Annotated in this window: 94 protein-coding genes and 2 tRNA genes (2 of these 96 only partly in view); 54 read left to right on the top strand and 42 right to left on the bottom strand. The window is 72.9% G+C overall.

Annotation, left to right across the window (positions count from 1 at the left end; all coding sequences use genetic code 11):
* The 4 genes from ACZ7N4_RS04360 to ACZ7N4_RS04345 all read right to left on the bottom strand — a co-directional run.
* Window positions 1-327, bottom strand: partial view of an ABC transporter ATP-binding protein gene (locus ACZ7N4_RS04360; protein WP_471353607.1) — the 5' end (the start) only. The gene continues 624 nt to the left of window position 1, outside the view; the window shows 327 of its 951 coding nt (coding positions 1-327); it begins with the start codon at window positions 325-327; the stop codon falls past the left edge of the window.
* A gap of 40 nt (window positions 328-367) precedes the next feature.
* Window positions 368-3,106 (bottom strand): FtsX-like permease family protein, encoded by a 2,739-nt coding sequence (locus ACZ7N4_RS04355; RefSeq protein ID WP_471353604.1) that lies wholly within the window; start codon window positions 3,104-3,106, stop codon window positions 368-370.
* Window position 3,107: 1 nt separating this feature from the next.
* The gene (locus ACZ7N4_RS04350) at window positions 3,108-6,437 is read right to left on the bottom strand and encodes an FtsX-like permease family protein (protein WP_471353602.1); all 3,330 of its coding nucleotides are present in this window, start codon (window positions 6,435-6,437) and stop codon (window positions 3,108-3,110) included.
* A 224-nt stretch (window positions 6,438-6,661) separates the two neighbouring features.
* Window positions 6,662-7,066 (bottom strand): globin, encoded by a 405-nt coding sequence (locus tag ACZ7N4_RS04345; RefSeq protein WP_471353599.1) that lies wholly within the window; start codon window positions 7,064-7,066, stop codon window positions 6,662-6,664.
* A gap of 84 nt (window positions 7,067-7,150) precedes the next feature.
* On the opposite strand from ACZ7N4_RS04345, the gene ACZ7N4_RS04340 reads away from it, so the two are divergent.
* Window positions 7,151-8,128: a methyltransferase domain-containing protein gene (locus tag ACZ7N4_RS04340; RefSeq protein ID WP_471353597.1), complete on the top strand. Its 978-nt coding sequence runs from the start codon at window positions 7,151-7,153 to the stop codon at window positions 8,126-8,128.
* A 6-nt stretch (window positions 8,129-8,134) separates the two neighbouring features.
* Here the strand turns inward: ACZ7N4_RS04340 and ACZ7N4_RS04335 are convergent, their stop codons facing one another.
* The 13 genes from ACZ7N4_RS04335 to ACZ7N4_RS04275 form a co-directional block, all read right to left on the bottom strand.
* Entirely contained in the window at window positions 8,135-9,871 is a 1,737-nt protein-coding gene (locus ACZ7N4_RS04335; RefSeq protein WP_471353595.1) for an FHA domain-containing protein, read from the bottom strand.
* A gap of 34 nt (window positions 9,872-9,905) precedes the next feature.
* Window positions 9,906-11,249 carry a vWA domain-containing protein gene (locus ACZ7N4_RS04330; protein ID WP_471353594.1) on the bottom strand — a complete coding sequence of 448 codons (1,344 nt, stop codon included), beginning with the start codon at window positions 11,247-11,249 and terminating at the stop codon, window positions 9,906-9,908.
* A 114-nt stretch (window positions 11,250-11,363) separates the two neighbouring features.
* A complete protein-coding gene (locus ACZ7N4_RS04325; RefSeq protein ID WP_471353592.1) occupies window positions 11,364-12,677 on the bottom strand; it encodes a PP2C family serine/threonine-protein phosphatase in 1,314 nt (437 codons plus the stop codon).
* Between the two features lie 3 nt (window positions 12,678-12,680).
* Complete coding sequence (locus ACZ7N4_RS04320) at window positions 12,681-15,155, bottom strand: serine/threonine-protein kinase (protein ID WP_471353590.1); 2,475 nt, start codon at window positions 15,153-15,155, stop codon at window positions 12,681-12,683.
* Window positions 15,152-16,432 carry a hypothetical protein gene (locus tag ACZ7N4_RS04315; protein ID WP_471353588.1) on the bottom strand — a complete coding sequence of 427 codons (1,281 nt, stop codon included), beginning with the start codon at window positions 16,430-16,432 and terminating at the stop codon, window positions 15,152-15,154. The genes ACZ7N4_RS04320 and ACZ7N4_RS04315 overlap by 4 nt, the downstream gene beginning before the upstream one ends.
* A 41-nt stretch (window positions 16,433-16,473) precedes the next feature.
* Window positions 16,474-17,505: a glutamate ABC transporter substrate-binding protein gene (locus tag ACZ7N4_RS04310; RefSeq protein WP_471353585.1), complete on the bottom strand. Its 1,032-nt coding sequence runs from the start codon at window positions 17,503-17,505 to the stop codon at window positions 16,474-16,476.
* Between the two features lie 14 nt (window positions 17,506-17,519).
* Window positions 17,520-18,953, bottom strand: a complete 1,434-nt coding sequence (locus tag ACZ7N4_RS04305; RefSeq protein WP_471353583.1) for a hypothetical protein — start codon at window positions 18,951-18,953, stop codon at window positions 17,520-17,522.
* A 249-nt stretch (window positions 18,954-19,202) separates the two neighbouring features.
* On the bottom strand, window positions 19,203-20,201 hold the full coding sequence (locus tag ACZ7N4_RS04300) for an N-acetylglucosamine kinase (RefSeq protein ID WP_471353581.1): 999 nt from the start codon (window positions 20,199-20,201) through the stop codon (window positions 19,203-19,205).
* Window positions 20,192-21,457 (bottom strand): 6-phospho-beta-glucosidase, encoded by a 1,266-nt coding sequence (locus tag ACZ7N4_RS04295; RefSeq protein ID WP_471353579.1) that lies wholly within the window; start codon window positions 21,455-21,457, stop codon window positions 20,192-20,194. Before ACZ7N4_RS04295 ends, ACZ7N4_RS04300 begins: the two co-directional genes overlap by 10 nt.
* 7 nt (window positions 21,458-21,464) lie before the next feature.
* Window positions 21,465-22,298, bottom strand: a complete 834-nt coding sequence (locus tag ACZ7N4_RS04290; RefSeq protein WP_471353576.1) for a carbohydrate ABC transporter permease — start codon at window positions 22,296-22,298, stop codon at window positions 21,465-21,467.
* Window positions 22,299-22,301: 3 nt separating this feature from the next.
* Window positions 22,302-23,243 (bottom strand): carbohydrate ABC transporter permease, encoded by a 942-nt coding sequence (locus tag ACZ7N4_RS04285; RefSeq protein ID WP_471353573.1) that lies wholly within the window; start codon window positions 23,241-23,243, stop codon window positions 22,302-22,304.
* On the bottom strand, window positions 23,243-24,598 hold the full coding sequence (locus ACZ7N4_RS04280) for an ABC transporter substrate-binding protein (protein WP_471353571.1): 1,356 nt from the start codon (window positions 24,596-24,598) through the stop codon (window positions 23,243-23,245). The genes ACZ7N4_RS04285 and ACZ7N4_RS04280 overlap by 1 nt, the downstream gene beginning before the upstream one ends.
* Window positions 24,599-24,654: 56 nt before the next feature.
* Window positions 24,655-25,866, bottom strand: a complete 1,212-nt coding sequence (locus ACZ7N4_RS04275) for an ROK family transcriptional regulator (protein ID WP_471353570.1) — start codon at window positions 25,864-25,866, stop codon at window positions 24,655-24,657.
* Between the two features lie 337 nt (window positions 25,867-26,203).
* Here ACZ7N4_RS04275 and ACZ7N4_RS04270 point away from each other — a divergent pair, with 337 nt between their 5' ends.
* Window positions 26,204-26,467 (top strand): hypothetical protein, encoded by a 264-nt coding sequence (locus ACZ7N4_RS04270; protein WP_471353568.1) that lies wholly within the window; start codon window positions 26,204-26,206, stop codon window positions 26,465-26,467.
* Here ACZ7N4_RS04270 and ACZ7N4_RS04265 read toward each other — a convergent pair.
* Both ACZ7N4_RS04265 and ACZ7N4_RS04260 read right to left on the bottom strand, forming a co-directional pair.
* Window positions 26,457-26,825 (bottom strand): Uma2 family endonuclease, encoded by a 369-nt coding sequence (locus tag ACZ7N4_RS04265; protein WP_471353566.1) that lies wholly within the window; start codon window positions 26,823-26,825, stop codon window positions 26,457-26,459. The genes ACZ7N4_RS04270 and ACZ7N4_RS04265 overlap by 11 nt on opposite strands.
* Before the next feature lie 382 nt (window positions 26,826-27,207).
* Window positions 27,208-28,320: a mechanosensitive ion channel family protein gene (locus ACZ7N4_RS04260; protein WP_471353564.1), complete on the bottom strand. Its 1,113-nt coding sequence runs from the start codon at window positions 28,318-28,320 to the stop codon at window positions 27,208-27,210.
* A 316-nt stretch (window positions 28,321-28,636) separates the two neighbouring features.
* Here ACZ7N4_RS04260 and ACZ7N4_RS04255 point away from each other — a divergent pair, with 316 nt between their 5' ends.
* Window positions 28,637-29,173, top strand: coding sequence for an HNH endonuclease (locus tag ACZ7N4_RS04255; protein ID WP_014672759.1), 537 nt, complete (start codon window positions 28,637-28,639; stop codon window positions 29,171-29,173).
* 97 nt (window positions 29,174-29,270) lie between these two features.
* On the opposite strand, the gene ACZ7N4_RS04250 is transcribed toward ACZ7N4_RS04255, so the two are convergent.
* From ACZ7N4_RS04250 to ACZ7N4_RS04230, 5 genes are all read right to left on the bottom strand, one after another.
* Entirely contained in the window at window positions 29,271-29,882 is a 612-nt protein-coding gene (locus tag ACZ7N4_RS04250; RefSeq protein WP_471353561.1) for a hypothetical protein, read from the bottom strand.
* Window positions 29,879-31,225 carry a hypothetical protein gene (locus ACZ7N4_RS04245; protein WP_471353559.1) on the bottom strand — a complete coding sequence of 449 codons (1,347 nt, stop codon included), beginning with the start codon at window positions 31,223-31,225 and terminating at the stop codon, window positions 29,879-29,881. Before ACZ7N4_RS04245 ends, ACZ7N4_RS04250 begins: the two co-directional genes overlap by 4 nt.
* Window positions 31,222-31,995 carry an ABC transporter ATP-binding protein gene (locus ACZ7N4_RS04240; protein ID WP_471353557.1) on the bottom strand — a complete coding sequence of 258 codons (774 nt, stop codon included), beginning with the start codon at window positions 31,993-31,995 and terminating at the stop codon, window positions 31,222-31,224. The genes ACZ7N4_RS04245 and ACZ7N4_RS04240 overlap by 4 nt, the downstream gene beginning before the upstream one ends.
* A 156-nt stretch (window positions 31,996-32,151) precedes the next feature.
* Window positions 32,152-33,141, bottom strand: a complete 990-nt coding sequence (locus ACZ7N4_RS04235; protein WP_471353555.1) for a cupin domain-containing protein — start codon at window positions 33,139-33,141, stop codon at window positions 32,152-32,154.
* Window positions 33,138-33,746 (bottom strand): RNA polymerase sigma factor, encoded by a 609-nt coding sequence (locus ACZ7N4_RS04230; RefSeq protein WP_471353553.1) that lies wholly within the window; start codon window positions 33,744-33,746, stop codon window positions 33,138-33,140. Before ACZ7N4_RS04230 ends, ACZ7N4_RS04235 begins: the two co-directional genes overlap by 4 nt.
* A gap of 161 nt (window positions 33,747-33,907) precedes the next feature.
* On the opposite strand from ACZ7N4_RS04230, the gene ACZ7N4_RS04225 reads away from it, so the two are divergent.
* The 3 genes from ACZ7N4_RS04225 (at window position 33,908) to ACZ7N4_RS04215 (ending at window position 36,739) form a co-directional block, all read left to right on the top strand.
* Window positions 33,908-34,159, top strand: coding sequence for a hypothetical protein (locus tag ACZ7N4_RS04225; protein ID WP_471353551.1), 252 nt, complete (start codon window positions 33,908-33,910; stop codon window positions 34,157-34,159).
* Window positions 34,160-36,376 (top strand): 4-alpha-glucanotransferase, encoded by a 2,217-nt coding sequence (gene malQ, locus ACZ7N4_RS04220; protein ID WP_471353550.1) that lies wholly within the window; start codon window positions 34,160-34,162, stop codon window positions 36,374-36,376.
* A gap of 81 nt (window positions 36,377-36,457) precedes the next feature.
* The gene (locus tag ACZ7N4_RS04215; RefSeq protein WP_471353548.1) at window positions 36,458-36,739 is read left to right on the top strand and encodes a hypothetical protein; all 282 of its coding nucleotides are present in this window, start codon (window positions 36,458-36,460) and stop codon (window positions 36,737-36,739) included.
* Window positions 36,740-36,907: 168 nt separating this feature from the next.
* On the opposite strand, the gene ACZ7N4_RS04210 is transcribed toward ACZ7N4_RS04215, so the two are convergent.
* Window positions 36,908-37,465 (bottom strand): TetR/AcrR family transcriptional regulator, encoded by a 558-nt coding sequence (locus ACZ7N4_RS04210; protein WP_471353545.1) that lies wholly within the window; start codon window positions 37,463-37,465, stop codon window positions 36,908-36,910.
* A 255-nt stretch (window positions 37,466-37,720) separates the two neighbouring features.
* Between ACZ7N4_RS04210 and ACZ7N4_RS04205 the strand changes: the two genes are divergently transcribed.
* The gene (locus ACZ7N4_RS04205; protein ID WP_471353543.1) at window positions 37,721-39,241 is read left to right on the top strand and encodes an FAD-dependent monooxygenase; all 1,521 of its coding nucleotides are present in this window, start codon (window positions 37,721-37,723) and stop codon (window positions 39,239-39,241) included.
* A 12-nt stretch (window positions 39,242-39,253) separates the two neighbouring features.
* On the opposite strand, the gene ACZ7N4_RS04200 is transcribed toward ACZ7N4_RS04205, so the two are convergent.
* Window positions 39,254-39,754 carry a MarR family winged helix-turn-helix transcriptional regulator gene (locus ACZ7N4_RS04200; protein WP_471353541.1) on the bottom strand — a complete coding sequence of 167 codons (501 nt, stop codon included), beginning with the start codon at window positions 39,752-39,754 and terminating at the stop codon, window positions 39,254-39,256.
* A gap of 129 nt (window positions 39,755-39,883) precedes the next feature.
* On the opposite strand from ACZ7N4_RS04200, the gene ACZ7N4_RS04195 reads away from it, so the two are divergent.
* The 4 genes from ACZ7N4_RS04195 (at window position 39,884) to ACZ7N4_RS04180 (ending at window position 43,533) form a co-directional block, all read left to right on the top strand.
* Window positions 39,884-40,840: an EamA family transporter gene (locus ACZ7N4_RS04195; protein WP_471353539.1), complete on the top strand. Its 957-nt coding sequence runs from the start codon at window positions 39,884-39,886 to the stop codon at window positions 40,838-40,840.
* 71 nt (window positions 40,841-40,911) lie between these two features.
* Complete coding sequence (locus ACZ7N4_RS04190) at window positions 40,912-41,868, top strand: DMT family transporter (RefSeq protein WP_471353536.1); 957 nt, start codon at window positions 40,912-40,914, stop codon at window positions 41,866-41,868.
* 230 nt (window positions 41,869-42,098) lie between these two features.
* Entirely contained in the window at window positions 42,099-43,010 is a 912-nt protein-coding gene (locus tag ACZ7N4_RS04185) for a LysR family transcriptional regulator (RefSeq protein ID WP_471353534.1), read from the top strand.
* 295 nt (window positions 43,011-43,305) lie between these two features.
* On the top strand, window positions 43,306-43,533 hold the full coding sequence (locus tag ACZ7N4_RS04180) for a hypothetical protein (protein ID WP_471353532.1): 228 nt from the start codon (window positions 43,306-43,308) through the stop codon (window positions 43,531-43,533).
* Window positions 43,534-43,630: 97 nt separating this feature from the next.
* Here ACZ7N4_RS04180 and ACZ7N4_RS04175 read toward each other — a convergent pair whose 3' ends face one another.
* Complete coding sequence (locus tag ACZ7N4_RS04175) at window positions 43,631-44,107, bottom strand: DUF1203 domain-containing protein (RefSeq protein WP_471353530.1); 477 nt, start codon at window positions 44,105-44,107, stop codon at window positions 43,631-43,633.
* A 112-nt stretch (window positions 44,108-44,219) separates the two neighbouring features.
* Between ACZ7N4_RS04175 and pepN (ACZ7N4_RS04170) the strand changes: the two genes are divergently transcribed.
* Window positions 44,220-46,799, top strand: coding sequence for an aminopeptidase N (pepN, locus tag ACZ7N4_RS04170; protein WP_471353527.1), 2,580 nt, complete (start codon window positions 44,220-44,222; stop codon window positions 46,797-46,799).
* 64 nt (window positions 46,800-46,863) lie between these two features.
* On the opposite strand, the gene ACZ7N4_RS04165 is transcribed toward pepN (ACZ7N4_RS04170), so the two are convergent.
* Window positions 46,864-47,883: an aspartate-semialdehyde dehydrogenase gene (locus ACZ7N4_RS04165; protein ID WP_471353525.1), complete on the bottom strand. Its 1,020-nt coding sequence runs from the start codon at window positions 47,881-47,883 to the stop codon at window positions 46,864-46,866.
* A gap of 329 nt (window positions 47,884-48,212) precedes the next feature.
* On the opposite strand from ACZ7N4_RS04165, the gene ACZ7N4_RS04160 reads away from it, so the two are divergent.
* Both ACZ7N4_RS04160 and ACZ7N4_RS04155 read left to right on the top strand, forming a co-directional pair.
* Window positions 48,213-48,761 carry an RNA polymerase sigma factor gene (locus ACZ7N4_RS04160; RefSeq protein WP_471353522.1) on the top strand — a complete coding sequence of 183 codons (549 nt, stop codon included), beginning with the start codon at window positions 48,213-48,215 and terminating at the stop codon, window positions 48,759-48,761.
* 1 nt (window position 48,762) lies between these two features.
* Window positions 48,763-49,713: a hypothetical protein gene (locus ACZ7N4_RS04155; RefSeq protein WP_471353519.1), complete on the top strand. Its 951-nt coding sequence runs from the start codon at window positions 48,763-48,765 to the stop codon at window positions 49,711-49,713.
* Between the two features lie 72 nt (window positions 49,714-49,785).
* Here the strand turns inward: ACZ7N4_RS04155 and ACZ7N4_RS04150 are convergent, their stop codons facing one another.
* Entirely contained in the window at window positions 49,786-53,082 is a 3,297-nt protein-coding gene (locus ACZ7N4_RS04150) for a S8 family serine peptidase (protein ID WP_471353517.1), read from the bottom strand.
* A gap of 154 nt (window positions 53,083-53,236) precedes the next feature.
* Window positions 53,237-53,779, bottom strand: coding sequence for a CGNR zinc finger domain-containing protein (locus ACZ7N4_RS04145; protein WP_471353515.1), 543 nt, complete (start codon window positions 53,777-53,779; stop codon window positions 53,237-53,239).
* Between the two features lie 123 nt (window positions 53,780-53,902).
* Here ACZ7N4_RS04145 and ACZ7N4_RS04140 point away from each other — a divergent pair, with 123 nt between their 5' ends.
* The 5 genes from ACZ7N4_RS04140 (at window position 53,903) to ACZ7N4_RS04120 (ending at window position 58,892) form a co-directional block, all read left to right on the top strand.
* The gene (locus tag ACZ7N4_RS04140) at window positions 53,903-54,349 is read left to right on the top strand and encodes a VOC family protein (protein ID WP_471353513.1); all 447 of its coding nucleotides are present in this window, start codon (window positions 53,903-53,905) and stop codon (window positions 54,347-54,349) included.
* A gap of 2 nt (window positions 54,350-54,351) precedes the next feature.
* Window positions 54,352-55,209, top strand: a complete 858-nt coding sequence (locus tag ACZ7N4_RS04135; RefSeq protein WP_471353511.1) for a pyridoxamine 5'-phosphate oxidase family protein — start codon at window positions 54,352-54,354, stop codon at window positions 55,207-55,209.
* 9 nt (window positions 55,210-55,218) lie between these two features.
* Window positions 55,219-55,698: an NUDIX hydrolase gene (locus ACZ7N4_RS04130; protein WP_471353509.1), complete on the top strand. Its 480-nt coding sequence runs from the start codon at window positions 55,219-55,221 to the stop codon at window positions 55,696-55,698.
* Window positions 55,699-55,898: 200 nt separating this feature from the next.
* A complete protein-coding gene (locus tag ACZ7N4_RS04125) occupies window positions 55,899-57,659 on the top strand; it encodes a TIGR03767 family metallophosphoesterase (protein ID WP_471353506.1) in 1,761 nt (586 codons plus the stop codon).
* A gap of 93 nt (window positions 57,660-57,752) precedes the next feature.
* The gene (locus tag ACZ7N4_RS04120; protein ID WP_471353504.1) at window positions 57,753-58,892 is read left to right on the top strand and encodes a serine hydrolase domain-containing protein; all 1,140 of its coding nucleotides are present in this window, start codon (window positions 57,753-57,755) and stop codon (window positions 58,890-58,892) included.
* 40 nt (window positions 58,893-58,932) lie between these two features.
* Here the strand turns inward: ACZ7N4_RS04120 and ACZ7N4_RS04115 are convergent, their stop codons facing one another.
* From ACZ7N4_RS04115 to pepN (ACZ7N4_RS04105), 3 genes are all read right to left on the bottom strand, one after another.
* Window positions 58,933-59,739, bottom strand: a complete 807-nt coding sequence (locus ACZ7N4_RS04115; RefSeq protein ID WP_471353502.1) for an SGNH/GDSL hydrolase family protein — start codon at window positions 59,737-59,739, stop codon at window positions 58,933-58,935.
* A 221-nt stretch (window positions 59,740-59,960) separates the two neighbouring features.
* Window positions 59,961-60,998, bottom strand: coding sequence for a hypothetical protein (locus ACZ7N4_RS04110; protein WP_471353500.1), 1,038 nt, complete (start codon window positions 60,996-60,998; stop codon window positions 59,961-59,963).
* Window positions 60,999-61,205: 207 nt separating this feature from the next.
* The gene (gene pepN, locus ACZ7N4_RS04105; RefSeq protein ID WP_471353498.1) at window positions 61,206-63,788 is read right to left on the bottom strand and encodes an aminopeptidase N; all 2,583 of its coding nucleotides are present in this window, start codon (window positions 63,786-63,788) and stop codon (window positions 61,206-61,208) included.
* Between the two features lie 136 nt (window positions 63,789-63,924).
* On the opposite strand from pepN (ACZ7N4_RS04105), the gene ACZ7N4_RS04100 reads away from it, so the two are divergent.
* Window positions 63,925-64,563 (top strand): mycothiol-dependent nitroreductase Rv2466c family protein, encoded by a 639-nt coding sequence (locus ACZ7N4_RS04100; protein WP_467925431.1) that lies wholly within the window; start codon window positions 63,925-63,927, stop codon window positions 64,561-64,563.
* Here the strand turns inward: ACZ7N4_RS04100 and ACZ7N4_RS04095 are convergent.
* The 3 genes from ACZ7N4_RS04095 to ACZ7N4_RS04085 form a co-directional block, all read right to left on the bottom strand.
* Window positions 64,550-65,995 carry an FGGY family carbohydrate kinase gene (locus ACZ7N4_RS04095; protein WP_471353495.1) on the bottom strand — a complete coding sequence of 482 codons (1,446 nt, stop codon included), beginning with the start codon at window positions 65,993-65,995 and terminating at the stop codon, window positions 64,550-64,552. The genes ACZ7N4_RS04100 and ACZ7N4_RS04095 overlap by 14 nt on opposite strands.
* A 9-nt stretch (window positions 65,996-66,004) precedes the next feature.
* On the bottom strand, window positions 66,005-66,592 hold the full coding sequence (locus ACZ7N4_RS04090; protein WP_471353493.1) for a Rossmann-fold NAD(P)-binding domain-containing protein: 588 nt from the start codon (window positions 66,590-66,592) through the stop codon (window positions 66,005-66,007).
* 475 nt (window positions 66,593-67,067) lie between these two features.
* Window positions 67,068-68,453 (bottom strand): amino acid permease, encoded by a 1,386-nt coding sequence (locus tag ACZ7N4_RS04085; protein ID WP_471353491.1) that lies wholly within the window; start codon window positions 68,451-68,453, stop codon window positions 67,068-67,070.
* Window positions 68,454-68,817: 364 nt separating this feature from the next.
* Here ACZ7N4_RS04085 and ACZ7N4_RS04080 point away from each other — a divergent pair, with 364 nt between their 5' ends.
* Window positions 68,818-69,399 (top strand): biotin transporter BioY, encoded by a 582-nt coding sequence (locus ACZ7N4_RS04080; RefSeq protein WP_471353489.1) that lies wholly within the window; start codon window positions 68,818-68,820, stop codon window positions 69,397-69,399.
* 128 nt (window positions 69,400-69,527) lie between these two features.
* Here the strand turns inward: ACZ7N4_RS04080 and ACZ7N4_RS04075 are convergent, their stop codons facing one another.
* Window positions 69,528-70,946 (bottom strand): amino acid permease, encoded by a 1,419-nt coding sequence (locus ACZ7N4_RS04075; RefSeq protein WP_471353487.1) that lies wholly within the window; start codon window positions 70,944-70,946, stop codon window positions 69,528-69,530.
* A 216-nt stretch (window positions 70,947-71,162) separates the two neighbouring features.
* On the opposite strand from ACZ7N4_RS04075, the gene ACZ7N4_RS04070 reads away from it, so the two are divergent.
* Complete coding sequence (locus ACZ7N4_RS04070) at window positions 71,163-71,648, top strand: ribose-5-phosphate isomerase (protein ID WP_471353484.1); 486 nt, start codon at window positions 71,163-71,165, stop codon at window positions 71,646-71,648.
* Between the two features lie 124 nt (window positions 71,649-71,772).
* Window positions 71,773-72,582 (top strand): Fpg/Nei family DNA glycosylase, encoded by an 810-nt coding sequence (locus tag ACZ7N4_RS04065; protein ID WP_471353482.1) that lies wholly within the window; start codon window positions 71,773-71,775, stop codon window positions 72,580-72,582.
* Window positions 72,583-72,628: 46 nt separating this feature from the next.
* On the opposite strand, the gene ACZ7N4_RS04060 is transcribed toward ACZ7N4_RS04065, so the two are convergent.
* Entirely contained in the window at window positions 72,629-73,870 is a 1,242-nt protein-coding gene (locus ACZ7N4_RS04060; RefSeq protein ID WP_471353480.1) for a GNAT family N-acetyltransferase, read from the bottom strand.
* Window positions 73,871-74,109: 239 nt separating this feature from the next.
* Between ACZ7N4_RS04060 and ACZ7N4_RS04055 the strand changes: the two genes are divergently transcribed.
* Window positions 74,110-75,282 carry a SpoIIE family protein phosphatase gene (locus tag ACZ7N4_RS04055; RefSeq protein WP_471353478.1) on the top strand — a complete coding sequence of 391 codons (1,173 nt, stop codon included), beginning with the start codon at window positions 74,110-74,112 and terminating at the stop codon, window positions 75,280-75,282.
* A gap of 71 nt (window positions 75,283-75,353) precedes the next feature.
* Window positions 75,354-75,800, top strand: a complete 447-nt coding sequence (locus ACZ7N4_RS04050) for an HD domain-containing protein (protein WP_471353476.1) — start codon at window positions 75,354-75,356, stop codon at window positions 75,798-75,800.
* A 13-nt stretch (window positions 75,801-75,813) separates the two neighbouring features.
* Here ACZ7N4_RS04050 and ACZ7N4_RS04045 read toward each other — a convergent pair whose 3' ends face one another.
* Window positions 75,814-77,019: an acyltransferase family protein gene (locus ACZ7N4_RS04045; RefSeq protein WP_471353474.1), complete on the bottom strand. Its 1,206-nt coding sequence runs from the start codon at window positions 77,017-77,019 to the stop codon at window positions 75,814-75,816.
* A 440-nt stretch (window positions 77,020-77,459) separates the two neighbouring features.
* On the opposite strand from ACZ7N4_RS04045, the gene ACZ7N4_RS04040 reads away from it, so the two are divergent.
* Window positions 77,460-77,654, top strand: a complete 195-nt coding sequence (locus tag ACZ7N4_RS04040) for a hypothetical protein (RefSeq protein WP_030345093.1) — start codon at window positions 77,460-77,462, stop codon at window positions 77,652-77,654.
* Window positions 77,655-77,718: 64 nt separating this feature from the next.
* A complete protein-coding gene (locus ACZ7N4_RS04035; RefSeq protein WP_471353471.1) occupies window positions 77,719-80,082 on the top strand; it encodes a protein kinase domain-containing protein in 2,364 nt (787 codons plus the stop codon).
* Here ACZ7N4_RS04035 and ACZ7N4_RS04030 read toward each other — a convergent pair.
* Window positions 80,050-80,120, bottom strand: a tRNA-Gly gene (locus tag ACZ7N4_RS04030). The genes ACZ7N4_RS04035 and ACZ7N4_RS04030 overlap by 33 nt on opposite strands.
* Window positions 80,121-80,282: 162 nt before the next feature.
* On the opposite strand from ACZ7N4_RS04030, the gene ACZ7N4_RS04025 reads away from it, so the two are divergent.
* From ACZ7N4_RS04025 to clpX, 5 genes are all read left to right on the top strand, one after another.
* Window positions 80,283-80,359, top strand: a tRNA-Pro gene (locus tag ACZ7N4_RS04025).
* Between the two features lie 193 nt (window positions 80,360-80,552).
* Window positions 80,553-81,932, top strand: a complete 1,380-nt coding sequence (gene tig / locus ACZ7N4_RS04020) for a trigger factor (RefSeq protein WP_471353469.1) — start codon at window positions 80,553-80,555, stop codon at window positions 81,930-81,932.
* A gap of 349 nt (window positions 81,933-82,281) precedes the next feature.
* Window positions 82,282-82,887: an ATP-dependent Clp protease proteolytic subunit gene (locus tag ACZ7N4_RS04015; RefSeq protein WP_471354264.1), complete on the top strand. Its 606-nt coding sequence runs from the start codon at window positions 82,282-82,284 to the stop codon at window positions 82,885-82,887.
* A 67-nt stretch (window positions 82,888-82,954) separates the two neighbouring features.
* Entirely contained in the window at window positions 82,955-83,620 is a 666-nt protein-coding gene (locus ACZ7N4_RS04010; protein WP_059249543.1) for an ATP-dependent Clp protease proteolytic subunit, read from the top strand.
* A gap of 170 nt (window positions 83,621-83,790) precedes the next feature.
* A complete protein-coding gene (clpX, locus tag ACZ7N4_RS04005) occupies window positions 83,791-85,077 on the top strand; it encodes an ATP-dependent Clp protease ATP-binding subunit ClpX (RefSeq protein ID WP_467925403.1) in 1,287 nt (428 codons plus the stop codon).
* Window positions 85,078-85,144: 67 nt separating this feature from the next.
* Here the strand turns inward: clpX and ACZ7N4_RS04000 are convergent, their stop codons facing one another.
* Window positions 85,145-86,080 carry a hypothetical protein gene (locus ACZ7N4_RS04000; protein WP_471353466.1) on the bottom strand — a complete coding sequence of 312 codons (936 nt, stop codon included), beginning with the start codon at window positions 86,078-86,080 and terminating at the stop codon, window positions 85,145-85,147.
* A 138-nt stretch (window positions 86,081-86,218) separates the two neighbouring features.
* Here ACZ7N4_RS04000 and ACZ7N4_RS03995 point away from each other — a divergent pair, with 138 nt between their 5' ends.
* The 17 genes from ACZ7N4_RS03995 to ACZ7N4_RS03915 all read left to right on the top strand — a co-directional run bounded on the left by ACZ7N4_RS03995 (window position 86,219) and on the right by ACZ7N4_RS03915 (window position 106,359).
* Window positions 86,219-88,843: a valine--tRNA ligase gene (locus ACZ7N4_RS03995; protein ID WP_471353464.1), complete on the top strand. Its 2,625-nt coding sequence runs from the start codon at window positions 86,219-86,221 to the stop codon at window positions 88,841-88,843.
* Window positions 88,844-89,062: 219 nt separating this feature from the next.
* The gene (gene folC, locus ACZ7N4_RS03990) at window positions 89,063-90,577 is read left to right on the top strand and encodes a bifunctional tetrahydrofolate synthase/dihydrofolate synthase (RefSeq protein WP_471353462.1); all 1,515 of its coding nucleotides are present in this window, start codon (window positions 89,063-89,065) and stop codon (window positions 90,575-90,577) included.
* 11 nt (window positions 90,578-90,588) lie between these two features.
* Window positions 90,589-90,951: a DUF4233 domain-containing protein gene (locus ACZ7N4_RS03985; RefSeq protein WP_356153908.1), complete on the top strand. Its 363-nt coding sequence runs from the start codon at window positions 90,589-90,591 to the stop codon at window positions 90,949-90,951.
* Window positions 90,952-91,018: 67 nt separating this feature from the next.
* Window positions 91,019-91,432, top strand: a complete 414-nt coding sequence (gene ndk, locus ACZ7N4_RS03980; RefSeq protein ID WP_471353459.1) for a nucleoside-diphosphate kinase — start codon at window positions 91,019-91,021, stop codon at window positions 91,430-91,432.
* Between the two features lie 261 nt (window positions 91,433-91,693).
* On the top strand, window positions 91,694-92,713 hold the full coding sequence (locus tag ACZ7N4_RS03975; RefSeq protein ID WP_014672705.1) for a rod shape-determining protein: 1,020 nt from the start codon (window positions 91,694-91,696) through the stop codon (window positions 92,711-92,713).
* Between the two features lie 164 nt (window positions 92,714-92,877).
* A complete protein-coding gene (mreC, locus tag ACZ7N4_RS03970; protein WP_471353457.1) occupies window positions 92,878-93,816 on the top strand; it encodes a rod shape-determining protein MreC in 939 nt (312 codons plus the stop codon).
* Window positions 93,817-93,829: 13 nt separating this feature from the next.
* A complete protein-coding gene (gene mreD, locus ACZ7N4_RS03965; protein ID WP_471353455.1) occupies window positions 93,830-94,507 on the top strand; it encodes a rod shape-determining protein MreD in 678 nt (225 codons plus the stop codon).
* Window positions 94,508-94,683: 176 nt separating this feature from the next.
* Window positions 94,684-96,936, top strand: a complete 2,253-nt coding sequence (gene mrdA / locus ACZ7N4_RS03960; RefSeq protein ID WP_471353453.1) for a penicillin-binding protein 2 — start codon at window positions 94,684-94,686, stop codon at window positions 96,934-96,936.
* Entirely contained in the window at window positions 96,933-98,129 is a 1,197-nt protein-coding gene (gene rodA, locus ACZ7N4_RS03955) for a rod shape-determining protein RodA (protein WP_471353451.1), read from the top strand. Before mrdA ends, rodA begins: the two co-directional genes overlap by 4 nt.
* Before the next feature lie 162 nt (window positions 98,130-98,291).
* Window positions 98,292-99,803 (top strand): CYTH and CHAD domain-containing protein, encoded by a 1,512-nt coding sequence (locus ACZ7N4_RS03950; protein WP_471353449.1) that lies wholly within the window; start codon window positions 98,292-98,294, stop codon window positions 99,801-99,803.
* 98 nt (window positions 99,804-99,901) lie between these two features.
* A complete protein-coding gene (locus ACZ7N4_RS03945; RefSeq protein WP_471353446.1) occupies window positions 99,902-101,863 on the top strand; it encodes a TIGR03960 family B12-binding radical SAM protein in 1,962 nt (653 codons plus the stop codon).
* 443 nt (window positions 101,864-102,306) lie between these two features.
* On the top strand, window positions 102,307-102,750 hold the full coding sequence (locus tag ACZ7N4_RS03940) for a WXG100 family type VII secretion target (protein WP_250403332.1): 444 nt from the start codon (window positions 102,307-102,309) through the stop codon (window positions 102,748-102,750).
* Window positions 102,751-102,808: 58 nt separating this feature from the next.
* A complete protein-coding gene (locus ACZ7N4_RS03935; protein WP_471353444.1) occupies window positions 102,809-103,120 on the top strand; it encodes a WXG100 family type VII secretion target in 312 nt (103 codons plus the stop codon).
* Complete coding sequence (locus ACZ7N4_RS03930) at window positions 103,120-104,814, top strand: RNase A-like domain-containing protein (RefSeq protein ID WP_471353442.1); 1,695 nt, start codon at window positions 103,120-103,122, stop codon at window positions 104,812-104,814. Before ACZ7N4_RS03935 ends, ACZ7N4_RS03930 begins: the two co-directional genes overlap by 1 nt.
* Window positions 104,815-104,833: 19 nt before the next feature.
* On the top strand, window positions 104,834-105,322 hold the full coding sequence (locus ACZ7N4_RS03925; protein WP_471353440.1) for a hypothetical protein: 489 nt from the start codon (window positions 104,834-104,836) through the stop codon (window positions 105,320-105,322).
* Window positions 105,323-105,375: 53 nt separating this feature from the next.
* A complete protein-coding gene (locus tag ACZ7N4_RS03920) occupies window positions 105,376-105,675 on the top strand; it encodes an RNase A-like domain-containing protein (protein WP_471353438.1) in 300 nt (99 codons plus the stop codon).
* Between the two features lie 21 nt (window positions 105,676-105,696).
* Window positions 105,697-106,359, top strand: coding sequence for a contact-dependent growth inhibition system immunity protein (locus ACZ7N4_RS03915; protein WP_471353435.1), 663 nt, complete (start codon window positions 105,697-105,699; stop codon window positions 106,357-106,359).
* Between the two features lie 611 nt (window positions 106,360-106,970).
* Here ACZ7N4_RS03915 and ACZ7N4_RS03910 read toward each other — a convergent pair.
* Window positions 106,971-107,144: a hypothetical protein gene (locus ACZ7N4_RS03910; RefSeq protein WP_471353433.1), complete on the bottom strand. Its 174-nt coding sequence runs from the start codon at window positions 107,142-107,144 to the stop codon at window positions 106,971-106,973.
* A gap of 127 nt (window positions 107,145-107,271) precedes the next feature.
* Here ACZ7N4_RS03910 and ACZ7N4_RS03905 point away from each other — a divergent pair, with 127 nt between their 5' ends.
* From ACZ7N4_RS03905 to ACZ7N4_RS03885, 5 genes are all read left to right on the top strand, one after another.
* Entirely contained in the window at window positions 107,272-109,899 is a 2,628-nt protein-coding gene (locus tag ACZ7N4_RS03905) for a SpoIIE family protein phosphatase (RefSeq protein ID WP_471353431.1), read from the top strand.
* Window positions 109,900-109,965: 66 nt separating this feature from the next.
* Entirely contained in the window at window positions 109,966-110,565 is a 600-nt protein-coding gene (locus tag ACZ7N4_RS03900) for a DUF3159 domain-containing protein (protein WP_471353429.1), read from the top strand.
* Between the two features lie 37 nt (window positions 110,566-110,602).
* Window positions 110,603-111,718 (top strand): hypothetical protein, encoded by a 1,116-nt coding sequence (locus ACZ7N4_RS03895; protein WP_471353427.1) that lies wholly within the window; start codon window positions 110,603-110,605, stop codon window positions 111,716-111,718.
* Between the two features lie 48 nt (window positions 111,719-111,766).
* Window positions 111,767-112,552, top strand: coding sequence for a TIGR03936 family radical SAM-associated protein (locus ACZ7N4_RS03890; protein WP_471353425.1), 786 nt, complete (start codon window positions 111,767-111,769; stop codon window positions 112,550-112,552).
* A 263-nt stretch (window positions 112,553-112,815) separates the two neighbouring features.
* Window positions 112,816-115,062, top strand: the 5' end (the start) of a protein-coding gene (locus ACZ7N4_RS03885) for an Rne/Rng family ribonuclease (protein WP_471353423.1). The gene runs 2,412 nt beyond the window's last position; only the first 2,247 of its 4,659 coding nucleotides appear in the window; the start codon lies at window positions 112,816-112,818; the stop codon falls past the right edge of the window.

Below are 115,062 nucleotides of genomic sequence, written 5' to 3'. Positions count from 1 at the left end.
CCTGCGGTAGGCGAGGCGGTCGGCGGCGGTCATCGTGAGCAGGTCGCGGCCGGCGACGCGGGCGGCGCCGGCGGTGGGGGTGTCCAGGCCGGCCAGGATGTTCATGAGGGTGGACTTGCCGCTGCCCGACGCGCCCACCAGGGCCATGAGTTCGCCCTCGCGGACGAGGAGGTCGAGGCCCTGCAGGGCCTGGACCTCGATGCCGTCCGTGGTGAAGATGCGGACCAGGCGGTCGCAGGTGATCAGGGCGTCGTGGCCGTAGGCGGGGTTCGCTCGGGCCTCGGTCACCCGGTTGGCCAGTTCGGTCAGGCTCGGGTTCGCTGTCATGGGGTCTCCTGCGTGGCGTTGCGCCGTGTCTGCCGGACGTTCATCGGCCGTCCCCCGCCCTCAGTTCGGTCACCGAGCCCCGTCGTCCCGTCCACCAGGCCTGGAGGGCGGCCACTCCCACCGCCACCGTGATCACCGCCAGGGCGGGAACGGCGAGGGACCAGGTGTCGGGGTGCAGCTCGGCCTCGGCCGGGGGTGCCTGGGCGGACGGGAGGGAGACGACCGTCAGGTCGATGCCGGGGGAGAGGAGGGTGATCGCCGACCAGCCGGTCAGGGCGCCGCCGGCCGCGGCGAGGACGGCCTGGGGGAGGGATTCGAGGATCAGCAGCCGGCGGGACCCGGCGCGGGTGAGCCCCATCGTGCGGAGGCGGGCCAGGAGCGCGGCGCGTTCCGGGGCCGCCCGGAGCAGTGAGAGCAGCAGCGCCAGGACGGCGAAGCCGGCTCCCGCGGCGACCGCCGCCGTGTACACGTGCTCGGCACCGGACTGGAGGGGCGAGTCGGCGTACCGGGCGCGTTCCTCGGCCCGGATCCGGACGGTGGCCGTACCGCCCACCGCGTGCCGCAGCGCGCCCGCGTCCAGCTGGTCGCCGGTCAGCAGCAGGGTCGTCGGACGGCTCGCGGGGGCCGGGAGGCCCGCGCGGTCCACGAGGAGGAAGTCGGTGCCGGAGACGCCCGGAGTCCGGTCGCGGACCAGGACGATGCGGACGGTGACCGTGCTGCCGTCCTCCAGCCGGACCGGGAAGGGCCGCCGGGTGCCGTGGTCGGCGGCCACGGCGGGGGAGGCGACGGCGGGCAGGGGGCGGGAGGGGCTGCTGGTCAGGCGGTCGGGCGGGAAGGCGCCGCCCAGGCCGGTGCGGGCCGTCAGCCGGGCGTAGCCGCGCGGGTCCACGCCCAGCAGGGGCACCTCGTCCCGGCCGCCCTCCGGCTTCGCCTGGTAGGAGGCGGCGACGGCGGTCACCGCGCGCACCCCGGGAACCGAGCGGACCCGGCCGGGGGTGCCGGCCGGCAGGGGCGTGCCCGCGTCCGCGCGGGCGTCGGCGCCGACGGTGCGCAGGGCCGCCCGGTCCCGGGCCTCGGCGACCCCGGCCAGCACCGAGCCGCCGAACGCCGCCGTGGTCAGCGCGGTCAGCAGGGCGAGCAGCGGGAGCACGGCGGAGGCCTGGGTGCGGCTCGCGCGGGCCAGGGAGAGGTGGCCGACCGCGCCGCGCAGCCGGCCGGCGGGACCGGAGAGGCGGCGCAGCAGCAGCGGGTGGAGACGGAGCAGCAGCAGCGCGGCGATCACCCCGACCAGCACCGGCGCGACCGCCACCAGCTGGTCGCCGGTGGTGCCGCGCCGGCGCAGGGTGGCCACCGCCCCGGCGGCCAGCACCAGCAGGGTCAGCTCGGCGACCGCGCGGCGCCGGGAGGGCCGTACCGAGGCGGCGTCCTCGCGCGGGGGCGTCAGCCGTACCCTGCGGTGGGCGAGTACGGCGCGCAGGGGGAGGGCGGCGCAGGCGGTGAGGGTGACGGCCAGGGCGGCGAGGACGGCGGGGGCGGCCCGGCCGGCGGGGACCGCGAGCAGGGCCGCGGCCAGGCCGAGCGCGCCCGCCGGTACGGCGACCACGGCCGTCTCGGCCAGCAGCCGCCCGGCGAGGCCGGTCAGGGAGGCGCCGCGGGCGCGCAGCAGGGCGAGTTCGGCGCGGCGCCGGTCGGCGGCCAGGGCGCCGGCCATGAGCAGCACGACGGCGACGACCGTCGCGGTGCCCGCGGCGGCCACGGAGACCAGCGGGGCGATGCCGGAGCGCAGCCGGGAGAAGGAGGCGAGGGCGTCGTCCAGGTCCGTGTCGACGCCCGCGCCGTCGTCGGTGAGGGCGCGGGCGCGTTGCAGCGCGGGCCCGGCCTCCAGGGCGGCGACGGCGGACTTCAGCCGGTCCAGGTCGTGGGCGTGCAGGCCGCGCAGGTCGGGCGCGAGGTTCCAGTAGCGGTCCGGGTCGGTACCGGTGCCCAGCAGGGCGGGGGCCGCCTCCGGGGCGAGCAGCAGCGCGCCGAGCCAGTACTTGTCCGGGTCCGGGCCGGGGTCGGGCAGGGTCACCAGGGTCGGGGTGCGCAGCAGCGGGACGGTGGACCAGTAGGCGCCGTCGGGGTCGCGCGGCAGGAGGATGCCGGTGACCCGGACGGCGAGCGGCCGGCGGCCCGGCGCGGGTACGTGGATGACCGAACCGACCTTGATGTGCAGGCTCCGGGCGGTGGCGGCGGTCACCGCGGCCTCCACCTCGGCCGCGGTGCCGTCGACGGGGTGCGCGGCGCGCGGCAGCCGTCCGGTGTGCACGCGCGCGTGCTCGGCGAGGCCGCTCTGCGCGGTCAGCGAGACATGGGCGGGCAGCCCGGTCGGCCGGGGCAGCCAGGGATCGGGCACCGCCGGGGTGACGGTGCCGGCGACGCCGTACGCGGACTGGGCGCGGTCCACGCCGAGCGGGCCGCCGACCGCGTCGAGCACCTTCTCGTACTGCCGTTCCAGCGTGGCGGGGCGCAGCGCGTCGGCGCGCCGCTCGGGCGGCAGTCCGAGGTCGGGCTGGGGCGCCGACAGCCGTACGGAGGTGTGGTCGGGCCGGGCCTGCCGCAGCGCGCGGCCCAGGCCGGCGTCCTCGTACCGGTCCACCGCGCGCGGGTAGGCGCCGGCCAGGCACGCGGTCAGCGCGACCAGCAGCGCGAGCGCGGCGGCGGCCCCGGGCGCGGCCCGCAGCCGGGTCCGCACCCAGGGCGCGACCACGGACGCCACCGGCACCGGTCGGCCCGCCATCTCACTCACCTCCCTGGGCGCGCAGCGCCGCCGCCGGATCGGCCCGGCGGACGGCCGGTACCGCCGCGACCACCAGGGGTGCCGCGGCGACGGCGGCGAGCAGCAGCGCCACCCGGCCCGGCGGGAGCCGGACGAGCAGGTCGGGCACGGGGCGGGTCGCCTCCCCGGTCAGGACGATCAACGGCAGGACGGCGCGGGCCAGTACGGTGCCCAGCCCCAGGCCCACCGCGAGGGCCAGGCCCACCAGGACGGCCTGCTCGGCGGCGACCGTGCGGGCGAGCTGGCGGCGCGGCACGCCGAGCGCGCGGAGCACGGCGAACTCGGCGTTCCGGGCCCGCTGCGCACCGGCGGCGCCGACGGCGAAGCCGACCGCGGCGAGCGCCGCCGCCACCACGGCCGCCGCCGTGAACGCGGCCTCGGGTCCGGCACCGAACGGGTCGTCGCGCAGCTCGGCGGCGATCTCGTCGCGGACCACGACCTGCCCCGGTCCGACGTCCGGCAGGGCGCGTACGGCGGCGGCCACGCGGGCGGTGGCGCCGGGTGCGGTGCCGAGCCACCACTCGGTGGGGGTGGCGCTCTCCCCGTAGCGGGCCTGGAGGAGCCGGTTCAGGGCGCGCAGGTCGAGCAGGACGGCGCCGCCGTCGCGGGCGCCGGTGTTCGCGGGGTCGGCGGTGGCGGGCAGCGCGCGGACGGCCCGGACGATCCGCACCGGCACCCTCCGGTCGCCGACGGTGAGGTCGACCCGCTGCCCGGGGCGGGCGCCGGCCGCGGCCAGGTAGCGGTCGGTGGCGACGGCCGGCACCGCGGCGGGCGCGGCCTGGGTGACCTGAAGCCGGAGGGCGACGGTGGCGATCGTCCAGATGTCGGCGTCCGGGAGGTAGCCGGTGCTGTAGGCGAAGGCGAGCGGGCCGGTGCCGGTGAGCCGGGGGCGGGTGGGGCTGGTGGCGGCGCTCGGTACGGCGGCGCCGCCGGTCTCCGCGCTGGTGGTCCACCGGGCGGGCAGGGTGAGCCGGTGCTCCGTGCCGTCCGTCCCCGACGCGGTCAGCCCCTCCAGGACGAGCCGGTGGCGCTCGGCGCGTTCGGCGGGCTGGGTGAGGTCCAGGCGCAGCCCGGTGAGGGTGGCCGGTCCGGAGGCGGCGGGCAGGGCGAGGGTCAGGGCGTGCGGGTGGCCGTCGGCCGGGAGTTGCCCGAGCGGCAGCTGGTACGGCACCCCGTACCGGTCCGCGAGCGTCACCGTCACCGCGGTCGTCGTGCCGGGCCCGGCCGAGCTGAGCAGGCGGGCCGTCAGCGTCAGCCGGGCGGTGCCCGCCGGCACCCGGGCGCCGGCCGGGGCGCCCTTCGGCGTGAGCCGGCCGAGCAGCGGGCGTACCGGTTCACCGGCCAGGTCGGGGCGCAGCAGGACGGCGTCCGCCGCGTGCGCGGTGTCGAGGGCCAGCACGGTCGCCGTACGGTCGCCGGACAGCGGCTGGGAGCCGCGCACGGCCGGGGCGGCCTCGCGTACGTCCGGCAGACCGGCGTACCGGCCCGTACGGCCGAAGCCGTCCTCCCCGCCGGCCAGTACCCGCACCGGCACCCCGGCCCGGAAGTCGGCCTGGTCGTCCTGCGAGCGGTCCCAGGAGGCGGCCTGCCCGATCGCGAGCATGCCGAGGGCGACGGCGAGGACCAGCAGCAGCACCGGGCCCGCCCCGCGCGCGGTGCGCCGGCTGAACTGCCAGCCCGCGAGCGCCACCGGCAGCCCCCGCCCGCGGGCCGCCCACCGCTCGGCGAACCGGGCCACGGGCGGCAGCAGCCGCAGCGTGAGCACGGTCCCGGCGAGCAGGGCCAGCGCGGGCGCGGCCACGAGGAGGGGGTCGATGCCGAGGGCGCCGGACCGGTCGGTACTGACGCCGCCGGAGTCCTGTCGGCCGAGCTGCCGGTAGGCCACGCCGGCGACGGCGAGCAGTCCGAGGTCGGCGCCGGTGCGCAGCGGGGCCGGGACGGCGGTGCGGGCCGGCTTCGTACGGGACCCGCGGGGCTTCGGCGGCAGGGACCGGCCGCGCCGGGAGCCGGACTCGCGCGCCCGTACCGCGTCCCGGGCTCCCGTCACCGCCGGTACGGTCACCGCCAGCGCGCAGCCGAGGGCCACGCCGGCCGCGACCAGCCAGACGGCGGGGCGGCCGGCCGGCGGGAGGTCCAGGCGCAGACCGAGCCGGGCCAGCGGGCCGTGCCCGGCGAGCAGCGCGGTGAGCGGGCCGGCGAGGAGGGGCGCGCACACGGCGGCGGGCAGCGCGAGCAGCAGCGCCTCGGCGGCGGCGAGGGCGGCGATCCGGGCGCGGGAGGCGCCGCGGGCCCGCAGCAGCCGGGTCTCGTCGGCGCGTTCGGTGCTGAGCAGCCGGGCGACCAGCAGCAGCGCGTAGCCGGCGAGCAGCACCAGCTGGAGCGCGATGATCAGCAGGGTGGAGCGGGCCACGAGCAGCGAGCGCTCCACCCGGTCCAGCACGTCCGGCAGCGCGGTCTGCGAGACGGTGGCCCCGCTCAGCGCGGTCGGCCTGCGCAGGGCCGCGCTGCCGTCCCGGGCCGCCGAGCGCAGCTCACCGATCCGTGCGGTCGTCGCCGAGGCGAAGTCGGCCGACGCCAGCCAGCCCGTCGCCCCGGCGCTGACCCGGCCACCGGTGAGCACCGCGGGGTCGGCGAGCAGCGGGCCGTACGTCGTGAAGCCGGACTCCTTCACCCCGCGGCCCAGCAGGTCGTCCAGCCGCCAGTACGGTGCCGTCGCCGAGACGGGCCGGTACACGCCGACGACCCGGACCCGGACCGCGGGCCCCCGCAACCGGTCGGCGAGGGTGAGCCGGACGCCGGGCGTCAGCCGCAGTGCCCGGGCGGCGGCCTGCGGGATGGCCACCTCGACCTCGCCGGCGGACGGGCCGCCGGGGCGCGGGAGGCGGCCGGCGGTGAGCCGCAGCCGGCCGTGGTCCAGTGCCGCGAAGTACGTCAGGTCCGGGTCGCCCGACCTGTGCGCGGGCGGCTGGAGCGAGCGGGGGAGCGCGTACGGCCCCGAGCGGCGCAGGGTCCGTACGGTCACCGGTAACCCGGCGAAGGTACGGTGCGCACCCCGGTGTACGGCGGTGTCGGCGGCGGCCCGGTCGGCGGCGGGCACGTCCGCCTTGACGATCAGCGCGGTGTCGGCGGCGTTGCGCGGGGCGCCGAGCACGTGGCGCAGCGCCGCGTCGCCGATCGCGCCCGAGTACGCCGTGAGCGTCGCCAGGACCGCGGTGGTCAGCGCCACCGTCAGCAGAGCGGCGCCCAGCAGCAGGCGGTGCGCACGCGCGCGTGAGAAGACGAACCCCGTCACCCGGCCCCCGTGTGTCCGGACTTCCAGACCTTCGGGCGATGCTGGCAGAGAGGGCGGTCCGCCGGTAAGCGGTTGTCGGCCCGTCTATACCGGATTGTGATCGGAATGCGGGGACGGGTGACCGGAATCCGACCTTCAGTGACGAGGCGTCAGTGCTGTGTGATCGGCCGGGGTGATCCGTCGTGCGATCGGTCGTGTGACCGGTCGTGTGATCGGCCGGGGGATCAGTCGGGGGTGTTCACCATCGACGCGGCGGCGTACGTGAGGTAGTTCCACAGCGTCCGCTCGTGCTCCTCGGACAGGCCCAGCTCGTCGACGGCCGCCCGCATGTGCCGCAGCCAGGCGTCGTGCGCCGCCCGGTCCACGGTGAACGGGGCGTGCCGCATGCGCAGCCGGGGGTGGCCGCGGTTGTCGCTGTACGTCGTGGGGCCGCCCCAGTACTGCATCAGGAACAGCGCCAGCCGCTCCTCGGCCGGGCCCAGGTCCTCCTCCGGGTACATCGGCCGCAGCAGCGGGTCCTCGGCGACTCCCGCGTAGAAACGGTGGACGAGCCGGCGGAAGGTGTCCTCCCCGCCGACCTGCTCGTAGAAGGTCTGCTCCTGAAGCGTGCCGCGCCGAATCTCTGTCACCCGTCCATCGTCTCAGACCGGGCGGCCCAGGACTCAAGGCCTAGGACCACTCCCGCCCGGCCCGCCCGACCCTACTGTGGAGCCATGGGCGCCTACGACGCGGAGACCGAGGTCCTCGCCGACGCGGCACGGGCCGCGCTGGTCGAAGAGATCGACGCCGACGGGGCCTGGGCCGGGGACCCGGTGTGGCGGGAGGCGTTCGCGGCGGTGCCCCGGCACCTGTTCGTGCCGTACTACTACGTCCCCGGACCACGCGGATACGAACGCCGCTGGCGCGAGAGCCCCGAGCCCGCGGTCCGGGAACGCTGGGTGCGCGGCGCCTACGCGGACGCACCGCTGGCCACCCGGCTGCGCGACGGCGAGCTGGTCTCCTCCAGCAGCCAGCCCTCCCTCATGGCCCGGATGCTGGTCGCCCTGCGCGTCCGGGACGGCGACCGGGTCCTGGAGGTCGGCGCCGGCACCGGTTACAACGCGGCCCTGCTCGCCCACCGGCTCGGCGACGACGACCTCGTCACCACCATCGACCTGGAACCGGAGATCACCGAGTCCGCCCGGCAGCACCTCGCGGCCGCCGGCCACCACCCCGCCGTCGTCACCGGCGACGGAGCGCGCGGAGTCCCCGAACGCGCTCCCTACGACCGGATCATCGCCACCTGCGAGCTGCCCACGGTGCCGCGCGCCTGGCTCGCCCAGTGCCGGCCCGGTGCGCGGATCCTCACTCCGCTCGCCACCGGGCTGCTCGCCCTGACCGTGCGGGACGCGTGGCACGCCGAGGGCCGTTTCCTCCCCGGCGCCGCCTTCTTCGTGCCGCTGCGCGGCGAGGGCAGGCCGGAGCCCGGGGGCGTCCCGACGGCCGGGCTGCCGGGCGGGGCCGGCCGGCAGGAACCGTTCCGCTTCCTGCTCGCGCTGACCCGGTCCACCCTCGACCCGCAGGAGGCGTACGCCCTGTGGGAGCGCGAGGACGAGCCGGGCCGCGGACGCTACGGCGTCACGGTCGACGGCGAGCACACCTGGAGCTGGCTGGACGACCCCGAGGGGCCGTACACCTGGCCCCTTCCCTGAGCCCGGTCAGCCCCGGCGGACGGTGATCGTCGTCCAGGCGCCCACGTGCACCCGGTCGCCGTCCTGGAGGGGGACCGGCACGAACGGCTGGATCGGCTCCTCCGACATGTTGACCGTGGTGCCGTTGGTCGAGTTCTGGTCGACGACCGCCCAGCTGCCGTCCGGCTGCTGCACCAGCACCGCGTGCTGGTGCGAGACGCCCGGGTCCTCCGGCGGCACGGACAGGTCGATGTCGGGGGTGTCACCGGTGGAGTGCCGGCGGCGGCCGATGGTGACCTGGTTGCCGGTGAGGGGGCGCTGCTGCTCGGGCGAGTACGCGGGCAGGTTCAGGCCCGCGGCCTCGGGGCCGGAGCGCTGCATCATCGCCATGAAGTACTCGCGGTCCGGGCCGATGGTCGCGGTCCAGGTGCCCGGCTGCGAGGACCGCGGCGCCTGCGGGAAACCGCCGCCGGGTCCGGGCGGGGTCTGGGTGGCACCGTTCTGCGGGTAGCCGTAGCCGCCGCCCTGGCCGCCCTGGCCGGCGGGGCCGGAGGAGGGCGGGGAGAGCACCCAGTCGTCGTCACCGGCCGGCGGCCGGCCGGCCTCGCGCGGGAACGCGGGCGGGGCCGACGCCCCGGCCTGCTGGAACGCCTGCGGGGCACCGCCGGGACCGGACGGCGTCGGCCCGGGCGGGGGCGGCACCGGACGGGAGGGGTCGCCGCCGAAGCCGGAGGGGCCGGGGGGCGTGGGACCACCGGGACCACCGGGGCCCTGCCCCGGGCCGCCGCCGAAGCCGGGGCCGGAGCCGGGGTGCTGGTTCTGGTTGCCGCGGAACCCCGACGGACCGCCCGGACCGCCCGGACCGCCGGACGCCGGACCCTGACCGCCACCGAAGCCGGAGGGGCCGCCGGGACCACCCTGGCCGCCGGGACCCTGCCCCGGACCGCCGCCGTACCCGGACGGGCCACCGGCCCCCGGGCCCTGACCGGGACCCTGCCCCGGACCCTGGTTCTGTCCCGGACCCTGGTTCTGCCCGGGCACACTGCCGAAGCCGCCCGGACCCGACGGGCCGCCGGAAGTCGGACCCTGACCCGGGCCGCCACCGAAGCCCCCCGGACCGCCGGGACCACCCGGGCCCCCCGGACGCTGCCCGGAGCCCTGACCCTGACCCTGACCGAAGCCCTGACCCTGGCCCTGGCCCTGGCCCTGGCCGAAGCCCTGAGGCGGGCCCGGTGGGCGCTGGTTGCCCGGGCCGAACGGGGGCGCGCCCGCGGGGCCGGGGGAGGTCTGCGGGCCGGAGGGGCCGCGGTCGCCGCCGAACGGCGTCGGGCCCGACGGTTCGCTGCCGAAGGACGGGATCGGCTCGGCCGGCCGGTTCACCTGCGAGGGCCGCGAGCCCTGGTACTCGTACCCGTCACCGCCGCCGTACGTCGCGCTCGGCGGCTGGAACCGCGGCTGCGACGGACGCGGGGCGGCCGGGGTGTAGGAGGTCGCCGTGTTGGTCAGGAAGTTCCACCGGCACTCCTCGCAGAACGGCGCGCCGCCCTCACGGGGCGTACGGCACTGCGGGCACAGCTCCGGCTCCTGGGCCGACGCGGCCGGCGGACGGGCGCCGGCCGGGCCGCCCTGCGGGGGCGGGAAGCCGTAACCGCCCGCGGGCGGGGGCGGCGGAGGGGGCGGGGGTACGGCACCGGCCATGCGGTGACCGCAGACCTCGCACCAGTCGTCGGAACCCGACTGGTGTCCGTTCGGGCAGGTCGGCATGTCGGCGCTTCCCCTTCTCCTACGCTTCCAAGGGTCACTTCTTTACACGGACAGTCTTTGTGGACCGGGTCTCCAGCGTCATCTCGTCCGCCTCGGCGACCCTCGTCTTCAACCGCACAGTACCTGTCGCGGCGTCGACCACGTCCACCACCTTCGCAAGCAGTTTCGCAGTATCCGCGTTCCCCGAGGCGCTCGCGAGCTGAACCGCGCGCCCCAGTTTGGCCGTTGCCCCATCGGCATCGCCCGCTTTGCGAAGGTCGAGTCCCTTCTGGATGGCCTGCGCCAGTTCGGCCTGCCCGGTGTAGTGGGCGACTTGTGGGTTGATCGATGTGGATGCGGCCATGTCGTCGGTCCACACCGCCCGTACGAGCCCCTGCGCCCCGAGGGTTTGTACGGTTCCGTCCGGTTGGGGAATCACCAGGGAGACCCGCGCGGCGAGCATCTCCCGGCCGAGTCCGGCCGGCGGGACCGTCAGGCACAGGTGGTAGTCGCGGGACTCGTCACCCCAGGAACCGGTCGGGTAGTCCCCGGCGCGCGGTCCGGCCTCGGTGCGGCGGTCGGTCAAGTCCTCCATGGTGGGCGCGACTTGCTTGACGAACCGGATCGTCGTGCCGACCGGCGTCCACACCCGCAGGGAGACGTCGGCGACCTCCTTGCCCATCGCCGTCTCCATCATCCGCGTGAAGTCCGCGGCGAGGCCCGCCGGATCGGCGACGATGTCGGCGGTGCCGAGCAGCGTCGAGGCGACCCCTGTGACTTCTTTCACTTCCCAGTCGGTGCCCACGCCCCGCGCGTCACACGTGAACCGGCCGGCGCAGGCGTCCAGCGTGGCCCGCAGGTCCTCCGCCGACTCGTGCTCGTTGCGGCCGTCGGTGAGCAGGATGCCGTGCCGGATGCCGACGTCCGCCGCGGACAGCAGCCGGTCGGCGAGCCGCAGCCAGGTGCCGATGGCCGTACCGCCGCCCGCGTTCAGCCGGCGCAGCGCCCGTTTGGCCTGCTCACGGGTGGTGGCGTCGGCGACCGCGAGCCGCCCGCCGCCCGGGTAGACCTCCGTGGCCACGTGCGTGCCGCCGATCACGGCGAAGGAGGTGCCGTCGCGCAGGGCGTCGATCGCGGCGGCGGTGGCGTCCCTGGCGCCCCTCATCTTGGTCGGCGGATAGTCCATGGAGCCCGAGCAGTCCACCATGAGCGCCACCGCGGCGGAGGGCCGCCGCCCCGGCGCGTACACGGGCGCGGAGACCGTGCTGCCGACGGTGCCGCCGCCGGTCGCGCTCACCGTGACGATGGCGTTGACCTCGCTGCCGTCCTCGGGCAGGTACTCGTTCTGGTAGACGTCCACCGAGAACTGCGGCACGTTCGACTTCGCGAAATTGGCCATGCCTGATCGCATCCCCCTCGACACCCCGCCCACGCGGGGCGATGGCTGTGAGCGGACCGGTCCCCTCCGGTCCGCCCCGGCTTCCCCGTGCCGTTCCCCCGTCGGATACGGCCCTCAGACCGATCCTGCCCCCTGCGGCGGCGCCGGGAACGGCAGGACCGCCACTGTTACGTTGTCGTGGCCCCCGCCGTCCAGTGCGTGCCCCACCAGCACCCGGGCGCCGTGCAGCGGACGGGCCGCCGCGTCCGCCGGGATGACCTCGGACATCTCCTCCGCCGTCTCGGCGTAGTTCCACAGTCCGTCGGTGCACACCACGACGGCACCGGGCCGGTCCGGTTTGAAGGCGGCGGTGTGCGGCTCCAGTTCGTAGGCGTCCGCGCCGAGCCAGCCGGTGATCGCGTGGGCCCGCTCGTCGGCGTACGCCTCGGCCTCGCTCATCAGGCCGGCGGCGACCATCTGCGCGGCCCACGAGTCGTCCTCGGTGAGCCGGGCGGGCGGCGCGGAGCGGTCGGTGGGCACCCAGTAGACCCGGCTGTCGCCGACCCAGCCGACGACCAGCAGCCCGGAGGTGACGATCGCGCCGACGATCGTGCAGGCCGGCGCGTTCTGGTGCGGGGCGTGCTCGCGGGCCGTGGCGGGCTCCTCGGCGAGCGCGTTGACGGCCTGCGAGGCGGCGACGATCGCCTCGTGCATGGCCGCCTGCGGGTGGGTGCCGCGGGGCAGCGCGGCCAGCAGGGTGTCGCCGGCCGCCTGGGACGCGGCCAGGGAGGCGTCGTCGGGGCGGGTCGCGGAGGACACGCCGTCGCAGACGATCGCCACCGCGGCCGGGGTGCCGTCGGGGAGCCTGGTGTGGCCGACGGCGAAGGCGTCCTCGTTGCGGTGGTGGCGCAGCCCGCGGTCGCTGACGGCGGCCACCGGACCCGACTCCCGCTCCACGTGGTCGCGTTCGCGCGGCTGGGCGTGCCCGCAGTTCTCGCAGTAGCCGTCGCCGTCCACGCGGCCCGCCCGGCAGGCCACGCAGAGCTGCGCGGGCTCGGCCGGGGCGGCCGTCAGCCGCGGGTCCGGCGCCTGCAGCGGGTACTCGTCCGGCTCGTCCGGCCGGTCGAACCGCACCCCGCAACCGGGGGACCGCTCGGCCTCGGACTCGTGCCCGGGCAGCGGCGTGTCACCCGAGTCGGTACCGGGCAGGTCCGTCGGCAGGTGCGTCGCCGACGGCGAGCCGGAACCGGCCGGGCCGGGCTCGGGCCAGGCCGTGCCGTCGTCCGGTGCCGCGGAACCGGTCATGGTCAGCGTCGGATGGTCCCGCGGCGGAGCGGGCACCTCCGAAAGGTCGTACCCGCACGCTCCGCAGAACAGGTCACCCGGCTCCACGGGCTCCGCGCAGCTCGGGCACTTGGGCAGTGCGGCCTGCCGGGGCATCTGCGACATCGACTACACCCACGTCCGGGGGCGGTAACGGTTGGCCCGTTCCACCAGCTCGATCCTCTCCTTGCCGCCGGGCGCCAGCCGGGCCAGCGTGCGGTAGGCGCGCTCCAGGCCGAAGCGGAGGCCCCGCTCGTCCAGACCGCTGCCCAGCAGCACCCGGCCGCCGGCGGCGGGCCCGGTGCCCTGGCCCCCGGAGAGTATCCAGTCCAGCGCACAACCGAGCACCTCCGCCGACAACAGCTCGCGCCGCGCCGGATCCAGACCGTACGCCTGGAGCGCCTCGACCTGACCGGCGGCGGCCGTCAGGTCGTCCAGGAACGGTACGTCACCGACGCCCGCGGTGCGCTGTCTCAGCCGGGCCCGGACGGCGGCGACCCGGGCGGCCGTGTAGTGGATGGAGGACTCCGGCACCGACTCCAGCGTCCGCACGGCCCCGCCGCGGTCCCCGGCCGCGAGCCGCACCCGGGCCAGCCCGAACGCGGCGCTCACGAAACTCGGGTCGGTCGACCACACCAGGTGGTAGTACTCGGCCGCGTTGTCCAACTGGCCCAGCACCTCGGCGCACAGGCCGAGCGCCAGCTTGGGCGCGGCCTCACCGGGGAAGGCGTCGTAGATCGCGTCGAACGCGAGCGCGGCGCCCTCGAAGTCGCCGGTGGCCAGCGCGGCCACACCCCGGTACCACACCACCCGCCAGTCGTCCGGCCGTTCCTCGTCCAGCTTGGCGAGGCTCGTCGCCGCGCCCTGGTGGTCGCCGCTCTCCAGCCGGGCGCGGACCTGCCTGAGCCGGGTCTCCATGGTCTGGGCGGGCGCCGCGGCCAGCGCGGTCATCAGCTCGGCCGGCGCCGAGGCCATCAGGCCCGCGAGAAAACCGGCGTTGGGATCGGCCGGGTCGACCAGCGGCACCGGCAGGGCCGGCGCGGCGGCCGCCGTGTCGACCGGCTCGACCAGCGCCGGCGGCGGCGCGGCCGGGGCGGCGGGCGCCTTCCCCACCGGGCGCGCCCCCAGCCGGGACACGTCCCCGTCCAGCCGCGGGAACAGCTCGGTGTCGGTGACCTTGACCTCGGGTCCGAACAGCGTCGACAGCGCGGGCCGCGCCTGCCCGGACTGCAGCGAGACGACCTCCCGCAGCACCCCCGTCAGCTGCTCGGCCATCTCCTGCGCGGAGGCGAACCGGCGGGCCGGGTCGGGGTCGGTGGCGCGGACCAGGAGCCGGTAGAAGGACTCGTACCGGCGGAAGACCTCGATGCTGTCGGGGTCGGGCAGGGAGTCGGCGTAGACGTTCGTGTAGCCCTGGAAGTCGAAGGTGAGCACGGCGAGGGTGCGACCCACCGTGTACAGGTCGCTGGCCACCGACGGGCCGGACTCGGCGACCTCCGGGGCCTGGTAGCCGACCGTGCCGTAGATCGCCGACTCGTCGTCGTCCATGCGGCGGACCGCGCCCATGTCGATCAGCTTGAGCTGGTCCTCGGTCTGGATGGCGTTGTCGACCTTGAAGTCGCAGTAGAGGAGGTTGCGGCTGTGCAGGTGACCGAGGGCCTCCAGCGCCTCGATGCCGTACGCGCACGCCTGCTCCACCGGCAGCGGGTCGCGCCGGCCGTCGGGCGCCCGGCGGGCGTTGGCGATCTCCTTCAGGGACTTGCCGCCGACGTACTCCATGACGATGTAGCCGTCTAGGGAACCGGTGCGCTGGTCCAGGTGCTCCACGAAGTTGTAGATCCGCACGATGTTGGCGTGCTCGATCTCCGAGAGGAAGCGCCGCTCGGAGATCGCCGCGGCCATCGCGTCCTGGTCGCCGGTGTCCAGCAGGCCCTTCAGCACCACCCAGCGGTCGGAGACGGCCCGGTCCACGGCGAGGTAGACCCAGCCGAGCCCGCCGTGCGCGAGACAGCCCGCCACCTCGTACTGGCCGTGCACGATGTCCCCGGCCTTCAGCTTGGGCACGAAGGAATAGGGGTGCCCGCACTTGGTGCAGAACCCCTCCGTGCGGCCCGGCCGGTCACCCCGGGCCCGGCCCACGGGAGCCCCGCAGTCCGCGCGCGAGCAGAACCGCTTCCGCTCCGGCACCTCCGGGTTCTCCAGCACCATCGCGCGCGGGTCGGGCCGCGGCACCTGTGGCACCGAGACGAGTCCGGCGCCCAGCCGGCCGCGCGAGGAGGTGCCCGACGAGGCGCCGGAGCTGCGCACCGACACCGAGCGGCCCGTGGAGTTCCCCGACAGCGACCGGGAGAGCCGCCCGGACACCGAGCGGCGTGACTTCGACGACTGCGAGGACGTCCGCGCGCTGCGTGAACCGCCGCTCTCGGAGGAGCGGTTGGTGATCCCGGTGGCCGGCGAGCCCACCAGACCTCCCCCGGCGGGGGGACCCCCGGCCGAGACCACGGGGGCGAGTCCGCACGTGTCGCAGTACAGCTCGCCGCCGCCGACGTCCTCGTACGTCCCCGCGCAGCCCGGTCGCTGGCAGGTCTGCCCCGGCCGACTCATGACGTGTCCCCCTTGCGGTCCCCCGGAGCGTTCGCGCCGCCGATGAGTTCGGCCGCCGCCTGCTGGTAGCGCAGCACCGCCTGCTCCGCCACGCGCAGGTCGCAGGGCGCGCTCCACAGCATGCGGCGGGCCGCGTCGTACCGCTCGACCAGCAGCGGGTCCTCGGCGAGACCGTGCCGGGCCACCTTCGCCTTGTAGGCGTCGAGCCGGCCGCGCAGTTCGGCGCGGACCGCGAGGGGCGCGGTGACCGCGGTCAGCGACTCGCGGGCCCGCAGCAGCTCGTCCTCCGCCTTCTCCTCCAGTGACTCCAGCAGCGGGGAGAGCCGGTGCCACTGGGCCTGCCTGCGGTACTCGGCCGCGGTCGCCAGCTGCTCCTGCAGCGCGGTCGGCGGCCCGCTCACCACCGGCACCTCGGTCGCGGCGATCTTCGCGAGCACCTCGCCGCGCGCGGTACGGGCCTCGGCAAGGGTGCGGTCCGCGCGCGAGAGCACGTCCCGCAGCCGGATCAGCCGCGTCTCCGCGTCCTGGCGCACCGTCAGCACGGCGTCGATCTCCCGCCGCACGTCCTCCAGGGCGCGCGCCTCACGGTCGTACACCGTGGTGTCCGGGCGCCCGCCACCGGGCGCCGAACTGCCCTGGGCCGGCACCCAGAAGGCGAGCGGGTCGCGGACGACGTCCTCGCGCAGCCGGGTCAGCGTGCGGGTGATCCGCTCCAGGTCGTCGCCGGCCGGGTGCTCTCCGGGGCGCACCCCGACGGAGTGCGCGAGACCCCGGGTGCGCTGGAGTTCCGCGGCGAGTAAATCGATCCGCGCGGGCAGCGCCGACCACACCGCGTCGGCGGCGACGATCACGTCCAGGCTCGTCGCGTACAGCTCGTTCATCCGCTCCACCAGCGCGGACAGCGAGTACGTCTCACTGAGCCGGCCGGTGCCCACGCCGGGGACGGTCACGGACTCGCCGCGCAGCAGCGCGGTCAGCTCCGCCAGGTCCTCCCGGCTGGACCAGCGGCGCCGCGCGCGGATCTCCCGGGCACCGCGCAGCGCGGCCGTGTAGGCGTCGAAGTACGCCCACAACCGGGTGATCCGCCCCTCCGTCGCCTGCCAGCGTTCCCGGGTGACGCCGGCCAGGTCGGCACCTTCGAGGAGTCTGCGGCCCGCGTGGTCCTGCAGGGCCAGCAGCGAGGTCTCGATCGCCTCGTGCTCCTGGCCGAGCCGCGCCAGCGCACGGTCCACCTCGTCCCGGTCCATCACCGGCCCGGCGGGGTCCGTGACGCCCATCGATCACCTCTCGCTTGCTGTCTGTTCCGGTCGGCCGCGGCTCAACTGCCGCGCAGGTACTGCGGCGCGGGCGGTTTCGACGCAGCGGAATCCTTCCCCAGTGTCGCCGACAGCCAGTCGTCGTACGACGTCTGCCAGCCCTGCGCGCGATAGTCCACCAGAACGCGGTTGACCCGGCGCGCCAGATCGCTCGCGTCCTTCTTCATCGCCACTCCGTAGTACTCGGTCGTGAAGGCCTTGCCCTTGAGTTCCACCGTCGGGTCCTGCGCGGCCTGGCTCGCGGCGAGCGCGCCGTCGGTCACGACGGCGTCCACCTCGCCGAGTTGCAGCCGGACCAGGCAGTCCAGCTGGTTCGGGACGGTGGTGGAGATGTCGGTGGAGGCGGGCAGCCGGCCCTCCTTCCGGTCGGCGTCCAGCTTGGCGTGGGCCGTCGAACCGGCCGCCGTGCACACCTTCTTGTGCGCCAGCGAGCCGTCGTAGCCCGTGATCGGGGACGACTTGGGCGCGAGGACCTGCTGGCCGGTCTTGAAGTAGGGCGCGGAGAAGGCGACCTGCCGCAGCCGGGCACAGGTGATCGTCATGGTGCGCACCACCATGTCGACGCGCCCGTCCTCGATCGCCGGTATCCGCATGCTGGTCGGGATCGCCTTGAACTGCACCGCGTCCGGGTCCCCGAGGACGTCCTCGGCGATCCGGTGCACCAGGTCGATGTCGAAGCCCTCCAGGCGCGCGCCCTCGGTGTTGGGGTTGCGGTAGCCCCAGCGGTAGCTGTTCTGGTCGACGCCGACGACCAGCTTGCGCTTGGCGCCCGTACGGGCCTTGATGGCGTCGATCGTCGGGCCGTCCGCGCCGGACGGGGCGAGCGTCTGCCGGTGCGCCTCGGCGTCCACGCAGCCGTCGGCGCGGGCCTGGACGCCGGTGGCCGTCTTCTGCCCGGCCCGCTCCGGGCCCCGAGGCGCCCGCTGGGTGCACGGCAGCAGCAGGGCGAACGCCAGTGCCAGCGCGCACAGCACCGCCATCGCGGCGACTCCGCCCCAGCCCCGCAGGGACGGCCGTGCACGGCTCACGTCCATCACCTTGCCCCCTGTCACCGGTACTCCGAAAGTCTGCGGCCGATGCCGGCGACGGCGCCGGCCGCGCCCAGCACCGCGAGGACGGCGACGCCCACCGGCAGCCCGGTCATGGCGTCCCGTCCGTCACCGGCGGCCTGCCGGAACTCGGCCTGCTCGTGGTCGATGGCCCGGGCGAGACTGCGGTCGACGCCGTCGAAGCACTCGGCGGTCGCTCCCTCGGCGCCGATCACCTTGTCCAGCGCCTGCTGGTAGTTGCCGTTCTCGTCCTCGCTGCGGGCGGCGGTGTGACGCTGCTTCCACACCGCCATGTCGCCCTCGGCCGCCTTGACCGGTGCGGTACCCCCCTGGTCGTCGGCGAGCCGCGCCGCCTCGGTGAGGCCCTTGCCGAGCACGGCGATGTCCTTGTCGAAGGCGTGGTAGTAGGCGTCGTACGGCTTCCCGTCCACCGTGACGGTCTCCGCGCCGCGCGCCACCAGGCTCAGGTTCTCGTTGCCGCGCGCCTTCAGAGAGGCGATCCGGGCGTCGTGGAGGACGTTGAGCGAGCGGATCCCGTGCTCGTAGGAGCCGTCGAGGCCGGAGCGGGCGACCGCGTGGCCCACGACCAGCCAGAGCAGGGCGGCGGTGGTCGCTGCGGCGGCGGCGACCAGGCCGTGGTTGAGGACGCGGTTGGTGCGCCGGTACATGCGGCGCTGGGCCCAGCCGAGCGCGGCCAGGGCGAGCAGACCGAGCGCGATCGCCGCCCAGGGGTACGGCGTCGCGTTGCCGTAGTCGGCGTCGAGGCGTCCGTTCTCCGTCGTGTAGAGGTCCTCCGCCGCCGGGAGCATCTGCTTCTGCATCTTCTCGTTGGCGTACCGCAGATAGGCGCCGCCGACCGGATAGCCCTGCCGGTTGTACGTCCGGGCGCGCTCGATGAGGCCCTTGTACTCGGGCAGCAGCCGGTTCAGCCGGGTGATGGTGGCCTCGGCGGCGGAGCCCGGCTCGGCGTTGGCGGCGGCGGTGACGAGGCCCGCGGCGGCGGTCCGGATGTCCTTCTCGTACCGGTCCCTGGACTGCGCGTTCTCCTGGCCGCCGGCGAGGAACCCGCTGGAGGCGGCGGTGTTGGCGTCGGCCAGCGAACGGTAGAGGGCGGCCGCGCCGGAGCTGAGCGGCTGGCTGCGGTGCAGGACGTCGTCGGCGGCGGCCGAGCGGGCGCTGGTCTGCCAGGCGGTGACCACGCCGAACACGACGACCAGCAGCGCGAGCACCGCGCCGATGATCCGCAGCCGGCCCGGCTCGGTCGTCGCGGCGGCCCGCAGCCGCTCGGCGCCCTCGGCGAAGGCGGTCCGGCGCGCGGGCGGCACACCCGGACCGACGGCAGCCGGACGCCCGGGCTGTGCGGGGACGCCGGGGGCGGCGGGCACACCGGGGCCCGCCACCGGTGGTGCCGCGCTCTTCGGCGGGTGTGTCACTTGACCTCCCCCGTGGTCATCCGTTCGCCGCCAAGTATCGCCGCCGGCACCGGCATGCGCACCGGCCTTCACCCGATCTTGATCGGATCGCAGTGGGCCCCGGGCGCACGGCGCCCGACGCACCACCCCCCGCTGATGAACACGCCCGTCGGGACGGATCGGTTCCCGTTGTGCCGAGCCGGCGTCCGGAAGGCGGACAGCCCCGGACCGGCGCCTCACCGCGAGACCGGTGCCCCCCCGTGCCCCGGGTCAGCTGGGGCGTCGTACCGGTTCCCAGTGACTCCGCGCCCGCTCCTGCGCCCGTGTGCCCGAGCCCAGCCGGTCCAGGCCCAGCAGGACCGCGCCCAGCACGGGACTCGCCGTCACCACGCGGACGTCGGCCTTGGGGGCGCGGGCCGCCAGCAGGGTGCGGATGCCGTCGTCCAGCTGGGAGTGGCCCGCGGTGAGGACGCTGCCGCCGAGGAGCACCGGGACCTCCTCCGCCAGCAGCTCCAGGCGGGTCAGGGCGACCGTCGCCATCACCGTGACCTCCTCCGCGAGCCGGGCGACGATCGCCCGGGCCACCGGGTCGCCGTCCGCCGCCGTGGCGAACAGCACGGGTGTCAGCTCGTGCCGGCGGTCCTGGCCGACGTGCCCCAGGTGCAGCGCCTCGATGAGGGCGTACATGTCCGGCAGGCCGAAGTGCGCGGGGAGGGTGCGGGCCAGCGAGGTCGGCTCCCCGCGGCCGTCCTCCGCGCGGGCCGCGTGCCACAGCGCCTCCTCCGCCAGCCCCCAGCCGCCGCCCCAGTCACCGGAGATACGGCCGATGGCCGGGAAGCGGGCGGTGCGGCCGTCGGGGCGCATGCCCACGCAGTTGATGCCCGCCCCGCACACCACCGCCACTCCGCGCGGCTCGGCGACGCCCGCGCGCAGGATCGCGAAGGTGTCGTTGCGGACCTCCACCGACGCGCCCCACGCGCGCGCGTGCAGCGCGCTCGCCAACTGCTCCTCCTCCACCGGCAGGTCTGCGTTGGCCAGGCAGGCCGCGACGTGGCCGACGGAGGTGACCCCGGCGTCCGCGAACGCCCGGGTCACCGGCGCCGCCAGCGCGTCCAGCGCCGCGGCCACGCCCACCGCGGGCGGACGGAAGCCACCGCCGCGGGCCGTCGCCAGGACCTCGCCGGCGCCGGTGACCACGGCCACGTCGGTCTTGCTGTTGCCCGCGTCGATGGCGAGAACCGTCGCGGGCGCGGGTGCGGTCAGGCCCACGCGAGGTGCTCCCGGTTGTGCGCGACCAGCTGGTCGGTGAGGGTGTCGGCGTAGGCGTGCTGGCCGATCAGCGGGTGGGCGAGCAGCGCGCGGAAGACGCGGTCCCGGCCGCCGCGCAGCGCCGCCTCCAGGGCCAGCTCCTCGTACGCCGTCACGTTCGCGACCAGGCCCGAGAACAGCGGGTCCGGCTCGGGGACCGGCAGCGGGACCGGGCCCGCAGGGCCGACCGCCGCCTGCACCTCGATCACCGCGTCGTCCGGGAGGAAGGACAGCGTGCCCCGGTTGAGCGTGTTCACCACCTGGTACGGGCTGCCTCCCCCGCCCAGCAGGGCCGCCGCCAGGTCCACGGCCGCCTCCGAGTAGAAGGCGCCGCCCCGCTTGGCCAGCAGCGCCGGCTTCTCGTCCAGGGCCGGGTCGCCGTACATCGCCAGCAGCTGCCGTTCCATGGCGGCCACCTCGGAGGCGCGCGACGGCTTGGTGCGCAGTTCGCGTACGACCTCGTCGTGCGCGTAGTAGTAGCGCAGGTAGTAGGAGGGGACGACGCCCAGGCGGTCCAGCAGGGTGCGGGGGAGGCGGACGTCGTCGGCGATCGCCTCGCCGTGCTCGGCCAGGAGCTTCGGCAGGACGTTCTCGCCCTCCGGGCCGCCCAGCCGCACACCGGTTTCCCAGGTGAGGTGGTTGAGGCCCACATGGCCCAGATGCACATCCGCCGGTGCCACACCGAGGAGGGCCGCGAACTTCCGCTGGAAGCCGATCGCCACGTTGCACAGGCCCACCGCCCGGTGGCCCGCCTGGAGCAGGGCGCGGGTGACGATGCCGACCGGGTTGGTGAAGTCGATGATCCACGCGCGCGGGTTGCCACGGCGGACCCGTTCGGCGATGTCGAGCACGACCGGGACCGTGCGCAGCGCCTTCGCCAGACCGCCCGCGCCGGTGGTCTCCTGGCCGATGCAGCCGCACTCCAGCGGCCAGGTCTCGTCCTGCTCCCGGGCCGCCTGGCCGCCGACGCGGAGCTGGAGCAGCACGGCGTCGGCGCCGTCGACGCCCGCGTCCAGGTCGGACGTGGTGACGATCCGGCCGCCGTGGCCCTGCCGGGCGAAGATCCGGCGGGCCAGGCCGCCGACCAGCGCCAGACGCTCGGCGTCCGGGTCCACCAGGACCAGTTCCTCGACGGGCAGGGTGTCCCTGAGGCGCGCGAAGCCGTCGACGAGTTCGGGGGTGTAGGTCGAGCCTCCGCCGACCACGGTGAGTTTCATGTGTGGTTCAACCCTTCACTCCGGTGAGCGTGACGCCTTCGACGAATGCCTTCTGGGCGAAGAAGAACACGAGGATCACGGGGGTCATGACCAGCACGGTGGCGGCCATGGTGAGGTTCCAGTCGGTGTGGTGGGCGCCCTTGAAGGACTCCAGCCCGTAGGACAGGGTCCAGGCGCCGGGGTTCTCGGACGCGTAGATCTGCGGGCCGAAGTAGTCGTTCCAGGCGTAGAAGAACTGGAAGAGGGCCACGGCGGCGATGCCCGGCCGGGCCATCGGCAGGACGACCCGCAGCAGGGTCCTGAGGTCGCCGCAGCCGTCGACCTTCGCCGCGTCCAGGTACTCGTTCGGGATCGTCATCAGGAACTGGCGCAGCAGGAAGACGGAGAACGCGTCCCCGAACGCCATCGGGACGATCAGCGGCCACAGCGTGCCGGACAGGTCCAGCTGTTTCGCCCAGAAGAGGTACATCGGGATGACGACCACCTGCGGGGGCAGCATCATCATCGAGATCACCAGCATGAGGGACAGGTTGCGGCCCCGGAAGCGGAACTTGGCGAGCGCGTACGCCACCGGGACCGAGGAGACCACGGTCAGCACGGTGCCGAGCCCGGCGTAGAGCAGCGTGTTCCGCCACCAGGTGAGGAAGCCCGGGGTGTCGAGCACGCTTCTGTAGTTGCCCCACTCCCAGGTGTGCGGGATCAGGTCCCGGCTGAGGGCCTGGCTGTCGCTCATCAGCGAGGTCAGGAACACGAAGACGAAGGGGAGCGTGAAGAACAGCGCGGCTGCCACGCCCAGGGAGTGGACTGCCACCCACTCCAGAGATGCCTTGCGGCGGTTCATACGTCAGTCACCTGCCTGGATCAGGCCGCCCCTGCGCCGCATCAGCAGCGTGGTGAACGCCATCGACAGGGCGAACAGCACCAGCGCCACCACGCACGCCGAGCCGTAGTCGAAGCGCTGGAAGCCGAGGTTGTAGACGAGCTGGGGGAGGGTGAGCGTGGACTTGTCGGGGTAGCCGGGCTCGAACTGGGTGCCGGCGCCCTGGATCACTCCGGAGGCGACCTTCCCGGCCACCAGCGGCTGCGTGTAGTACTGCATGGTCTGGATCACGCCGGTGACGACGGCGAACATCACGATCGGCGAGATGTTCGGCAGGGTGACGTACCGGAAACGCTGCCAGGCCGAGGCGCCGTCCAGCTCCGCCGCCTCGTACTGCTCGGCCGGTACGTCGAGCAGCGCGGCCATGAAGACGACCATCAGGTCGCCGATGCCCCACAGCGCCAGCAGGGTCAGCGCCGGCTTGGACCACGCGGGGTCGTTGAACCAGCCCGGTGCCGGCAGCCCGGCCTTCTCCAGCAGGGAGTTCACCGGGCCGGTGCCCGGGTTGAGCAGGAACGCGAAGGCCATGGTCGCCGCGACCGGCGGGGCGAGGTACGGCAGGTAGAACAGGGTGCGGAAGACACCCGTGCCCGTCCTGATCCTGGTGATGAGCAGCCCGACGCCCAGCCCGAACACCACCCGCAGACTCACCATGATCACGACCAGCCACAGCGTGTTGCGCAGCGCGGGCCAGAACAGCGGGTAGTGCTGGAAGACGTACGTCCAGTTCTTCCCGCCGCTCCACTGCGGCGGCCGGAAGCCGTCGTAGTGCATGAAGGAGAAGTAGACGGTGGAGATCAGCGGATAGGCGAAGAAGACCGAGAAGCCGACGAGCCACGGCGACATGAAGGCGAGGGTGCGCAGCGCCGCGCGCCGGCGTTTCGACGCGAGGGTGACGGTGGCCATCACCGGGCCTGCGCGATGTCCGTGTCGATCTGCGCGGCCGTCTTCCGCAGCCCGGCCTTGAGGTCGGTGACCTTGCCGCTCTCGTAGTCGTAGCCGAACTGCTGGATCGTCACCAGGTACACCCCGCCGTTGACCGAGGCGGGAGTGGTGGTGGAGTGCGGGTTGGCGGCGATGTCCAGGAAGGTCTTGAAGCGCGGGTCGTACGTCAGCTTCGGGGACTTCAGCGCGGCGAGCGTGGAGGGCACGTTGTGGATGTCGTTGGCGAAGCCGACCACCGCGTCCGTGTCCGTGGTGATGTACCTGATGAACTCCCAGGCCGCGTTCGGCTTGCGGCTGGTGGCGGCGATGCCCGTGATGGTGCCGGTGATGTATCCCTTGCCGTACTGGTCGGCCTGGTCGTCCGGGACGGGCAGCGGGGCCACCCCGATGTCGAAGCCGGGTTTCGCGTCCTCGGCCATGCCGAGCCGCCACTCGCCGTCGAGCTGCATGGCGACCTGGCCGGTGTGGAAGGGGTGCTTGGGGCCCCACTCGTCGCCGAGGGTGGCGCGGAACCTCTCCAGCCGTGTGAAGCCGCCGAGTTCGTCCACCAGCTTCTTCTGGAGCGTGAAGCCCTCCTCGAACGCGGGGTCCTTGGCGAGGTTCGACTTGCCGTTCCTGTCGAAGTACGTCGGCGAGAACTGGCCGAGGTAGTGCTCGGTGGTGGATTCCCAGCCGTGGTAGTCCGGCATGAACCCGAGCTGCCGGTAGCCGTCGCCCTGGCGGACGGTCAGTTTCCTCGCGTCGGCCTCGAACTCCGACCAGGTCCTCGGGGGTCCGGCGATGCCCGCCTTCTTGAACGCCGTCTTGTTGTAGTAGAGCCCGTACGCGTCACCGAGCAGCGGAACGGCGCAGCGGTTGCCGTCGAACCGGGTGTACTCGTTCATCGGCTTCGGGAACGTCTTCTCCGGGTCGATCCCGGACTTCTCGAAGAACGGGTTGAGGTCGACCAGTGCGCCCGAGGAGCAGAACCTGCCCACGTTGTTGGTGGTGAACGACGAGATGACGTCCGGGGCCCGGTCGCCGCCGGCCCGCAGCGCCTGGTTGATCTTGTCGTCGGTCATGTTGCCGACGATGTTCACGTGGATGGTGGGGTGCGCGATCTCGAAGCCGGCGACCAGCGCTTCGACGGCCTTCACCTCGTTCGGCGCGCTCCAGGCGTGCCAGAAGGTGATCGTGGTGTCCTTCGAGGGGTCGTCGGTGGCGCCCGAGCCGGACTGGCCGGTGCAGGCGGTGGCGAGGAGGGCGAGGGAAGCGGTCAGGACACAAGCCGCTTTTCGGGCGGCCGAGGGTATGACCGGGGGCAGGGCGGTGGGCATGGCGAGGTCTCCCGGGGACAGGTGCCAGGGGCTGGTGCTACCGGTGTGGGGCGGGCTCAGCGCGAGGTGTCGAAGACCTCGTCGCGGGTGGCGGCGAGCGCGGACTCCAGCGCGCCGCGCAGCACGGGGTGTTCGTGGACGTCGCCGACGACCAGCCGGGGCCGGGCCGCGGCCAGCTCCTCCAGCTCGGCCTGGACGAGGGCGCGCAGCACCTCGCCGCCGGCTGTCAGCGCGGAGCCGCTGAGGACGACGAGTTCGGGGTCGAGGACGGAGACGAGCGAGGCCAGGCCGGTGGCCAGCCGGGTGGCGTAGGCCTGGAGCAGCTCCCGGTACGGGCCGCTCGCGTGGTCGGCGGCGCGGGCCACGAGTGCGGTGGCGGCTTCGGGGTACGGCCCCGACGGCACGTCCGGAACGCCGAGTTCCCGGGCCAGCTTCGGCAGCGTCTGGGAGCCGGCCAGCTCCTGGTAGCCGCCGCTGTTGGCCTTGGTGACCTGCCGGACCAGGGGGGCGCCCGGCACCGGCAGGAAGCCGACCTCGCCGGCGCCGCCGGTCCAGCCGCGGTGCAGCCGGCCGCCCAGGACCAGGGCGGCGCCGAGGCCCTCCTCGTTCCAGAGCAGCACGAAGTCCCCGTGGCCGCGGGCCGCGCCGAGCCGCTGTTCGGCGATGGCGACGAGGTTGACGTCGTTCTCGTACTCGACCGGCATCGGCAGGGCTGCCGCGAGGTCGTCGAGCAGCGCGGGGGAGTGCCAGCCGGGCAGGTGGGAGGCGTAGCGCAGCCGCCCGGTGGTGGGGTCGAAGGCACCGGGCGTGCCGATGACCAGCCGGTGCACGTCGGACCGGGCGAGCCCGGCCGCCTTGACGGCGCCGTCGAGGGCGTCGGTGACCTGCTGGACGACGGACCGCGCGGGGCGCCGGCCGGGGGTGGGCAGCTCGTGCTCGCCGACCGTGCGGCCGGTGATGTCGGCGACGGCGGCGCGGATGCGGTGCGGGGTGACGTCGATCCCGGCGGCGTAGGCGGCGGTCGGGTCGACCGCGTACAGCTGGGCGTTGGGGCCGGGACGTCCCTCGCTGGTGCCGGTGAGCCGGACCAGGCCGGCCGCCTCCAGGCGGGCCAGCAGCTGGGAGGCGGTGGGCTTGGACAGGCCGGTGAGCTTGCCGATCCGGGTGCGCGACAGCGGCCCGTGTTCCAGCAGCAGGTCCAGGGCGGCGCGGTCGTTCATGGCGCGCAGGACGCGCGGGGTGCCCGGCGTACCGGCGGTTCCTGCCATGGGGGTCGACACCTGCCTTTCCAGCCGCCCAGCTTTTCAGTGACCTGGGCATGGCGTCCAGTCTTGATCACCTGATGCCGGAGATCACTGTTAGGAAACTTTCCTATTGGGGTGGGAGGAACGTAAGCCCAGGACGAAGGGGGCGTCAATAGGTCTTCGCGGCCGTGGTGGCCGTACCGGCGAAGACGAAGCGGTCCGGCTGGCGCCGAGCGGCCTCCGACGGTGTGTCACGAGTGCGCAACGGCGGTGGTTTTCGCTGGTCACAGCGCTTACCTTCGGGCGACGCGCGAGACTGGGGGCGACGAAGGAGCGCCTGGGCTACGACACCGGGGACCTGATGGCACCCGGCGAGGACACCGCCCACCATCCCCGGCACCCCGAGCGCTTGGACTCCGGCGGCGGCCGCTTCGTCACCGCGGAGGCCGTGAAGGCCGTGGACGCCAGCTTCGCCGTGAACTGCCCGGACGGCACGCACTACGGCAGCGTCACGACCTGGCTGAACGCCCACCAGGGCGCGTTCCTGGCCTGCGGCGTCAGCCCCGGCGAGGAGGCGTGGCTCCGCGAGGCCTACCGGCTGGCCTGCGGGCCGGTCAGTCGGTGAGGAACGGGGTGGTGTCGAGGGTGGGGTAGGGCGCCGGGAGAGGGAGAGGGTCGCCGAGGGTGACCTTGGTGTCGGTCCTGTAGTAGGCCTCGGTGGGGTCGTCGCCGGGGAGGACGGGGTCCGTGTAGCAGTGGGCCGTTTTCGAGTGGCGGTCGATGAGGACGTAGAGGGGAATGCCGACAGCTGCGTAGGTGCGGAACTTGGGGCCGGTGTCGGTCTCGTGGTTGGTGGAGGTGATTTCACCGACCATGGCGAGCATGTCGATGGGGTACCAGCCCTTGTTCGCCTTGCGGTACGACTCGTCGAGCTCCGTCGGCCTGCGACGGCGGACGTAGAAGTCCGGAATGACCAGGGCCATGGTTCTGCCGTCCCTGGGCGGCGCGGTACCCGTTGCCGAAGCCCACGAGCTCGATTCCGGCTGACCGGAACTGGTAGAACAGCTCCCCGGCACCGTGGTTGTGGTCGTCGCTCGCTTGCGGCGGCACCATTGCGGTCCCCTCGACGTACTCCGGTCGAATCGGCATCGGCGACGCCTTTTCGAACGTGCTCAACAGGTCGATGGGGTCCACCTGCGTCATGACCGGCTCCATGATCGGTTCGGCGCTCGCTTCTCCTCGTCACGCTGATGCCAGGCTATGCCCACGCCGGGCGCCCCGGCAGAACGATGGGGCACCCCGTGCGCGCCGCGATGCCCCACCTGTTCACGCGAACGTGTGTGCCGAACCGTTCCGCCGCCGCGCCTACTTCGCCGGCGGAGCCGAGCGCTGTGCGGTGATCGGGGAGGCCGCCGCCGTCTGCGGAGAGTCCGCGTTGGAGTAGGCCGAGGGGGCCGCGACCGTGGCGGTCGGGTCGGGGGCGTCCTCCTGGTCCTCGACGGCCGTCGCGCCGCCCACGATGCGGATGCTCGCCGCGTCGAACGCCCGCTTGATCCGCCAGCGCAGTTCCCGCTCCACGGTGACCGACTTGCCGGGCATGGTCTTGGCCGAGACGCGGACCACCATGGAGTCGATCAGCACCGAGTCCAGACCGAGCACCTCGACCGGACCCCACAGCAGTTCGTGCCAGGGCTCTTCCTTGCTCATCTTCTCGGCGACCTCGTCCAGCGTGGCCCTGACCCGGTCCAGGTCCTCGCTCGCCTTCACGGTCACGTCGACCCCGGCCGTCGCCCAGCCCTGGGACAGGTTGCCGATCCGCTTGACCTCGCCGTTGCGGACGTACCAGATCTCCCCGCCGTCGCCGCGCAGCTTGGTCACGCGCAGCCCGACCTCGATCACCTCGCCGGTCGCCACACCCGCGTCGATCACGTCCCCGACGCCGTACTGGTCCTCCAGGATCATGAACACGCCCGACAGGAAGTCCGTGACCAGGTTCCGCGCGCCGAAACCGATCGCCACACCCGCGACACCGGCCGAGGCCAGCAGCGGCGCCAGGTTGATCTTGAAGGTGCCCAGCACCATCAGCGCGGCCGTGCCGAGGATCAGGAAGCTCGCCACCGACCGCAGCACCGAACCGATCGCCGCCGCCCGCTGCCGCCGCCGCTCGGCGTTGACCAGCAGCCCGCCCAGCGCACCGCCGTCCACGGCCTGCGCGGTGCGGTTCATCCGGTCGATCAGCTTGGTGATCGCCCGCCGCACCACCGCGCGCAGCGCCACCGCCACGACCACGATCAGCAGGATCTGCAGCCCCATCGCGAGCCACGTCGACCAGTTCTGCTCGACCCAGCTCGCCGCGTTCGTCGCGCTCTCCTGGGCGTCCTGGAGCGTCGGCACGGCCGGGGCCGTGGAGCCCGACGGCGACGGGGACGGGGACGGGGATGCCCCGGCGGCCAAGAGGGCGGCGGGCAGGGACGACACGGCAGGTACCTCCCAGGTGCTGCGCGGTCCGCACCGGCGGGCGGTCAAGGTCACGAAAAGGTCACCGGACGGACAGGACCACCACACTAACGGGGCATGGTGCGTGCCTCGGGCCGATCCGCACAGGAGGCGTGCAGGAGAGACACGGCTCACGCGGGCTTGAACAGGCCATGGTCGGGGGGATGTATCGGGTGTGGTCGAAAACACTCCCAGCCCGTTACCGGGACATGGTGGCGCGTTCACCAGGCATGAGGGGAGACTGACTGCAGATCGTCCCGGCGCGAGCCACGCGCCGCCGACGCCCAAGGAGGCACCCGTGCCGCATGTCCTGGTCCTCAACGCGTCGTACGAGCCGCTCGGCGTCGTACCGCTCCGCCGCGCGCTCGTCCTCGTCCTGGAGAACAAGGCAGTCTCCCTGGAGGAATCCGGCGCCTATATGCACAGCGCAACCGTCACCCTCCCCGCACCCAGCGTGGTCCGGCTCAAGCGATTCGTCCGGGTCCCCTACCGAGGGCCCGTCCCGCTCACCCGCCGTGCGCTCTTCGCCCGCGACGGGGGCCGGTGCATGTACTGCGGTGGCGTCGCAACCAGCGTCGACCACGTCATCCCGCGCAGTCGCGGGGGCAAGCACGTCTGGGACAACGTGGTGGCCTCGTGCCGCCGCTGCAACCACGTCAAGGCCGACCGCCACCTGGTGGAACTGGGCTGGCGGCTCCGCCACAAACCGGCTCCGCCCACGGGACTGGCCTGGCGGATCATCGGCACGGGACACCGCGACCCGCGCTGGTTGCCGTACTTGCAGCCCTACGGCGCGGACGATGCCCTGGCCCGGATCGACGGTATCTCTGCCTAGTCGAACCGGGCCCGTTGTGTCTCCGGGGCCTGCCCAGGGGTGTGTCCGGCGCGGTCGCGGCCGGCAGGCGCCTTACGGTGCCCTGCCCGGGGGCCGGTCAGCCGCGCGGTCCCTCCGGGCGTGCGCCGCGCACGGCGTACAGCCCGGCACCCAGCACGAACGCCGTCACCGCCGCCGCCCACGCGCCCGCCGCCGCGCCCGGCTGCACCGGCCACGCCCAGACCGTGGCCGCCCGGCCGCGCGCCGCGTGGGAGCCCAGGTAGACGGCGGTGACGTAGCCGAACGCCGGGAGCCAGCTCAGCCGGGCCCCCAGGAGTACGGCCGCCGCCGCCGTCAGCCCCGTACAGCCGAGGGTGTTGCGGAGCACGGCGGGCGGGCCGAAGGTCTCCGTGTGGCCGAGGACGGCCGGGGCCACCAGCAGGGCGGCCAGCGCGGTCAGGCCGGCCAGCTGCGCCAGCCGGCGCGGCCACCAGCGGCGTACGGCCGTGCGGTCCAGCTCGTCCGAGGGCGTGTACAGGCTCGCCCCGATCACCGCCGACGCCAGCAGCGGCGCCAGGGCGACGATCGGCACCCGGCGCTCCGGGTCGAGGTAGGCGTCCAGCCGCCCCGCCGCCCAGACCGCGAAGGCGGCCGTCCCGGCGAGCGCGGCCAGGGTGAGCGGCAGTGCCCGGGAGCGCGCGTACAGCAAGGGGCCGTGGGTCGTCGTCACAGTGAGGGGACCTCCTTCGGGTGGCAGCCCGCGCGGGCCGCGAAGTACGCCGACAGCCAGTCACGGCGCTGCCGCTCCGCCATTCCGGCCAGCCTGGCCCGGGCGGCCAGGAGCCTGCGCTCCTCGACGGGGCCGTCGCCGGGCACCAGCCCCTTCCTCTGCAGGCTGTTCGGTGCGAGGTAGGACTCGACCGCGTCCTCGGCCCACACAACGCGCTCGGTCGTCGCGGATTCGGGGCAGTCGCCGTTCTCCAGCGCGACGACGGCCTCCCACGCGAACTGCTCCGGATCGGTCAGCCGCCCCCGCACGGCCGACCAGCCCAGCGGCGTGATGCCCGGCAGCCGGGCCTCGTCGGCGCGCAGCGCGCCGTCGTGGTCCGCCCAGCGCGCCGGCAGGTTCCGCACCCCCTCCAGCTTCCCCGTGACCCCCGACAGGGCCCGACTGACCTGCGGGAGCATCCCGGTGTACCGGGCGTTGACGCAGACCGCCGGAGCCACGGAGGTGTCGCACACCTGGCGGCGGGCGAGCGGATCGGTGTGCCACACACCGTCCCCGGTCTGCACCAGCAGCGCGCCCGCGGCCAGCGCGGCGGCCAGCGGCCACAGGGCCGTCACCCGGCGCCGGGCCGCGTACGCCAGCACGGCGGCGCACGCCAGTCCGCCCGTCCACACCGCCATCGCCCACGGCTGCCACCACACCGGCAGCTGCCCCATCCCGAGGGTCGCGGCCGGACTGAGCGTGCGGCCCACGCCCTGGCCGTCGATCGACAGGACGCCGAGCCCCACGTACCCGGCCATCGCCAGCAGCGGGGCCGCCAGCCGGGTGGGCACGGTCCGGCCCAGCACATGCCCGGCCAGCGCGCCCGCCACCAGGGCGACCGTGTCACCCGGGAGCAGGGTCGGGTGCGGGTGGTCGCCCTGGGCGTAGGGCCAGGTGGCGAGCAACGCCAGGGCCGCCGTGACCAGGTAGCCGGCGGCCACCCAGAGCGCCACCGGCAGCGCCGACACGAACAGACGGACCAGCGGCGGACGTACGGTCGTACGCCACAACTCCTCGGTGCTGCGCCGCCGCTCCCGGCCGCCCTGCCAGCAGCCCGCCGCCGCGGCCAGCGGAAGGGTGATCAGCATGGCCGTGTGCGTCTCGGTGGCGGTCTCCGCCCACCCGCCCTGCCAGCGGTCCGCCGTGCCGGCGAGCATCGCGCCGAACGACAGCAGCACCGCGGCCCCGGCCCAGGGCGCGAAGCCGCGGACGGCCTCGGCGCGCAACGGGTGCGGCGCCCGCGCGGGCGCCGCCGTGCGGTCGGCGGGATCCATGGTGTCCGTGGGACGCGCGGCGAGGGTCATCGGACCGCCTCCCGCGCACCCGGCGCGCGGTGGGCGCGCAGCGCCGCCGTGTACCCGCGCTCGATCGGGTGGTCACCCGGGCCGCCGGACGTCTCGCCGAGCAGCGACAGCGCCTCCGGCGTCCCCCGGTACGCGATCCGGCCCCCGTCCAGCAGGGTCACCTCCGTACAGGCGGCGGCCACGTCCTCCACCAGGTGGGTGGAGACCACCACGGTCGACGAGGTGCCCAGCTCGCGCAGCAGCTCACGGAACTCCACCCGCTGCTCCGGGTCCAGACCGGCGGTCGGCTCGTCCAGCAGCAGTACGGCGGGGTCGTTGACGATCGCCTGCGCGATCCCGACCCGGCGGACCATGCCGCCGGACAGGGTCCGCACCTTGGCGTCGACACGGTCCGCGAGCCCCACCCGGGCCACCGCCCGTTCCACGGCCGCCGGCACCCGCGCGGCCGGCACCTCCTTCAGCCAGGCCACGTACGCCACGAACTCCCGCACGGTGAAACCCGGGTAGTAGCCGAACTCCTGCGGCAGATAGCCCAGCCGGCGCCGCACCCCGGCCAGGGCGCGGTGGCCGGCGGTGTCCTCGCCGAGCAGCTCCACCCGCCCGGAGTCCGGCCGCGCCACCGTGGCCAGCACCCGGATGAGCGAGGTCTTCCCCGCCCCGTTCGGCCCCAGCAGCCCGTGCACACCGGTGCCGAGCGCCAGGTCGAGCGAGTCGAGGGCAAGCGTCTTGCGGTGCCGGACCCGCAGGCCGGACACGCGTATGGAACTCATGGGCTCTCCAGGAGAAGAGGGAGGGGAGGAATGGGGGCCGGGGTGAGGTGATCGGGGGAAGAGGAAGAGCGGGGCCGGCGCCGTGGCCGGTCGTGGTCGTACCCGCTGTTCCAGGGCCCGGCCCGGTCCGGTCCCCGGGGCGTGGTCCGCGCGCCGTCAGGGGCGCGACGGGCGGTCGTACGCCGGGCGGCGCAGCGCCAGCAGGGCCGCGCTCAGGACGGCCGCCGCCGCCCACGCGGCCTGCGTCGCGGTGCCGTCCAGGCAGCGGGAGAGCTGCTCGGACAGCCGTGCGGTCGCCGCCGCGCCCGGCGCCACCGCCACCGGTGACAGCACGGCGCACAGCCAGCCGCCCCCCGTCACCCCGGCCGCGACCCGGCACCCCACGAAGGAGGCCAGGGCCAGCGAGGCCAGGGCCAGCGTCAGCCCCGGCAGCAGCCAGGCCGCCGCGGCCGGCGCGCCCGAGGCGGGAAGCAGCAGCCCGGTCAGCGTCAGCAGCGGCACGCACACCGCGAGCACGGCGACCGTACGGGTGAGCGCGAGCCGCAGCCCGCCGTTCGGAGTGGCCGCCGCCACCTCGTGCAGGGGGTCCGCGTGCGGGCCGTAGGACAGGGCGACCCCGGCGACCGGCACCACCGGCGCCACGGCCAGCAGCAGCGCCCGCGCTCCTGCGAACCCCGCCACGTAGGAGAGGGCCAGCGCGGCGACGGCCACGACCAGCACCGCCGGCAGCCACGCCCCGCGCACGGCGGGCCCCGCGGCCCACAGCAGCCGGGCGAGCCGGGACAGCGCGGGCCGTCCGGCAGGGGCGGGGAACACGACCGGCGCGGGGGGCCCGGCAGGTGCGTGGGAGGGGGCGGGAGCGTGGGACGCGGCAGGTGTGTGGGACGCGGTCGGTGGGTGGGAGGCGGCAGGCGCCGGGGACACGGTCGGTGTCGGCGCCGACTCCAGCACTGCCGCCCGCACCTGCGCGAGCACCGCCCCCGCCGCCGTACCGCGCACCGCGGCCGACACCCGGGACGCGCACCCCGCGCAGTCCTCCACGTGCTTCTCCAGTGACCACGCGTCCGGTTCCGGCAGGTCGCCCCCGGCGTAGCGGGCGGCCAGGTCGTCGGAGACGTGCCAGGGCCGTCGTTCGCGCTGTGTCATGCCGTGCCTCCCAGCGGGGACGGGTGCAACCGGTCGAGTGCCTCCCGCAGTTCGGCGCGGGCACGCCGGGCCCGGGACTTGACCGTGCCCTCCGGGATGCCGAGCAGCCGGGCCGCCTCCCGCGTGCTCAGCCCGTCGATGACCGTCGCCCGCAGCACCTCCCGCAGCTCCGGGGAGATCCGGTCGAGCGCGGTGCCGACATCGCCGTACTCGAGCCCCGCCAGCACCCGGTCCTCGGCGGACGGCGCGGCGGCGGACTCGTACCGTCCGGGGGACCCGGGCTCCGGCAGCGGTCCCGCGACCCGCACGGCCCGCTCCTGCACCCGCCGCGCGTCGACCAGCCGGCGCGCGGCGATCGTCCACAGCCAGCCGCCGGCCTCCTGCCCGCGGTGCCCGGCCGCCGACCGCCACACCGTGACGAACGTGTCCTGCAGCACCTCCCGCACCAGCTCCGGGTCGGCGCACCGCCGGGACAGCCGCGCGTGCAGCCACCCGGCGTGCCGGTCGTACAGGTCGGCCATCGCCGCCGCGTCCCCCTGTGCGACGGCCCGCAGCAGGGCGGCGTCCGCGCCGCTCCCGTCGTCCGTCTCCCGCTGGCCCCCCATGGGGCGGAACAGTCTCACACCCCCTCTATCGATCACCGGACCGGCGCCGGATCACCCCGGCGCCGGTTTTTGCCGGGCGTGGCGCGGGGCTCACGGGGTAGGCCTGCCGTAACCCCACCCGTCCGAAGCCGTAGCACCCCCACACCGACAAGGAGGCCCCCGTGGCCGCACCGGCTCGACTCTCCATCCCGGCCCAGTCCCAGTGGAAACCCGTGGCGGAGCCGTCCGCCGACACCGACCAGGCGGCGCTGTGCGTGTTCAGCGCCGAGAGCGCCTGCGCCCAGGCACCGCTGACCAGCGAGCCGCCGCTGCCCGAGGCCGCCCCCCTGACCAGTGAACCCCCGCTCGCCGAGGCCGCCCCGCTGACCAGCGAGTCCGAGCCGGTCCCGGACTTCTACGCGCCGGGGCTGTAGATGGCCGCGGTGCCCGACGAGCACTCAGCGGAGGACCTCGCCCGGCTCGCCGAGCTGCACGGCGTCGCCACCTCCTACCGCCCCGCCCCGGACCGTACCGTCCAGGTCCCCGCCTCCGCCGTGACCGCCGCCCTGGCCGCCCTCGGCGTCGACGCCACCGGCCCGGACGCCGTCCGCACCGCCCTCGCCGCCCGCGAACGCGAACTGCGCGAGCGCCTGCTGCCACCGACGGTGGTCCAGTGGTCCTCCGCGGATCCGGCCGCCGCCCCCACCGTCCCCGCCGCCCTCACCGCCCTGCCCGTCGGCACCCGGCTCCGGGTCGAGACCGAGGACGGGGAGGAACGGGTCGCGGAGGTACGGGCCGGGGTCGCGGAGGAACGGCCCGGGAAGGAACGGGCCGGGAAGGAACCGGTCGGGGAGGAACCGGTCGGGGAGGCGGGGGCCCTGATCGCGGACCTCCCGCTCGGCGTCCACCGGCTGACCGCCACCGCACCCGACGGGCGCACCGGAGAGGCCTGGCTCGTCGTCGCCCCGGACCGGCTGCCCGCCCCGCCCGGCCGCTCCTACGGCCTCCTCGTCCAGCTGTACTCCCTCCTCTCCCGCCGCTCCTGGGGCATGGGCGACCTCGGCGACCTCGCCGAACTGGCCGGCTGGGCCGGACGCACCGCGGGCGCCGGGTTCATCCAGGTCAACCCGCTGCACGCGGCCGTACCCGGCGCCCCCACCGACCCCTCCCCGTACCGCCCCTCCTCCCGCCGCTTCCCCGACCCCGTCCACCTGCGGATCGAGGACATCCCCGAGTTCGCCTACGCCGACGACCGCGAGCGGCTGGGCGCGCTGCTGGAACGGGCCGGGCGGCTGCGCGCCGCCGTCCTGGACAAGGGCGCGCTCATCGACCGGGACGCGGTCTGGGAACTGAAGCGGGAGGCACTGGAGCAGGTCCTCGCCGTCCCCCTCGGCCCCGGCCGCCAGGCCGCCTACGACGCCTTCCGTGCCGCCCACGGCCAGGCCCTGGACGACCACGCCACCTGGTGCGCCCTCGCCGAACTCCACGGCTCCGACTGGCACCGCTGGCCGGACGGCCTGCGCGACCCCCGCTCGGCCGCCACCGCGCGCGCCAGGTCCGGCCTCGCCGACCGCGTGGAGTTCCACGCCCGCCTCGCCTGGCTCACCGACGGACAGCTCCGGGCCGCCCAGCGCGCCGCCCGCGAGGCCGGCATGCCCATCGGGATCGTGCACGACCTCGCCGTCGGCGTGCACCCGGCCGGCGCCGACGCCTGGGCCCAGCAGGACGTGTTCGCCGCCGGCACGTCCGTCGGCGCCCCGCCCGACGCCTTCAACGCCCGCGGCCAGGACTGGGGCCTGCCGCCCTGGCGCCCCGACCGGCTCGCCGCCACCGGCCACGCCCCCTACCGCGACCTCCTGCGCGCCCTCTTCCGCTATGCCGGCGCCCTGCGCATCGACCACGTCATGGGCCTGTTCCGGCTCTGGTGGGTACCCCAGGGCAGCCCGCCCACCGACGGCACCTACGTCCACTACGACGCCGAGGCCATGCTCGCCCTCCTGGCCCTGGAGGCGACCCGCGCCGGGGCCGTCGTGATCGGCGAGGACCTCGGCACCGTGGAGCCCGGTGTGCGCGAGACGCTCCAGCGGCGCGGGCTGCTCGGCACCTCCGTCCTCTGGTTCGAACGGGACTGGGAGGGCGACGGCCGCCCCCTGCCGCCCGAACACTGGCGCGCCGACTGCCTGGCCACCGCCACCACCCACGACCTGCCGCCCACCGCCGCCCGGCTCACCGGCGATCACGTCGACCTGCGCGACCGCCTCGGCCTGCTCACCCGATCGGCCGCCGAGGAACGCGCCGAGGCCACCGCCGACGCCGCCGAGTGGCTCGCCCTGCTCGGCAGCCTCGGTCTGCTGGACAGCCCGGCGGCCGGACCGCCCGGCTCCGACGAGGAGGAGGAGATCCGCGCCGTCCACCGCTTCCTGCTGCGCACCCCCGCCCGGCTGATCGGCGTCTGGCTCCCGGACGGCCTGGGCGACCGCCGTCCGCAGAACCTGCCGGGCACCTGGGACCAGTACCCGAACTGGCGCCTGCCCGTCGCCGACTCCGACGGCCGGCCCGTGCCGCTGGAGGAACTGGTCGCCTCACCGCGGCTACGGGCCCTGCTGGACGTACTCCGGCCGCCCGGCACCGGGCCGACGGCCCCACGCTGACCCGACGCCCAAGCTCCCGGGGCGGCCTTGTTGGGCACCCCGGGCGCGCGGCCCCGACACCGGTTCGCTAACTTGATTTCCGTGGACAAGAAGAACGCCCTGCGCGCCGGCGCCCTGGCCGCCGGTACGACGCTGATGATGCTGCTCATGTCGTCCCCCGCGCTCGCGCTGACCCGCGACGACGGCGACGACCCCGGCAAGGGCCTGAGCGTCATCGAGACGCTGGGCCTCTACGTCATTCTCCCGGTCGTGCTGTTCCTGGTCATCGCCGGACTGGTGATGGTCCTCGACCGCTCCCAGGCCAGGAAGGACACCACCTCGTCCAACATCAACATCAAGCCCGAGGCCCGCGCCAAGGCCTGACCGGCCCCTGGGCCCGACGGTCCGTCGGCCCCACGGTCTCCTCGCCGGGGCGTCGCTCACCCTCCCGCCGGTACGTCCACGCGTCGTACCCCGCAGGGGTGACCGACGCCCCGGTTTTTTGGGCTGTGCCCGTCGACGGCGCCGGCGGCTCAGGGGTCCGGTGCCGGCTCAGGGGTTCGGTGCCGTCAGATAGCGCTGGACGGTCGGCCCCAGCCACGCCAGCAGTTCCTCGCGGGGCAGTTCCCGGGCCGGTGTCAGGCGCAGTACGTAGCGGGTGAGGGCCAGGCCGAGCAGCTGGGCGGCGCACAGCGCGGCCCGCGCGGGGACCTGCTCGGGGTCCGGGCACACCTGCCGGGCCACAGGCAGCAGCTGCTCCCGGAAGACGCCGTGCATCCGCTCGGCCCCCGCCTGGCTGCCGGCGCCGACCCGGAGCACGGCGGTCAGCTCCTCGTTCTCCTCCCACAGATCGAGGAAGTGGCCCACCAGCGTGCGGCCCACCTCGCCGCGGGGGACCCCTGTCAGGTCCGGCAGCCGCAGATCGAGCGCGACGGCCGTGGCGAACAGCCCCTCCTTGCTGCCGAAGTACCGCATGACCATGGACGGGTCGATCCGCGCGTCCTTGGCGATGGCCCGGATGGTGGCCCGCTCGTACCCGTCGGCGGCGAAGCGTTCGCGGGCGGCGGTGAGGATGGCGGTACGGGTGGCGTCGGAGCGGCGTGCTGGCATGCCAACAAGCGTAGGCCCACGGGCGTTGGCCCCACAAGCGTGCCTGAGAGGGGTAGCGGCCAGGGGTGACTTGGCGGACGACATGACGCCGCCGTGGGCCTCCGGACGTAGGCCCACACCTGTTTGCCAACAGGTGTTGACACGCCCCTCCACCCCGCCCTACCGTTGCCAACAAGCGTTGACCAACATGTGTTGACCAACATGTGTCGACCAACATCAGTTGACCAACGGGCGTTGGCACCCCAGGAGGCCACCATGAACGGCACCACCGGAACCACCGGCACCGCCCGTCACACCGCCGGCCGCACCACCCCCACGCACCGCGTCCTGATCGTCGGCTCCGGCCCCACCGGTCTCCTCCTCGCGGGTGACCTCGCCACCGCCGGCATCCCTGTCACCGTCCTGGAGAAGCGCCCGCAGAAGATCAGCAACCTCTCCCGCGCCTTCGTCCTGCACGCCCGCACCCTCGAACAGCTCGACGCCCGCGGCCTCGCCGACGGCCTGGAGTCGGCCGGCCAGCCCCTCGACCGGCTCCGCCTGTTCGGCCGGCTCAGCCTCGACCTGTCCCGCCTGCCCTCCCGCTACCGCCACCTCCTGGTCCTGCCGCAGTACGAGGTCGAGAAGGCGCTGGAGCGGCGGGCGGTCGAGGCGGGGGCGGAGTTCCGGTACGAGACCGAGCTGACCGGGCTCGGCCAGGACGCGGACGGGGTGACGGTCGAGGTCCGGGGGCCGGAAGGCCGGACGGAGTCGCTGCGGGCCGCGTACGTCGTCGGCGCCGACGGCATGCGCAGTGCCGTGCGGCAGGCGATCGGGCTGCCCTTCCCGGGCCGGTCGGTGATCCGGTCCGTCGTGCTCGCCGACGTCCGGCTCGCGGAGGAGCCGCCGACGGTGCTCACCGTCAACGCGGTCGGTGACGCCTTCGCCTTCCTCGCGCCCTTCGGTGACGGCTACTACCGGGTGATCGGCTGGCACCGGGGCCACGACGTCCCGGACGACGAGCCGCTGGACCTCGCCGAGATCAAGGAGATCACCCGTCTCGCCCTCGGCCGGGACTACGGCATGCACGACGCCCGCTGGATGTCCCGCTTCCACAGCGACGAGCGCCAGGCGCCGGCCTACCGGGTCGGCCGGGTCTTCCTCGCCGGGGACGCCGCGCACGTGCACACCCCGGCCGGCGGCCAGGGCATGAACACCGGGCTCCAGGACGCCGCCAACCTGAGCTGGAAGCTCGCCGCGGTGGCCGGCGGGCACGCGGATCCCGGGCTGCTCGACACCTACCAGGCCGAGCGGCACCCCGTCGGACGGGCGGTGCTGCGCAGCAGCGGCGGGATCGTCCGCCTCGCCATGGCCAAGCGGCCCTGGACGCTGGCGGCGCGTGCGGCACTCACCGCGTTCCTCGACCGGGTCGGCCCCGCGCGGCGCAAGGCCGTCGGCCAGATCACCGGCATCGGCCTCCGCTACCCCGCCCCGCGCGGCGCCCACCGCCTCACCGGCACCCGTGTCCCCGACGTCGCCCTCGCGGACGGCGGCCGGCTCCACGAGGCGCTGCGCGGCGGACGGTTCGTGCTGATCACCCCGGAGCCGTACGAGGCGGGAGCCGGCCGCGCGGACCGGCTGGCCGTGGCCCGCTGGGCGAGCGGCCGCCGTACGACCGTGCTGGTGCGCCCCGACGGATACGCGGCCTGGGCCGCCGACTCGGCCACCCCCGCGGAGACCGAGGAGGCTCTCGCCCGCCACCTCGGCGCGGTCGGCGTCACGCGTGACGTGGTCGGCTGAACCCCGTGACGGCTACTCGGCCGTCGCGTCCAGCAGTTTCCGCAGCAGGCCGGCCAGGTGGCCGGCCTCTTCGGCGTCCAGGGCGGACAGGGCGGCGCCCTCCGCCGCCAGGCCGGCGCCCACCGCCTCGTCGATCAGCCGCAGCCCCTCCTCGGTGAGGGTCACCTTCAGGCCGCGCCGGTCGTGCGGGTCGGGGGAGCGGCGCAGCAGGCCGGCGCGCTCCAGCTTGTCGAGCCGGCCGGTCATCCCGCCGGTGGTGAGCATGAGGGTGGCCGACAGTTCGCGGGGCGAGAGGGTGTACGGCTCGCCGGAGCGGCGCAGGGTGGCCAGGACGTCGAACTCGCCGCGCGAGATGCCGTAGGACTTGTACGCCCGCTCCATCCGGTCGCCCATCGCGCGTGAGAGCCGGAAGATCCGGCCGAACACCTCCATCGCCCGGGTGTCCAGGTCCGGCCGCACCCGGCCCCACTGCTCGATGATCGCGTCCACGGCGTCCGCCGGCTGTTGCTGCATGCGGAGAAGTATCGGTCTCCGTCCGCTCGACCGCAAGAAAGTCACTTGCAAATAAGTAGCTTAGCACTAAGCTACTTACCGCTGACCCACTCGGCCTCACCGAAAACGCCTCAGTGGAAGGGGCCCGCCATGACCACCACCCGCACGGCCGGCGGCAACACCACCGCCGTCATAGCCGTCACCGCCCTCGCCCCCGTCTCCTGGGGCACCACCTACGCCGTCACCACCGAGTTCCTGCCGCCGGACCGGCCCCTGTTCACGGCCCTGATGCGCGCCCTTCCCGCCGGACTGCTGCTGCTCGCCCTCACCCGGGTGCTGCCGCGCGGGGTGTGGTGGGCCAAGGCGGCGGTGCTCGGGGTGCTGAACATCGGGGCGTTCTTCCCGCTGCTGTTCGTCGCGGCGTACCGGCTGCCCGGCGGGATGGCCGCGGTCGTCGGCTCGGTCGGGCCGCTGTTCGTCGTCGGGCTCTCCGCGCTGCTGCTCGGCCGGCGGCCCGAGCCGCGCACGCTGCTCACCGGGCTGGCGGCGGCGTTCGGAGTCAGTCTCGTCGTGCTGAAGGGGGCCGGCGCGCTCGATCTCGTCGGCGTCCTCGCGGCCCTCGCCTCCACCGGTGCCATGGCCACCGGCACCGTGCTGACCAAGCGCTGGGGCCGGCCGGAGGGCGTCGGCCCACTGACGCTCACCGGCTGGCAGCTCACCGCGGGCGGCCTGCTCATCGCGCCGGTCGCCCTCCTGGTGGAGGGTGCCCCGCCGGCCCTCGACGGCCGTGCCGTCGGCGGCTACCTCTACCTCGCCCTGGCCAACACGGCCGTCGCCTACTGGCTCTGGTTCCGCGGGATCGGACGGCTCACCGCCACCCAGGCCGGTTTCCTCGGCCCGCTCTCCCCCCTGACCGCGGCGGTCGTCGGCTGGGCCGCCCTCGGACAGGCGCTCACCGCCGTGCAGGTGGCGGGCATGGCGCTGGCGTTCGGGGCGACGCTGGCCGGGCAGCTCGGCGGGGAGCGGAAGTCGCGACCGTTCAGCTCAACTGAAAAGAACGATCGGGAAGATTCGATGGACCTGACAGTTCCGGCGCTGCGACGGTAGAGGCGCCTCGGCCGGCGCAGCCCCACCGGCCGACGACCCCAGCCGACGAAGACGCCCCGGAAGGCCCCCCTGTGACCGCAGCCGCGCACCAGACCCCCGCTGCCCCCGCCGCGACCGTGCCCCACTCACCGGCCCGCCCCGCCCCCCGGCCAGGGGAGCGGCGGGCCGCCGCCCCGTTCCTCGGTCTGGTCTGTGCCGCGCTCGCCACGGTCGTCTGGTCCGGCAGCTTCGTCACCTCGCGCGGGCTGCACGACAGCGTCCCGCCCGTCCAGCACGCCTTCTGGCGCTGGGTGATCGCACTGGTCGCCGTCGCTCCCTTCGGCGCCCGGCAGGCCTGGCGGCAACGGCACCTGTTCCGCCGGCACGCCCGGTACGTCCTCCTCGCCTCGTTCCTCGGCGTGGCCGTGTACAACACCCTCGTCAACCAGGCCGGTCTGACCACCCCGGCCGCCACCATGGGCATGATCATGGCGGCCTCGCCCGTGCTCATGGCGGTGCTGGAGCGGCTGGGCGGCGTACGGCTGGGGGCGCGCCGTACCGCCGGGCTGCTGCCGGCCTGCGCGGGCGTGGCCCTGCTCCTCGGCGGAGACGCGGACTTCACGGCCGGCGGGCTGTGGATGCTCGCCGCCGCCTGCTGCTTCGCCGGCTACAGCGCGCTGCTGCGCCGCCGGCCGGCCGAACTCGGCGGCAGCGCCTTCCTGTTCACCACGTTCCTCGCCGGCACCGTCCTGCTGCTGCCCGCGCAGGCCGTCAGCCTCGCCGTGCAGGGCGGCTTCCACCCCGCCCCCGGTACGGTCCTGCCCCTCCTCTACGTCGGCGTGGCCTCCTCCGCGCTCGCCTTCTTCGCCTGGAACAAGGCCGTCGCCCTGATCGGCGCCACCCGCGCCGGCATCGTCTACCACCTCCAGCCGGTGTGCGTGGCCCTGCTGTCCTGGGCGCTGCTCGGCGAGCACACGGGATGGCCGCATCTGCTCTGCCTGGCGCTGATCCTGGCCGGGGTCGTGCTGGGCGCGGGCTCCCGTCACTGACGGCGTCCGCGAGGCCGTGCCCCGCCGTCCGCGAGGCCGTGCTCCGGCGTCCGTCAGGCCGTGCTCCGCCGTCCGCGAGGCCGTGCTCCGCCGTCCGCGAGGCCGTGCTCCGGCGTCCGTCAGGCCGTGCCCCGGCGTCCGCCAGGCGTGCTCCGGCGTCGGCGAGGCCGTGCCCCGGCGTCCGCGAGGGCGCGCCGCGGCGGTCTGGCGGCGGCGGGTACCGTGCGGGCATGGCCGAGTGGGACCTGAGGAAGCTGCGGATCCTGCGCACCCTGCGCGAACGGGGCACGGTCACCGCGACGGCCGAGGCCCTGCACATGACCCCGTCCGCGGTCTCCCAGCAGCTCACCAACCTCGCCGCCCAGCTCGGCGTGCCCCTGCTGGAGGCACACGGCCGCAGGGTCCGGCTCACCGACGCGGCCCGGCTGGTCCTCGCCCACACGGAACCGGTGTTCGAGCAGTTGGAGCGGGCCGACGCGGCCCTCGCGGCGTACGCGCACGGCGAGGCCGGGGAGGTCCGCGTCGGCGCCTTCCCGACCGCCGTCCCCGCCCTGGTCGTACCGGCCGTACGGGCCCTGCGCGCGACGCATCCGCGGGTGACCGTACGGGTCCGGGAGACGGAGGCCGCCGAGGCCTACGACCTGCTGGCGGCCGGCGAGGTCGACCTCGCCCTGTCCCTCGCGGCCGGGGCCCCCGGTGCGGCCGATGCCCGCTTCACCCGCGTCCCGCTCCTCGCCGACCCGCTGGACGTCGCCCTGCCCCCGGACCACCCCCTGGCCTCCGCCCCCGGCCTGACCCTCGCCGACCTGGCCGCCGAGTCCTGGATCTTCGGCGGCAGCGGCCCCTGGTCGGACATCACCCGGCGCGCCTGCGAGGCGGCCGGCTTCAGCCCCCGCCGAGGGCACTCCGCCTCCGGCTGGACGGCGATCCTGGCCATGGTGGAGGCGGGGATGGGCGTCGCCCTGGTCCCGAGGACGGCGGCCGGCCGAGGAGCGGGCGTGGTCCTCCGGGAACTGGGCGCGGACCGCCCCGTACGGCACGTGGTGGCAGCGGTGCGCCGTGGCGCCGCCGACGCCCCGGCGACCGCCCGGGTCCTGCGGGCCCTGCGCCACGCGGCGCAGCGCCTGGGGGCCGAGGACTGAGCGCGCGGACCGGGTCCGGCGGGCTCGCCCGTCTCTCCGTGGCACGACAGCCGGGAAGCGGGCCCGAGATGCTGAGTCACCGAAGGGCGGCTAGCGTGAAGGGAAAGGACCGCGATCAGGGGTGTGCCCGCCGCCGGCGGCGAGTGCCCCGTCCACCGGGGCCGACAGCCGATGTGGCGCAGGCCCGCTGCTCGTCCCCCCGCGGCAACACCTACGACCGCGCCGCCCGATCCCCGCGGCCGCGGCGATCGCCCCGCACCGGAAACCCGCGAGGGCGTGGAAGAAAGGTAGGCCCATGAAAGCACAACGCGTGAGGCGTCTCCTCGCGGCCACCGCGACCGGCGTCCTCCTTGCCGGTGGCGCCGCGATCGGCACGGCGGGCACGGCCTCGGCCGCGACCACCCCCACCCAGGTCTCCACCCATCACGGCTGCTGGGGCAACTGCTTCAACAACGGCTTCCGCACCGGCTTCGTCCCCGGCTTCGGTTTCGGCGGCGGTGTCGTGGTGATCGTCGTCAGCTGAGCGCCCGACGCGGCCCCCGACCGCTGACACAACCGCTGACCCGGCCGCCGGTGCCGGGCGGGCCGACTGCCCGCCCGGCACCGGCATGCCGGGGGGCCTAACCCCGCCGCACCTCGTACAGGAAGCAGCCGTACTCCACCGCCCGCACGTGCACCAGCGCCACCTCCGGATCGGCGAAGGCCTCGGCCAGGGCCGGCCGGAAGGTGTCCGCGTCCGTCACCAGCCGGCCGCCGAGGATGTGCCCGGCGGACGAATAGCGGCGCAGGACGCGGTGGGCGTTGGTGAACGGCAGGGAGTCGCCGGCCGGGCCCGGGCACTCCTCGGCGTGGACGAAGACGGGGCCCTGCTCGTCGTAGGCGCCGGGGTCGGCGCCCGTGTCCGCCGCCCAGCGGCGCAGCGGCGCGTAGGAGACGAGGGCGATCCGCTCGCCGGGCTCGCTGCGGCGCAGGCAGCAGCGCAGCGGAGCGCCGCCCTCCTCGTCGGTCACCGCGGTCATGGGACGGCCGGCGTCGTCGGTGGTCCGCAGTTCCTTCAGGACGGCCGGTTCGATGGGACGTGGGATGTGGGTCGTCATACCCCGAGCGTCCCGCCCCGGCGCCGTGCGCACCGGCGGGAACCGGACATCGCGTTCCCTGTTGATCCCATGGAAGGATGGCGCAACCGACACATAACGAGGAGATGACCGCGTGCCTGGCACAAACCTGACTCGCGAAGAGGCGCAGCAGCGGGCCGAGCTGCTCACCGTTGACTCGTACGAGATCGAACTCGACCTCTCCGGCGCGCAGGAGGGCGGTACCTACCGGTCCGTGACCACGGTGCGCTTCGACGTGGCGCGCGGCGGTGCCGAGTCGTTCATCGACCTGGTGGCCCCGACCGTCCACGAGGTGGTCCTCAACGGCGACCAGCTGGACCCCGCCGAGGTCTTCGCGGACTCGCGGATCGCGCTGCCGGAGCTGCTGGAGGGCCGCAACGTCCTGCGGGTCGTCGCGGACTGCGCCTACACCAACACCGGCGAGGGCCTGCACCGCTTCGTCGACCCGGTGGACGAGCAGGCCTACCTGTACACGCAGTTCGAGGTCCCGGACGCCCGCCGCGTCTTCGCCTCCTTCGAGCAGCCCGACCTGAAGGCCACCTTCCGGTTCACCGTGAAGGCACCCGAGGGCTGGACCGTCGTCTCCAACTCGCCGACCCCGGAGCCCAAGGACAACGTCTGGTCCTTCGCGCCGACCCCGCGGATGTCGACGTACGTCACCGCGCTGATCGTCGGCCCGTACCACTCCGTGCACAGCGTGTACGAGAAGGACGGCCAGTCCGTGCCGCTCGGCATCTACTGCCGGCCCTCGCTCGCCGAGTTCCTGGACTCCGACGCGATCTTCGAGGTCACGCGGCAGGGCTTCGACTGGTTCCAGGAGAAGTTCGACTACGCCTACCCGTTCGAGAAGTACGACCAGCTGTTCGTGCCCGAGTTCAACGCGGGCGCCATGGAGAACGCGGGCGCGGTCACCATCCGCGACCAGTACGTCTTCCGGTCCAAGGTGACCGACGCGGCGTACGAGGTCCGCGCGGAGACCATCCTGCACGAGCTGGCCCACATGTGGTTCGGCGACCTGGTCACCATGGAGTGGTGGAACGACCTGTGGCTGAACGAGTCGTTCGCCACCTACACCTCCATCGCCTGCCAGGCCTCCGCGCCCGGCTCCCGCTGGCCGCACTCGTGGACGACGTTCGCCAACTCCATGAAGACCTGGGCGTACCGGCAGGACCAGCTGCCGTCCACGCACCCGATCATGGCGGACATCCGCGACCTGGACGACGTGCTCGTCAACTTCGACGGCATCACCTACGCCAAGGGCGCCAGCGTGCTGAAGCAGCTGGTCGCGTACGTCGGCGAGGACGAGTTCTTCAAGGGCGTCCAGGCCTATTTCAAGCGGCACGCGTTCGGCAACACCCGCCTGTCCGACCTGCTGGGCGCGCTGGAGGAGACCTCCGGCCGTGACCTGAAGACCTGGTCGAGGAAGTGGCTGGAGACGGCCGGCATCAACGTCCTGCGGCCGGAGGTGCGGACGGACGCGGACGGCACGATCACCTCGTTCGCCGTCCGCCAGGAGGCCCCGGCGCTGCCCGCCGGCGCCAAGGGCGAGCCGGTCCTGCGCCCGCACCGCATCGCCATCGGCCTGTACGACCTCTCCGACGCCGGCAAGCTGGTGCGCACGGAGCGGATCGAGCTGGACGTCGACGGCGAGCTGACCGCCGTACCGCAGCTGACCGGCAGGCCGCGCCCCGCGGTGATCCTCCTCAACGACGACGACCTGTCCTACGCCAAGGTCCGCCTGGACGAGGACTCCCTGAAGGTCGTCACCGAGCACCTCGGCGACTTCGCGGAGTCCCTGCCGCGCGCCCTGTGCTGGGCATCGGCCTGGGACATGACCCGGGACGCCGAGCTGGCCACCCGCGACTACCTCTCCCTGGTGCTGTCCGGCATCGGCAAGGAGTCCGACATCGGTGTGGTGCAGTCCCTGCACCGCCAGGTCAAGCTGGCCATCGACCTGTACGCCGCGCCGGCCGCCCGCGAGTCCCTGCTCACCCGCTGGACCGACGCCACACTGGCCCACCTGCGCACGGCCGAGCCGGGCAGCGACCACCAGCTGGCCTGGGCCCGCGCCTTCGCGGCCACCGCCCGCACCCCGGAGCAGCTGGACCTCCTGGAGGCCCTGCTCGACGGCACGCAGACCATCGAGGGCCTGGCCGTCGACACCGAGCTGCGCTGGGCGTTCGTCGAGCGACTCGCCGCCGTCGGCCGGTACGACGAGACGGAGATCGCCGGCGAGTACGAGCGGGACAAGACGGCGGCCGGCGAGCGGCACGCGGCCACCGCCCGCGCCTCCCGCCCGACGCCGGAGGCGAAGGCGGAGGCCTGGTCCTCGGTCGTCGACTCCGACAAGCTGCCCAACGCCGTGCAGGAGGCCGTGATCGGCGGCTTCGTCCAGACGGACCAGCGGGAGCTGCTCGCGCCCTACACGGAGCGGTACTTCGAGGTCGTCAAGGGCGCCTGGGACTCCCGCTCGCACGAGATGGCCCAGCAGATCGCCGTCGGCCTCTACCCGGCGATCCAGGTCTCGGAGGCCACCCTGGCCAGCACCGACGCCTGGCTGTCCTCGGCCGACCCGACCCCGGCCCTGCGCCGCCTGGTCTCGGAGTCCCGCGCGGGCATCGAGCGCGCCCTGAAGGCCCAGGCGGCGGACGAGGCGGCGGGCTCCGCCGAGTAGCCGACACCACGACGCAGAAGGGGCGCCCGGCCGCTGGCCGGGCGCCCCCTCTCGGAGCCGCGGGTTACTTCGCCGACAGCTCCGCCGCCACCAGCTCCGCGATCTGCACCGCGTTCAGCGCGGCGCCCTTGCGGAGGTTGTCGTTGGAGATGAACAGGGCGAGACCGTTGTCCACCGTCTCGTCGCGGCGGATGCGGCCGACGTACGACGGGTCCTGACCGGCCGCCTGCAGCGGGGTCGGGATGTCGGAGAGGGCGACGCCCGGCGCCTTCCCGAGCAGCTCGGTGGCGCGCTCCGGGGAGATCGGGCGGGCGAAGCGGGCGTTGACCTGCAGGGAGTGGCCGGAGAAGACCGGGACGCGCACACAGGTGCCGGAGACCTTCAGCTCCGGGACCTCCAGGATCTTGCGGGACTCGTTGCGCAGCTTCTGCTCCTCGTCGGTCTCGTTCAGACCGTCGTCGACGATCGACCCCGCCAGCGGGAGCACGTTGAAGGCGATGGCGCGCTGGTAGACCTGCGGCTCGGGGAAGTCGACCGCCGCACCGTCGTGGGTGAGCTTGTCGGCCTCGGCGGCCACCTTCTGCACCTGGCCGTGCAGCTCGGCGACGCCCGCGAGACCCGAGCCGGACACCGCCTGGTAGGTGGCGACGACCAGGGCTTCCAGGCCGGCCTCCTCGTGCAGCGGCTTCAGTACCGGCATCGCGGCCATCGTGGTGCAGTTCGGGTTGGCGATGATGCCCTTGGGGCGGTCGGCGACCGCGTGCGGGTTCACCTCGGAGACCACCAGCGGGACCTCGGGGTCCTTGCGCCAGGCCGAGGAGTTGTCGATCACGACGGCACCCTGGGAGGCGACCTTTTCGGCCAGCGCCTTGGAGGTCGCGCCGCCCGCCGAGAAGAGCACGATGTCAAGGCCGGTGTAGTCGGCGGTCGCCGCGTCCTCCACCGTCACACCGTCCAGCACGGTCCCGGCCGAGCGGGCCGAGGCGAACAGGCGCAGCTCCGTGACCGGGAAGTTCCGCTCCGTGAGGATCCCGCGCATGACCGTGCCGACCTGACCGGTGGCTCCGACGATTCCGACCCTCACAGCGACTCCCTTTGTGTGTCTCTTGCCTGACCGGGGCGTTTCCATGATGCGGCCGACCCCGGTCCACCTGTCCAATTCTTTGCCGCGCGTGCCCGAGGAATGGGACACGGTCACCCGGCGGGCGGTTCCACACCTTCGCCGGGCGCCCCGTCGGGCTGCAGGAATTCTCCCCGGGGCGGGCACGAGCCGGAAGCTGTGCTGTCCCGCCCCTGCCCGTCCGGGCCCGGGCCACACGAGGGTGTGACGTACGCCTCTGCGTGTGTCCGTCACCGGCCGAACGTTCCGGCCCGCTGCCGCGTCGTAGGGGCAGACGCGGGAGGGGGTGGCTTGTGCCGCGCGGAAGGACGCGCCGGGACCAGGGGGCGGACGCCGCCGGTGCGGAGCGCATCGGCGGTGATCCGCTGGACGCGGCCCAGGAACGCCGGGTGCGGGCGGTGCTCGCGCTCGGCGGGGTGCCGCAGTCGGACCTGCCGGACGGGGTGCAGCAGGTCCGGTTGCGGTTGCTGGAGCGGGCCGCGAGCGGCCGCGAGGCGCCGCGGGACGTGTCGGCGTGGGCGGCGGTGGTCGCCTCCAACCTGGCCATGGACTGGCACCGGGCCAAGCGGCGCCGGGAGCGGCTGGGGGAGCGGCTGGCCGCGCTGAGCGCGCCGGCGCACCCCTCCGGCGAGGAGACCAGCCTGCTGTCCCTCGCGGTCGCCCGGGGCCTGGACGGACTGCCCGCCGCCCAGCGGCAGGTGGTCGTGCTGCGTTTCTTCGCCGACCTGCCGGTCCGGGACATCGCCGCCGAGCTGGGCGTCCCGGAGGGCACGGTCAAGAGCAGGCTGCACACGGCGGTCCGCGCGCTGCGCGACCGGCTGCACGAGGACGAGGTGGTGTGAGATGGCCGCCGAACACGAGGGCGCACGGGGTGCCGACGGCGCCGACGGCATCGGGGCTGCCGGTGGGTACGGGGGCCGGGGGGAATACGACGGCACGGACGCCCTCATGGCCGCGATCACCGGCGGCCCCCTGCCGGAGGAGGCCCGGCGGGACCCCGCCTTCCTCGCCGAACACCGTGCGGCCGAGGCCGACCTCGCGGTGCTGCGGGACCAGCTGGCCCGGCTCGCGGACGCCCTGACCGGGGAGGAGCGGACCGGGCAGGAGGCGACCGGAGAGGAGGAGAGCCGGCAGGAGCAGAGCGGGGAGGAGGAGAGTGGAGTGCCCGGTGTCGCCGTGCCGGCGCCGCGGCCCGACCGCCGCTCCCGGGGCCGTACCCGCCCCGCCGGACGGGACCGGGCGCCCCGGCCCCCGCGTCCCGGCCGGCCGGGCGGGCCCCGGCGGGCGCTGCGGATCGCGCTCGGCTCGGTCGCCGGTGCCGCGGCCTTCTCGGTGGCGCTGGGCTTCGGCTGGCTGGTCACGCAGGCCGGCGGCGGCGCGGACGACAGCGCCGGGGCCTCCCCGGCGGCCAAGGGCGCCGGGAGGCAGCACGCGGGGACCGGGCCGCGGCCGTCGGACCCGGAGCGGGAACTGGCCTGCTCCCGGCTGGTCGTGGAGGGCACCGTGGCCAGGGTGGAGCCGGCGGAGGACGCCTCCGGAAGCCGCGTCACCCTGACCGTGACCCGCTTCTACAAGCCCGCGCACGGTCCGGCCGAGGTCGCCTTCCTGCTGGACGCGGACGCCCGGCCGGCCCCGCGCCGGGGGCAGCACGCGCTGGTCCGGGTCGGCCACGGCGACACGTACGCGAGCCGGTGGGCCGTCGGCGGCTCCCGGGTGGCCGCCGAGCGCGCCTGGATCACCGACGCCCTGCCCGGCTCCCGGACCACGCTCTGCCGCTCCGGCGACGCCTCCTGAGGCACGGAGGGGCGGGAGAAGGAGGGACGGGAGTCCGTCAGGACGCCCGCCCCTCCCCTGTGCGTCACCCCGCTACGGCGTGACCTTCTCGATCTTCACGCTGCCGGTGCCCGCGACCGTGCCGCGTGCGTTCACCAGCTGGACCCGCCCGAAGAACTCGCGGCCGGCCGGGGCCTGGGCGGCGGCCGTGACCTGGCCGGTCACCGTCGCCGAGTCGCCCGTGTCCAGCTTGACCGGGGCCGAGCCGTCGACCGAGACGGAGCCGAGCGCGGTGGAGAAGAACACGTCCCGGTAGTCGTAGTCGGTCGAGCCGGACGGCACCGAGTAGCCCGTGACCTCGATGGTGTAGGTGCCGGCGGCCGGGGACGGCACGGAGACCGCCTCCTCCGAGTCACCGTCGGCGGACTTGCCGACCTCCTTGCCGGCGGAGTCGTACACCGCGAGGTCCAGGTCGGCCGCCGTGTCCGAGACGCCCCCGATGGCGACGTCCAGGGAGGTGGCGCCGGCCGGCACCTCGACCGTGCTGGTCTGCTTCTCGCCCTCCTTGATGGCGGGGCGGGTGGTCCTGGCCGAGCCGAGGGGGCCGCCGACCAGCTTGCCGTCGAGGGCGGCGTACTTGTCGGTCACCTTCCAGGTGGCGGTGGCCGGGGTGCCCACCTTGGCCTCGGGGACGGTCACCGTCGCCGGGTCGAAGGCGGCGCCGAGGACGGTGACGTCCAGGCGGTAGGGGTTGTCGAGCAGCGGGGAGGTCCGCCGGGACTCGACCTCGACCTCCCAGACGCCGGGCTGCGGGTCGGCGTAGGAGCGGACGTCGGGCCTGCAGCCGTTGCCGTCCAGGTAGTTGTTGTAGCAGTACGGCGTCGAGGTGTTGTCGGACGGGACGCCGTAGGGGTGGATGGCGATGAACCGGGTCTGGCTCGTGTCCCTCAGCCCGCCGAGCGCGACCTCCAGCGACGTCGCGCCCTCCGGCACGGTCAGGAAGTAGGAGCGGGTGCTGTTGCGCTGCACCGTCCCGGACGCGGACCAGGTGTACTTCACGGGGACCGCGACCACGACCGTGGTGAGGACCTGCCTGTCGACGCCCTCGGTCCTCGGGTCGTCGACCTCCAGGATCGCGCTCTTGACGCCCGCCGACTTCGGGGCGGCCTGCACCTTGACGGTCACCGGCTGGTTCAGCGGCAGCCGTACGTCGTCGTCACCGACGATCCGGAAGGTGCCGCCGGCGTTGTTCGCGAAGCGCAGCTCGTGCCGGACCGCCTTGTCCGGACCGGACGTACGGGTGAGGGTCACGTCGTACGTCTTCTTCTCGCCCGCCTTCAGGCCGCCCTCGCGGTCGTACAGGCCGGTGCCGAAGCCCGGGGTCTTCAGGGCGTAGTCGATCGCGGTGTCGACCGGGGCCTTGACGGTGTACTCGTGGGCGGTGGCACCGTCCTTGACGGCGTCCCACGCGTCCACGATGTCGATGAGGCCCGCGCCCTCCTCGTACGCCTGCGCGCCCTTGATGTGGTCGGCGGTCGAGGTCAGCGCCGTGCGCAGCTTGGCGGGCGTGAGGTCGATGCCCTTCTGCCTGGCGGCGCTCAGCAGCAGCGCGGAGGCGCCGGTGGCCTGCGGGGAGGCCATCGAGGTGCCCTGGAGCATCGAGTAGCCGGCCGGCAACGTGTAGCCCGCCTCGGCGACCGGGGCGCCCGGCAGCCAGGTCTGGGTGGTGTTGATCGCGGCGCCGGGGGCGGTCAGGGTCGGCGTGAAGCCGCCGTCCTCACGCGGGCCGCGCGAGGAGAACGGCATCATCGCGTACTTCCTCTTCACGGCCGAGCCGTAGTTGGCGGCCCAGGTCTCCTTGGAGATCGCCGCGCCGACCGAGATCACCTTGTCGGCGAGGCCGGGGTCGCCGATGGTGTTGGCGCCGGGCCCGGAGTTGCCGGCGGAGATCACCAGCTGGACGCCGTAGGTGTCGATGAGCCGGGTGTACAGCTCGGCGCGCGCGTTGTTGCCGTCGTTCAGCGCGGGCAGCCCGCCGATCGACATGTTGACGATGTCGACGCCGCGCTTGGTGACGAGGTCGATCATGCCCTCGGTGAGGGCGACGTTGGTGCAGCCGCCGGTCCAGGTGCAGGCTCGCGAGGAGACCAGCTTGGCGCCCGGGGCGGCGCCGTTCATCCTGCCGCCGAACAGGCCGTTCGCGGCGGTGATGCCGGCGACGTGGGTGCCGTGCTCGGACTCGATGACGCCGATGTTGACGTAGTCGGCCTTGGCGCCGGAGGAGTTGTAGACGACGTCCTTGCGGGTCTCGACCACGAACGGGACGCGTTCGGCGACGTCCGTCGCCGGGTCGTCGGTGCCGAAGTACCCGACCTGGTGGTCGTCCTTGTAGGGCTTCATCGGCGTGTCGTCGGTGAAGTCGAGGTTGTCGTCGGTGTCGACCCGGACCGTGCCGGCGGCCGGGTCGTACAGCACGCCCCAGGCGTCGGTGGTGTCGCCGTCCCGGTTGAGGTCGCCCTTCTCGTCACCGCCGGCGGTGGCCGACTCGTACATGTAGTTGAACTTGTACGAGCCCTCGGGCGCGGTGAACTTCTCGGTGCCCTGCGCGGCGGTGGTGATCGAGAAGGACGGGCCGGCGACAGCGGTGGTCATCCGCCGCCAGGTGCCGTCGCCGTCGGTGACCGGGTCGGTCGCGGTCACCCAGTCGACGATCTTCCGCTCGCCGGTGGTGGTCTTCCGCAGCGCCGGGTGGCCGAGGTCGACGCCGGAGTCGAGGATGCCGATGGTGATGCCGCGGCCGTCCGCCTTGGGGTGGTCCCGGACGAAATCGACGGCACCCGTCTCGAAGGACGGGTTGTAGGGGTTCGCGGCGGGCGTCTTCCCGCCCGGCGCGGGATACGTGCCCTTGCCGGCGGCGGGCTTGGCGCCGTTCGGCGCCGGGTCGTCCAGCGGGATCTCCTGCTTGAGGTCGATGGCCCGCACCGAGGAGAGCTTCACGGCGGCGGCGATCGCCGAGTCCGCCCGGCCCGTCGGGACGGTGGCGCGGACGTAGCCGAGCTTGTCGTCGGTACGGCCCACCAGGCCGCCCTCGACGGCGTCCAGATCCGCGGCGACCTGCTCCGTCTGCCCGGGCGAGGTCGCGATCATCATCGTGACGTTCTTCTCGCCGTCGGCCTTGGCCTCGGCGAGCAGAGCCGCGTCGTCCGAACCCAGCTTGTCGTGGGCGGACTTGACGCCGGGGTCGGCGGCCGGGGCGGGGGCCGGGTCCGCGGCGAGGGCCAGGGGGACCGGCCCCGCGGCGGAGAGGGCGGCCACCACGCCCACGGCCACCGCTATGCGGGCCAGGCGTCTCGGGCCGGATATGGGATCACGCTCGGGCGTGTGGGTCATCGGCATCCCTCAGGTAAAGGAACGAGCGGACGAGAGCGCTCAGCCTTACCGAAGGGACATTCGTGTGGGGACCGTTGACCCAATCGAGATGAACGTATGGGGAAAACCCGCGATCGGATCTGAACGGATCCGGTGCCGTTGGTCCGGTGTGTGCTCAATTCTCCTTGGAACGTGCGTAATGGCGGGACGCCTTGGCCCGGTTGCCGCACGCGGCCATCGAGCACCAGCGGCGGGTGCCGTTCCGGGACGTGTCGAAGAAGTACAGGATGCAGTGGCCCCCGGCGCAGCTGCGGATCCGCTCCGGAGCCCGGGTGAGCAGTTCCAGGTAGTTCCGGGCGGCGAGCCAGGCCGGACCCCAGGCGGGGTCGGCGAACTCGGGTTCCTCGGCCGGGCCGCCGGCGGTCAGCCGGGCCCGGATCCGGCCGTGCTCCAGTACGGCGTCCACGAGCGGCGCCGCCTGTTCCGGTGCCCCGTCCACCGCGGCCTTGATCGCCTCGCGGGCCGCCCGCAGGTGGTCCAGCGCCTCCGTGTCGGACGCGTGGGTCGCGGCAAGCCCGTTGCCCGCGAGCCACACCGTCAGCCCGTCGGTGTCCGCGAGCAGGTCCTGGACGGCTCCGTCCCTGTTCCACCGGGTGTTGAGCAGGTCGAGCGCGAGCGGTTCACCGGTGAGCGGGCGGGGGTCGCGGACGGTGGGCATCGGGCATTCCTCCTCGGCTAACCAGTCAAGGGTACGTGACTGGTTGACCGAGCCGCTTATAACCCCTAATGTAAAAAACAACGGTTAGACATGCCCGGCACGGGCACACCGAAGGGGAGAGTCATGACCTTGCGTACCGGCCACACCGGCCTGAACGTCACCGACCTCGACCGCTCGCTCGCCTTCTACCGGGACGTCCTCGGCTTCGCCCTGCTCGCCGAGGGCAAGGAGGACGACCGGCGCTACGCGTTCCTCGGCGACGGCGGCGAGCGGCCCGTCCTCACCCTCTGGCAGCAGGCGCGGGGGCCGTACGACCGCGGCCGGGCCGGACTGCACCACCTCGCCTTCACCGCCGACTCGGTCGACCGGGTCCGGCAGTACGAGACGGCGCTCCGGGCCGCCGGTGTCGACTTCGCCCATGACGGTGTCGTCGCCCACCGGGAGGGCGCGTCCTCCGGCGGGATCTTCTTCCACGACCCGGACGGCACCCGTCTGGAGATCTCCGTACCGCACGGCGCCGAGAACGCCCCCGCCCCGCACGCCTCCGCCCCGACCTGCGGTTTCTTCTAGTCATGAGCGTGTACCACGCGGGTTCGCGGGCGGTGCAGGACCAGGCCGGCGTCCGCGACCGCGCCGACCACGTGGGCCGTTCCCTGGGCCGGGACATCAAGCCCGTCGCGGCTGCGTTCCTGGAGCAGCAGCCCCTCCTGGTCGTCGGCGGGCCGGACCCGGGGACGGGGAAGGTGTGGGCGCACGCCCTCACCGGCACGCCGGGTTTCGTACGGGCGACCGGGCCCCGGCGGGTGTCCGTGGACACGGCGCACGCCTTCGGCCGCGGCACGACCGTCGGCACCATCGCCCTGGACCCCCGGACCCGCCGCCGCATGCGCCTCAACGGCCGCCTCACGCCCACGGCGACCGGCTTCACCGTCGACGCGGACCAGGTCTTCTCCAACTGCCCCCGGTACATCCAGCGGAGGCAGTCGTACGAGACGGTCGACCGGACCCCCGGCGCACCCCGCCGGCTCACCGGACTCGGAGCCGCGGAAGCGGAGTTCGTCGCCGCCGCCGACACCTTCTTCCTCGCCACCGTCCACCGCACCGGCGCCGACGCCAGCCACCGCGGCGGCAACCCCGGCTTCGTCCAGGTCGCCTCACCGCGCGAACTGACCTGGCCGGACTACCCCGGCAACGCCATGTTCCTCAGCCTCGGCAACCTGTACGCCGACCCCCGCGCCGGACTGCTCTTCCTCGACTGGGAGACGGGCAGCACCCTCCAGCTCACCGGTGAGGCCCGCACCGGGACCGCCGGGGACGGCACCCGCACCGTCCGCTTCACCCTCACCGAGGCCCTGTGGACCCCGGACGCCCTGCCGCTGCGCTGGTCCGCGCCGGAATATTCGCCCGCCAATCCGGAGCCCGCGCGTTAACGTCCGCTGATGCGACGGAAACTGAGGGTGGCGGCCTACGCCGTGTGCGTCCGTGACGGACAGATCCTGCTCGCCCGGTCACCGGCCCCCGACGGCACGCCCGAGTGGGTGCTGCCCGGCGGCGGCATGGAGCACGGCGAGGACCCGTACGACACGGTCCGCCGCGAGGTCACCGAGGAGACCGGCTACCGCATCGAGGTGACCGGCCTCCTCGGTGTCGACTCCCACCGGCTGGTCGGCGATCCCCGCGTCGGCCGCCGCACGGACCACCAGGGGCTGCGGATCGTCTACGAGGGCGAGATCACGGGCGGTGAACTCCGCTACGAGGTCGGCGGATCCACCGACCTCGCCGCCTGGCACCACCTGGACGCCGTGCCCGGTCTGGTCCGGGTGCCGATGGTCGACATCGCCCTGCGGCTCTGGCGCGGACGCCCGCCCCACGGACACCTGGAGGACGTACCCGTACCCCGGCAGATGAACGAGGAGTGACCGGCCCCCGGCCGGCCGCGATCCACTCCGTGACCGCACCCGGTACCCCGTGATCCACGTACGGTGTTCGGCGCTGCGCGTTGCGGCCGCGTTCACGCGCAGGTCATCCCCGGTGCCAACGATCCACAGTGAGCGGGGCGTTCGTCTGTGCGACGGCCCGCGACCACTGCCGACGCGTTCGCACTCGGGGAGATCGCGCCATGTCGCGCATACGCTCTGTCGCCGCCTCCGCCCTGGAGGTCAACCGCCGTACCGTCCTCGCCGCCGCCGGAGCCGTCTCGCTCTCCGCGGGCGTCGGCTACGCCCTGCGTCCCACCGACAGCCGGGCCGCCACCCCGCCCACCGAGGCGGAGGCGCCGGTCGCCGACTCCCGGCGGGCCGCCACGACGGCCCCGCTCGCCCCCTACACCCAGGGCACCACCCTCGCCTCCGTCGCCGCCCCCCGCAACAGCTCCGGCCACCGCCGTCTCGGCGACGGACCCGGCTGGAAGCGGGTCGTGCGCGCCGAGCTGGCCGCGCCCAAGTCCGGCCGGGCCGAACGCCGTACCGCGCTCGCCGCGTTCGTGCAGTTCACCGACCTGCACCTGATGGACGTCCAGCACCCGCTGCGCCTGGAGTACCTGCGCTCCCACGACGTGCACGCCTGGCGCCCGCACGAGGCGCTCACCGTGCCCGGCGCGATCTCCCTCGTGGAGCGGGTCAACGCGCTGCGCGGCGCCCCCGTCACCGGCGCCCCGCTGCACTTCGTGATGACCACCGGCGACAACACCGACAACAACGCCCACTGCGAACTGGAGTGGTTCATGAAGGTGATGAGCGGCGGCCGGATCACCCCCAACTCCGGGGACCCACGGCACTACGAGGGCGTGCAGAACAGCGGGCTGAAGCTGTACTGGCAGGCCGCGTCCACCACCCGCGACAACGACAAGGCGCTCGGCTTCCCCCACCTCACGGGCTTCCTGGCCGCGGCGATCCGCGAGGTGCGCAGCCCCGGCCTCAACCTGCCCTGGTACTCCACCGTCGGCAACCACGACGCCCTCCCGCTCGGCTGCTACGGCTTCCACGGCGACCGCTACCTCGCCGAGGCGGCCATCGGCGGGAGGAAACTGATGAACGTCTCCGCCGCCGACGCCAAGAAGCTCCAGGACACCATCAAGAACGCCAAGGACCCCAAGGCCACCGGCTACCGGGACTTCCTCAGGGCCCACGCCCGTTCGGCGCGCTCGGTCACCCCGGACGAGAGACGCGCCCCCTACACCCAGGCCGACTACCTGAAGGCCCACCTGGACCCGGCGTACCAGGGCCTCGGCCCGGTCGGGCACGGCTACTCCTCGGCGAACCTGGACGCGGGCACCCAGTACTACGCCTTCCGCATCTCCGACGACGTCATCGGCATCAGCCTCGACACCACCGACGCCGGCGGCCACTACGAGGGCTCCGTCGGCACCGCCCAGCTGAAGTGGCTCGACAGGACGCTGAAGGACCACAAGGACTCCTACGCCGTCGTCTTCAGCCACCACACCAGCAAGACCATGACCAACACCCGGCCCGACCCGGCCCGCCCGGGGGAGAGGCGGCACGGCGGCGCCGAGGTGGTCTCGGTGCTGTCCGCCCACGCCAACGTGCTGGCCTGGGTGAACGGCCACATCCACAAGAACGTCGTCACCCCGCACAAGGCGTCCGGCGGGCGCTCCTTCTGGGAGGTCTCCACCGCCTCGCACGTCGACTTCCCGCAGCTCGCCCGGGTCATCGAGCTGGTCGACAACAAGGACGGCACGCTCTCCCTGTTCACCACGCTGATCGAGTCCGCCGCCCCGCACCGCACCGACTACGCCGACCTCTCCCAGACCGGCCTCGCCGCCCTCTACCGCGAGCTGTCCTACAACGCCCCCGGCGCCAACAGGACCCTCGCCGGCGGCGCGGCCGACCGGAACACCGAGCTGGTGCTGAAGAAGGGCTGAAAGTCACTCAACCGGGTTACACCAGGCAACCCTCGCGCACCGCCACAAGGTCCCTCCCCCCGACCGCACCACACACCACAGGTTGGGGAAGACATGCGCGTACGCACGGCTCTGGCGGGCACCACCGCCCTGCTCCTCTCCGCGGCCCTCGCGGCCCCGGCGGTGGCGGCCACCGGCACCCGGTCCGACGACGGCCACGCCGGCACCCGCAAGGCGATCGAGGCGGCGGTCGCGGCAGGCGTGCCCGGGGTGACCGCCACCGCACGGGGCACCCACGGCACCTGGTCGGCGACGGCCGGGGTGGGCGACACCCGCACGGGCGCGCCGCGCTCGGCCGCCGACCGCTACCGCGTCGGCAGCATCACCAAGACCTTCGTCTCCACGGTCCTGCTCCAGCTGGAGGCGGAGGGCCGGCTGTCCCTGGACGACAAGGTCGACCGGTGGCTGCCGGGCGTCGTCCGCGGCCACGGCCACGACGGCCGCCGCATCACCGTCCGTCAGCTCCTCAACCACACCAGCGGCATCTACGACTACACCGCCGACGCCGGCTTCGCCCGCGACCACTTCGCCAAGGACGGCTTCCTCGAACACCGCTACGACACCCTCGCGCCGCGCGACCTCCTGGCGATCGCCCTGCGGCACCGGCCGGACTTCGCCCCGGGCACGTCCTGGAGCTACTCCAACACCAACTACGTCCTGGCCGGGATGGTGATCGAGAAGGTGACGGGCCGCTCGTACGCCTCCGAGATCCGCCGGCGCGTCCTCGACCCCCTGCACCTGACGGCCACCTCCGTGCCCGGCACGAAGGTCACGGTCCCGCGGCCCAGCAGCCGCGCCTACTCGAAGTTCGCCGAGACGGCCGGGGAACCGACGTACGACGTCACGACCCTCAACCCGTCCATGGCCTCCTCGGCCGGCGAGATGATCTCGGACTCGGCGGACCTCGACCGCTTCTACAGCGCCCTGCTCGGCGGGAAACTCCTCCCGCCGCGCCAGCTGAAGGAGATGAAGACGACCGTGCGGATCGACGGCGTGCCGAACGTCCGCTACGGCCTCGGCCTCATGGACACCGAGCTGCCCTGCGGTGTGCACGTCTGGGGCCACGACGGCGGCATCCACGGCTCGGTGTCCTCGGCGGTGACGACAGCGGACGGCCGTCACTCCCTCGCCCTCAACTTCAACGGGGACTGGAGCGGGGAGACGGGCGCGGTGATCGAGGGGGAGTTCTGTTAGCCGGGGTGTCGCCGCGTGGCTGCCCGAGCCGCTGCAGGGGTCACGACACCCGGCTGAGCACCGGCAGGTAGCCGAGGGACTGTCCGGGTGCCGTGGGGTGGTACGACTCGGTGATCGCCAGCACGTCGACGCCGCGCAGCCAGGGCCGGGACGAGCAGATCTCGTGGCCGGCGAAGGCGGCGGTGACGTCGGCGAAGGTGAACCCGTGGGCGGCGGCGCGCCCGGCGATCACGGCGTTGAGGTGGTCCACCCCGTCGTTGAGGGCGGCGCGCTCGCCGTCCTGGAGGCCCAGCGCGCAGGCGCCCCTGAGGTGGTACAGGTGCGGATAGCCGAGCACCACGACCCGGGCGGCGGGCGCCCGGGTCCTGATCGCCGTGTAGAGCCGGTCGAGGGCGGCCGGCAGGGAGCCGTCCATGGTGGCCCGGGCCCGGGTGAGGGCGGACCGGCAGCCGCCGGCACCCAGCGCGCAGCTCGCGATGACACCGACGAACCCCGTGTCGCTGCCGCCGACGGTGAGGGTGACCAGGCCGGTGCGCGGGCTGAGGTGGCCGAGCTGCTCGGTCAGCACGTCGGTGGTGCCGGCGCCGTTGCACGCGGCGAAGGTGAAGGACGCCGGCGCGTGGGCCTCGGCCCACAGCACCGGGAACGCCCGGCTGCTGCGCTTGCACTCCCGGCCGGAGGCCAGGTAGTCGCCGGCGCCCACACCGGCGGAGTAGGAGTCACCGAGGGCCACATAGCCACCGGTCACCGTCCGGGGTGCCACCTGTGCCGTCGCGGGATCGGCGAACGCGCAGGCGGCCGCGAGGAGGAGGGAGCACGCGCCTGCCGCTATTCGGGGGTGTCTCATGACTTTCCTCTACCGTGGTCCGCCCGGGTCCCGCCCGCCCTGCTCACCCGTTCCGGTGAGCCCTCACCCGGCCGGCGCGCCGGAAGTGGACGGCCGGCGGCGGGTGTGCTGGGCCGGCGGCGGGCATGAGGAGGGGCCACCGGTCCCCGGCCCGGTGGCCCCTCCTCTCCCCTCCTCCAGGACCCCGGTGCGGGCCCTGCCGTCGCCGCCCCGGTCCGTCACTACCGGGGCAGCACCAGGACGTACGCGGCCGGGTCGCGGTCCCCGGACGCCATCAGCGCCGTCCGCACCACCGCCGCCTGCTGCTCCAGGGAGTCCCGGAGCTTCTTCGGCGAGAGGTACACGACCGTGATGCCGAGGCGCTCCAGGTGCTCGCGCTTGCGGGCGTACTCCGACCACATGGCGTCGTCGTCCTGCCGGGGCGCGCGCGTGTCGAGTTCGACGGCGACCGCCTGGTCCGGCCAGTAGGCGTCGACGCCGCCGAGGTGCGGGCCGCCGGGCAGGCGCAGGTCGACGTTCCAGACCGGGTCGGGCAGGCCGTACTCGCCGACCATCCGGTACAGGCGGTCCTCGGCGATCGAGCGGCCCTCCGCGAGCAGGGCGTCCACCGCGTCCACCACGTGCGGGCGGCCGAGCAGCTTCGCCTGGGTCAGCTCGCGGACCACGGCCGCCGGTTCGCAGTGGCCGCCGCGCACCGCCTCGGTCAGCAGCCGCCGTACCGCCTCCGCGTCCGTCAGCGCCGCCACCGCGTCCGCCAGCGCCCGGGGCACCGGCGCCACCGGCAGTCCGGCGACGGTGTGCGGGGCGGGCAGGACGGGGGTGCGCAGGACGTGGACGTAGCCGGTGGAGCGCGGCCGGCGCGGTCGCGGGACGAGGACGTCCACCCGGTCGAGCGCGGACAGCGGCGGGCCGGAGGAGAAGCCGTGCAGGGCCAGCGCCGCGAGGCCGGTGAGCACCGCGTCCGCGTACAGCGGCGGGTGCGGGCTGCCGGAGGTCGGCTGGGCGGGGACGGCCGGTTCGGCCGCGCGGGCCGCGTACAGCAGGGCACCGTGCAGCCGCTCCTCGCCGGTGGGCGGCCCCGGGTGCAGCAGGATCACGTGCGGGAGCAGTTCCCGCCAGGGGCCGTCGGGGCGGCACTGCTCGGACAGCTCGGCCGCCGTCACCCCGTGGGAGCGGAGCCGAGCGGCCGTCACCACGCGGCGGTGGACGTCGGCGAGGTGGTGCAGGGGGCGGGGGGAGAGCGGGGCGTTGTGGGTCATGGCGACGGGATTCCCGCCCGCTGTCCCCCCTTTAACCGCTGTTACACGTCCGTCGAGAAATGCGGACAACACGGGACTAAAGGTCAGGTGTTCGGATGCCGAGTAGGGAGGCAAAACCCCTGGTCCCATCGGGTGCGAACCAGGGGTTACGGCTGTGTTTGCCCGGATTCCGTAACGGTCACCGACCGGGCAAGCTCAGGCCAAGGCTCAGCGGTCGGCGGCCGCCGCGTCGCACTCCTGCGCGCGCAGTGCCCGCGCCAGGTCGTCCCGCGCCTCCAGCACCAGCCGGCGCAGCGCCGGCGCCGCGTCCTCGTGCGCCTCCAGCCACGCGTCCGTCGCCCGCAGCGTCTCCGGGCGGTCCTGGTACGCCGGGAACAGGCCCCGCACCACGTCCATGCCGATCTGGATCGACCGCTCCCGCCACACCCGCTCGATCGCCGCGAAGTACAGCTGCGCGTACGGCGCGGTCAGCTCCCGCTGCGAGGGCCGGGCGAAGCCCGCGATCGTCGCCTCCACCAGCGCGTTCGACAGCGCGTCGGACTCCACGACCTGCGCCCACGCCTGCGCCTTCACCGCCGCCGACGGCCGCGCGGCCAGGCAGCGCACCTGGTGCCGCTTGCCCGACGCCGTGTCGTCCCGGGCCAGTTCGGCCGCCAGCACCGACTCGTCCACCGCCCCGTGCGCGGCCAGCGGCTCCAGGAACGCCCAGCGCAGCTCCTGGTCCACCTCCAGGCCCTCGATCTCGACCGTGCCGTCCAGCAGGTCCTTCAGCAGCTTCAGATCCGGCTCCGCCGACGCCACGGACGCGAAGAACCGCGCCCACGCCAGCTGGTGCTCGCTGCCCGGCCCGGCCTCCCGCAGCTCCCGCAGCGCCCCCTCGGCCAGCAGCTCCCCGCCGGTCTCCCGCCACTCGGGCGCCACGTAGTGCACCAGCGCCCCGCCGGCCCACGTGTGCAGCATCTGCAGGACACCGATGTCGGACTCGCGGCCCGCGAACCGCAGCACCAGGTCCACGAAGTCCCGGGCCGGCAGCAGCGCGTCCCGGGTCATGTTCCACAGCGCCGACCAGCACAGGGCACGCGCCAGCGGATCGGTGATCTCGCCGAGGTGTTCACGCAGCGTCGCCAGCGAGGTCGCGTCGAACCGGTTCTTGCAGTAGGTCAGGTCGTCGTCGTTGACCAGCACCAGCTCCGGCGCCTCGGCGCCCGCCAGCTCCGCCACGACCGTGCGCGGCTCGTGCACGTCCGTCTCCACACGGGCGTACCGCTCCACCGCGCCCCCGGGCGTGCGGCGGTACAGGCCCACGGCGATCCGGTGCGGGCGCAGCTCCGGGTGGGACTCGGCGGCCTCCTGCACGATCGCCAGCTCGGCGATCCGGGCGCCCTCGGTGTCCAGCAGCACCTGCGGGGTCAGCGCGTTCACCCCGGCCGTCTGGAGCCAGGACCGCGACCACCCCGTCATGTCCCGGCCACTGGTCTCCGCCAGCACCGACAGCAGGTCGCCCAGGCGCGTGTTGCCGTACGCGTTCCGCTTGAAGTAGCGCCGGGCGCCCTCCAGGAACGCGTCCTGGCCGACGTACGCCACCAGCTGCTTCAGCACCGAGGCACCCTTGGCGTAGGTGATGCCGTCGAAGTTCAGCTTGGCGTCCTCCAGGTCACGGATGTCCGCCGTGACCGGATGCGTCGAGGGCAGCTGGTCCGCCCGGTACGCCCAGGCCTTGCGGCGGTTGGCGAAGGTGATCCACGCGTCCTTGAAGCGGGTCGCGCCGACGTTGGCGAACGTGCCCATGAAGTCCGCGAAGGACTCCTTCAGCCACAGGTCGTCCCACCACTCCATGGTGACCAGGTCGCCGAACCACATGTGCGCCATCTCGTGCAGGATGACGTTGGCCCGGCCCTCGTACGAGGCCTGCGTGACCTTCCCGCGGAAGATGTACTCCTCGCGGAAGGTCACCAGACCCGGGTTCTCCATCGCGCCCAGGTTGTACTCCGGCACGAACGCCTGGTCGTACTTCCCGAACGGGTACGGGTAGTCGAAGTGGTCGTGGAAGAAGTCCAGGCCCTGCTTGGTCACCAGGAACACGTCGTCCGCGTCGAAGTGCGGGGCGAGACCCCTGCGGCACATCGCGCCGAGCGGGATCTCCAGCTTGGTCCCGTCCTCGAGGACCCGCTCGTAGGAGTCCGTCACGTAGTGGTACGGCCCCGCCACCACGCACGTGATGTACGTCGAGATCGGCTTCGTCTCCGCGAACCGCCACACGCCGTCGGTCTGTTCACCGGCGCCGTTGCTCCACACCGTCCAGCCCTCGGGCGCCCGCACCTCGAAGCGGTACGGCGCCTTCAGGTCCGGCTGCTCGAAGTTCGCGAACACCCGGCGGGCGTCGGCCGGTTCGTACTGCGTGTACAGGTAGACCTCGCCGTCCTCCGGGTCGACGAAGCGGTGCATGCCCTCGCCCGTGCGCGAGTAGGCGCACTGGGCGTCCACCACCAGCTCGTTCTCCGCGGCCAGGTCCTCCAGCGCGATCCGGGAGCCGTCGAAGACCTCGCCCGGGTCCAGGTCACGGCCGTTCAGCGACACGGAGGTCACGCGCGGCGCGACCAGGTCGGCGAAGCCGGCGGCGCCCGGCTCGTTGCAGCGGAACCGGATGGTGGTCACCGAACGGAAGGTGCGTGGTTCGCCGCCCCCGTCGCCGACGGCGGACCTCAGGTCCAGGGACACGTCGTAACCGTCGACGGACAGCAGGGCGGCCCGCTCCCGGGCCTCGTCGCGGGACAGATTCTCACCGGGCACGGACGGCACTCCCTCGTGATCGCGTGAATGGGGGCTGAACAGGACCGATCCTGCCATGAGCTCCTGACACGGGGATCGGGGAATGACACAGTGGGCAGCGGCGTTTTTCCGGGAAACGTTCCTCACGAGGAGAGACATGTCGGACAAGACCCCCGTCGACTTCTGGTTCGACCCGCTGTGCCCCTGGGCCTGGATGACCTCCCGCTGGGTGCGGGAGGTGGAGAAGGTCCGCGACATCGAGGTCCGCTGGCATGTGATGAGCCTCGCCGTCCTCAACGAGGACAAGCTGGACGAGCTGCCCGAGGGGTACCGCGAGATGCTGGAGACCAAGGCGTGGGGGCCGGTCCGCGTCGTCATCGCCGCCCGGCAGGAGCACGGCGAGGCGGTGCTCGGCGACCTCTACACCGCGCTCGGCACCCGCATCCACAACCAGGGCGAGGGTCCGGAGAAGCCGGCCGTGGCCGCCGCGCTGCGGGACGTCGGCCTGCCCGAGTCCCTCATGGACCACTGGGACTCCACCCCGTACGAGGCGGAGCTGCGCGCCTCCCACAAGGAGGGCATCGAGAAGGTCGGCCAGGACGTCGGCACCCCCGTCATCGCGGTGCCCGGCCCCGACGGTGAGCAGATCGCCTTCTTCGGCCCCGTCGTCACCCCGGCCCCGAAGGGCGAGGAGGCCGCCCGTCTCTGGGACGGCACCCTCGCCGTGGCCTCGGTGCCGGGCTTCTACGAGATCAAGCGCAGCCGCACCCAGGGCCCGGACTTCAGCAACCTGTGACCGCTCCGCGCCGGGCCCGTTCCCGTGCCCCGGCGAGCAGTTGCAGGTGCTCCCCGTATCCCTTCGCGTAGTACGCCGCCCGGTCCGGATCCGGCTCGACCAGCCGGGCCGGCTCGGTCCAGGCGGCGGTGTCCAGCGGGACGCCGTACCGCTCGGCGGCCGCGAGCACCGCGCCGCGCGCCCCCACCTCGCCCGCCGCCACCCTCAGCGGCCGGCCGAGCACATCGGCGAGCAGGCCCGCCCAGGCCGGGCTGCGGGTGCCGCCGCCGCACACCGCCAGCGAGCCGGTCAGGCCCGCCGCCTCCAGGCAGTGCCGGGCCGCGTAGCCGATCCCCTCGCAGGTGGCGCGGACCAGATCGGCGGGCGTCGACTCCAGGGAGACACCGAGGAGTTCGGCCCGCAGCCCCGGCTCCACGAAGGGCGCCCGCTCGCCGGACGGCGCGAAGTACGGCAGCACCCGCACCCCGTGCGCGCCGGGCGGGGCGGCGGTCAGCAGGGCGTCCAGCTCCTCGTGCCGGGCGCCCGTCGTGCGCAGCACCCAGTCCAGCGCCGCCGTGCCGACCATCGCGGGCATCGCCCGCAGCCAGTGCCCGGGCCGGTCGGTCGAGATGTACAGCCCCGCCGGTTCGCCGCCCAGGGCCGGTTCGGCGGTGGCGACCAGGCTCGCCAGGCAGGTGCCCACGATCAGCAGCCCGTCGCCGGGCGCGGTGACTCCGGCGCCGAGCGCGCAGGCGGGCAGGTCGTACGGGCCGTTCGCGAGCGGGGTCCCCGCCGGCAGCCCCTCGCCCCCCGCCTCGCCGGTGGCGATCGGATCGCCGACCGGGGGCAGCAGCCGGCGCCGGTGGGCCAGGCCGAGCAACTCCACGACCCGGTCGTCGTACACCCGGCCGTGCGGGTCCAGGAACGGCATCGACGCGTCCGACACGTCCGTCACCGCCCGCTCCGCGCCGGTGAGCCGCTGGAACACCATGTCCTTGCAGGAGACGGCCGCCGCGGCGGCGTCCAGCGCCCGCGGCTCGTGCCGGTCCAGCCAGGCCAGCAGCGGCCCCGGGCAGCCCGGGAACATCGCGCTGCCGGTGCGCCGGAAGACGGCCTCGAAGGTGCCGTCCGCCAGCCACCGGTCCACCAGCTCGTGGGCCCGGCCGTCCATCCAGGAGATCGCCGGCCGCACCGGGCGGCCCACCGCGTCCACCAGCCACACCCCGTCGCCCTGCCCGGTCAGCCCGGCCAGTTCCACCGGCCCGGGCACCCGCGCGGTCAGCGCGCCGAGTACGGCGACGACGGCGCCGTACACCTCCTCCATGTCCTGCTCGACGGCCCCGCCGCGCAGCTCCAGGCCCACCGGCCGGGCCTCGACGGCCAGTTCCCGCCCGTCCCGGCCGAAGGCGGCCGCCTTCACCAGGGACGTCCCCACGTCGATCCCCACCAACATGCCGACTCCTCAGGTCAGACAGTGCGCGAGCGGTTCCCCGCGCACCCGGCGGCCCACCCCGGCGGCGGCGGTCCGCGCGGCCTTCCCGCCACCGCACGGCCGGCCCCGCCCGGGTGCGGGGTGAGCACCACCCGGCCGGCCGGGACGCGCGACCGGGACTCCGGCGGGAGCGGTTCGCGGCCGTGGGTGTCCAGCGCCGCCGCCGTCCTCGGCCGGCGCGGCGCACAACGCGTCCTCGTCCGGCAGCGGGCCCCGGGCCGCGTCGGCCATCACCGCGCCCGGCTGCGGCAGCACCGGCCCGCGGGCACCGATCAGGGGGACGACGGCCGAGCGGCGCAGCAGTTCGTACGCCGGGCCGGCCCGGCCGCCCCGTCGGGCCGGCGGCTCGTGAGCCCGCGGGATGCGGCGCGGGACGGCGAGCGGCAGGCCGATCGTGGATTCGGCGGTGGCGGCGGCGCTGCGGCCGGGCGCGAAGGACACCCGTGCCCCGTGCCGTTCCGTCGCCTCCAGACCGGCGTCGACCGGTCCGCCCCGGCGGACGACGGCCGGGCGCGGTCCCGGGCAGGCGGCCACCGCACGCGCGGCACCGGAGGTCATCCGAGGGAGTCCCTCCTCTCGGCGGCGAAGACATGGGTGAGCCCGGCCGTCACCCGCACCCGCTCGTCGTGCACGTGCCTGTCCATCCGGGACCTCCGTCGGGGGGCGGTGGGGTCGGGCGGGTCGACGGCGCGAGCCGGCTCGACAACAGAGCGTGTAACGGCGGCGGAGGGCCGTCAATCCCCTGCGCACCGGGAAAGCACGCGGACAATCCCGCACCGGCGTGGGAAGTGCACAGGTGACTTCCCAGGAGGGGGTGCGGGCGAGTGCACGGGGAGCGGGAGGGCGGGCGAGCGGACCGCGTCACTCTCCCGCGACACGCCCCGCCCTTATTGATCAGAGGTCGTAATTGCAATAGAGTCGCAATCAGCGCCTCGCCTCGTGATCGTCTTCTCACCCTTCACGGCGGCGGGGAGCCGGAGCAACCGAAAGGCCCCCGTGTGTCGCACACGGGGGCCTTTCCGGGACACGGGGGTCAGCGCCGGGCGCGCACCCGCTGCCAGGCGTATCCGACGGCGGCCAGGGCCAGCGTCATCACGCCCGTCGAGTACAGCTGCACCCGGGTGTCCGGCTCACGGGCCATCAGGACGAAGATCGCGGCCATACCGGCCAGCGCGACCCAGGTCAGCCACGGGAACCCCCACATGCGCACGACCAGCTTGTCGGGGGTCTCGCGCTCGATGCGCCGGCGCAGCATCAGCTGGGAGACCGCGATGAAGATCCAGACGACCAGGATGACCGCGCCGATCATGTTCAGCAGCCACTTGAAGGCGCCGTTCGGGCTCCAGTAGCTGAGCAGGACGCAGACGAACCCGAGGACGCAGGAGACGAGGACGGCGATCCGCGGGACCCCGCCGGACAGCCTCGCCAGCGCCTTCGGACCCTGGCCGCGCTCGACCAGCGAGTACGCGATCCGCGAGGAGCCGTAGATGTTGGCGTTCATCGCCGAGAGCAGGGCGACTAGGACGACGACGTTCATCAGCTGGCCGGCACCGGGGATGCCGAGGTGGTCGAGGGTGGCGACGTAGGGGCCCTTCTCGACGACCTCCTTGGCGTCCCACGGGATCAGGGTGACGACGACCGCCATGGAGCCGATGTAGAACAGGGCGATGCGCCACATCGCGGTACGGACGGCGGAGGCCACGCCCTTGACCGGGTTCTCCGACTCGGCCGCGGCGATGGTGACCGTCTCCATGCCGCCGTAGGAGAAGACGGACGCGAGCAGGCCGATGATCAGGCCGTCGCTGCCGTGCGGGAAGAAGTGGGCGAGGTGCGAGGTGCCGGGGGAGTCCGTGCCGGGCAGCACGCCGGCGATGGCCAGGGCGCCCAGGATCAGGAACAGGCTGATCGCTCCGACCTTCAGCGCGGCGAACCAGAACTCGAACTCGCCGAAGTTCTTCACGGCGGCCAGGTTCGTGCCGCAGAAGACGATCATGAACAATGCCACCCACATCCACTCCGGCGTGCCGGGCAGCCAGCCGGTGACGATGTGCGCCGCGCCGATGCCCTCCAGGCCGACCGCCGTGCACAGCAGCACCCAGAACGACCAGCCCGCGGCGAAGCCCGCCCAGGGGCCGATCGCCCGCTCGGCGTGCGCGGAGAAGGAACCGGAGGAGGGGTAGGCGGCCGACATCTCGCCGAGCATCCGCATCACCAGCATCACCAGGAGGCCGGAGACGGTGTAGGCGATCACGATGGACGGACCGGCGGCGGCGATGCCCGCCCCGGAACCGACGAACAGGCCCGCGCCGATGACCCCGCCGAGGGCGATCATCGACAGGTGGCGCTGCTTCAGGCCATGGGAGAGGGAGCCGTCCGCGCGCTGTTGCGGCGGAGTCTCCCGGGTCGTGCTGCTGGGCATGGGCGCGGCTCTCCCAGTGCGAGGGGGCGGGAAAAAACCCCGCCAGTCTGGGCGGACCGTCCGCTCACGCGAAGAGGTTGCCCACTATCCGGACGCCGGCCGCACGCAAGGTGAGGGGCCGGCTACCGACTGGCGGTGCGTGCTTTGGTGGGACCCTACAGTTCTCGATCCATGCGCGGAAGTGAGCGGAACGTCTCTGCCTCCGTGACTGGTATCACGCCCGGCCATGTGTAAGCGGCCCCGTTTGTGTGAAGCACACCAAGCCGCCGTCGCCGCCTTTGTCGACCACTGACGGTGATCGCGCGAGCGCGCCGGTATAGCGTCTCGGTGTCCCGACGTGTCCACACCATCCCGCGGAGTCCCCATGAGCACCGCCACCGCCACCACCCGCCCCGGCGCAGTCCTCGCCGACCTGCTCCCCGCGTCCCGCGTGCGCGACGTCGCCCTCGTCGTCGGCGGCGCCGTGCTCACCGGCCTCGCGGCCCAGCTGTCGGTGCCCGTGCCCGGCTCCCCGGTGCCGGTGACCGGCCAGACCTTCGCCGCGCTGCTCGTCGGCACCTCCCTCGGCGCCCGCCGCGGCTTCCTCTCCCTCGCCCTGTACGCCGTCGCCGGCGTCGCGGGCGTGCCGTGGTTCGCCCAGGGCGCCTCCGGAACCGGCCTGGTCTCCTTCGGCTACGTCCTCGGCATGCTGCTGGCCTCCACCCTCGTCGGCGCCCTGGCCCGCCGCGGCGCCGACCGCTCCCCGCTGCGCATGGCCGGCACGATGATCCTCGGCGAGGCCGTCATCTACGCGGTCGGCGTCCCCTACCTGGCACTGGCCGCCCACCTCTCCGCCTCCCAGGCCGTCGCGGCCGGCCTCACCCCCTTCCTCCTCGGCGACGCCCTCAAGGCCGCCCTGGCGATGGGCGCCCTGCCGGCGGCCTGGAAGCTGGCCGGCAAGCGCTGACGCGGCGGTTCCCGCGCACGCCGTTCACACACGAGAGGCCCGCCGGGGTCGAGGAGATCCTCGACCCCGGCGGGCCTCTTCCGTACGTCCGGGTTCCGTGTGCCCGGGTTCCGTGTGTCCGGGCGGGATCAGCCGACGGAGAGCTTGTCGGCAGGGGCCTCGGCCACCGCGGCCGTGCGATTCGCCGCGATCCGCTCCTTGACCACGGCGATCACCAGCACGATCGCCGCGACCAGCAGCGACAGCAGCACGGTCTCCCGGCCGTCGTGCTCGGTGTCGGTCAGCATGTAGCCGAGGACGAACACGATCAGCGCGGCCGTCGCCCAGGTCAGGTACGGGTACAGCCACATCTTCACGACGAGCTTCTCCGGCGCCTCCCGCTGCAGGATCTTGCGCATCCGCAGCTGCGAGAAGCAGATGACCAGCCACACGAACAGGGCCACCGCGCCGGAGGAGTTGACGAGGAACAGGAAGATCGTGTCCGGGGACAGGTAGTTGAAGAAGACGGCGACGAAGCCGAACACCACCGACGCGAGGATCGCCGCCATCGGCACACCCCGGCTGTTGACCCGCGCGAACACCTTCGGCGCGTCGCCCCGCTCGCCGAGCGAGAAGGCCATGCGGGAGGCCGTGTACAGGCCCGAGTTCAGACAGGACAGCACCGAGGTCAGCACGATGAAGTTCATGATCTGGCCGGCGTGCGCGATGCCCAGCGAGTTCAGCGCGGCGACGTAGGAGCCGTCCTTCGCGATGGCCGGGGAGTTCCACGGCAGCAGCGAGACGACGACCAGGATCGAGCCCAGGTAGAAGACGCCGATCCGCCAGATGATGCTGTTGGTCGACTTGGTGACCGCCTGCTGCGGGTTCTCGGACTCACCGGCCGCCAGGGTGGCGATCTCGCTGCCCATGAAGGAGAAGACGACCAGCAGCACGCCGGTGAGGATCGAGCCGGGGCCGTGCGGCAGGAATCCGCCGTGCGAGGTCAGGTTGCCGAAGCTCGCCTGGTCGGCGTGGACGCCCGGCAGGACACCGAAGATGGCCAGCAGACCGACGACGATGAACGCGCCGATCGCCACGACCTTGATCCCGGCGAACCAGAACTCGAACTCGCCGTAGGAGCCGACGGAGACCAGGTTGGTCGCGGTGAGCACGCTCATCACGATGAGCGCCCAGACCCACTGCGAGATGCCCGGCATCCAGTCGTGGAGGATTCCGGCGCCGGCGGTCGCCTCGACGGCGAGCACGACGACCCAGAAGAACCAGTAGAGCCAGCCGATGGAGAAACCGGCCCAGCGGCCCAGCGCGCGGTCGGCGTGCGCGGAGAACGAGCCGGAGGTCGGGTTGGCCGCGGACATCTCGCCGAGCATGCGCATCACGAGGACGACGAGCGTGCCGACGAGGGCGTAGGACAGGAGGATGCCGGGTCCCGCGGTGGCGATACCCGACTTGGAACCGACGAAGAGGCCGGCTCCGATGACACCACCGATCGCGATCATCGACAGGTGACGGTTCTTGAGTCCTGCTTGGAGGCCCGAACCAGGGGTCATGGTGGGGTTTCCTTTGCGCCAGGTGTGGGGCTACCCGTACGAGCGGTGTACGAGTCGGTCCAGTGAATCCGAGGCGAACGGATTCGGGAACCTCTGAATCCGTATCGTTACTTGAGGTTCCCTTGAGGTTCTATGGCCTCGCTCACACTTTTCGGGCGTATTCGCCCCCCGCACCCTGAGGCTGCCGCCCCTGAACGGCCGTGTCACACTCGTGGCATGCGCGTGTATCTCGGCTCCGACCATGCGGGCTACGAACTCAAGAACCACCTCGTCGAGTGGCTGAAGGCCGCCGGCCACGAGCCCGTCGACTGCGGGCCGCACATCTACGACGCCCAGGACGACTACCCGCCCTTCTGCCTCCGCGCCGCGGAGAGGACGGCCGCGGACGCGGACGCCCTCGGCATCGTGATCGGCGGTTCCGGCAACGGTGAGCAGATCGCCGCGAACAAGGTGAAGGGCGTGCGCGCGGCGCTGGCCTGGAGCGAGGAGACGGCGGCGCTCGGGCGCCAGCACAACGACGCCAACGTGGTGGCCGTGGGTGCGCGGATGCACAGCACCGAGGAGGCGACCAGGTTCGTCGAGATCTTCCTCGGCACGCCGTTCTCGGGCGACGAGCGGCACATCCGCCGCATCGACATGCTGTCGGACTACGAGACGACCGGCGACCTCCCCCCGATCCCGGCCCACCACCCCCAGCAGTAGCCCTTCGGCCCACCCGCCCCTCCGCCCGGCCCGGCCCGGCCGGCCGGAGGGGGTCCCGGCGGAGCGGCGTCGGCTCGGCCCGCTCGCCGGCCGCGTGGGCGACGGAGCGAAAGGACACCCCTCCGTGCCAGAAGGGCACACCATCCACCGGCTGGCCCAGGACTACGCCGACCGCTTCCTGGGCAGGCCCGCCCGCGTCACCAGCCCCCAGGGCAAGTTCTCCGACGCCGCCGCCCTCCTGGACCGCACCGAGCTGACCGCCACGGAAGCCCACGGCAAGCACCTCTTCCTGCGGTTCCGGCACGCCGACTGGGTCCACATCCACCTCGGCCTCTTCGGCAGGGTCGGCTTCGGCGAGGCCCCGCCGCCCCCGCCGACGGACACCGTCCGGCTCCGGCTCGCGAACGACACCGCGTACGTCGACCTCCGCGGCCCCACCACCTGTGCCCTGATCACGGACCCCGAGAAACGGGCGATCCACGACCGCCTCGGCCCCGACCCGCTCCGCGCGGACGCCGACCCGGACGCGGCGTACCGGAGGATCTCCCGCAGCCGCACCACGATCGCCGCGCTCCTCATGGACCAGAAGATCGTCGCCGGCGTCGGCAACGTCTACCGCGCCGAGGTCCTCTTCCGGCACGGCATCGACCCCTACCGCGCGGGACGGGACATCACCCCGGCCGAATGGGAGGCGCTCTGGACCGACCTGGTCGAGCTGATGAGGGAGGGCGTACGGAACAACCGGATCGACACCGTCCGCCCGGAGCACACCCCGGAGGCGATGGGCCGCCCGCCCCGCGTGGACGACCACGGCGGCGAGGTCTACGTCTACCGCCGCGCCACCCTGCCCTGCCACGTCTGCGACGGCGAGATCCGCACCGCCGGCCTCGCCGCCCGCAACCTCTTCTGGTGCCCTGCCTGTCAGAACCGGTGACCCGGGAGGCGGTGTCCCGGGAAACGGTGGCCTGCCGAGCGGCGGACTAGAAGCCGTGCGGCAGCCACGGGGCCACCGGGGACCCGAAGCCCACCGACGCCTCCGCCAGCGCCCCCGGCCGCAGCTCGCGTACCCGCCCGGCCGCCGCCAGCGACAGCAGGCTCACCCCGCCCAGGTAGGCCGCGCCCAACTCCCGCACGGACAGGGCCAGATCGGCACCGTCGGCCGTACGCTCGCAGGACGCGCCCTTCGGGTCGCCGCTGAGCCGCCAACGCCCCGCGTTCCAGGGGCAGAAGGCGTCCTCGACCTCGAAGACCAGATCGACGGGCGTCAGATACGTACGCGCCGACAGGGCCGCTCCCACGTCCACGAGCCGGACGTATCCCGCGTCCCGCCGCTGCGGCAGACAGCGGCGCAGATCGGAGACCAGGTGCTGCCAGGCGTCGTCGACCGGCCGCCCCCGCACCCGCAGCGTCGTCATCAGGTCGACGCCGAACAGGAAACGCCACAGCGCGCCCTCGCTCGCCGGATCGAGCGCGCCCAGGTCCTCCAGGGTCACCGTGCCGTCGTGGCCGCTCGGCCCCCAGCTCATCTTGGTGCGGAAGCGGGCGTACCCGGTCACCTCGCCGTCCCGTTCGGCGACCACGCACTGCAGGGCCGACGCCCCCTCCCGCTCGCTCTCCGGGTCGAGCAGCCCGGCCCGTTCCCAGCCGGGCCGGCGCGCCAGCATGCCGGGGCGCCGGGGCACGAGCGCCGCGTACACCGCCTCGCACTCCTCCAGGACGTCCGCGGGCGGCGCGTACCGCACACGCACCTCGTCGGTGCCCGCCGGCAGCGCCGGCGTCACCCGGCCGGTGTCGATCTCGGCGCCCAGCTGGAAGGTCGCCATGCCGTACCCGAAACGGCCGTAGATCGCGGGCTCGGAGGCGAACAGCGCGGCCAGCGGCTCGTCCTTGGCGCGCGCGTCGTCCAGCAGCCGCCGCATCATCGACGTCATCACCCCGCGCCGCCGGTGCGTCGCGGCCACGCTGACCATCGTCACACCGGCCGTGGGCACCACGGCCCCGCCCGGCACGGTCATCCGGAAGCTGAACGCCCCGGACGTGCCGACGAGCGTGTCCCCGTCCCAGACGGCCAGCGAGCGGTCGAACTCGGTCAGCGACTTGTCCAGTTCACGCTCCTCCGCGGAGGCCGGTCCGCCGCCGAAGGCGCGGACCACGTGGTCCCACCACCGGTCGAACTCCTCCGGACGCAGCGTCTTCAGCTCGATCCCCTGGTCAGTCCCCATGAGCCATGCCTATCAGGGCGAAGCGGGACGAGCCAGCGATTTTCACACCGGCGGATTCCGGCGGGACACAGGCCCGAAACGGGCCGGGAACGCCGGGTGATTCCGGGGCCGTTCCGGGGGGAGGCCAGGGCGATTCCGGGGCGATTCCGGTGGGCGGGCGGCGAAGTGGAATCCCGCAGGGGGGACAAGTGGGACCTCCCGTGCCAAGCGGCCGGTCCGCTGGATAGGGTCGCGAACTGATGGCAGCAGGACGACAGCGGCGCTCGAAGGCCGAGACGCTCACGGCCCGGTGGAAGAAGCAGTGGCACCGGGTCCGCGTCGGCCTGCGCAGAAGCGCCGTGGACTACTTCCGCGGGGACGGCTCCGACTGGGTCGCCTTCGCCGGACTGCTGCTGACCGTCCCGGTGCTCGCCGCCATGACCCTGTTCGACTCGGTGTGGTGCTCCCCGGCCACCCTGGTGCTGCCCATCGTCGCCGGCGGACTCCTGCTGCGCCCGGCGAGCCTGCTCGGGCTGTACGCGGCGGCGGCCACCGCGCTGATCGTGGAGTCGGTGCGGCTCGGCCCCTACACCGAGGGCCCCTCGCGGGTCACCCCGGGCATCGTCCTGGTGGTCGCCGCGTGCGGCCTCTTCGGACTGCTGACCGCGCAGTTCCGCAGCCGGGTCGGCGTGCCCTGGCGACGCGGCGGCACCATGCTGTTCGACCTGCGCGAGCGGATCCGGGTGCAGAGCAAGCTGCCGAAGCTGCCGCAGGGCTGGCACCACGAGATGGCGCTGCGCCCGGCGGGCGGCCAGTCGTTCTCCGGTGACTTCGTCGTCGCGGCCCGCACCAACGGCGGCCGCACGCTGGAGGTCGTGCTGACGGACGTGTCCGGCAAGGGCATGGACGCGGGTTCGCGCGCCCTGCTGCTGTCCGGCGCCTTCGGCGGCCTCCTCGGCTCGCTGCCCCCGCACGCCTTCCTCCCGGCCGCCAACGGCTACCTGCTCCGCCAGGACTGGGACGAGGGCTTCGCCACCTCCATCCATCTCGTCCTGGACCTCGACTCCGGGGACTACGAGCTGTACACCGCGGGCCATCCGCCGGGGCTCCAGCTCAGCGCGGGCAGCGGGCGCTGGGAGGAGAAGGCGGCCGAGGGACCGCTGCTCGGCGTGTACGACGGCGCCCAGTTCGACCCCGTCAAAGGCTCGCTGCGACCCGGGGACGTGTTGATGCTGTTCACGGACGGACTGGTGGAGACCTCCGACCGGGACATCGTGGAGGGCATCGACCGGCTCACCGGCGAGGCCGACCGCTATGTCGCCGGCGGCTTCCACGGCGCCGCCTGGCACCTCATCGAGGCGGTGGCGAAGGACGTCAACGACGACCGTGCCCTGCTGCTGATCTGCCGCGAGGCGACGGCGAACGGCCGCTGAACCCCCCGGCCGACGTCCCGCCTCGTGAGCGGACGGGCCCGGAGCCGGCTCCGCCGGGAGACACTGGCCCCATGAACCACCTCACGCTCGCCGAGGTCGAGGCCGTCGCGCGCGCCGCCCACGAGGGGCAGACCGACAAGGCGGGACGGCCGTACGCCGAGCACCTCGCGGCCGTCGCCGAGGGCGTGCGCGCCCGCGGCGGAGACCCGGAGCAGATCGCGGCGGCCTGGCTGCACGACGCCGTCGAGGACGACGCGCTCCCCCGGGAGTGGCTGGCCGCCGCCGCCCTGACCCCGCGCACCAAGGCCATCGTGGACGCCCTCACCAGACGGCCCGGCGAGGAACCGGAGGCGTACGCGCGCCGGATCCTCGACACCCCGGGCGCGCCGCTGGTGAAGGAGGCCGACCTGGCGCACAACGCCGACCCGCGGCGGCTCGCGGTCCTCGACGAGCCGACCCGGACCCGACTGACCGGGAAGTACGCCCGGATGCGCGCCCTCCTCGGCGTCGAGCCCTGAGCCGGGGGACCGGCTAGACGCCGGCCTTCTCCCGCTGCCGGTGCCGCTCGCGGGCGAGTTCGGCCGCGTCCTGCCGGAACGCCCACTCCATCCGCGGCTCCATCGCGAACCGGAAGACACGCTGTGCCGGCCGGGTGCACAGCGCGGTGACGGCCGTCGCGGCGAGCACGGTCACCAGGATCTCGCCGAGCGGGCGGTGCAGCCAGGGGTGCTCGAACCAGCCGCGGTAGTCGCCGAACTTCACCAGGAAGCCGTGCAGCAGATAGCCGTAGAGGGTGCCCGCGCCGAGCGCCGTGAACCACATCCGCCGGCGCGGCACCCAGGCGAAGAAGCAGGCCGTCAGCAGCAGCGAGCAGCCCATCATGGCGAGCGTCATCACCGGGCCGCACCACCAGGGGGCGCCCAGCTCCTGGGCGGAGTCGCGGTGGTAGAACCACGCGGTGTTCATGCGCGGCACCGCCCACCAGCCGACCGCCAGCGCCGCCGCGAACACCGGCACCGAGGCGATCCGCACCGAACGCCGGCGCACCAGGTGGAAGTGCTCCTGCTTCATGCACAGGCCGAGCACGAAGTACGGCAGGAACTGCAGGACCCGCTGCAGATCGAGGTCGTCACCGATGGTCGGGCTGACGCTCGCCAGCATGGCGATCCCGAGGGCCAGCGGCAGCGGCCAGCGCACCAGCTTCCAGACGGGCGTCGTCAGCCGCCAGACGAACAGGGCGACCAGGAACCAGGTCAGGTACCAGGGGTCGAGGAGGCTGATCTCCTCGTGCGAGCCGGTGACCGCGTTCTTGAAGAGCGGATAGGCGGTCTCGAACAGGACGTACGGCACGGCGACGCCGGTGACGAGCCGCTTCAGCCGGTCCGGGCGCATGTCGAAGCTGCGGGAGAAGAAACCGGAGATGATGATGAACGCCGGCATGTGGAAGGAGTACACGACGGTGTACGCACCCTCCAGGATGCGGCTGTCGCCCTTCAGCGGCTCCCAGACGTGCCCCATCGCCACGAGCACGATGGCCAGGTACTTGGCGTTGTCGAAGAACGCGTCGCGCTGCCGCCCGGATCCCGGTCTGTCTGCCGCCTGTTGACGCCCGTGCTGCTGCCCCTGCCGGGTCTGCGCGCCCGTCGGGGTACGCGGAGCGGGCACTCCGTCCGCCGGCGGCTGTGCCGGGGGGAGCGGGCTGCGGTTCTGGCCGGGGGACGAGGCGGCGTCAAACATCTCAGGCACCCTAGCGTCGTCTGCGGGATTTCGTAAAACTCCCGCAGTCATTCCTGGTTATCGGGTTCGGGTACCCGCTCAATTACCGAACTTGCCTCCCTCGTGCACGTGATGGTGAGCACACTCAGGTCGCCGGTTCACCCGTGATGTACCGATTCATCCTGACTAATTGGGGCATAAGTCGTCTCTGTGTCATGAATTCGAATTACCTGCGCATGTGATGTGTGGGCACGGAAACGAAGTCGCGCAATTCCTCCGGGAGTCGGGCACCGGAAGCCCCTCGAATTACTGTGCGGAAGATCGCGCGGACCGGCACCGCCGCCGACGTTGTGTCATGCGCCGCATGGCGGGGGCGGGTTGGTGGCACGATGGTTCTGGCGGGGGTGCGCGGGCCGTACCTCCGGGCCGGGAGAGCGGACCGACCGAGGGTGTGATCAGTTGTGGCCATTTCACTGTCTGTGGTGCTGCTGTTGGCGATCATCCTGGTGGTGCTGATCCGGGGAGGGAACATCAAGGCCGGCCCCGCCATCGTCGCCATCCTCTTCGGTTTCTTCCTCGCCTCCACCGGCATGGCGCCATCGATCGATCGCTTCCTGAACTCGATAGCGGAGTCCATCAACTCGATCAGGTTCTGACCCGGCGGGGGAGCCGGCGGGCCTGAACGGGCCGCACAGTGGAACAACGGGGGGACGTACGGGAGTGGCGCTGCGCGACGCGGACCCGGCGGAGATCGGCGGCTACCTCATCGAGGACCGTCTCGGTAGCGGCGGCATGGGCGTGGTCTACCTGGCCCGCTCCGCCTCCGGCCGCCGGCTCGCCGTCAAGGTCGTCCACGGCCAGTACGCCGACGACGACGAGTTCCGCACCCGGTTCCGCCGCGAGGTGGCCGCCGCCCGCCAGGTCAGCGGCGCCTTCACGGCACCCGTGGTGGACGCGGACGCCGACGCCCCCCGCCCCTGGACGGCCACCCTCTACATCCCCGGCGAGGACCTCGGCACCCACGTCCGCCGGCACGGCCCGCTCCCGCCGGCCCGGCTGCGCGAACTCGCCGCCGGCCTCGCCGAGGCCCTGCGCGACATCCACCGCGCCGGAGTCGTCCACCGGGACCTGAAACCGGCCAACGTGATGCTCGCCGACGACGGCCCCCGCGTCATCGACTTCGGCATCTCCCGCGCCGCCGAGGCCGCCGGCCTGGACGCCCTCACCCAGACCGGCCGCGTGATGGGCACCCCGCCCTTCATGTCCCCCGAGCAGTTCGCCTCCCCGCACGAGGTCGGCCCGGCCACCGACATCTTCTCCCTCGGCGCCGTCCTCGCGTACGCCGCCACCCGGCGCGGCCCCTTCGACAGCCCGAGCCCCTGGGAGACCGCCACCCGCGTCGTCGAGGGCACCCCGGAACTGACCGGTGTCCCCGGCGAACTGCTCCCCGTCGTCCGCCTCTGCCTGGAGAAGCACTCCCAGTCCCGCCCCGGCCCCGACGAGCTGCTGCACCTGCTCCGCGAGGGCCGGCTGCCCGACCCGCGCCCCGAGCCCGAGGCGCCGGGCCCCGAGCCCGTACGCCCGCGCGGGCGCCGCCGGTGGCCTGCCGCCGTCGCCGCCGTCGCCGTACTGGCCGCCGTGGCCGCCGTGGCCGCCACCGGCGTCCTCGCCCGCGCCGGCGGCGAGGCCCCGCACGACCTGCCGGCCGGCTGGCACGCCTGGCACCGGCAGGCCTCGGACCCCCTGGCCGGCAACCCGCGGGCCATGAGCCCGAGCGAACCGTTCAGCCGCTGCGCCGTCGCCGACCAGGCGCTGCTGTGTGCCGGCGACGGGATCATGGCCGCCCGCTTCACCCTCGCCGAGGGCCGCAACACCTGGTCCCGGCCCATGGACCCCACCCCCGCCGAGACCTCGGCCAGTGGCGGCGGCACGCTCATCGGTGCCCGCCCCGGCGTCGTGTACGCCTTCGGCGCCGACAGCACCGACCTCAAGAAGGGCGAGGAGCCGCAGAGCCGCACCCGGTACACCGTGCAGGCCCTGGACCCGGACACCGGCAAGCCGGTCTGGAGCACGGTCGTCGTCGACAACACCGACGGCCCCGGACCGGAGTACACCGGCGCCGTCGCCACCCCGGACGGCGTCATCTCCACGTACGGCGCCGCCTCCGACTCCTACGCCCTGCTCGACGCGGCGCACGGCACGGTCCGCTGGCGGCACAGGCTGCCCCAGGGCGCCGACAGCGACTGCGCACTGGCCGACGCGGGCGGCCGGCCGTACCTGATCTGCGGCACCTCCGACGACAACGGCGACAACCCGCGCACCACCGTCGCCCGGCTCGCCCCCGCCACCGGCAGGTCCACCTGGAAGATCACCGCCAAGGGCGCGCTGTCCCTGCTGGGGCAGACCCGGGGCCACCTCGTGTTCGGCACCGGCCCGCTCATGCAGAAGCTGACCGGCCTGGCCCTGATCGACGCCTCCTCGCACGTTCTGACGACCGTACGGCTGGCCACCCCGCGCGCCGCCTCCGGCGCCCACGTCGTCCGCGACACCCTCTGCCTCACCCTCACCAGCGGCAGCGTCCGCGCGATCGACCCGCTCACCGGGCGCGAGCGGTGGCAGAGCAACTCCACCGTCGAGCAGCCCGGCCCGCCCACCGCCTCCGCCACCCGCCTCTACCTGGCCTCGCCCACCGGCCGGCTCGCCGCCCTCGACCTGCGCACCGGACGGGTCACCGGCACCCTCCCCGGCCGCGACGACGGCGACAGCAGCTCCGGCACCACCGCGGCGGCCCCCGTCCTGTCCGGCGACGCCCTCCACCCTGTCCGGCGACGCCCTCCACCCTGTCCGGCGACGCCCTCCACCCTGTCCGGCGACGCCCTCCACCCTGTCCGGCGACGCCCTCCACGTCCCCTACGGCATGCGCGCGGCCTACAGCGTGGACGTCGGCGACCTGTAGCCCCTCCACGGCACCCGCCGGGCGCCCCACCGGCCCGGGAAACACGCCAGGGGCCCGGCACCGCCGAAGCGGAGACCGGGCCCCTGGACCGAGAGAGCGGGCGACGGGAATCGAACCCGCGTAGCTAGTTTGGAAGACTAGGGCTCTACCATTGAGCTACGCCCGCAGCGCTGCGCCGCAGGTCGTGTGACCGCGGCACTGAAGGCATCGTAGCGGGTCGCCCGCCGCCGAGGCCAACGAGTCGGAACACAGCGGTACCCCGCGTCCCGCCGCGGAGAATGCGGCCGACGGAACGGGCCCGGGCATGTACCCTACGTGTCGCACCAGACGGGGTGTGGCGCAGCTTGGTAGCGCGTCCGCTTTGGGAGCGGAAGGCCGTGGGTTCAAATCCCGCCACCCCGACCACCGGCTCACGACGTCCGGCTCACGACGTCGTGATGATCGCCTTTTGGGGCGCCGACCGGCTGCGGTTACTATGCAAGCTGCGCGCCCGTGTGTCCTGGCCCTCACGGCCTACGAACTCCTCCGGGCGGCGAAATCCGCCGGGCCCGTCAGGCTCCGGCAGAACCCGAGAAGTCAGCCACAAGGAGACCGAACCGTGAAGAGCGCCGTGGAGACCCTGAACCCGACCCGGGTTCGGCTCACTGTCGAGGTGCCCTTCGAGGAGCTCAAGGACAGCCTCGACGCGGCGTACAAGAAGATCAACCAGCAGGTCACGGTGAAGGGCTTCCGTAAGGGCAAGATCCCCGCCCGCGTGATCGACCAGCGGTTCGGCCGCGGCGCGGTGCTGGAGGAGGCCGTCAACGACGCGCTGCCGAAGTTCTACACCGAGGCGGTCAACGAGGCCGAGCTGAGCCCGCTGGGCCAGCCCGACGTCGACATCACCGACCTGAAGGACGGCGAGACGCTGAACTTCACCGCCGAGGTCGACGTCCGCCCCGCCCTGGAGATCCCGGACTACTCCGGTATCGAGGTCGAGGTCGACGCCGTCGAGGTCACCGACGAGGACGTCGAGAAGTCCGTGGAGCAGCTCCGTGAGCGCTTCGCGTCGACCTCCCCCGTCGAGCGTGCCGCCGAGGACGGCGACGTCGTCACCATCGACCTCGAGGCCAAGGTCGACGGCGAGGTCCTGGAGGACGGCATCGCCAACGGCGTGTCGTACACCATCGGCTCCGGCGAGCTGCTGGACGGCATCGACGACGCCGTGAAGGGCCTGTCCGCCGGTGAGGAGGCCACCTTCACCTCCGAGCTGAAGGGCGGCTCCGCCGCGGGCAAGGAGGCCGAGGTCACCGTCAAGGTCACCCAGGTCGCCGCCCGCGAACTGCCCGAGCTGGACGACGACTTCGCGCAGCTCGCCTCCGAGTTCGACACCCTGGAGGAGCTGAAGGCCGACAGCCGCAAGCGCCTCGCGAACATGAAGCAGTTCGACCAGGCCACGCAGGCCCAGGAGCGCGTCCTGGAGAAGCTGCTGGAGCTGGTGGAGGTCCCCGTTCCCGAGAAGCTCCTCGAGGACGAGATCAACACCCGCAAGCACAACCTGGAGCACCACCAGCTCGGCCAGATGGGCCTCACCCTCGACAAGTACCTGGAGATCCAGGGCAAGACCGCCGAGGAGTTCGAGACCGAGACCCGCGAGGCCGCGGTCAAGGGCATCAAGACCCAGTTCGTCCTCGACGAGCTGGTCAAGAAGGAGAACCTCAACGTCAACCAGGAGGAGCTCACCGAGCACCTCATGCGGCGTGCGGCCTCCTCCGGCATGTCCCCCGACCAGTTCGCCCAGGCCGTCGTCGAGGGCGGCCAGGTGCCGCTCCTGGTCGGCGAGGTCGCCCGCGGCAAGGCCCTGGCCGTCGTGGTCGAGGCCGCCACGGTGAAGGACACCAACGGCGAGATCGTCAACCTGGACGACGAGGAGGAGGAGACCGAGGCCGCCGAGGCGTCGGAGACCTCCGAGACCTCCGAGGAGAACGCCGAGGGCTGAGCGGCCCCACGGCGCCTGTGAGGCACGTACGGCGGGCCCTGGGGACTGTCCCCGGGGCCCGTTCGTCGTATGCGGGGGCGGCAGCCGGCTCCAGGGGCGCGGGGCCGCACCGGCATGCGGGTGGGTGGGCGCGAACAACCCCACCCACCCGCACCCGGCGAACACGGCCGCCACCCCCCGCGAACCGCGCCCGGCGGCCCCCGCGGAGCGCTACGCCCCCGGCGAACACCCGCATTCCCGGGATTCCCCGAAGGGACCCTCGCGTTAGGGTCCATGAAAGGCAGAACAAGCAGAACTGAGACGGCCCGGCGCCGTCGCAAGACGAGCAGGTGGATACGTGACGAATCTGATGCCCTCCGCCGCCGGCGAGCCTTCCATCGGTGGTGGCCTCGGCGACCAGGTCTACAACCGGCTGCTCAACGAGCGGATCATCTTCCTCGGCCAGCAGGTTGACGACGACATCGCCAACAAGATCACCGCACAGCTGCTGCTCCTTGCCGCTGATCCGGACAAGGACATCTTCCTCTACATCAACAGCCCGGGCGGCTCGGTGACGGCCGGCATGGCGATCTACGACACCATGCAGTACATCCCGAACGACGTGGTCACGATCGCCATGGGCATGGCGGCCTCGATGGGCCAGTTCCTGCTCACCGGCGGCGCCGCCGGCAAGCGCTTCGCCCTGCCGCACGCGGACATCATGATGCACCAGGGCTCCGCCGGCCTCGGCGGTACGGTCTCGGACATCAAGATCCAGGCCGAGTACCTGATGCGCACCAAGAAGCGCATGTCGGAGCTGACCGCGCAGCACTCCGGCCAGACGGTCGAGACGATCATCCGTGACGGCGACCGCGACCGCTGGTTCACCCCGGAGGAGGCCAAGGAGTACGGTCTCATTGACGAGATCATCACGCACGCCTCGGGTGTTCCTGGAGGCGGCGGCACCGGTGCCTGACCGGCCCGGCCACGCCACGCACCGCAGAGACCGAAGCCCCCAGAACGCCACCAGGACGGTGAACCCCATGAGCAACTTCCCCGGCGCCGCCAGCGGCATGTACGAAGGGCCCCGCCCCGACAGCCGTTACGTCATCCCGCGCTTCGTCGAGCGCACCTCGCAGGGCATCCGCGAGTACGACCCGTACGCGAAGCTCTTCGAGGAGCGCGTGATCTTCCTGGGCGTCCAGATCGACGACGCCTCCGCCAACGACGTCATGGCGCAGCTGCTGTGCCTGGAGTCGATGGACCCGGACCGGGACATCTCGATCTACATCAACAGCCCCGGCGGCGACATGACCGCCCTCACGGCGATCTACGACACGATGCAGTTCGTGAAGCCCGACATCCAGACGGTCTGCATGGGCCAGGCGGCCTCCGCCGCGGCCATCCTGCTCGCCGCCGGCACCCCCGGCAAGCGCATGGCGCTGCCGAACTCCCGGGTGCTGATCCACCAGCCGGCCGGCTCCACCGGCCGCGGCCAGCTCTCCGACCTGGAGATCATCGCCAACGAGTTCACCCGGATGCGTGAGCAGCTGGAGAACATGCTGGCCAAGCACTCGAACCGGCCGATCGAGCAGGTCCGCGAGGACATCGAGCGCGACAAGATCCTCACGGCCGAGGAGGCGCTGGAGTACGGCCTCGTCGACCAGATCATCTCCACCCGCAAGCTGAACAACGCAGCGGTCCGCTGACGCGGAAAGCGGCACTCCGAGCCCCGCTTGGCACGGTTCACGGCAAAGTGAACCCTGCCAAGAGGGGCCCGAACACCGGGCCCGGCAAGGTACCGTCGGACATAAGGCAGCACCAGGAGCCGCTGGACTCGTAACGTCCAGGCGTCTCCCAGGCGAAGGGGAAGCACACCGTGGCACGCATCGGTGACGGCGGCGATCTGCTCAAGTGCTCGTTCTGCGGCAAGAGCCAGAAGCAGGTCAAGAAGCTCATCGCAGGGCCCGGTGTGTACATCTGCGACGAGTGCATCGACCTCTGCAACGAGATCATCGAGGAGGAGCTGGCCGAGACCAGCGAGGTGCGCTGGGAGGAACTGCCCAAGCCCCGCGAGATCTACGAGTTCCTCGAGGGCTACGTGGTCGGCCAGGAAGCCGCCAAGAAGGCGCTCTCCGTCGCGGTGTACAACCACTACAAGCGGGTCCAGGCAGGCGAGAACGGCGGCGCGAACGGCCGCGACGACGCCATCGAGCTGGCGAAGTCCAACATCCTGCTCCTCGGCCCCACGGGCTCCGGCAAGACCCTCCTCGCGCAGACCCTGGCGCGCATGCTGAACGTGCCGTTCGCGATCGCCGACGCCACGGCGCTGACCGAGGCGGGATACGTCGGCGAGGACGTCGAGAACATCCTCCTGAAGCTCATCCAGGCGGCCGACTACGACGTCAAGAAGGCCGAGACGGGCATCATCTACATCGACGAGATCGACAAGGTCGCCCGCAAGAGCGAGAACCCGTCGATCACCCGTGACGTGTCGGGCGAAGGCGTCCAGCAGGCCCTGCTCAAGATCCTGGAAGGCACCACGGCCTCGGTCCCGCCCCAGGGCGGCCGCAAGCACCCGCACCAGGAGTTCATCCAGATCGACACGACGAACGTCCTGTTCATCGTGGGCGGCGCCTTCGCCGGCCTGGAGAAGATCATCGAGGCGCGTGCCGGCGCGAAGGGCATCGGCTTCGGCGCCACGATCCTCTCCAAGCGCGAGCTGGAGTCCAAGGACGTCTTCGAGGACGTCATGCCGGAGGACCTGGTCAAGTTCGGCATGATCCCGGAGTTCATCGGCCGTCTCCCGGTGATCACCTCGGTCCACAACCTGGACCGCGAGGCCCTGTTGAAGATCCTGGTCGAACCCCGCAACGCCCTCGTCAAGCAGTACCAGCGCCTCTTCGAACTCGACGGCGTGGAGCTGGACTTCGAGCGCGAGGCCCTGGAGGCCATCGCCGACCAGGCCATCCTCCGCCAGACCGGCGCCCGCGGCCTGCGCGCCATCATGGAGGAAGTCCTCCAGGGCGTGATGTACGAGGTCCCGTCCCGCAAGGACGTCGCCCGCGTCGTCATCACCGCCGACGTCGTCCTCTCCAACGTCAACCCGACGCTGATCCCGCGGGACGCCCGCGGGCGGGGGTCGGGGGAGCAGAAGACGGCGTAGGCGAAGCCACGTACGAAGGGGCCCCGGTCAGCCGACCGGGGCCCCTTCGCCGTTGCCGCGCCGCGCGTCAGGCCTTGACGCGGACCTCCGAACGGAACTTCGCGGCGAGTTCGGCGTCGGTCGCCGGGTCGCTGCTCCGGCCCGCCATGAGGTTGGCGAGGTCCACCGGCATGACCATCCCCATGGTGCTGTGGTCGCCCCAGATGCAGATGGTCATCGTGACGTCCTTGGGACCGCCACTGCTGGCGCCGGTGGGGGCGGTCGCCTGCTGGCACTTGAGGATCGCGCCGTCGAGCCCGGCCGGAGAGTACGCCTTCGGCTCACCCTTCAGGGCGGCCTCGCTGTCGCTCTCCTTCTCGGACTCCTTCTTCATGTAGGCGAACATCGCGTCGACGGCCTTCTCGGGGTCGTCGATCGTGCCGTACACGCCGCTGAACTGGATCATCTTCTTGCTCAGCGGGTTGTCCTTGTCACCGGACTCGTACTGCGCGCTGACGTCCTTCGGATCGTGCACGCCCCACTTCTCGGCGTCCTTCAGATCCTCCTCCGTCATCGTGTCGCCCTTGCCGTCCTTCTTCTTGTACTCGGACAGCACCGTGGCGGGAGCCGTCAGCTTGTGCGGGCCGTCGTCCGCGACCCCGTCGCCGCCGCTGCCGCCGCTGAAGGCGAAGTACGCGCCCACCGCCACGGCGGCCACCACGGCCACCGCGCCGATGATCAGGCCGGTCTTCTTCTTCCCGCCGCCCGGCTGCGGAGCCTGCGGCGCGCCGTAGGGCTGCTGGCCGTACGGGCCCGGCTGCTGCGGCACGCCCTGCTGCGGATAGCCGTACCCCGGCTGCGCCGCCGGAGGGGCCTGCTGGGGGTAGCCGTAGCCGGGCTGCGGAGCCTGCGGCTGCTGGCCGTAGGGACCCGGTTGGCCGTACGGGCCCGGCTGCCCCGGCTGGCCGTACGGTCCCGGCTGCTGGGGCTGCTGGCCGTACGGGCCCGGCTGGTTGTGACTCATTCCTGGGTTCCCCTCCAGATGCCTTATGTGTTCCTGACATCCTGGCCCAGGTCCGGGAACAGCACGTCACCGGGGGCCGCACCGTTACAGAACAAACGCGTTTCGGGACCACCCCGTGACACCTCTAAACTGACCCCCGTGACCGAGAACGCTCAGCAGCAGCCACCCGCGCCCGACACCGAACTGCCGACCCAGTACGCGCCGGCCGATGTAGAGGGGCCGCTGTACGAGCGCTGGGTGGAGCGGGGTTACTTCGAGGCGGACGCGAAGAGCGACAAGCCGCCGTACACCGTCGTCATCCCCCCGCCGAACGTCACCGGCAGCCTGCACCTCGGGCACGCCTTCGAGCACACCCTCATCGACGCCCTGACCCGGCGCAAGCGCATGCAGGGCCACGAGACGCTGTGGCAGCCCGGTATGGACCACGCCGGTATCGCCACGCAGAACGTGGTCGAGCGGGAGCTGGGCAAGGAGGGCAAGTCCCGGCACGACCTGGGCCGCGAGGCCTTCGTCGAGCGCGTCTGGCAGTGGAAGGCCGAGTCCGGCGGGCAGATCTCCGGCCAGATGCGCCGCCTCGGCGACGGCGTCGCCTGGTCCCGTGAGCGCTTCACCATGGACGAGGGCCTCTCCCAGGCCGTCCAGACCATCTTCAAGAAGCTCTACGACGACGAGCTGATCTACCGTGCCGAGCGCATCATCAACTGGTGCCCCCGCTGTCTGACGGCGATCTCGGACATCGAGGTCGAGTACCAGGACGACGACGGCGAGCTCGTCTCGATGACGTACGGCGAGGGGGACGACACCATCGTCGTCGCCACCACCCGTGCCGAGACGATGCTCGGTGACACGGCCGTCGCCGTCCACCCCGACGACGAGCGGTACAAGCACCTCGTCGGCAAGCTCATCCGCCTGCCGCTCACCGACCGCTCCATCCCGGTCGTCGCGGACACGCACGTCGACCCCGAGTTCGGCACCGGCGCCGTCAAGGTCACCCCGGCCCACGACCCGAACGACTTCGAGATCGGCCGGCGCCACGACCTGCCGTCCATCACCGTGATGGACGAGCACGCCGTCATCACCGTCCACGGCCCCTTCCAGGGCATGGACCGCCTGGAGGCCCGCTCCGCGATCGTCGCCGCGCTGCGCGCCGAGGGCCGGATCGTCGCCGAGAAGCGTCCCTACGTCCACTCCGTCGGCCACTGCTCGCGCTGCAAGACCACCATCGAGCCGCGCCTGTCCATGCAGTGGTGGGTCAAGGTCGGCCCGCTGGCCAAGGCCGCCGGTGACGCCGTCCGCGACGGCCGCGTCAAGATCCACCCGCAGGAGATGGAGAAGCGGTACTTCGACTGGGTCGACAACCTCCACGACTGGTGCATCTCGCGCCAGCTGTGGTGGGGCCACCGCATCCCCGTCTGGTACGGCCCCGACGGCGAGGTCGTCTGCGTCGGCCCCGACGAGGAGCCGCCCACCGGCGAGGGCTGGCACCAGGACACCGACGTCCTCGACACCTGGTTCTCCTCCGGCCTGTGGCCGTTCTCCACCCTCGGCTGGCCCGAGCGGACCGACTCGCTCGCGAAGTTCTACCCGAACTCCGTCCTGGTCACCGGCTACGACATCCTCTTCTTCTGGGTCGCCCGGATGATGATGTTCGGCCTGTACGCGATGGACGGCACCCCGCCGTTCCACACCATCGCCCTGCACGGCATGGTCCGCGACCAGTTCGGCAAGAAGATGTCGAAGTCCTTCGGCAACGCGGTCAACCCGCTGGACTGGATGGACAAGTACGGCTCCGACGCCCTCCGCTTCACCCTGGCCCGCGGCGCCAACCCGGGCGTCGACGTGCCGATCGGCGAGGACTGGGTGCAGGGTTCGCGCAACTTCGCCAACAAGATCTGGAACGCGACCCGCTTCGCGCTGATGAACGGCGCGACGGTCGAGGGCCCGCTGCCGGACCCGTCGAAGATGTCGGCGACCGACCGCTGGATCCTCTCCCGCCTGAACTCGGTGGTCGCCGAGGTCGACGCGTACTACGAGGACTTCCAGTTCGCCAAGCTCTCCGACGCCCTCTTCCACTTCGCGTGGGACGAGGTCTTCGACTGGTACGTCGAGCTGTCCAAGACGGTCTTCCAGGCGGGCGGCGAACCGGCCGAGGTCTCCCAGCGCGTCCTCGGCGAGGTCCTCGACGTCACCCTGAAGCTGCTCCACCCGGTCGTCCCGTTCGTCACCGAGACCCTGTGGACCACGCTGACCGGCGGCGAGTCGGTCGTCATCGCCGACTGGCCGACCGACAGCGGCTTCCGTGACCAGGCGGCCGAGCAGGAGATCTCCACCCTCCAGTCGGTCATCACCGAGGTCCGCCGCTTCCGCGCCGACCAGGGCCTCCAGCCGGGTCAGCGGGTCCCGGCCCGCCTGACGCTGGACGGTACGGCCCTCGCCCCGCACGAGGCGGCCATCCGCCAGCTGCTCCGTCTGCAGCCCGAGGGCGACTCCTTCACCGCCACGGCCACCCTGCCGGTGGCGGGTGCCGAGGTGGCCCTCGACCTCTCCGGCACGATCGACGTCGCCGCGGAGCGCAAGCGCCTCGCGAAGGACCTCGCGGCGGCCGAGAAGGAGAAGGCCCAGGCCACGGCCAAGCTCGGCAACGAGGCGTTCCTCGGCAAGGCGCCGGACCACGTCGTGGACAAGATCCGTACGCGCCTGGCCAAGGCGGAGGAAGACATCACGCGCATCACCGCGCAGCTGGACCGACTGCCGCAGGCGTAGACACGCTGCCGAAGGCCCCCGGAGCCGCAGGACTCCGGGGGCCGTTGCGTGCCCCGAAGGGGCGCGGGGAACTGCGCGACTAGCCACGCCGCACCCGCAGCGGACCCGCCGGGACCAAGCCGCCCCGGACCGTGCCCGAGCACCCCGTACTCGGCCGGCCAGACAAGCCATCCCATACCACCGCCGCGCCGCAGGCATACGCTCCGTAGACTGGGCCTCGTGAGCGAAGCGCCTGGCACCAGCGACACCCCCGACCCCCTCGACAGCTTCGAGGAGATCATCGAAGCCGAGACCACCCGTGACCCCGACCTCGCGGTGATCGAGGCCGGCAGCCGCACCCTGCGCACCCAGGGCGGCCCGCCCCAGGCCGACGTACCCGCGCGCCCGGAGGACCCGGAGGTCGACAGGGCGCTGCGCGAGGTCGAGACGGAACTGGCCACCCGCTGGGGCGAGACCAAGCTGGAGCCCTCGGTCGGCAGGATCTCCGCGCTGATGGACGTCCTCGGCGAGCCCCAGCGCTCGTACCCCTCGATCCACATCACGGGCACCAACGGCAAGACCTCCACCGCCCGCATGATCGAGGCCCTGCTCGGCGCCTTCGAGCTGCGCACCGGCCGTTACACCAGCCCGCACGTGCAGTCGATCACCGAGCGGATCAGCCTGGACGGTGCCCCGATCTCCGCCGAGCGGTTCGTCGAGACGTACCAGGACATCAAGCCGTACGTCGAGATGATCGACGGACAGCAGGAGTACCGGCTGTCCTTCTTCGAGGTGCTCACCGGCATGGCGTACGCCGCCTTCGCGGACGCCCCCGTGGACGTCGCCGTCGTGGAGGTCGGCATGGGCGGCTCCTGGGACGCCACGAACGTGATCGACGGCGATGTCGCCGTGGTCACCCCGATCGACCTCGACCACACCGACCGGCTCGGCGGGACGACCGCCGAGATCGCCGGCGAGAAGAGCGGCATCATCAAGCAGGACGCGACCGTCATCCTGGCCCAGCAGCCGGTGGACGCCGCGCAGGTGCTGTTGAAGAAGGCCGTCGACGTGGACGCCACGGTCGCCCGTGAGGGCCTGGAGTTCGGCGTCGTCGCCCGGCAGGTCGCCGTCGGCGGACAGCTGCTCACACTGCGCGGCCTCGGCGGCGAGTACCCGGAGCTGTACCTCCCGCTGCACGGCGCCCACCAGGCGCACAACGCGGCCGTCGCGCTCGCCGCCGTCGAGGCGTTCTTCGGCGTCGGCGCACAGCGCGCGGAGCCGCTGGACATCGACACCGTGCGCAAGGCCTTCGCTGCCGTGTCGTCCCCGGGACGGCTGGAGGTCGTACGGCGCTCTCCCACCGTCGTGCTGGACGCCGCGCACAACCCGGCCGGCGCGGAGGCCACCGCCGAGGCCGTGCGGGAGGCGTTCGACTTCACCCGGCTGATCGGGGTCGTCGGCGCGAGCGGCGACAAGAACGTGCGGGGCGTGCTGGAGGCCTTCGAGCCGATCTTCACCGAGGTCGTCGTCACGCAGAACTCCAGCCACCGTGCCATGGACGCGGACGAGCTGGCCGCGATCGCCGTCGAGGTGTTCGGCGACGAGCGGGTGCAGGTCGAGCCGCGGCTGCCGGACGCCCTGGAGGCCGCGATCACGCTGGCCGAGGAGGAGGGCGAGTTCGCCGGCGGCGGTGTGCTGGTGACCGGTTCCGTCATCACGGTCGGCGAGGCCCGGCTGCTGCTGGGCAAGGGCTGAGAGGCGAAGAGATGCGTACGCTCTGTTCCTCGACGCTGATCGGCGAGTTCTTCGTCATCGGCTTCGCCGGGCTCGTCGCCATGAAGGACCCGGACCTGTCCACCTCGACGGTGTGGCTGGTCAGCGGTGTCGCCATGCTGCTGTGCGTGCTGCTGTGCGGCATGGTGACCCGGCCCGGCGGGGTGGCCCTCGGCTGGGCCCTGCAGATCGCCCTGATCGCCTCCGGTGTGTTCGTCCCGACCATGTACTTCATGGGCGCGGTGTTCGCCGCGCTGTGGTGGGCATCGGTGCACTTCGGGAGAAAGGTGGACGAGGCGAAGGCGCGATTCGCCGCCCAGGCGGACTCCGGCTCCTCCACGGCTGACGCTGCGTAACAACGGCAGGCCACGCTCTTGTAACCTCGTCCCACCGCACACCCGTAAGCCGTGTTAGGAGCCCCTCGTGAGCCAGCGCACCCTCGTCCTGCTCAAGCCCGACGCCGTCCGTCGAGGCCTGACCGGCGAGATCATCAGCCGTATCGAGCGCAAGGCCGGCTGGCAGATCACCGCGCTGGAGCTGCGCACCCTGGACCAGGACACGCTGGAGCAGCACTACGGCGAGCACAAGGGCAAGCCGTTCTACGAGCCGCTGGTCGAGTTCATGTCCTCCGGGCCGGTCGTCGCGATGATCGTGGAGGGCGAGCGGGTGATCGAGGGGCTGCGCGTGCTGGCCGGCCCGACCGACCCGATCGCCGCCGCGCCCGGTTCCATCCGCGGTGACTACGGCGTGATCGTCCGCGAGAACCTGATCCACGCCTCCGACTCCGAGGAGTCCGCCGAACGCGAGGTGAAGATCTTCTTCCCGGGACGCGCGTGACGCTCGCGGCAGCCGCGGAAAGGTCCGGGCCGGCCCCGGACCTTTCCGGCATAGTCCGGGCATTTGAGGGAACGAGCGCCCCCGAACGCCCGTCTCCACAAGCGAGGCGGCACGCCATCTGGTGACAATGGCGGAGACCCTCGCGCAGTGTTCGTGCAGGCGCGTTTACGATGGAAGCCTTCACGTCACAGCACCCGCCTCGCCGACCTGACATGCCCTCAAAAGCGCAGGTTGGCCAGATGAATCCGGATGGGGAACTCAATGTCGTTCATCGGCCGTGACATGGCTGTCGACCTCGGGACCGCCAACACGCTGGTGTACGTCAGGGGTCGCGGAATCGTACTGAACGAACCGTCCGTCGTGGCGATCAACACCAACACGGGTGGGATCCTCGCGGTCGGTGCCGAAGCGAAGAAGATGATCGGCCGGACGCCGGGCAACATCGTGGCCGTCCGTCCGCTGAAGGACGGCGTCATCGCCGACTTCGAGATCACCGAGCGGATGCTCCGCTATTTCATCCTGAAGATCCACAAGCGGCGGTATCTGGCCCGGCCGCGGGTCGTCGTCTGCGTGCCCTCCGGCATCACGGGCGTCGAGCGCCGCGCGGTCATCGAGGCGTCCTCCCAGGCGGGCGCCCGCCAGGTGCACATCATCGAGGAGCCCATGGCGGCCGCCATCGGCTCCGGTCTGCCGGTCCACGAGGCGACGGGCAACATGGTGGTGGACATCGGCGGCGGCACCACGGAGGTCGCGGTCATCTCGCTCGGAGGCATCGTCACCGCCCAGTCCATCCGCGTCGCCGGCGACGAACTGGACAACGCCATCATCCAGTACATCAAGAAGGAGTACAGCCTCCTGCTGGGTGAGCGGACGGCGGAACAGATCAAGATCACGATCGGTTCGGCGTACGACCTCGACACCGACGAGCACACCGAAGTCCGCGGCCGGGACCTGGTGTCCGGGCTGCCGAAGACCGTCGTCATCTCCGCGGCCGAGGTCCGCAAGGCCATCGAGGAGCCGGTCAACGCGATCGTGGACGCGGTGAAGACCACCCTCGACAAGTGCCCGCCGGAGCTGTCCGGCGACATCATGGACCGAGGAATCGTTCTGACCGGCGGCGGAGCCCTGCTGCGCGGGCTCGACGAGCGACTGCGGCGCGAGACCGGCATGCCGATCCACATCGCCGAGGACCCGCTGGACAGCGTCGCGCTCGGTTCGGGGAAGTGCGTCGAGGAGTTCGAGGCGCTGCAGCAGGTTCTGGACGCCCAGCCGCGCAGATGACGCGACTCAGCGATTCCGCCGTACGAGACGTTCTCCTCTCGTGCGGCGGATCGTTGACATAGAGGCATAAGCTCCCCCAACGGGCCCCTTGGTTCCGCGCCGCACCATGCGCGTCGTCCCGGGGCCCCCGCATTCCTACTTGAGGAAGGGCACGGCCGCCGCACGTGAGGGACACGAAAGAGAGCCGGCTGCTCCTGGTCCTGCTGGTCGCCATTGCGTTCGCGCTGATCACGGTGGACATCCGGGGAGGCCGGAACTCCCCGGTCGACGGTGCCCGGCACGCCGCCGCGACGGCGTTCGGCCCGGTCGAGGACGGGCTGTCCTCCGCGGTCGACCCGGTCGCGAACGCCGTCTCCGCGATCCGTGACTCCGGCAGCCGGCACGACCGGCTCGCCGTGCTGGAGAAGGAGAACGCGGCCCTCAAGGCCAAGCTCGGCAGCGACGACCGCAACCGCAGCCGCCTGGCGCAGCTCGACAAGGTGATGAGGATCGCCGGCGAGGGGCAGTACGGCATCAAGGGCGCCCAGGTCATCGCCATCGGCTCGGCCCAGGGCTTCTCCTGGACCATCACCATCGACGCCGGCGCCGACGACGGCATCAGGCGGGACATGACCGTACTGAACGGGGACGGCCTGGTCGGCCGCGTCACCACCGTCGGCCCCAGCACCTCCACCGTGCTGCTCGCCAACGACCCCGACTTCACCGTCGGCACCCGCATGGAAGGCGACGACGAACTCGGCTTCGCCTCCGGGCAGGGCGACCGCCCGCTGCGGGTGGAGCTGCTCAACGGCAAGGCGGAGGTGAAGAAGGGCGACCGGCTCGTCACGTTCGGCTCGCAGGCCGACAAACCGTTCGTGCCCGGCGTCCCGGTCGGTGTCGTCTCCCGGGTCGACCCTTCCGGCGGCGGCCTGACCCGCACCCTCTACGTCACCCCGTACGTCAGCTTCACCAAGCTCGACATCGTCGGCGTGGTCGTCCAGGCGCCCAAGAAGGACCCGCGGGACACCGTGCTCCCGGCCAAGCCCAAGCCGGTCCCGACGCCGACGGTGACCGTGACGGTCTCCCCGTCGGCCGACGCCCCCGACACCGAAGAGCAGCAGTAGGAGCTGAATCCCCATGCGTGTCAACCGGATCCTGCTCTCCACCGCGCTGGTCGTCGTGGCCCTGGTCATCCAGGTGAGCGTCCTCGCCCGACTGCACCTGCCGGGTGCCGTCCCCGACCTGCTGCTGCTCACCGTGCTCGGCCTGGCGATGGTGTACGGCCATGTGGGCGGCTCCCTGGTCGGTTTCGGCGCCGGTCTGCTCGCCGACCTGGCCCCGCCCGCCGACCACGCCGCCGGCCGGTACGCGCTCGTGCTGTGCGTCATCGGCTACCTCGCCGGACTCGTCAGGCCGGAGAACGGCCGGCTGAAGTCGGCGGCCGGCCCCATGGCCGTCGTGGTCGCCGCCGCCCTCGGCTCCACCCTGCTCTACGCGGGGGTCGGCGCGCTCGTCGGCGACACCGCCGCCCGCCATGTGGGCCTGCCCGGGCTGCTGATCTCGGCCGCCCTGTACGACCTGCTGCTCGCCCCGTTCGTGGTGCCCGGCGTCATGTGGCTGGCCCGCCGCGCGGACAACGACCCGCTCACCGAGTCCGGGCCCGCCGCGAAGGCCGGGGACATCTCCTCCGGCTGGCTCTCCTCCGGCACCGGCCTGCGCATCGGCAGTCAGCGCGGCGGCTTCGGCGCGCTGAAGGCCAAGGCCCGCACGCGCTCCGCCCGGGTGGGCCGTATCAAGGGGGTCAAGCGGCTGTGACCGACGGTCACTTCGGCACCGGTGACCCAGTGCCGGACGAGTCCGCCTCGGACGAGTCCACCTCCGGAGAGTTCACCCGAACGGGTCGGCTTTCCTGGAACGCGGGTTCACAGGCCGATCGTTCATCATTCGCACACGTTCCCGTACACGCGCACTGAGAGGGGGAGGCAGCCGCAGTGACCAACATTCCCGAGACCGGTCGGACCCCACGCGTCCAGACCCGGCTCGTCGTGATCCAGATCCTGGTCCTCTCCCTCCTCGGCACGCTCGGCGGCCGGTTGTGGTACCTGCAGATCCGCGAGGGCGCCGCGTACCAGAAGGAGGCCTCCGGCAACCACGTCCAGCAGGTCGTCGACCCCGCCGTGCGCGGCGACATCCTGGACGCCCGCGGTGTGGCCCTCGCGGACAACGAGACCCGCCTGGTGGTCTCCGCCTCCCGTACCGACCTGCTGAAGCAGAAGGACGACGGCAAGGCCGTCCTCACCAAGCTGGCCGGCGTCCTCGGCATGAGCCCTCAGGAGATCATGCAGAAGGTCCGGCTGTGCGACGCCAAGACCCCCCAGCCCTGCTGGAACGGCTCGCCGTACCAGCCGATCCCCATCACCGACGAGGCCACCCCCAAGCAGGCCCTGCAGATCCGCGAGCGCTCCGAGGACTTCCCCGGCATCACCGCCGAGCCCGAGGCCGTCCGCCGCTACCCGGGCCCCGGCAAGTCCAACACCGCGCAGGTGCTCGGCTACCTCTCGCCCGTCACCGACGCCGAGATCCAGCAGGCCAAGGACACCGACTCGCCCTACCTGCGCTCCGACATGGTCGGCCGCTCCGGCCTGGAGCGGACCTACGACAAGGTGCTGCGCGGCAAGGCCGGCGTCACCCGCTACGAGGTCGACAACCTCGGCCGGGTCATCGGCAAGGCCAAGTCGGACGCGGCCGAGCCCGGTTCGAACCTGGTCACCAGCATCGACTCCCGGGTCCAGCGGGTCGCCGAGTACGAACTCGACAAGGCGATGAAGGCCGCCCGCCAGCAGTTCGACAAGATCACCGGCACCAACTACAAGGCGGACTCCGGCGCCGTCGTCGTGATGGAGGCCAAGACCGGCCGGATCGTCGCGATGGCCTCCGCGCCGACGTACGACCCGAACGTCTGGGTCGGCGGCATCTCCGCCAAGGACTACAAGGCCCTCACCGGCAAGAACTCCGACTACCCCCTGCTCAACCGGGCCATACAGGGCCAGGCCGCACCCGGGTCGACCTTCAAGGTGGTCTCCACGGCCGCCGCGGTCGAGGCCGGTTACGACTTCAACGGTGGCTACCCCTGCACCAGCTCCTACTCGGTGGGCGGCCAGGTCTTCAAGAACTTCGAGGGCGAGAGCTTCGGCGCGATCCCGCTGGGCCGCGCCCTGGAGGTCTCCTGCGACACCGTCTTCTACTACCTGGCCGACAAGGAGTGGAAGAAGGACGGCGGCATCAACCCCAAGAAGGGCCAGCCGAAGGACTACTTCTACAAGGCCGCCCACCAGTTCGGCCTCGGCCGCGAGACCGGAGTCGACCTGCCCAACGAGGTCACCGGCCGCGTCCCCGACCGCCAGTGGAAGCTGGACTACTGGAAGGCCAACAAGGACGCCTGGTGCAAGACGGGCAAGAAGGACGGCTCCTACGTCGAGAAGATCGCCTACGAGAACTGCCTCGAAGGCAACAAGATGCGCGAGGGCGACTCGATCAACTACTCCATCGGCCAGGGCGACACCCTCGTCACGCCGATCCAGGAGGCCGTGATCTACGGAGCCGTCGCCAACGGCGGCACCATGTACCAGCCGACCATCGGCAAGGCGATCGTCAGCGCCGACGGCAAGACGGTGCGGGAGATCAAGCCCAAGAAGAAGGGCAGGCTGCCGGTCAGCCAGGCCACCCTCAAGGGCATGAACGACGCCTTCGCCGGCGTCATCACCCGCGGTACGGCGGCCTGGAAGTTCGGCGGCTGGCCCCAGGACAAGATCCCGCTGCACGCCAAGACCGGTACGGCGGAGGTCTACGGCAAGCAGACCACGTCCTGGCTGGCCACCTACTCCAAGGACTACACGGTGATCATGACGATCGCCCAGGCCGGTACGGGTTCCGGCGCCTCCGGTGAGGCCGTGCGCAACATCTACAGCGCGCTCTACGGCGTCCAGGGCGACGGCTCCATCGACCACGGGAAGGCGCTGCTGCCCGAGCCGCAGACGGGCCTGCCCAAGGTCCGCACGGACGGCACCATCGCCGCCCCCAAGATCACCGGGGACCCGGCCAAGGACGCCGAGACCGCCCAGAAGAACAACCCCACCAACGGCGACGACCAGCAGCCCGCGGGCACCACACCCTCACCCGGCACGGGCAACCGCGACACCCGCCGCCGGTCCCGCACGAGGGGAAGCCGGAGGAGGCCCTCATGACCGGCGCGAACAGCTTCTCCGTCTCCGGGTACGGCCCCGAGCGGGCCGGCTGGACCAGGATCTTCGCCCGCGACTCGCTCACCCGCCGACTGGACTGGCCGATCCTGTTCGCGGCCACCGGCCTGTCCCTGCTGGGCTCCCTGCTGGTGTACTCGGCGACCCGCAACCGCACCGAGCTGAACCAGGGCGACCCGTACTTCTTCCTGCTCCGGCACCTGATGAACCTCGGCATCGGGATCGCCCTGATGATCGCCACGCTCTGGCTCGGCCACCGCGCCCTGCGCAACGCCGTGCCGATCCTCTACGGCCTGTCGGTGCTCCTCGCCCTGGTGGTCCTCACCCCGCTCGGCGCGACCATCAACGGCCAGCGCAACTGGCTGGTCATCGGCGGCTTCTCGCTCCAGCCCGCCGAGTTCCTCAAGATCTCGATCATCCTGGGCATGGCCATGCTGCTGGCCGCCCGGGTGGACGCGGGCGACAAGCCGTACCCCGACCACCGGACCGTGTTCCAGTCCCTGTGCCTGGCCGCCGTACCGATCCTGATCCTGCTGCTCATGCCCGACCTCGGCTCGGTCCTGGCCATGGTCGCGATCATCCTGGGCGTGCTGCTCGCCTCCGGCTCCTCCAACCGCTGGGTCTTCGGCCTGCTCACCGCCGGCGTCATCGGCTGCATCGCGATCTGGCAGCTGCACATCCTGGACGAGTACCAGATCAACAGGTTCGCGGCCTTCGCCAACCCGGACCTGGACCCGGCCGGCGTCGGCTACAACACCAACCAGGCCCGTATCGCCATCGGCTCCGGCGGACTGACCGGGGCCGGGCTCTTCCACGGCTCGCAGACCACCGGCCAGTTCGTGCCCGAGCAGCAGACCGACTTCGTGTTCACGGTCGCGGGGGAGGAGCTGGGCTTCGTCGGCGCGGGCTTCATCATCTTCCTGCTCGGCGTCGTCCTGTGGCGGGCCTGCCGGATAGCGCGTGACTCGACCGAGCTGTACGGGACGACGGTCGCCGCAGGGATCGTCGCCTGGTTCGCCTTCCAGGCCTTCGAGAACATCGGCATGACCCTCGGCATCATGCCGGTCACGGGCCTGCCCCTGCCGTTCGTGTCGTACGGCGGCTCCTCGATGTTCGCGGTGTGGGTGGCGATCGGACTACTGCAGTCGATCAAGGTGCAGCGCCCCATGTCGGCGTAGCCCACCGGCGGCCCGGCGCGGGGCCCCACCCCTCGGCCGCCGGGCTGCCGAACTGGCGGTCCGCCGGTCCACCGCCCAGCGGCCACCGGACCGATGGCGCTCTCCACCGCACCGGTCCGGGGCCCCCTGCCCCACCGGTCACCGGAGCACTAGATTCAGTGCATGGCGGATACGAAACGCGAGATCGAGCGCAAGTACGAATCCGATGGCAGCGGGCTGCCCGACCTGACCGGTGTCGGCGGGGTGGCGGCCGTCGTCGACAAGGGCCTCGTCGACCTGGACGCCACCTACTACGACACCGCCGACGAACGCCTGACCGCGCACTCCCTCACCCTGCGCCGCCGCACCGGCGGCTCGGACGCCGGCTGGCACCTGAAGTTCCCGGTCGCCCCCGGAGTCCGCGACGAGATCCGGGCCCCGCTCTCCGACACCGTCCCCGAGGAGATCGCCGCCCTCGTCCGCTCCCGCGTCCGGAACGCCGAGCTGATCCCGCTGGTCCGGCTGCGCTCCGCCCGCGCCGTACGCCACCTGACCGACGCCGACGGCACCCTGCTGGCCGAGGCGAGCCTCGACACCGTGACCGCCGAGCGGCTCACCGGCGAACGCCGGACCGCCCAGTGGACCGAGATCGAGGTGGAGCTGGCCGACGGCGGCGACCCGGCCCTCCTCGACCGGCTGGAGAAACGGCTGCGCAAGTCCGGTGTACGCCCCGCCGCCGCGCCGTCGAAACTGGCCCGCGCCCTGGAGCTGACCGGCGGCAGCCGACGCGGGCACCGGCGCGGCAAGGCCGGCCCCCGGCCACCGGTGACCGCGGGCGACCACGTCCTCGCCTACCTCCGCACCCAGCGCGACACCCTGGTCGAGCTGGACCCCGCCGTCCGCCGCGGCCTGCCCGACTCCGTGCACCGGATGCGGGTCGCCACCCGCCGCGCCCGCAGCACCCTGCGCACCTTCGGCACCCTCCTGGACCGCACCGTCACCGACCCCGTCGGCGCCGAGCTGAAATGGCTCGCCGGCCAGCTGGGCGTCGACCGCGACCGGGAGGTGCTGGCCGACCGCCTGACCAGCGCCCTCGAAGCGCTCCCGCCCGCCCTGGTCACCGGCCCCGTCCCCGAACGCCTCACCGCCTGGGCCGAGGCCCGGCACAGCGGCGCCCACGCCCACCTGACCGGCGTCCTGGACTCCCGCCGCCATCTGACCCTGCTCGACACCCTGGACGCCCTGCTCACGGACCCGCCCCTGCGCAAGGCGGCCGGCAGGAAACCGCAGAAGGCGCTCACCAAGGCCGTACGCAAGGACGAGAAGAAACTCACGGCCGTCATGGAGCACGCGCTGAAGCTGCCGCCGGGCCAGGACCGCGACCTCGCCCTGCACGAGGCCCGCAAGAAGGCCAAGCGCACCCGCTACGCCGCCGAGGCCGCCACCGAGGCCCTGGGCACCCCCGCCCGCACCCTCACCCGGTCCATGAAGTCCCTGACCACCCTCCTCGGCGACCACCAGGACGGCGTCATGGCCCGCCGGACCCTGCGCGAGCTGGCCGCGGTGGCCGACGCGGCCGGTGAGAGCACCTTCACACACGGCCTGCTGTACGGCAGGGAGGAGGCCCGCGCCGCGGCGACGGAGGCGGAGCTGGCCCGGCGCTGGAAGGAGATCGGGCCCGGGGTGAGCGGCTGAGCGTTCGGGGGAGCCCGCCGGTCGGGTTACGCTAGATGGTCACCCGCCCCCAGCCTCCGGCCGGGGGATCCCCCAGTCAGCTCATGAAGGTTCGCGAGATGCCTGTCGAGTCGGTTTTCCCGCAGCTCGAAGCTCTGCTCCCGCACGTGCAGAAGCCGATCCAGTACGTCGGTGGGGAGCTCAACTCCACGGTCAAGCCGTGGGACGAGTGCGACGTCCGCTGGGCGCTCATGTACCCGGACGCGTACGAGGTCGGTCTGCCCAACCAGGGCGTCATGATCCTCTACGAGGTCCTCAACGAGCAGCAGGGCGTCCTCGCCGAGCGCACCTACAGCGTGTGGCCGGACCTGGAGGCGCTGATGCGGGAGCACGGCGTTCCCCAGTTCACGGTCGACAGCCACCGCCCGGTCAAGGCCTTCGACGTGTTCGGCCTCAGCTTCTCCACGGAGCTGGGCTACACGAACATGCTCACCGCCCTCGACCTGGCCGGCATCCCGCTGGAGTCCAAGGACCGCACGATCGACGACCCGATCGTCCTGGCCGGCGGCCACGCGGCCTTCAACCCGGAGCCGATCGCCGACTTCATCGACGCGGCCGTGATCGGCGACGGCGAGCAGGCCGTCCTGGACATGACCCGGATCATCCGCGCGTGGAAGGCCGAGGGCCGCCCCGGCGGCCGCGAGGAGGTCCTCCTCCGCCTCGCCAAGACCGGCGGCGTCTACATCCCGGCGTTCTACGACGTCGAGTACCTCCCCGACGGCCGTATCGCGCGCGTCGTACCCAACAGGTCGGGCGTCCCGTGGCGTGTGTCCAAGCACACGGTCATGGACCTGGACGAGTGGCCGTACCCCAAGCAGCCCCTCGTCCCCCTGGCCGAGACGGTCCACGAGCGCATGTCGGTGGAGATCTTCCGCGGCTGCACCCGCGGCTGCCGCTTCTGCCAGGCCGGCATGATCACCCGCCCGGTCCGCGAGCGCTCCATCACCGGCATCGGCGACATGGTGGAGAAGGGCCTGAAGGCGACGGGCTTCGAGGAGGTGGGCCTCCTCTCCCTGTCCTCGGCGGACCACTCGGAGATCGGCGACATCGCCAAGGGCCTGGCGGACCGCTACGAGGACGACAAGGTCGGCCTCTCCCTCCCCTCCACCCGCGTCGACGCCTTCAACATCGACCTGGCGAACGAGCTGACGCGCAACGGCCGCCGCTCCGGCCTCACCTTCGCCCCCGAGGGCGGCTCGGAGCGCATCCGCAAGGTCATCAACAAGATGGTCTCGGAGGAGGACCTGATCCGCACGGTCGCCACGGCCTACGGCAACGGCTGGCGCCAGGTGAAGCTGTACTTCATGTGCGGCCTGCCCACGGAGACCGACGACGACGTCCTCCAGATCGCCGACATGGCGACCAAGGTCATCGCCAAGGGCCGCGAGGTCTCCCGCTCGAACGACATCCGCTGCACGGTCTCGATCGGCGGCTTCGTCCCCAAGCCCCACACCCCCTTCCAGTGGGCCCCGCAGCTCTCGGCGGAGGAGACGGACGCCCGCCTGGAGAAGCTCCGCGACAAGATCCGCGGCGACAAGAAGTACGGCCGCTCCATCGGCTTCCGCTACCACGACGGCAAGCCCGGCATCGTCGAGGGCCTCCTGTCCCGCGGCGACCGCCGCATCGGCGCCGTCATCCGCGCGGTCTACGACGACGGCGGCCGCTTCGACGGCTGGCGCGAGCACTTCTCCTACGACCGCTGGATGGCCTGCGCGGAGAAGGCGCTGGCCCCCTTCGGCGTGGACGTCGACTGGTACACCACGCGCGAGCGCACCTACGAGGAGGTCCTCCCCTGGGACCACCTCGACTCCGGCCTGGACAAGGACTGGCTCTGGGAGGACTGGCAGGACGCCCTCGACGAAACAGAGGTCGAGGACTGCCGCTGGACCCCGTGCTTCGACTGCGGCGTCTGCCCCGCCATGGACACGAACATCCAGGTGGGTCCGACGGGCAAGAAACTGCTGCCCTTGACGGTCAAGAACGCGGGTCCGGCGCCAGCCGCGAGCGGTCACGCTCACTGACGTTGGCGTGGCGCTCGATCGGGGGATGAGGCGCTGGCGGGGGCGAGCGAGGAGGAGAATTTTGGCGGCGCTGACGACGGTCGGCGTATCGCGTCCCCGCCCGCCGTCGCGGTCGGCACCTCTCGGACGCCGCTGCCGAGCCCAAGGAGCGCCTCATGGATCGTCTCCGAGGCGCAGTGGGCATGAGGATTCGGTATCCACGCGGCGGCCGTCTACGACCGCACGCACCGCTGGTTAGCCCTGCCCTGTAGCGAGCTGAGTGACCCGTTCGAGACGAACTGGGGGGCGTGCTGCCCGGTGTCGACCGAGGAATAACGGCGGCCCTGAACGCGACAACTGCCCCTGCTGACATGAGCCCCATCCGGGTTGCCGGCAGCCCTGTGCCTCCGCCTCGGTGAGCCTTTCGTATGATCTGAAGATCAGTTGGGACGCGAGATGCCGACATGGTGGGGGAATACGGCATGGGGGCACCAGACACGAGCGTGGGTGAGAACGGCGGTCCCGACCTGCGCGTGTCGTCTACAGGCCTGACCAAGCTCGCCGGCGACCTCGGCGAGATGCAGGACCACCTGGACAAACAGATCAAGCGTATGGATGAACTCGTCGACCGTATCGAGGCCGGCTGGCGGGGGCCGGCGGCAACGGCGTACCGGGAGTTCCATCGTGCTGCCGCGGGCGACGCCGTACGTATCCGGGAAGTGGTGGCGGGTCTGGAGCAAGCCGTTCGGATGAGTCGTGACGGCTTCAGCGCCGACGATCTGCATGTGCTCGAACAGATGCGTCGGATCCACGTGGACCTCAACAGCGAGGTCGACAAACTCTCCACGCCGAATACAGGAGCCGACGACGCACTGGCTCGCCCACGAAGCAACTTGGACGGTTTCTGACACTCGCAGCGCCAAGTGCCGGCCTCGCAAGTACTGTCACCGACTCCAAGGGGGAATCATGTCGACTGGTGCCGACGGCGACCACATATCTGTCTCGTTCGCCACGCTCCATGAACTGGCCGTCGAGCTGGAAGACATCCTGAAACAGCTCAACGGCAAGCTGGACGACCTCTACGAACGCGTCGAACCGGTCGTCCTGTCCTGGAAGGGCGAAGCCCGCGAGGTCTTCGTCGAGAAGCTCGACGAGTGGGACCGCTCTGCGCAGGACCTGCAGGCGGCCCAGAAGTGGTTGCACCAATACGTCACCACCGGCCACGCCAATTACGCGGCAGTACACAAAGCGGTCCTGCGCGGCTGGGGAGCCGCCTGATGGCCACCCCGGCGACCCCCGGGCAGGGGAAGATCGATGTGACGCCATCGGTCCTCTACCAGGTCTCCACGAACGTGGCCGGCCAACAGGACCCTCTCGACCGGGGGATCAAGGCGTTTCTCGACGAGTTGGCACGGTACCCCGACGGCGGCGGCAACGGCTCGGCGATGAAGGACTTCACCCAGGCTTACGTGAATGTCTCCAATCGATTCCTCGAGGTGTGGGCCAAGTCCGTGGTGAGCGTCGGTGGTGCCGGCGTCGGATTCACCAGCACCGCCAACAACTACGTCGCGGCCGACGCCGCCACACACCCTTCACCAACGGGCCATGCGACCCAGCGTCCCCTTCCGCATGTGATCGACACACCACCCAAGTACGGGCCGGTCACCGATTTCAAGTGGGGGGACTTCGACGCCGGCCAAGACTTCGCACAAAAAGCCCTGGAAGGGCTGGAAGTCGCGGTGCTCGCCATCCTGCGCCCTCTGCTGGAACACGAGTGCCGTTGGGGCAAGGCGGCAAAGATCCTCCCACTGCCCAATCACCTGCAGCTGTACAAGGTCTCTGAGACCTGGAGGATGCCGCAGACCACGCTCAGCATGGTGGACGGGATGCTGACCAGCTTCATTGGCGACATCACCGACCAGTCCAACCAGGAGTGGTACGACGCGATGCGGCAGTTCTGCAGCACGCTGTGGGGCACGTCCGCCTGGGGGCAGAACCGAGATGGCTACGACTGGGCGAACGACGGCGCGCGCAAGAGAGGGACCAGCCACCCGGTCTTCGCAGTCCTGTTCGACACCTGTGACGCCATGGTCGATGCCGTGTACAACGTGGCCCAGGCGGCGGAAGACGTTCGTGACGACCTGCACCGGATCTATCGACAAGCCGTGCTGGACAGCATCAAGCAGCTCGATCCGCGAGAATTGGACGTCACGGACGCCAAGAGCCTGGTGAAGGGGCTGTGGCACGTGGGAAAGGGCCTGGTCGCGGATGTATCAGTCGGTATCGTCCTGAACATCGACGAAGACGCCATGAACGACGCCGTCGCCACCTACAACAACCGGGTTCACCGTCAGGTTCGAGGTATCAAGGACCTGATGTCGGCGCTGGACGAGGCGTATACGAGCGCCCCGACATTCATCGCGGAGTCCGCCCGCGCCGAGGCGTTCGGCGCGCGGGCCCTGACCGACTTCAAAGGAAACCCGCTGTACACCGTGCCGGGCGACAGCGAGGCCAACCACGCATATCCAATCGACCTGGCGAGTCAAGAAGGAATCCACGGCAGTCATGTCATCGATAAACACGTAGGCAAGACTGATGAGCAGCTGGCGCAGCGACTCAGGGATCAGCCGTCGATTCCCGCTGCTTCGAGCTTCACCGATCTGGCGGGCGCCCAGAAGTACACGCAAGACACGGTTGAATATGTGGGCCCTCCGGCTAATTCAGGCCAGCAGAACGAGGGTGTGGACAATCAGGCAAAAATCAAGAAATGGCTCTCAAAGCCGCGCGCCGACAATTCGATTCTGAAGCTGGATCCGGTGGAGTTCAGTTCTGTGACCGGGCGTACCATTACGTCAGCGAACCCGAGGGTGGGTGCGGCGCAGGACGCGCACTCGGTGGAGGTTGTACTCAAGTACAAGAACGGCCTTCGTCCGCCCTATGTGGTCTACACGTCCATGCCGAGGCTTCCGTGAGAACACCAGGGGAAAATCTGTGACGAAAAGGAAGGCGGATCTGCCGGCGTGCGTACGGGGACGTTTCGATGAACGTCAGTCCTTCGCCGCGCTCGTGGCCCGCGACGGCGCGGACTGGCTTGACACGGTGATGGAAGCGATCCAGGGGAATCCCGTACTCCGGCAGGTCGACCGCCAGGAGTTGCGGGACAGTATCCTGGAGGTCTCACCCAGCCAGGCCATGGAGCTAGCCGCGCTGATTTCGGTTGGATCTCTTCTGTACGGCCCTTGCGCATCCCTTCGCGCACCGGATGAGGAACGCGACGCCTGTCTGCGGGAACTCTTGAGGGCCGTGGGGAGTGGCGCACGTTTCTTCACCAATCATGGGCATGCGGAAGACGGTGAAGAGGGTGACTTCTTGGCCTCGTCCTTTCACGCCAACGTCCTCGCCGGGACCACCATCGACATCTGCCTGGTCGGGGTGTCGGACGAGAACGTCCTGGTTCTCTGGCGTTTCGAGGACGACTAGCCGTTGGCAATCACCCGATCGCCGCCGTCACAGCACAAGGGAGAGGACTGAAGGTGCGCACCCGTTCCGCAACCTACCCCGACCGCGAGACCGCCCAGTGGGCCACCCAGCAGGTCGTCACCGTGAACGAGCAGCTGGTCCACCGCTGGCTCGCCCAGTCGACACGCTCGCGCCTGACCATCGAGGCATCGTGGCCGTCCCGGTCCGAGCCGGTCGGACGCGTCCTCCTGCAGGCGATGATGCTGGCGGGGCGGGAGCCCGTCGATGTTCGGGCCGCCCGCGTCACTCTGAAGCGGGATGCCTCCCTCCCACACGGCTTCGCCGTCCATGCCACCTTTCCCATCTACCTGTAGCGATCGCAGAGGCTGACCACCGTGCCCCTGAGCCCCCTCGAACACGACCGCCGCTATGGCGAGCTCGACCAGGTCATGCGCGCCTACCTCGGACATCCGGCGGACGACACCCCGGACAGGCCCGGCGCAGCCCTGACCGCGTACCTCCGGCAGACCTGGCACAGCCGACCGTGGGCTCTGGCCATCGCCGAGCGACAGTTGCGTGACTACGCCGAGAATCCGCCGGGGCGGCTGCGGTTGCGACTCGGGGAGTTCTACGCAATCCCCGACATCGGCCTTGCCGAGGGCGAGATCCAACAGTGGCTCCTCTGCCTCGCCGACCACATCAAGCGCAGTATCGAGGCGGGCGAGGTCCCGCCGTCGGCCATCCCTGCCACCCACTGGGAGTGGCAAGCCCGTTTTCCCGAGCTGGGCCAGTTCCTCGGCGGCTGGTTCTCGCAGGACATGCCCGGCGAGTTCACCGACCATGCCACGGCCGTCCAGGACTACCGCGACTCGACAGACCCGCATCTCATCGCCCGACTGATCGGGGAACTGCACGAACTCCTCGCGCTCGGTCTCGATGAGTCCGACTACGCCATCGCCGTGGCCGAGTTGGGCATGGAGGTCGATCCCCCGGCCCCATACTCACCGGATGCCTGGCTCGCACTTGTCGCCGACCTGCTCATCGGGTCGGGCTTGTAGGGCGTCGTCGGGTAAGAGCGCTGCGGTCCTCTTCAGCTCCTCCAAGAGGACCAAGTCCGCCCGGTGCACTCGGATTCAACTGAGTACCGGTGCGGTCAGTTGCTGAGCGCGTCCTCGTTCGTTTCGCGATGACCAATACGACAGTGGTTGTGGGCCCGTTGGTGAATGGCCGCAGATGGACACCCACATCCAGATCGGCCCGACCGGCAAGAAGTTGCTCCCGCTGACGGTCAAGAACGCTGGGCCGACGCCGGCGGCGAGTGGTCACTCGCACTGATGTCAGCGAGGCGTTCGATCGGGTGGCAGCTGTAGGGCATCGTCTCGGAGGCGGACCGGACGTGACCCTTGCGGACGCCTGATCGGCCGTACGACGCGTTGAGCCCCCTCCCTGTCAGGGAGGGGGCTCGCTGCTGTAGGGGTCCCGCAACCCCCGGACGGCGTGGCTGGCCCGCGACTGGTTCCGCGGTCACGCCGAGTGCGGTGGCACGCTCCTCGGAGCGGCATCGGCACCCTCACCTCCCGAGTACTCCCGGGAGGACACACGCACCGACCGCCCGGCACGCCGAGCCCCCTTCCGGCGGAGAAAGGGGCTCCCGGGCGGCCGGCGGGTGTCAGCGCTTGAAGGGACTCCTGGCCTCTTCCTTCGCGCCCCGCGCCCTGCCGCGTGCCTCGAGGGCGGCGCCCTTGGCCGCGAGGGTTTCCTTGTGTGCCGCGTGGGCCGCCTTCCGCACGGCCTTTCCGAGTACCTGTTCGGCCTTTGCCTTGGCCCGTTCTCCGGCGCTCATGTCCGTACCTCCGCGAGTCAACCCTGCGTATGCCCGCGCGGCAGGGGAGGAAACCACGCTGCGGGGTCCGGGGTCGGCACTGCGTCACCGCCCTTTTCAGGCGGGGGTTTGTGGGCACCCAGGCGGTATGGGCACCCCCGCTCCGATCGGGGCGCCGACGCTGGGGCTGGCGGCGGCGCCCGAGAGCGTGTCGGCGGCTCGGCGGTTCGTGCGGTCGGTGGCGGAGGGGACCGGCCCGGACGTGGTGGACACCGCCGAGCTGCTGGTCGGCGAGCTGGTGACCAACGCGGTGATCCACGCCCGTACGGAGGTCGAGGTGCGGGCCTGGTGCGCCCGGGGGCGGGTGTGCGTGCGGGTCAGCGATCGGCGGCCGGACCGGGGGGTGGTGCCGCACGACCGGCATCCGTACGCCTGCACCGGCAGAGGACTGCTCCTGGTGGAGGAGCTGGCCGCCGGCCATGGCGTGCAGAGGAGCGAGGACGGCAAGACGGTCTGGTTCGAGCTGTGGCCGGACGCGCCGGCGCCGCCCGCGTCCGCGTGGGAGACCGTGGCGCCGTCCGACCGTACGGTGACGGTGGCGCTCAGGGACATGCCGTACGCCCTGTACTGGGCCGCGCAACAGCACTGGGAAGGGCTGCTGCGCGAGCTGCTCCTCACCGCGCCCGGCGCACCGCCGCGTGACCTCGTCGTCGCCCAGGACGCCTGCAACATCGTCTGCGCCTGCATGACGACCGCGGTGGAGCAGGAGACCCCCGACAGCTCGACGCTCTCCCTGCGCGTGGCGTTCCCGGAGGATGCCGCCGCGGCCGTGACGGTCCTGCGCCGTGTGCTCGACGAGGCGGAGGCCGCGGCACAGCAGGAGAGCCTGCTCGCGCTCCCGGCGCTGCCGCAGATCCGGGCCTTCCGGGACTGGCTGCTCGACCAGATCGCCGGCCAGCTGTCCGGGAGGGCGGCGACCCCCTGGACCCGGCTGCCCGGCGCGCCGAGCGCCACCCCGGTCGAGCTGGCGCCCTGGGACGCCGGCGAGGTGGAGGCCAGCGGTGTGCCGACCATCGCGGCCGACGACGGCAACCGGATCATCGCGGTGAACGGCTCCGCCGCGAGCCTGCTGGGCTGGCACCCGCAGGAACTCGTGGGGCAGCGGCTGACCGTCCTCATGCCCGAGCACCTGCGCGACCGCCACGCGGCGGCCTTCACCTCGTTGCTGCTCACCGGCCAGGCCCGCATCCTGGGTCGGTCGATACCGGTGCCCGCGCTCCACCGGGACGGGCGGGTGGTCCCCGTCCGCCTGTACATCCAGACACAGGAGGCGGTCGACGGGCGCACCGTGTTCGTCGCCCAGCTCACCACGAGGACCGCCGCCCCCGCCGCGCCGCGCACTCCCCAGGAGGGCGGTCACACGACCCGGCCCGTGCCGGGGCCGGTCCGTCTGCCGGCCATGACGAAGAAGACCGGGAAGGTGGTCGCCGACGCCGCCGGGGCGGAGTGGCTGTCCCTGTTCGCCGACACCTCCAGGGCCCTGACCAGCACCCTCGACGTGGACGACAGGCTGCGGCGGGTGTGCCATGTGCTGACCCGGCAGCTGGCCGACTGGTGCGCGGGCGACCTCCTGGACGAGCACGGACGGGTGGAGCGCGTCTGCGTCGTGCACCGCGATCCGCAGGTGCTGGTCGGCGAGGAGCACCTGGGCACGCTGCCTCCGGTGTCCGAGGCGACACAGGGCGCCCTGCCCCGGGTGCTGCGCGGGGCGGGCCCGCTGCTGATCTCGGACATGTCCCGGTTCGACCGGCCGCTGAGCTCCCTGGACGCCCGGCAGGTCGATCTGGTGCGGCAGCTGGGGGGAGGCAGCGCCGTCGTCGCTCCGCTCAGGGCCCACCGGGGGGTCTTCGGCGCCCTGACCCTGGTCCGCGCCCGGGACGAACCGCCGTTCGCCAGGGAGGACGTCCTGCGGATCGCGGAACTGGTCCGCGGTGTCGCCCTCGGGCTGGACAACGCCCGTCTGCACCGGTACGCCCAGCACACCGCCGTACACCTCCAGCGGGCCCTGCTGCCGGAGCTGCCGGAGGTCGCCCACCTGGAGATGGTCGCCCGCTACGTCCCCTCCAGCACCACCGCGGAGGTCGGCGGGGACTGGTACGACGCCTTCGCGCTGCCCGGCGGCCGCACGGCGCTGGTGATCGGCGACGTGTCCGGGCACGACCTGCAGGCCGCGGTCTCCATGAGCACCCTGCGCAACACGCTGCGCGGTATCGCCGTCGACCGCCCCGAGCCGCCCGGTGACGTCCTGCGCCGCCTGGACCTCGCCAGCCGCACCCTGTACCCGCAGTCCACCGCCACCTGCGTCTACGCCCTGGTCAAGGACGGTGACGCCGGCCCGTGCGAACTGCACCACGCCTCCGCCGGGCACCTGCCACCCCTGCTGACCACCCGGGAGGGCGACACCCGCTACCTCAACACCGGCCGGGGCCTGCTGATCGGCATGGACCCCGACTTCCCCCGGCCGTCCGCCTGCGACCGGCTGCCGCCCCACTCCACGCTGCTGCTCTACACCGACGGCCTCATCGAACGCCGCGGGGAGTCGCTGGACGACGCGATGGCGAGGCTCCGCCGGTACACGGCCGCGCACGCACACGTCCCCCTCGACGTGTTCTGTGACGACCTGATCATCACCTTCGGGGCCGACGCGGCCGACGACATCGCCCTGCTCGCGCTGCGTCCCACCACACCGGCCGGGCCGCCGGCCACCGCCGCCTGAGGGGGCACTGCCCACCCACCATCCGTTCGCACCCGCGTCGCCCCGCACCCGACGGGAGGAGACCCCATGACCCAGCAGACGGCGACGAAGGCCTCCGCGCGGAAGCCCGTCAGCACCGGCGGCGTCTTCCTGTCGTTCGCGCCCTGGATCATCTTCGGAGTGGTCGCGAGCCCCAGCACCTGGGAGTACGCGGCACTCGCCGCGCTCGTCGCCTCGATCGTGCTGTCGGGACAGGACATGCTGCACGGCAGGCTCCGCGTCCTGGACATCACCGGCATCGTGTTCTTCGCCGTGCTGTCCGTCCTCGCGCTGGCCCTGGACCGCGGGGAGCTGGCCTGGCTGGAGACGTACGCGCAGGTCATCTCCAGCGGGCTGGTGGCCGTCGTGGCGCTCGGCTCGCTGCTCACCGACCCGTTCACCGCGCAGTACGCCCGCGAACAGACACCCCGCGAGGTGTGGGACTCGCCCGTCTTCCGGCACGTCAACCGGGTGCTGACGGCCGTGTGGGGCGCCGCCTTCGCGCTGATGACGGTCTCGACCTGGCTGGCCGTCCGCTACCCCTCCCAGGACGACTGGTTCAACTGGGTCGTGCCCATCGCCCTGCTGGTCGGGGCCGTGAAGTTCACCCGGCGGTATCCGGAGGCGTACAAAGCGCGTGCCGTCTGACGGGATCCGAACGGCCGTCCCCGGCGTCTGTCCCTGTATGGACCCGCAGAAACCGCCACCTCCGCCACAGCAGCCCGATGGGTGCCTCGTCGCCGCCGTCCGCATCCCGGTGCGGATCGTCGTCCTCGTGCTCGTGGTGCCGGTGCGGATGGTGTGGGACGCGCTCGTCGTCACCGGGCGCGTGCTGCGGGACACCGTCTTCCGGCCACTCGGGCGGGCGCTGCGGGACTTCGTCCTCCGGCCGGTCGGGCGGGCGCTGCTCTGGCTCGGCAGGGCCGTGTTCGTCTGGCCGTTCGCGGGCCTGTGGCGGTACGTCCTGGTCCCCGCCGGCATGGCGCTCGCCTGGCTCGGGAGGGTCCTCGTCGTCGTACCGGCCGTGTGGTTCCACCGGTACGTCCTCACGCCCGTCGGACACGGCTTCGCGTGGGTGTACGCGCGCGTGCTCACCCCGGCCGGACACGCGCTGACCTGGCTGCTGAAGGGCGTCGGCCTGGTCCTGGCCGCCATCGGAACGGGGGTGTACACGGCCGTCGCCTGGCTGGCGCGGTACCTCCTCGTGGTGCCCGCGCGGTGGCTGTACGCCTGGGTCCTCGCGCCCGTCGGCCGGGCCGTCGCCTGGTGCGCACGGGGAGTCGGACGGCTGCTCGGGATGCTCGTCACCGGTGCCGGACTGGCCCTGTACTGGACCGCCCGCGTCCTGCTCGTGCTGCCCCCGCTGGCACTGTGGCGCCGGGTGCTCGTGCCCGTGGGCCGGTTCCTCGCGGTCCTCGCGCGGGAGGCGGGGGAGGCCCTCGGGCACGCCTGGCGGATCGCCGGACGGATCTCCCGGGCCGTGGGACGGGCTCTGGGCACCCTCTTCCGGTGGATCTTCGTGGAGCCCGTGCGCTGGGTGTACCGGACCGTCCTCACGCCGGCCGGACACGTCGTACGGGACGCCGTCCTGCGGCCCGTCGCCGCGGGCGCACGCGCGGTGGGCCGGGTCGCGCGCGAGGCGCTGGCAGCGGCCCGGGACACCGTGCGGCAGGCCCGCGCGGACGTCCGCCGCATGCTCTTCGGCGAGCCCCGGCAGCCGGCCGCGGTGGACCTGCGGGAACTCCCGGGCCGCGACACACGTACTCTTGGTAGGAGTACGACCGCTCTCACGAAGGACTGAACGACACTGGGCAAGCGACAGCCCGAGGGCCCGCCGCCCGCACCAGCGGTGCAGCGCATCCGACTGCGCTACACCAAGCGCGGCCGCCTGAGGTTCACCAGCCACCGAGACTTCCAGCGCGCCTTCGAGCGGGCGCTGCGCCGTGCCGAGGTGCCCATGGCGTACTCGGCGGGGTTCACGCCGCATCCGAAGGTGTCGTATGCCAATGCCGCACCCACCGGCACGGGCAGTGAGGCGGAGTACCTGGAGATCGCGCTCACCGAAGCGCGTGATCCGGAGACCCTGCGAGTCCTCCTCGACGAGTCGCTGCCCGCCGGGCTCGACGTCATCGAGGCGGTCGAGGCGCGGACCTCCGGCCTCGCCGACCGGCTGACGGCCTCCGTCTGGGAGCTGCGGCTGGACGGTGTCGACCCGGTCGACGCCGAGCGCGCGGTCGAGGCCTTCACCAAGGCCGACGCCGTCGAGGTGCAGCGGATGACCAAGAACGGTGTCCGCACCTTCGACGCCCGTCCGGCCGTGGTGAGCCTGGAGACAACGGAAACACACGGTTCGCAGGCTGATAGGCCGAGCGACCAGCCCTGTGCGATACTGCGGCTGGTTGTTCGGCACGTGACGCCTGCCGTACGACCCGACGACGTCCTGTCCGGTCTCCGCGCCGTGGCCGACCTGGCGCCGCCGGTCCCCGCAGCGGTGACCAGGCTGGCGCAGGGGCTGTTCGATGAAGAGACCGGCACGGTGACCGACCCGCTCGCGCCCGACCGCGAGGCTGCCGGGGCCCTGACGGCCCAGCCGGCCGCCGCCGCGACGGCGCCGACGCCGGAAGGTCCCGCGTAGGGACGGACGTCGTAAGCGCAGCCCTCGTACTCGGGAGCCACCTGGGTCGGGCAGCGCACCGACCAGAAGACTTTCGCCAGGCCGTACCGACAAGGCGTACGGAACCGGCGAGACAGGACACAGAGTGCTCCCGTGCGGCGCCCGCGCCCCGGACGGCGGCCATCGCGCATCGCGCGGGCCGCGGACGTCAACGGCGGACGGTCCCCTGAGACCGCCGCCGGACCAGGCGCGGCGCCCGGGAGCCTGACGGGAGAAACCCCCGCATGCTCGAACCGACCGAACCCACCCAGGGTTCCGAACCGAACACTCCGAGCGACACCCTGCCGCCGCGCAGGCGTCGCCGTGCCGCCTCCCGCCCGGCGGGCCCGCCGGTCGCGGCCGCGGAGGCGCCCGTGGAGGTCACCGTGCCGGCCATACCGGCCGCGGAGGCCGACGAGGTTGCCGAGGTGACCGAGGACGCCGCATCCACCGAGGCGCTTGAGGCAGCTGAGGACGCCGCGGAGGCACAGGGCACCGAAGAGGCTGCCGTGGCCGAGGCTCCTGCCGCCGAGGAGGCGGCTCCCGCCGCGCGTCCGCGTCGCCGTGCGGCCCGCCGTGCGTCGGCGCCCGTCGGTTCGCCGACGTCCGCCGAGGCCGCCGAGACGGTCGTACCGGCCGCCGAGACCGCCGAGCCGGAGAAGGCCGTCGTTCCGGAGGCCGGCGAGGTTGTCGTCGGTGAGGAGGCGGCACCGCGCCGCACCCGCCGCCGGGCCACGCGCAGTGTCTCCGCGCCGACCGCCGCCGCTGCCGAGACCGGTGCGGCCGCCGAGGCGCCCGCGCCGGAAGCGCCCGCCGCCGAGGCTCCCGCCGCCGAGGAGGCGGCTCCCGCCGCGCGTCCGCGTCGCCGCGCGGCCCGCCGTGCGTCGGCGCCCGTCGGTTCGCCGACGTCCGCCGAGGCCGCCGAGGCCGCCGAGACGGTCGTAGCGGCCGCCGCGCCCGCCGAGACCGCTGCCGTCGAGGCTCCCGCCGCCGAGGCGCCTGCCGCCGAGGAGGCCGCTCCCGCCGGGCGTCCGCGCCGCCGTGCCACGCGCCGGGCGTCCGCGCCCGCCGGTGCGCCGCAGGGTGCCGAGGAGGCTCCGGCCGCCGCTCGGACCGCTCCCGCCGCTGCCGCCGCCGAGCCCCAGGCCGCTCCGGCTGCCGAGGAGGCCGCGGAGACCGGGGAGGCTCCCGCCGAGGAGGCCGCCCCGCGTCGTACGCGCCGCCGTGCCACCCGCCGGGTGACCGCGGCCGCCGCCACCTCCGGCGCCGAGGAAGCCGCCGAGGCGAAGGCCGAGGAGGCTCCGGCCCAGGCCGCTGCCGCCGCCGAGCCCCAGGCCGCTCCGGCTGCCGAGGAGGCCGCGGAGACCGGGGAGGCTCCCGCCGAGGAGGCCGCTCCCCGTCGTGCGCGCCGCCGTGCCACCCGACGGGCCACCGCGCCCGCAGCCACCCCCGCCGCCGAGGAAGCCGCAGCCGACGAGACCGGCCAGACCGGTCGGACCGGCGAGACCGAGGAGGCCGCGGTGACCACCCACACCCCGGAGGTCCCCGCGACCACGCACACCACCGAGCCCGCCACCGCCACGCAGGACGCCGCGCAGGCTCCGGCCGCCGCCGAGGCCGGTGCGCCGCGCCGGGCCCGGCGCCGGGTCGTCCGGGCCGCGTCCGGGTTCGCCGCGCCGCGGACCGCCGAGTCCGCAGAGGGCGAGACCCCGCGCCGGCCCGCCCGTCCCGCCGTGGCCGTCTTCCAGCCGCCGGTCTTCGCCGAGCCCAAGTTCCAGACCCCGGAGCGGGCCGCCGCCGAGGCCGCCGCCGGGGCAGCCGAGGTGGAGGAGCCGGAGGAGTACGCCGAGGAGCGTGCCGAGACCGGTGGCCGCCGGCGCCGTCGCCGCCGTGGCGCACCCGCCGAGGAGACCCGGCCGGTCGAGGCCGCCGCCGAGGACGAGGAGGAGGCCGAGGAGGCCCCCGAGTCCGCCGACGACCTCGCCGAGGGCGAGGACGGCGACGAGACCGAGGGCGCCGAGGGCTACGAGGAGTCCGGCTCGCGCCGTCGCCGCCGCCGTGGCGGACGCCGTCGCCGGCGCGGTGACGCGGCCGAGGGCGAGTCCGGCGAGGGCGTGGACGCCGACGCCGAGGAACTGGCCGCCGAGCAGGCCGCGCAGGACGCCGAGGACACCGCCGAGCAGGAGGACGAGGACGCCGAGGACGCCCGCGGCGAGGAGGGCGGCGCCTCCACCGCCGGCAGCCGGCGCCGTCGTCGCCGCCGTCGCCGGGCCGGTGACAGCGCCACCGACGCCGAGCCGACCGCCGACGACCCCGAGCGCACGGTCGTCAAGGTCCGCGAGCCGCGCAAGCCCAGCGAGCCGTCCGACGAGGTGCAGTCCATCAAGGGCTCGACCCGACTGGAGGCCAAGAAGCAGCGCCGCCGGGAAGGCCGTGAGCAGGGGCGCCGACGCGTCCCGATCATCACCGAGGCCGAGTTCCTGGCCCGCCGT

It is taken from the genome of Streptomyces sp. NPDC107654, assembly GCF_055639035.1.
The sequence above is the reverse complement of the archived record's forward strand: the minus strand, read 5'-3'. Positions and strand labels throughout refer to the sequence as shown.

Excerpts from the sequence above, each read along its gene's own strand:
- ACZ7N4_RS03950 (WP_471353449.1), top strand. The coding sequence starts at position 98,292 with ATGGCGGATACGAAACGCGAGATCGAGCGCAAGTACGAATCCGATGGC.
- ACZ7N4_RS04335 (WP_471353595.1), bottom strand. The coding sequence starts at position 9,871 with ATGCCGACCTGCCCGAACGGACACCAGTCGGGTTCCGACGACTGGTGC.
- ACZ7N4_RS03985 (WP_356153908.1), top strand. The coding sequence starts at position 90,589 with ATGCGTACGCTCTGTTCCTCGACGCTGATCGGCGAGTTCTTCGTCATC.
- ACZ7N4_RS04120 (WP_471353504.1), top strand. The coding sequence starts at position 57,753 with ATGCGCGTACGCACGGCTCTGGCGGGCACCACCGCCCTGCTCCTCTCC.
- ACZ7N4_RS04310 (WP_471353585.1), bottom strand. The coding sequence starts at position 17,505 with ATGGACGTGAGCCGTGCACGGCCGTCCCTGCGGGGCTGGGGCGGAGTC.
- ACZ7N4_RS04200 (WP_471353541.1), bottom strand. The coding sequence starts at position 39,754 with ATGCAGCAACAGCCGGCGGACGCCGTGGACGCGATCATCGAGCAGTGG.
- ACZ7N4_RS04175 (WP_471353530.1), bottom strand. The coding sequence starts at position 44,107 with ATGACGACCCACATCCCACGTCCCATCGAACCGGCCGTCCTGAAGGAA.
- ACZ7N4_RS04080 (WP_471353489.1), top strand. The coding sequence starts at position 68,818 with ATGAGCACCGCCACCGCCACCACCCGCCCCGGCGCAGTCCTCGCCGAC.
- ACZ7N4_RS03940 (WP_250403332.1), top strand. The coding sequence starts at position 102,307 with ATGGTGGGGGAATACGGCATGGGGGCACCAGACACGAGCGTGGGTGAG.
- ACZ7N4_RS04125 (WP_471353506.1), top strand. The coding sequence starts at position 55,899 with ATGTCGCGCATACGCTCTGTCGCCGCCTCCGCCCTGGAGGTCAACCGC.
- ACZ7N4_RS03945 (WP_471353446.1), top strand. The coding sequence starts at position 99,902 with ATGCCTGTCGAGTCGGTTTTCCCGCAGCTCGAAGCTCTGCTCCCGCAC.
- ACZ7N4_RS04130 (WP_471353509.1), top strand. The coding sequence starts at position 55,219 with ATGCGACGGAAACTGAGGGTGGCGGCCTACGCCGTGTGCGTCCGTGAC.
- ACZ7N4_RS04180 (WP_471353532.1), top strand. The coding sequence starts at position 43,306 with ATGAAAGCACAACGCGTGAGGCGTCTCCTCGCGGCCACCGCGACCGGC.
- ACZ7N4_RS04295 (WP_471353579.1), bottom strand. The coding sequence starts at position 21,457 with ATGAAACTCACCGTGGTCGGCGGAGGCTCGACCTACACCCCCGAACTC.
- ACZ7N4_RS04090 (WP_471353493.1), bottom strand. The coding sequence starts at position 66,592 with ATGACCTCCGGTGCCGCGCGTGCGGTGGCCGCCTGCCCGGGACCGCGC.
- ACZ7N4_RS04285 (WP_471353573.1), bottom strand. The coding sequence starts at position 23,243 with ATGGCCACCGTCACCCTCGCGTCGAAACGCCGGCGCGCGGCGCTGCGC.
- ACZ7N4_RS04320 (WP_471353590.1), bottom strand. The coding sequence starts at position 15,155 with ATGAGTCGGCCGGGGCAGACCTGCCAGCGACCGGGCTGCGCGGGGACG.
- ACZ7N4_RS04095 (WP_471353495.1), bottom strand. The coding sequence starts at position 65,995 with ATGTTGGTGGGGATCGACGTGGGGACGTCCCTGGTGAAGGCGGCCGCC.
- ACZ7N4_RS04010 (WP_059249543.1), top strand. The coding sequence starts at position 82,955 with ATGAGCAACTTCCCCGGCGCCGCCAGCGGCATGTACGAAGGGCCCCGC.
- ACZ7N4_RS03910 (WP_471353433.1), bottom strand. The coding sequence starts at position 107,144 with ATGAGCGCCGGAGAACGGGCCAAGGCAAAGGCCGAACAGGTACTCGGA.
- ACZ7N4_RS04195 (WP_471353539.1), top strand. The coding sequence starts at position 39,884 with ATGACCACCACCCGCACGGCCGGCGGCAACACCACCGCCGTCATAGCC.
- ACZ7N4_RS04330 (WP_471353594.1), bottom strand. The coding sequence starts at position 11,249 with ATGGCCAATTTCGCGAAGTCGAACGTGCCGCAGTTCTCGGTGGACGTC.
- ACZ7N4_RS04135 (WP_471353511.1), top strand. The coding sequence starts at position 54,352 with ATGAGCGTGTACCACGCGGGTTCGCGGGCGGTGCAGGACCAGGCCGGC.
- ACZ7N4_RS03975 (WP_014672705.1), top strand. The coding sequence starts at position 91,694 with ATGTCGTTCATCGGCCGTGACATGGCTGTCGACCTCGGGACCGCCAAC.
- ACZ7N4_RS04185 (WP_471353534.1), top strand. The coding sequence starts at position 42,099 with ATGGCCGAGTGGGACCTGAGGAAGCTGCGGATCCTGCGCACCCTGCGC.
- ACZ7N4_RS04150 (WP_471353517.1), bottom strand. The coding sequence starts at position 53,082 with ATGACCCACACGCCCGAGCGTGATCCCATATCCGGCCCGAGACGCCTG.
- ACZ7N4_RS04110 (WP_471353500.1), bottom strand. The coding sequence starts at position 60,998 with ATGACCCACAACGCCCCGCTCTCCCCCCGCCCCCTGCACCACCTCGCC.
- ACZ7N4_RS03905 (WP_471353431.1), top strand. The coding sequence starts at position 107,272 with ATGGGCACCCCCGCTCCGATCGGGGCGCCGACGCTGGGGCTGGCGGCG.
- ACZ7N4_RS03935 (WP_471353444.1), top strand. The coding sequence starts at position 102,809 with ATGTCGACTGGTGCCGACGGCGACCACATATCTGTCTCGTTCGCCACG.
- ACZ7N4_RS03930 (WP_471353442.1), top strand. The coding sequence starts at position 103,120 with ATGGCCACCCCGGCGACCCCCGGGCAGGGGAAGATCGATGTGACGCCA.
- ACZ7N4_RS04140 (WP_471353513.1), top strand. The coding sequence starts at position 53,903 with ATGACCTTGCGTACCGGCCACACCGGCCTGAACGTCACCGACCTCGAC.
- rodA (WP_471353451.1), top strand. The coding sequence starts at position 96,933 with ATGACCGGCGCGAACAGCTTCTCCGTCTCCGGGTACGGCCCCGAGCGG.
- ACZ7N4_RS04055 (WP_471353478.1), top strand. The coding sequence starts at position 74,110 with ATGGCAGCAGGACGACAGCGGCGCTCGAAGGCCGAGACGCTCACGGCC.
- ACZ7N4_RS04210 (WP_471353545.1), bottom strand. The coding sequence starts at position 37,465 with ATGCCAGCACGCCGCTCCGACGCCACCCGTACCGCCATCCTCACCGCC.
- ACZ7N4_RS04115 (WP_471353502.1), bottom strand. The coding sequence starts at position 59,739 with ATGAGACACCCCCGAATAGCGGCAGGCGCGTGCTCCCTCCTCCTCGCG.
- ACZ7N4_RS04145 (WP_471353515.1), bottom strand. The coding sequence starts at position 53,779 with ATGCCCACCGTCCGCGACCCCCGCCCGCTCACCGGTGAACCGCTCGCG.
- ACZ7N4_RS04155 (WP_471353519.1), top strand. The coding sequence starts at position 48,763 with ATGGCCGCCGAACACGAGGGCGCACGGGGTGCCGACGGCGCCGACGGC.
- ACZ7N4_RS04245 (WP_471353559.1), bottom strand. The coding sequence starts at position 31,225 with ATGACCCTCGCCGCGCGTCCCACGGACACCATGGATCCCGCCGACCGC.
- ACZ7N4_RS04015 (WP_471354264.1), top strand. The coding sequence starts at position 82,282 with ATGCCCTCCGCCGCCGGCGAGCCTTCCATCGGTGGTGGCCTCGGCGAC.
- ACZ7N4_RS04205 (WP_471353543.1), top strand. The coding sequence starts at position 37,721 with ATGAACGGCACCACCGGAACCACCGGCACCGCCCGTCACACCGCCGGC.
- ACZ7N4_RS04060 (WP_471353480.1), bottom strand. The coding sequence starts at position 73,870 with ATGGGGACTGACCAGGGGATCGAGCTGAAGACGCTGCGTCCGGAGGAG.
- mreD (WP_471353455.1), top strand. The coding sequence starts at position 93,830 with ATGCGTGTCAACCGGATCCTGCTCTCCACCGCGCTGGTCGTCGTGGCC.
- ACZ7N4_RS04085 (WP_471353491.1), bottom strand. The coding sequence starts at position 68,453 with ATGCCCAGCAGCACGACCCGGGAGACTCCGCCGCAACAGCGCGCGGAC.
- ACZ7N4_RS04265 (WP_471353566.1), bottom strand. The coding sequence starts at position 26,825 with ATGGCCCTGGTCATTCCGGACTTCTACGTCCGCCGTCGCAGGCCGACG.
- ACZ7N4_RS04100 (WP_467925431.1), top strand. The coding sequence starts at position 63,925 with ATGTCGGACAAGACCCCCGTCGACTTCTGGTTCGACCCGCTGTGCCCC.
- malQ (WP_471353550.1), top strand. The coding sequence starts at position 34,160 with ATGGCCGCGGTGCCCGACGAGCACTCAGCGGAGGACCTCGCCCGGCTC.
- ACZ7N4_RS04230 (WP_471353553.1), bottom strand. The coding sequence starts at position 33,746 with ATGGGGGGCCAGCGGGAGACGGACGACGGGAGCGGCGCGGACGCCGCC.
- ACZ7N4_RS04075 (WP_471353487.1), bottom strand. The coding sequence starts at position 70,946 with ATGACCCCTGGTTCGGGCCTCCAAGCAGGACTCAAGAACCGTCACCTG.
- ACZ7N4_RS04325 (WP_471353592.1), bottom strand. The coding sequence starts at position 12,677 with ATGTCGCAGATGCCCCGGCAGGCCGCACTGCCCAAGTGCCCGAGCTGC.
- ACZ7N4_RS04045 (WP_471353474.1), bottom strand. The coding sequence starts at position 77,019 with ATGTTTGACGCCGCCTCGTCCCCCGGCCAGAACCGCAGCCCGCTCCCC.
- ACZ7N4_RS04290 (WP_471353576.1), bottom strand. The coding sequence starts at position 22,298 with ATGAACCGCCGCAAGGCATCTCTGGAGTGGGTGGCAGTCCACTCCCTG.
- ACZ7N4_RS04280 (WP_471353571.1), bottom strand. The coding sequence starts at position 24,598 with ATGCCCACCGCCCTGCCCCCGGTCATACCCTCGGCCGCCCGAAAAGCG.
- ACZ7N4_RS04240 (WP_471353557.1), bottom strand. The coding sequence starts at position 31,995 with ATGAGTTCCATACGCGTGTCCGGCCTGCGGGTCCGGCACCGCAAGACG.
- ACZ7N4_RS04050 (WP_471353476.1), top strand. The coding sequence starts at position 75,354 with ATGAACCACCTCACGCTCGCCGAGGTCGAGGCCGTCGCGCGCGCCGCC.
- ACZ7N4_RS03900 (WP_471353429.1), top strand. The coding sequence starts at position 109,966 with ATGACCCAGCAGACGGCGACGAAGGCCTCCGCGCGGAAGCCCGTCAGC.
- ACZ7N4_RS04355 (WP_471353604.1), bottom strand. The coding sequence starts at position 3,106 with ATGGCGGGCCGACCGGTGCCGGTGGCGTCCGTGGTCGCGCCCTGGGTG.
- ACZ7N4_RS04070 (WP_471353484.1), top strand. The coding sequence starts at position 71,163 with ATGCGCGTGTATCTCGGCTCCGACCATGCGGGCTACGAACTCAAGAAC.
- ACZ7N4_RS04340 (WP_471353597.1), top strand. The coding sequence starts at position 7,151 with ATGGGCGCCTACGACGCGGAGACCGAGGTCCTCGCCGACGCGGCACGG.
- ACZ7N4_RS03895 (WP_471353427.1), top strand. The coding sequence starts at position 110,603 with ATGGACCCGCAGAAACCGCCACCTCCGCCACAGCAGCCCGATGGGTGC.
- ACZ7N4_RS04270 (WP_471353568.1), top strand. The coding sequence starts at position 26,204 with ATGGCACCCGGCGAGGACACCGCCCACCATCCCCGGCACCCCGAGCGC.
- ACZ7N4_RS04235 (WP_471353555.1), bottom strand. The coding sequence starts at position 33,141 with ATGACACAGCGCGAACGACGGCCCTGGCACGTCTCCGACGACCTGGCC.
- ACZ7N4_RS04000 (WP_471353466.1), bottom strand. The coding sequence starts at position 86,080 with ATGAGTCACAACCAGCCGGGCCCGTACGGCCAGCAGCCCCAGCAGCCG.
- ACZ7N4_RS04315 (WP_471353588.1), bottom strand. The coding sequence starts at position 16,432 with ATGGGCGTCACGGACCCCGCCGGGCCGGTGATGGACCGGGACGAGGTG.
- ACZ7N4_RS04275 (WP_471353570.1), bottom strand. The coding sequence starts at position 25,866 with ATGGCAGGAACCGCCGGTACGCCGGGCACCCCGCGCGTCCTGCGCGCC.